Here is a 99469-nt window from a genome sequence, read left to right on the forward strand (position 1 = left end):
GCGGCCGAAGACACAGCCACTGCCGCTACCATTACCGCACCCAGGAGTTTCTTGTTCAACATGGCATTTCCTTCCATTCCGGCGAGATCACAATGATCTGCATGGAGTGGACTATATCTGCTGTCGCCGGCATGTTCCACGTCTAATACAACTTATTACAATCCTGCCCCGGCGGTAACAAGTCAGCGCAGGCGTGCCTGCCATTCGGGACGCAGCAGGCTGTACATTTTGACATCGCGCATCACGCCATTGATAAAGAAGGCCTGGCGCAGCAAGCCTTCCTGGGTAAAGCCATTCTTTTGCGCGATGCGCTCGGAACCGATGTTCAGCGGGTCCATCAGCAGTTCCAGCCGGTGATACGGATAGGCGTTGAACAGGTAGTCGACCAACAGGCGCGTCGCTTCGCTGATGTAGCCGCGTCCGTCCCGCTGCCGGTCGAACAGGCGGTAGCCGATCTCGCGCGAGGCTGGCGTGCGGCTCTTGAAGTGCGTGATCGTGCCGATGATGTGCTGGGCGTGATCTTCGATGAGGAACAGTTCGCTATCCTCTGTCACGAAGCCCGATTGCAGGAAGTCGCGTCGCATGGCCTCGGGCGACTTGAACTGCATCGAGAAAAACTCGCCGCGCGAAGGCAGGTCGTTGACGAGGGAAATATAGGTATTCAGGTCGGCGGCCTGCAAATGCCGGACGGTACAGAGTGTTCCCTTGAGCATGGCGGTTTCCGGTAGCGATCACGATCCTGATGGTAATCGACTCTTGGGGAAACAGGCAATCGATGCCGTAAAAGTTGCTGCAATGACAGAATAAATACGCTATCGTAGAAAAAGTCGCGCCTTGCCCATGGCCACGGCGTACCCGCTCCGACCTCGTAGACTGGATTTGAACACATGCATAGCATCCTGACTGGCGCGCCACTGCGCCGTTCCGCAGTATCCCTTGCCCTTGGCTGCATCGTCAGCGCCGGCGCCTTTGCCGCCGCGCCAGGCAATACGCCGCAAGCGCTGGCACAGGTGCGCGACACCGCGCTGCAAAGCGACTGGGCGTATGCCCGCCTGGCCGACATGACGGATCTGATCGGCCCGCGCCTGTCCGGCTCCGCCGGCGCCGCCGCCGCCGTGCAGCAAGTGGCCGACACCATGCGCCAGCTGGGCGCCAAAGTCACCCTGCAGCCCGTGAAAGTGCCGCACTGGGTGCGCGGCGTGGAAACGGCGGAAATCGTCGACTACGCCGGCCGTCCGCAGGGCGTCAGCCAGCGCGTGGTGCTCACCGCTCTGGGCGGCTCCGGCGCCACGCCGGCCGCCGGCCTGACGGCGCCCGTGATCATCGTCAAAAGCCTGGAAGAACTCAAGGCCCGCGCGGCGGAAGTGAAGGGCGCTATCGTGCTGATCGACACGCCGTTCGACCAGGAGATGGCCGAACGGGGCCTGGCCGGCGTCACCTACGGCCAGGGTTCGCGCTCGCGCTTCCTCGGACCGAAGGCGGCGGCCGACCTGGGCGCGGCCGCCGCGCTGGTGCGCTCGGTCGGCGGCGCCGACTTCCGCATTCCGCATGCGGGCGCCACGGGTCTCGACGACAATAAACGCATTCCCGCCGCCGCCGTCACTGTGGAAGACGCCTTGCTGATGGGCCGCCTGGCCGCACGCGGCCCTCTGAAAATGCACCTGACCCTGACGCCGCAAAACCTGCCGGAAGCGGACAGCTACAACGTCATCGCCGACTGGCCGGGCACGGACAAGGCCGACGAAGTGGTGGTGGTTTCGGGCCACCTCGATTCCTGGGACCTGGCGACCGGTGCGCACGACGACGGCGCCGGCGTGGTGGCGGCCATGGGCGTGGTGGAGACCCTGAAAAAGCTCGACTACCGCCCGCGCCGCACCATCCGCGTGATCGCCTGGATGAACGAGGAAAACGGCGGCCGTGGCGGCCAGGCCTATTTCGAGGCCCACAAGCAGGCGCTCGGCAAGCAATACGCGGCCATCGAGATGGACAGCGGCGCCGGCCGCCCGTTCGGCATCCTCGCCAGCGTGGGGCCGAAGTCGGAAAAACTGTTCGCGCCCCTGCGCGCGGCGCTGCTGCCGATGGGCGCGCACGCGTTCACGCGCCGCGAGGCGCTGGGCACGGGCGACTTGCACCGCCTGGAAACGGGCGGCGTGCCCAGCTTCGAGCCGCTGGTCGATAGCCACAGTTACTTCCACTACCACCACACGGCGGCCGACACCTTGGACAAGGTCGACCCGGATAACCTGAAGCGCAACGTGGCGCTGATGTCGTCGCTGGCCTGGTTCCTGGCCAATATCGACGGCGAGATTGGCCGCGCGCCGGAGCAGGGCGAGTAAGCGCCAGCAACGCGTGCTCAGGTAAAAACCATGTCGCTACCCGACCTGAACCTGTTGATCACCCTCGATGCGCTGCTGGCCGAAGGCAGCGTCACGCGCGCCGCGCGGCGCTTGCGTTTGAGTCCATCGGCCATGAGCCGCGCCCTGGCGCGCCTGCGCGAGACGACCGGCGATCCGCTGCTGGTGCGCGCCGGCCGTGAACTGGTGCCCACGCCGCGCGCGCTGGAGCTGCGCGCAAGAGTTGGCCCCCTGTTGAACGAGGTGCTGGGCGTGCTGGGGCCGGCGCAGCAGCTCGATCCGCGCCAGCTGGAGCAGACTTTCACGCTGCGTGCGAGCGACGGTTTCGTGGAAAATTTCGGTCCGGCGTTGCTCGCGCATATCGGCGCGCAAGCGCCGGGCGTGCGTTTGCGCTTCGTGCAAAAGCTAGACCGCGAAAGCGTGCAGCTGCGCGAGGGCAGCATCGACCTGGAAACGGGCGTGATCGGCAGTCTTACCAGCCCGGAAGTGCGCACGCGCAGGCTGTTCGGCGACCGTTTCGTGGGCGTGGTGCGCAGCGGCCATGCGCTGGCGCAAGGCGAGATCAGCGCCGAGCGCTATGCGGCCGGCCAGCATGTGCTGGTGGCGCGGCGCGACCAGGATACGGGGCCGATGGACGATGCGCTGGCCGCGCTGGGATTGCAGCGCACGATCGCCAGCATCGTCGGCGGCTTCACGGCGGCGCTGGCGCTGGCCGCCGGCTCGGACCTGATCGCCACCGTGCCGGAACGGCATACGGGCAATCTGCGCGCCGGCATGTTCAGCTTTGCGCTGCCGCTGCGCATGCCGGAGCTGACCGTGTCGCTGATGTGGCATCCGCGCATGGATGCCGACCCGGCCCACCGCTGGCTGCGCGGCTGCGTGGTCGACGCCTGCGCCGGCCAGATCGGCGCCGTTTGACGCCGCCGGCGCCTGTCTTCTAGCGCTGCACCGGTCCGTCGAAGCCGCCCGCCATGGCCGTGTAGCCATGGGCCGTGGCGATGGCCACGTCGCGGTGGGCCGTCACCAGCTGCTCCTGCGTGGCCAGCGCGATGCGCTCTGCTTCGAGCACGCCGAGCAGGCTTTCCGCGCCTTCCTGGTAGCGCACCCTGGCCAGGCGCGCGCTGTCCTGCGCCAGCTGGTGCGCCTCGCGCAGTGCGGCATGGCGGCTGCGCAGCTGCACCCATTGCGCGATGGCGCTGTCGGTTTCTTCCAGCGCCAGCGCCAGTGCCTTGTCGAAGCTGGCCTGCGCGGCCAGCACGTCGGCGCCGGCCGCGCGGGCGCGGGCGCGGCGCGTGCCGCCATCGAACAGCGGCAGGGTAAAGGCGGCGCCCGCATGCCAGCGCGCCGCGTCGCCGTCATGCCAGTCGCCGGCCACTCCGGAGGCGCCGAACAGCGCGCCCAGGCTGATGCGCGGGAAGCGCTCGGCGATGGCGGCGCCTTCGCGCGCGCTGGCCGACGCCAGCGCGCGTTCGGCCGCGCGCACGTCGGGCCGGCGCAGCAGCAGGTGGGCCGGTTCATCCGTCAGCAGGGTCTGCGGCAGCGCCAGCGGCATCGGCTGGTCGAGCGCCGCCAGTTCCGGCGCATCGAGCCGCTGCCCCGTGAGGGTCGCCAGGCGGTTGCGCGCCGCGCGCTCATCAAAGTTCAGACTGGGAAGGCGGGCGCTGGCCAGGCGCATCTGCGCCTCGGCGCGCATGCGTTCGGCCGGCGCGGCCCGGCCCGCGCTTTCGCGCTCGCGCACCAGCCGCAAGGTGCCGGACTGGTTGGCTAATTGTTCTTCCAGGCTGGCGCGCATCTGCTGCGCGCCGCGCAGCGTCAGGTAGGCGTCCACCACCTGCGCCAGGATCAGGCGCCGCACGTCGTCGCGCACGGCAGCGCGTTCGTCCGCCGTGGCCTCGGCCGCGGCGATGCTGTGGCGCACGCGGCCGAACAGGTCGAGTTCCCAGCTGAAGACGGCGTTCCACTGTACCGGCGAAGCGATGTGCGGCTGGCCGTCGCGGCTCCCGATCGCCGCCAGACGCGCGCGCCCGGCCTGGACATCGAGGTCCGCCGCCGGCAGGCGGGCGCCGCGCGCCGCTTGCGCAAATTCGCTGGCGCTGGCCAGGCGCGCGGCGGCGATGCGCACGTCGTCATTGTCGTGCCAGGCGCGTTGCACTAATTGCTCCAGCCTGGCGTCGCCCAGTGCTTGCCACCACAGCGCTGGCGGTGCGCCGGCCTGCAGCTCCGGTGCGCCGGCTGCCGAGGGCAGGACCGGCAGCTGCGCAATATCGAGCGCCCGCGTCGCCGTGGGCGTGCCGACGCTGCAGCCGGCCAAGGCCAGCAGCGTGGCCGCCAGCAAAGGCGCCGCGCGGCGCCGGCTCAGCAAGGTGAAAAACAACGGTGTAAACAACAGGCCGGACACGGTCACGCCCAGCATGCCGGCGAAGACGGCCGTGCCCATCGACTGGCGCATTTCCGCGCCCGCGCCGGAAGACAGCATCAGCGGTATCGCGCCCAGCAAAAAGGCCAGCGACGTCATGAGGATGGGCCGCAGGCGCGTGCGGGCGGCGGCGATGGCCGCCTCACGCGCATCGGCGCCGGCCGCCATCGCCTGGCGCGCGAATTCGACGATCAGGATGGCATTCTTGGCCGCCAGGCCGATCAGCACCACGATGCTGATCTGCGTCAGCACGTTGTTGTCCAGGCCGCGCCACGACACGCCGACCAGCGTGGCCAGCACGCAGCTGGGCACGATCAGCACGACGGACAGGGGCAGCAGCCAGCTTTCAAACAGGGCCGCCAGCAGCAAATATACGAGCAGCACGGCCAGGCCCAGCACCATGCCGGTGCTGCCGCTCGCGTGTTTTTCCTGCAGAGCCAGTTCCGTCCACTCGTAGTCGAAGCCGTCCGGCAGGCGCGCCTTGAGCAGTTCTTCCATCGCGGCGATGGTTTGCCCCGTCGAGTAGCCAGGCCTGGTGCTGCCCTGGATTTCGGCCGCGGGATACAGGTTGTAGCGCGGCACGCGGAATGGCGCCGTGCCTTCGCTGAAGGCGGCCACGCTGCCCAGCGGGACCATGTCGCCGTTGGCGGTGCGCGTCTTCAGGGCTGCCAGGTCGGCCACGCTGCGCCGGTAGGGCGCGTCCGCCTGGGCGGTAACGCGCCACACCCGGCCCATCAGGTTCATGTCGTTGACGAACACGGGCGCCATGTAGCTTTGCAGGGTTTCGTTGAGGCGCAGCAGCGGCACGCCCAGGTATTCGGCCTTGGTGTGGTCCAGCTCGACCTTGATCTGCGGGCTCATGGCGTTGAACGGCGTGAAGGCGCCCGTTACCGAGGGCAGCTTGCCCGCTTCCTCGACGATGGCGCGCGCGGCCGTCTGCAAGGCTTGCGGTCCCTGGCCGCCCGTGTCGCGCAGCATCAGCTTGAAGCCGCCACCCGTGCCGATGCCGCGCACGGACGGCGGCGGTATCACCATCACGCGCGCCGTGCTGATGGGCGCCAGCCTGGCGCGCATGGCGGCCAGCATGGCCGGGCCGTCCAGGCCATCGCTGGCGCGCGCGCCGAAGTCCTTGAACATGGTGAAGATGACGGCCGTGTTGGGCGCGGACGTAAACGTGGCGCCATCGGTGCCGACGAAGGCGGCCGTGTGGGCCACGCCGGGGTGGCTCAACAGGCGGGCCGTGGCATCCTGCACCACTTCGCTGGTGCGCGCCAGGGTCGAACCGGCCGGCAGCTGGATCGAGACGATGGCGTAGCCGCGGTCCAGCTGCGGCACGAAACCATGCGGCGTCACGTCCAGGCGCCACAGGGTCAAGCCCGCCAGCAGCAGGTACACGGGCAGCATCAGCCAGCGCCGCGAGAGGATGCGCCCCGTCAGCCGCACGTAGCCGCCCGTCAGGCGGGAAAAGCCGCGGTTGAAAATGCGCATCCAGCGCGCGCCCAGGCTGTTGGCATCGTGTCGCGGCTTGAGCAGCAGCGCGGCCAGGGCCGGCGACAGCGTCAGCGACACCAGCGCCGAGATCACGGTGGAGGCGGCGATGGTGACGGCGAACTGGCGGTAGAACATGCCGGAGATGCCGTCGATGAAGGCCGTCGGCACGAAGACCGCCACCAGCACCAGCGCGATGGCGACCAGGGCAAAGCCCACTTCGTCCATGCTGCGCTGCGCCGCGGCGACGGGGCTCATGCCGTCCTCCATGTGCCGCTCGACGTTTTCCACCACCACGATGGCGTCATCGACGACGATGCCGATGGCCAGCACCAGGCCGAACAATGACAGGGTATTGAGGCTATAGCCCATCGCCGCCAGCACGCTGAAGGTGCCGACGAGGGACACGGGAATGGCCAGGATGGGAATGATGGCGGCGCGCCACGAGCCGAGGAACAGCAGCATGGCCAGGCACACCAGCAGGGCCGCCTCGAAGATGGTGTCGCGCACCTTGTCGATCGAGGAGCGGATGAATTCAGTCGGATTGTAATAGCTGTGGTAGGCGACGTCCTGCGGGAAATCGGCTTCCATCCTGGCCAGCAGGTCCAGCACGCGGTCGCCCGTGGCCAGCGCGTTCGAGCCGGGCAGCAGGCTGATGCTCAGCGCGATGGCCGTGCGGTTGTCGACGAAGCCGCTTTCCGTGTAATCCTGCGCGCCCATCTCGACGCGCGCCACGTCGCGCAGGCGCACCACGCCGCCGCCGGCATGGGCGGCCACGACGATGGCTTCGAATTCGGCCACGTCGCGCAGGCGGCTTTGCGCCTGCACCTGTACCTGGAAGGCGCCGTCGCTGCCGCCGGGCGGCTGGTTCAATACGCCGCCGGCGACCTGGGAATTAGCTTGCCGCACCGCCGCGATCACTTCCGGCGCCGTCAATCCCAGCGAGGCCACGCGCGCCGGGTCGAGCCAGATGCGCATCGAGAAGTCGCGCGCACCGCGCGTGTAGATGTCGCCCACGCCTTCGACGCGGGCCAGCTTGTCCTTGATGGCCGTGCCGATGAAGTTGGAAATGTATTGCTGGTCGCGCGTGCCTTTGGGCGAATCGAACAGCACCACCATCAGCTGGTCGGGCGATGCCTTCTTGACGGCCAGCCCCAGGCGCCGCACGGCATCGGGCAGGCGCGCCTCGGCCACCGCCACGCGGTTCTGCACCAGCGACTGGGCCTGTTCGACGTTGGTGCCCGCCTTGAACACCACGCTGATGGTCAGCTTGCCGTCGCCCACCGATTGCGAGGACAGGTAGAGCATGCCGTCGACGCCGTTGATTTCCTGTTCGATCGGCGCGGCGACGGTATCGGCGATTTCCTGCGCCGAGGCGCCAGGATAGTTGGCCTTCACGGTCACCGTGGGCGGCACGATCTCGGGAAACTCCGAGATCGGCAGGCGCATGGCCGATACTGCACCCACCAGGGTGATGAGGATGGACAGCACGATGGCAAACACGGGGCGGCGGATGAAAAATCGGGAAAAACGCATGCTCTCTCCTTATGCGCCGCTGGCGCGCGCAGCGGCCACCAGCACTTGGTCGCCCGGGCGCACCTTGGCCGCGCCGGAGACGATGACTTTATCGTGCGGTCCGAGGCCGGACAGCACGATCTGCTTGTCGCCCCGCAGGCCGCCCAGTGCCAGTTTGCGCGGCGCCACCTTGCCCGCCGCGTCCACGACGAACACCATCTTTTTGTTCTGGTCGCTGAGTATGGCGGCGTCGGGCACCAGCAGGCGCTCCTGCGCCGCGCCGACGGGGATGCGCACGCGCGCAAAGCTGCCCGGCATGATGGCGCGGTCGGCGTTGGCCAGGCTGGCGCGCAGGCGCACGGTGCCAGAGCGGGCGCTGATTTCGTTGTCGACAAAGTCCACGCTGGCATCCTGCGCGGGGCCGCCGCCGTCGAATGCCAGTTGCACCTTCGATGGCAGTTTGCTTTGCTGGCGCAGGCGCTGGAAATCCGCTTCCGACAGGTCGACCATGGCGCGCACGGGGCTGTGCGCGACGATGGTGGTCAGTATGCCGCTTTGCGCCGCGCCGCCGGCCACGTAGTTGCCGACATCGACGCGGCGGTCCGACACGGTGCCGGCGATGGGCGCGCGCATGGTGGTAAAAGACAGTTCCAGTTCGGCGCTGCGTAATTCCGCCTGGCTCAGCATGACGGCCGCCTGCGCGCCTTCCAGTTCGCCGCGCGCCCGTTCCAGCTCCTCGGTGCTGGCTGCGCCCGTTTGCTGCAGCCGGCTGCTGCGCTCGAACTGGGCCGTGGCCAGCTTGCTGCGTGCATTGGCCTGGGCCAGGCCGGCCCGGGCACGGTCGCGCGCCGCCGCGAAGGGGCGCGGGTCGATGACGAACAGCGCATCGCCGGCCTTGACCTGCTGGCCATCGCGAAAGGTGATCTGCTGCAAATAGCCCGACACGCGCGAGCGCACTTCCACGCGCTGCGACGGTTCGATGCGGCCCGTGTAGTCGAGGGTCGCCTGCACCATCGACGATTCGGGCAGCGCCACGGACACGGTGGGCTTGGGCGGCGGGTCGCCAGGCGCGGCCTGGGAACGGCCGCAGCCGGATAACGTGGCGTTGCAGGCCAGGGCCAGCAGCAGTAACAGCGGGACGGGCAGGGACGGGATCGGACGGTGGCGCATCATGCGGGGTCTCCAGAAGGCGTGGGTGGCTTGGCCAGGGCGCGGCCGAGCACGAAAATGGCCAGCGCTGCGAGCGCCAGCGCGCTGGCCACGCCAAAGGTGGCGTGCATGCCGCCGATCATGGCGGCTGGCGGAGCACTGGCGATATCGCTGATGCCGGCAGCGAAGACGGCGCCCATCACGGAGGCGCCCGTGACGAGGCCCAGATTGCGCGACAGATTGAGCATGCCGGAGATGACGCCGCGCTGCTCGGGAACGATATCGCCCATCACTGCCGTATTGTTGGCTGCCTGGAACAGTGCATAGCTGGCTGTGAGCAGCATGATCGGGACGACATAGCCGGCAATGCCCAGGCTGGCGGGCAGCAGGGCCAGTGCCAGGCAGGCGCCGGCTGCGCCGCACAGGCCCGCGCCGCCCATGCGCTGCGCGCCGTAGCGGTCCACCAGCCAGCCGGACGGCACGCCGCAGAACGCCGCCACCAGCGGTCCGGCTGCCAGTACCATGCCGGTGGCGGCCGTGCCCAGGTCCAGGCCGCGCGCCAGGTAGAAGGGGCCGACCACCAGGGTGGACATCATCACCGTCGAGACCAGCATGCTGGTCGCCAGGCCGGCGCTGAGCACGGGCGCGCGCAGCATGGCCAGGCGTATCAGCGGCGCCGGCGCCTTCAGTTCGACCCGGACAAACAGGATGGCGCCAACGCAGGCGGCCAGCAGCAGCGCCACGTTGCGCGCGCCGAAATGGCCGCGGCCCAGGGTCATGGCCAGCGCATAGGCGCCCAGGGTCAGCGCCAGCAGCACCGTGCCGCGGTGGTCGAAGACGGGCCGTTGGGCGTGCGCGCCGCGCTGGTCCGCCGGCAGGTAGCGCCAGGCCAGCAGCAGCGCCACGCCGGCCAGCGGCACGTTGACGAGGAAAATGGCTGGCCAGCCGAAGCGCGCGATCAGCAGGCCGCCCAGCGCGGGGCCAAGCGTGGTGCCGACGGCGGACATGGTGCCGAGCAGGCCCATGGCGCTGCCCGTCCTGGCCTTGGGCACGGTACTGCCGACGAAGGCCATGGTCAGCGCCATCATGACGGAGGCGCCCAGTCCCTGCAGGGCGCGCGCGGCAACCAGCAGCCACAAGGTGGGCGCCAGGGCACACAGGATGGAAGCAAGGGCAAACAGCGCGATGCCGGCCAGCAGCAGGCGGCGCCGGCCGACCATGTCGCCAAGGCGGCCCACGCTGACGATCAGGGCGGTGATGGCCAGCAGATACGCGAGCACAATCCATTGCACATCCTGGAACGGCGCCTGCAGTGCTCTCGCCATGTCGGGCAAGCCCACGTTGGCGATACTGGTGCCCAGCGCGGGCAACAGCATCGCCAGCGACAGGCAGGCAAGCGCGCCGCGCACGGGGCGCGTGGCGCTACCGGCTTCGGTGGCTTGCTGGTCGGGTAGCGCGGGTTTTGAAGGTGGTTGCATGGCGTGGCGGATCCTCGAATAGGGTCACCACATGGTACTGAGGGATCTGGCATGGCGGAAGACGCATCATTTGCATTGTGTTATTGCGTTTGACGCCATGTGAGGAGCATTGCCTTCGGACTTCAATCTGAGTAACCCTGCATATCGTCCGCCGTATCGTGACGGATGCCCCACCACGGCAAATACGCATGGTTTTCGCCGCGCGCGCGGAACCAAGGCTTGTCGTGATTGATGGGCCGTACCTTGTCCGGCGGCGACACCAGCACGCCCGTGACGCTGGCAGGATCGCTGGTGCCGGCCACCAGCACGGGTTTGCCGACGTGGTTCGCATGGGCGATGCCCAAGGCCACGTTGGTCAGCGCCGTGCCGGCGCCCATTTCACCCAGCAAGGCCGGCGTATTGAAAGTCTGCGGCAGGAAGTCGAAGTTGGGTATTTCCAGCGTCAGCGCCTGCGCCAGCTGGCCCAGGCGATCGGAGGAGGTGAGCAAGGTCTGGTTGGCGTCGTGGATGACGTAGCCAATATCGGTCTCCGTCTTGCCGCCCTGGCGCGCCGCTTCGGCAAATAGCGCCTGCCAGGCCTGCACGGCGCGCGGCGGCTGGTCCTTGCTCAGTTCAAAATCGGCCACATTTTTCGTGGCCGGATAGCCTATCCACGCCAGCGCCGCCCGCTCCGTTTTGTAATCAGGGCCGGCCAGCACCAGCAGCGCCAGGTTTTCATTGATCTGCATGGTTTTCGGCTGGCTCGGCGCATCCCAGTTCATGACCCATACGGTTTGCTGCGGATGCGCTTCCAGGTAGGCCAGCGCGGCTTGCAGCGAGATGAAGCCTGCATTGTTGCCGCCCAAGGTGATGCGCACATCGGGTGGGGTGGCGCGGGTCCAGAGCGTGGGGAAGTGGGTGTTGCCGATGTCGAAGTTGCTGATAATTTCATCTTTTATTGTCTGATGAACTTCTGGCGGATCGAATTTCCCTTCAGGCAGGGCATACTCCACGCGGATGCCGGCCAGTTCGCGCCAGTTCTGTTTTTGATCCTTGGGGTAGACGTGGTAGAAGTAGGTGGGGCTGGAAAAATAGATATCGTGGAAATTGCTCATCAGTTCTTGTAAATACTTATGGTGGTAACCCTTGAACGTTTCCCTGCCATTGATATCGTGAGCAATGGGGGCGACGGCCTGCAAGGTGCTGAAGCCCCTGGGATCCGTCCTGACCATATCGTCATTTTCGTTGGGCTTGGCCAATCCCAACGTCCATAGCAGCTGCCACTCGGTCGGATAGTCGAGCCGCTGCAGCGGATTGAGCCACTGCAGGCCCACCACTTGCGCTCGGAAGGGAACGTGGGCCGTGCTTGCTGGGAGAGCGTCTTCTTTCTGCGCAGGCTGCACGGCGCAGGCCGTCAATAGCGTAAATAGGGAGAAAGCGGCGAGCACGGGTAGCGCAAGGAACTGTTTCATGAGTTCTCCAGGTGAATGGATAGTCTGGTGACCTGCATAGCTTGACCAGTTGAGCCAGAGCGCAAGGCAAATGACAATGAGAGATGCGGCGAGCGCCCAAGCCAGTCGCTGGCGCGGCGTGGCAATGAACTTACGCACCGTCGGTCCTCAGCGCAAAGTTGGTGGAAATGTCGGCAGGCCTGGCATTCTGGCGCTCGTCAACGATGCTTTCTGGTTTTTTGGCGGGGCTATCTTTATCATTTGCCCATTCAAATAGAGGTACTCCTTTAAATTTCCCCTTGTTGTAGTACTCAAAAAATTCTTTGTTTTTGTCGGTATTCTCCAGTCCTCTTAGTATTTGCCAATCCGCCGCGACCCTTAATTCGCGCAACGCCTCCTGCCTGATCGTGCACACCCCCACCGCCACGTCATACGCCAGTGCCTTTTGCGCATGCTCGGAATTGGTCATGATGGTCGAGTGATCGGTGGCGTGGGCGTCGATGTTGGCAGCCAGGTAGTTCTGAATTTCCTGCTTGCGCCAGGCATTGAATTCCTTGCTAGCCTCCTCCGGCTTGTCCACCGCCGTCACAGGCTTTCCTTTTTCGACCCAGCCGTCGCGCCTGGCCTGCATGCGCAGCATGGCGTTCTGTTCATAGCGCAGCGCCGCCTCGGTTTGCGCATCGCCCTTGCCCTGGGAACGGTAGGGCGCATACGCGCCATCGGCTTCGGCGGCGCGGTCTTTGTGCAGGGAGTCGGCCGGGGCATCGCAGCCTTCGTCAAACTGGTCGCTGATGTCGGCAAAGCGCTTCGAGTGCGGCAGGAATGCCTCGGGCAGCTTGGGCGCCTTCATCGGCAGCCGCCAGGACTTGGGCGGCAGGGCGTTGATGCGCGTGCCGGCTGCTTTGGAAAGCACGATGGCGATGGGCGCGAACAAAAAGGTCAGTATCTTGCGTCCGATGCCTTTGCCGGCCCGCATGCCCTTTTTGATCGAGTACTCGGCGACAAGTGAACGCGGGTGCCAGAAATCGAGGCTGTCCGGCGTCAATGGCTGGCCATTGCGCTGCCAGATATCGTAGTCCTTTTCATTTTCCTGGCCGACAAGGTGGTTTTGCGCAAACACGCGCTGGGTGAAGACGCCGTCGCCGCCCGTATCGGCAATTTCCTGTGCCGACAAGCCGCGCCAGCCTATGCCTTGCACGGGCGTGGCGGAAATCACCTGGTCGTGCGGATTGAAATACAGGGTGACCCTGCTATAGGTAGAGTCCCGCAAGCCATAGTCTGCGCGGTCGAACGCGGCCGTATAGCTATCCTTGCGTTCAGGTTTGCGATTGGCACTGCACTCGTCGACAAAGGCGGCATCCTGCTGCATTGCCGAGCGGGTGCGCAGGATGTTGAAAAACGTTTTCAAGGTTTGCGTGCGCGCCGCATACTTTTGCCGGCCCGTGTTGCCGTGCTCATCCGTCAAATGGCCGCTGACCCAGTTTTCCGTGAAATTGCTGTCGAGCAGGCTGTAGGGCGGGTTGCACAGTACGTAACAGTCGGCCACGGCGGAAGCGCCCAGCGTCTCGCCGAGAAAGGCGGCCGCCATAGCCACCATATTGCCCTGGCTATGGCAGACGATGGTGACGGGCGCGTCGTGCTGGCACGTTCTGATCGATTGCACGAGCCGCGCCAGGCGCCAGGCGGCGAACACAAAATACGGGCGTGGCGGACAGGCATACACTTGCCGGTCATTCGTCGGGTTCATGTGCTGGATATGCATCCACAGGAACAGTTCTTCCGACAAACCCTTGCCCCACAGATCAGGCAGGGCGCTGCAGCCGTTGGCGAACGGTCCGCCGCCCCAGTAATTCTTTTCGTTGAGATAGATGCCGTCGCCAAACGCCTGCAATTCCTCGCCGTTGGCCTTGTAGCCCCAGCGAAAGCGGATCACGGGCGAATTGGCGTCGTCCGCTTGCAGGAAGGTGGTGGCATTGCGCTTGGGATTGAGGAAGCCGTCATCCGTTAATTCGGGTGCGTAAGTGGCGGCCAGCATCTGCCCGGCGGCCGGGCCGGGGATTGCCAGGTCCTCATCGCGGCGTTTCAGGCGGGCATTCAGGCCTTCGCACAGGCCTTGTTCCGCCTGCTCATACCATTCACCGTTGGAATTGACGCCGTGCACGAAGATGATGATGCCGGGACGCGGCAAGCGCGTGACGGCCTTGAGCAGCGCATGGCTGAACAAGGTCGTGCCTTCGGCTTCGGAGAGCAGGATGCAATTGCTATCGAGCGTAGGGTCGGGCGACATGCGGGCGCTCCGTCAGCGTTAAGCAGGAAAAGGCGGCGCCAAAGCGAACTCAGGCAATCTGCACTGTATGCGGATTGCCTGAGTTGGAACTTGCGTGGTGTCAAGAAAGGAGGTGCGAGGGGCGGGGATTGCCGGAGGAATCAGATCGCGTTCAGCGGTATTTTGAGGTAGCGCACGCCGTTGTCTTCCGGCTCGGGCAGCTTGCCTGCATTGATGTTGACCTGGATGGCGGGCAGGATCAAGGTCGGCATGTCGAGGGTGGCATCGCGGCTGGTGCGCATGGCCACGAATTGGTCTTCCGTGATGCCGTCGCGCAAGTGGATGTTGCCTGCGCGCTGTTCCGCCACCGTCACTTCCCAGCGCGCCTCGCGGCCATTGGGCGGGTAGTCGTGGCACATGAACAGCCGCGTTTGCGGCGGCAGCGACAGCAAGCGCTGCGCGGAGCGGTACAGCAGGGCAGCGGAACCGCCGGGGAAATCGCAGCGGGCCGAGCCTACGTCCGGCATGAACAGGGTGTCGCCGACGAAGACGGCGTCGCCGATCTGGTACGCCAGGTCGGCCGGCGTGTGGCCGGGCACGTGCAGCGCGCGCACTTCCAGCTTGCCGATATGAAACACCTGGTCGGGCGCGAACAGCTGGTCGAATTGCGAGCCGTCGGCCCTGGCGTCATCCTGGTGGTAGACGGCCGCGAACGCCTGCTGCACCGTCTGGATGGCGGCGCCGATGGCCACGTCGCCGCCCAGCTGCTGCTGCAGGTAGGGCGCGGCGGAAAGGTGGTCGGCATGCGCATGGGTTTCCAGCAGCCAGCGGCACTGCAAGCCATGTTCGCGCACGAAGGCGATCACCTTGTCGGCCGAAGCGGTGGACGTGCGGCCCGCCTTGGGATCGTAGTCGAGCACGGAATCGATGATGGCGCAGTCGCGGCCATCGGCCTCATACACAACGTAGGTGACGGTGGCGGTGGCGGGGTCGAAGAAAGCTTGGATTTGTGGAGTCATCACGGCGGCAAGGGACGGGCAAGGAAGGGCATTATATCGCCAGAGTTCGCTAAAAAAATGCTGAAAATGGACATTTAACATGCGAAAAACAGATAAGCGCCCGTCACAGTCGTGCGCACCCTGACGCTTGCTGCATGGTAACCTCATTCTTCCAAGGAGGAATTCATGAACGATATCACTGCACGCAGCGAACAGTACCGCGGTTTTACGATTTCCGTGACCCCGCAAAAGGATAACGACGATTTATGGGATTTTACCTACCGCCTGCAGCGTGAGGGCGAGCCGCAGGCGCAGGCGATCACGCGCAGCCGCACCCTGGGCGGTTACGCGGCCCCCGAGACGGCTTGCACGGCTGGCCTGGAAGTAGCGAAGACGGAAGTGGATAATCTGCTGCGCCCTTGAGCCAGCGTAAATCGTTTAGCCCGAAAGTGAGCGGACTACGGCTGGCGCGTGAAACACGTCCCTGCCAGCCGCGCTTCATGCTACGATTTCCACTATTGAGTCAGTCACGAAGGAGGCACCCCATGGATAACAGTTCTAAAATTCACTATAAAGGTTGGGAAATCGTTCCCCTGGCCGTGCCCACCACCGATGGCAAATGGTCGGCCAGCTGCGACATCGAACGCGCCACCGCGGAAGGCCTGGAGGTATTCGAAGGCTCGACCATGCAATTCGTGCGCGACGACGAGGACGGCGCGATTGCCGCCGCCTGCGAAGAAGCCGTGCGCCAGATCGACAACATCATCGCCAATCCGCTGGTAAGGCTGGCCTAGTTTTACTTCGAAATATCACTCTCAGCCGGCGCTCGCCGGCTGTTTTTTTTCATTCCCGCTTTTTCCTTGCCTGTTGCATGTTTCATTCAATGTTTCAAAATGAATTGCTTGAAACAATTATGAGACATTGTTGACGCCAAACGTGACATCGCTGTTCCCTCGCGTGACAGCCACGCTGCGTGGCCGCTACAGCCGTTTGCTCGCCTTTTCGCTCTGCAACAACGGGTTTTTCCTCTGGTCGAAGGGTCCTGGCACGGCATTTGCAATACCCATGCTCATAGCCACTCCGTGAAACATTCGGGACCATCCGAAACCCATAAGGTGAACACATGACTCAATACTCAGCAGGTGCCGCATTCCGCAAGGCCGTCCAGGAAGAATCCCCGTTGCAAGTCGTCGGCGCCATCAACGCCAACCACGCCTTGCTGGCCAAGCGCGCCGGCTACAAGGCTATCTACCTGTCCGGCGGCGGCGTCGCGGCCGGCTCGCTGGGCTTGCCCGACCTGGGCATTTCCAGCCTGGACGACGTGCTGACCGATATCCGCCGCATCACTGACGTGTGCGACCTGCCGCTGCTGGTCGACGCCGACACGGGCTTCGGTTCGTCCGCCTTCAACGTGGCGCGCACGGTGAAATCGATGATCAAGTTCGGCGCGGCTGGCCTGCACATTGAAGACCAGGTGGGCGCCAAGCGCTGCGGTCACCGTCCTGGCAAGGAAATCGTGAGCAAGGAAGAAATGGTCGACCGCATCAAGGCGGCCGTCGATGCGCGCACGGACCCGAATTTCGTCATCATGGCACGCACCGATGCGCTGGCCGTCGATGGCCTGGAAGCGGCGCTGGAACGCGCCGTCGCCTGCGTCGAAGCGGGCGCCGACATGATCTTCCCGGAAGCCATCACGGATCTGGACATGTACGCCACCTTCGCCAAGGCCGTCAACGTGCCGATTTTGGCCAACATCACGGAATTCGGTTCCACGCCGCTGTTCACGCTGGACGAATTGCGCAGCGCGCACGTGGGCCTGGCCCTGTATCCGCTGTCCGCCTTCCGCGCCATGAACAAGGCGGCGGAAAACGTGTACCAGGCGCTGCGCCGCGATGGCACGCAAAAGAATGTCGTCGACACCATGCAGACGCGCATGGAGCTGTATGAATCGATCAATTACCACGACTTCGAGCAAAAGCTCGATGCGCTGTTCGCCGCGCAAAAGAAATAAGCAGAAATAAGCAAGAAGCAGGGGCCGCATGCCGGCCCCGCAGTGACGCAACCGAGACTAGTCAATTTTTGGAGAAATCAATGAACGCACCGCAAGCCGCCACTTTCAAGCCTAAAAAATCCGTCGCCCTGTCCGGCGTCACCGCCGGCAACACGGCGCTGTGCTCGGTCGGCAAGACCGGCAACGATTTGCATTACCGCGGCTATGACATCCTGGACGTGGCCGACAGCTGCGAGTTCGAGGAAATCGCCTATCTGCTGGTGCACGGCAAGCTGCCGACGTCCGCCGAACTGAAAGGCTACAAGGCCAAATTGAAATCGCTGCGCGGCTTGCCGTCGGCCGTGAAGCTGGCGCTGGAAGCGCTGCCGGCCGCCGCCCACCCGATGGACGTGATGCGCACGGGCGTGTCCGTGCTGGGCTGCACCCTGCCGGAAAAAGACGACCATAACGCGCCGGGCGCGCGCGACATCGCCGACCGCCTGATGGCGTCGTTCGGCTCCATGCTGCTGTACTGGTACCACTACAGCCATAACGGCAAGCGCATCGAAGTGGAAACGGACGACGACTCAATCGGCGGCCACTTCCTGCACCTGCTGCATGGCGAAAAACCGTCGGCGTCGTGGGAAAAAGCCATGCACACATCGCTGATTCTGTACGCGGAACACGAATTCAACGCCTCGACCTTCACCAGCCGCGTCATCGCCGGCACGGGTTCGGACATCCACTCGGCCATCACGGGCGCCATCGGCGCGCTGCGCGGTCCGAAACACGGCGGCGCGAATGAAGTGGCGCTGGAGATCCAGAAACGCTATGACAACCCCGATGAAGCGGAAGCGGATATCCGCGAGCGCGTGGCCAACAAGGAAGTGGTGATCGGTTTCGGCCACCCCGTCTACACGATTTCCGACCCGCGCAACGTCGTCATCAAGGAAGTGGCGCGTTCGCTGTCGCAGGAAGCCGGCTCCACGAAAATGTTCGACATCGCCGAGCGCCTGGAATCGGTCATGTGGGAAATTAAGAACATGTTCCCGAACCTGGACTGGTTCTCGGCCGTGTCGTACCACATGATGGGCGTGCCGACGGCGATGTTCACGCCGCTGTTCGTCATTTCGCGCACTTCGGGCTGGGCTGCCCACATCATCGAGCAGCGCATCGACAACAAGATCATCCGCCCGAGCGCCAACTACGTGGGCCCGGAAGATCTGGAATTCGTGCCGATCAAGGACCGCAAATAATGAGTACTGCATTGACTACCCCGATGAATACCCTGCACCGCAAATCCTTGCCGGGCACCCAGCTAGACTACTTCGACACGCGCGCCGCCGTCGATGCGATCCAGCCAGGCGCCTACGCCACCTTGCCCTACACCTCGCGCGTGCTGGCCGAAAACCTCGTGCGCCGCTGTGACCCGGCGACATTGAATGCTTCGCTGAGCCAGTTCATCGAACGCCGGCGCGACCTCGATTTCCCATGGTTCCCCGCGCGCGTCGTCTGCCATGACATCCTGGGACAGACGGCCCTGGTCGACCTGGCCGGCTTGCGCGACGCCATCGCGGCCCAGGGCGGCGACCCGGCCCTGGTCAACCCTGTCGTGCCGACGCAACTGGTGGTCGACCACTCGCTGGCCGTCGAATGCGGCGGTTTCGACCCCGACGCCTTCGCCAAGAACCGCGCCATCGAAGACCGCCGCAATGAAGATCGTTTCGACTTCATCGACTGGACCAAGAAGGCGTTCAAGAACGTCGATGTGATTCCGCCGGGCAACGGCATCCTGCACCAGATTAACCTTGAGCGCATGTCGCCCGTGATCCAGGTGCAGGATGGCGTGGCCTATCCCGACACCCTGGTGGGCACGGATTCGCATACGCCGATGGTCGACGCGCTGGGCGTGATCGCCATCGGCGTGGGCGGCCTGGAAGCGGAAAGCGTGATGCTGGGCCGCGCCTCTTGGATGCGCTTGCCCGACATCATCGGCGTCAAGCTGACGGGCAAACCGCAGCCGGGGATCACGGCCACGGACACGGTGCTGGCGCTGACGGAGTTTTTGCGCAAGCAGAAGGTCGTCTCGTCCTACCTGGAATTCTTTGGCGAAGGCGCGTCGCACCTGACCCTGGGCGACCGCGCCACGATTTCCAACATGGCGCCGGAATTTGGCGCCACGGCCGCCATGTTCTACATCGACGCGCAAACCATCAAATATCTGAAACTGACGGGCCGCGACGACGAACTGGTTAAACTGGTGGAGCTGTATGCCAAAGAAACGGGCCTGTGGGCCGACAGCCTGGTCGACGCGCAGTATGAGCGCGTATTGACGTTTGACCTGTCGTCCGTCGTGCGCAATATCGCCGGTCCGTCGAACCCGCACAACCGCGTGCCGACGTCTGAGCTGGCCGCGCGCGGCATTTCCGGCGTGGTGGAAAACGAGCCGGGCAAGATGCCGGACGGCGCCGTCATCATCGCGGCCATCACCAGCTGCACCAATACGAACAACCCGCGCAACATGATCGCCGCCGGTTTGATCGCGCGCAATGCGAACCGCCTTGGTTTGACCCGCAAGCCGTGGGTGAAATCGTCGCTGGCGCCCGGCTCGAAAACCGTGGAACTGTATCTGCAGGAAGCGGGCCTGATGCCGGAGCTCGAAACATTGGGCTTTGGCGTCGTGGCTTTCGCCTGCACCTCGTGCAACGGCATGTCGGGCGCGCTCGATCCCGTCATCCAGGAAGAAGTGGTGTCGCGCGACCTGTACGCCACGGCTGTCCTGTCGGGCAACCGCAACTTCGACGGCCGCATCCACCCGTACGCGAAGCAGGCTTTCCTCGCCTCGCCGCCGCTGGTGGTGGCCTACGCGATCGCCGGCACCATCCGTTTCGATATCGAGAAGGATGTGCTGGGCCATGACGCGGACGGCAAGCCGATTTTGCTGAAAGATATCTGGCCTTCGGACGAGGAAATCGACGCCATCGTCGCTTCCAGCGTCAAGCCGGAGCAGTTCCGCAAGGTGTACATTCCGATGTTCGCCGCGCAGGCGGACGACGGCGTCAAGGTCAGCCCCCTGTACGACTGGCGTCCGCAGACGACGTATATCCGCCGTCCGCCGTACTGGGAAGGCGCGCTGGCTGGCGCACGCCCCTTGAAAGGCATGCGTCCGCTGGCCGTCCTGGGCGACAACATCACCACCGACCACTTGTCGCCATCGAACGCCATCATGCTCGATAGCGCGGCCGGCGAATACCTGGCGAAGATGGGCTTACCGGAAGAAGATTTCAATTCCTACGCCACGCACCGGGGCGACCATTTGACGGCGCAGCGCGCCACGTTTGCCAATCCGACCCTGAAAAACGAGATGGTCATCGAGGACGGCAAGGTGAAGGCCGGTTCGCTCACGCGCATCGAGCCGGAAGGCACAATCTCGCGCATGTGGGAAGCCATCGAGGTGTACATGGAGCGCAAGCAGCCATTGATCATCATCGCCGGCGCCGACTACGGCCAGGGCTCCTCGCGCGACTGGGCCGCCAAGGGCGTGCGCCTGGCCGGCGTGGAAGCCATCGTGGCCGAAGGGTTCGAGCGCATCCACCGCACCAACCTGGTGGGCATGGGCGTCTTGCCGCTGGAATTTCTGCCTGGCGTGAACCGCAAGACGTTGGGCCTCGATGGCAGCGAAACCTATGATGTCGTAGGCGAGCGCACGCCGCGCTCCACCTTGACCCTCGTCATTCATCGCAAGGACGGCGAAACGCTCGAAGTGCCCGTTACCTGCCGCCTCGATACGGCGGAAGAGGTGTCGATTTACGAGGCCGGCGGCGTGCTGCAAAGGTTTGCCCAGGATTTCCTCGAGTCGTCCAAGGCCGCGTAAGCACTTCGTCATTCACCGGGTGGCGTGCAGGCGCGCGCTGCCCGGCTTTTCAGGAAACCCCATGACCCAGACCCCTCAAATTAAAATTCCCGCCACCTACATGCGCGGCGGCACCAGCAAGGGCGTGTTCTTCCGCCTGCAGGATTTGCCCGCCAGCGCGCAAGTGCCGGGTGCGGCGCGCGATGCGCTCCTGCTGCGCGTGATCGGCAGCCCCGACCCCTATGGCAAGCAGATCGACGGCATGGGCGGCGCCACTTCCAGCACCAGCAAGACGGTGATCCTGGCGAAAAGTAGCAAGCCGGAACACGACGTCGACTACCTGTTCGGCCAGGTCTCCATCGACAAACCGTTTGTCGACTGGAGCGGCAACTGCGGCAACCTGTCGGCTGCCGTCGGTTCGTTCGCCATTGCCAGCGGCCTGATTGACGCCGCTCGCGTGCCTGCAAACGGCATCGCCACGGTGCGCATCTGGCAAGCCAATATCGGCAAGACCATCATCGCCCATGTGCCCATGACGAATGGCGAAGTACAGGAAACCGGCGATTTCGAACTCGATGGTGTGACTTTCCCGGCCGCCGAAGTAAAACTGGAATTCCTCGATCCGGCCGCGGAGGAAGAGGGCGGCGGTGGTGCCATGTTCCCGACCGGCAACCTGGTTGATGACCTCGACGTGCCCGGCATCGGCGTGTTAAAAGTCACGATGATCAACGCCGGCATCCCGACGATTTTTGTCGATGCGGACGCCATCGGCTACACGGGCACGGAACTGCAGGACGCCATCAATGGCGATCCGGCCGCGCTGGCCCGTTTCGAGACCATCCGCGCACATGGCGCGCTACGCATGGGCCTCATCGCACATCTTGACGAGGCGGCGAAGCGCCAGCACACGCCGAAAGTGGCGTTTGTCGCCAAGCCGGCCGGCTATGTCTCATCCAGCGGCAAGCAGGTGGCAGCGGGCGAGATCGACCTGCTGGTGCGCGCCCTGTCCATGGGCAAACTGCATCACGCCATGATGGGCACGGCCGCTGTCGCCATCGGCACGGCGGCGGCCATCCTCGGCACCCTGGTCAACCTGGCGGCCGGCGGTGGCCCCCGCAATTCGGTGCGCTTCGGCCACCCGTCCGGCACCCTGATGGTGGGCGCGGAAGCGGCGCTGGCCGATGGCGTGTGGAGCGTCACCAAGGCCATCATGAGCCGCAGCGCACGCGTGCTGATGGAAGGGGTTGTGCGCGTTCCCGGCGACGCGTTTTAGGAAAAATACGCAGGCGGATGGCACGCAGGCGATGCACACAAGCGGTGGCCAGGCCAGTTCGGCCAGGCCCCGATACAAGAATGCACGCATACCGGAGGAGACATGGATTTCGCAGCATTTTATCAACGCTCGATCGACACGCCTGATGCTTTTTGGCGCGAGGAAGCGGACAAGATCGACTGGCATACCCCGTTTTCGCAAGTGCTCGATTATTCCCGCCCGCCGTTCGCCAAGTGGTTTGTCGGCGGCACCACCAATTTGTGCCACAACGCCGTGGACCGCTGGGTGGATAGCCAGGGCGATGCCGCCGCGCTGATCTCCATTTCCACCGAGACGAACACGGAGCGCAGCTACAGTTTTCGCGAACTGCAGCGCGAAGTGGAGCGCTGCGCCGCCATGTTGCTGTCGCTGGGCGTCGTCAAGGGCGACCGCGTACTGATCTACATGCCGATGATCGCCGAGGCGGCGTTCGCCATGCTCGCTTGCGCGCGCATCGGCGCCGTGCATTCCGTGGTGTTCGGCGGCTTTGCCGCCAACAGCCTGGCCAGCCGCATCGACGATGCGCAGCCCAAGCTGGTGTTTTCCGCCGATGCGGGTTCGCGCAATGGCAAGGCGATTGCCTACAAGCCGCTGCTCGACGAAGCCATCCGCATCGCCGCGCACAAGCCGCAGCAGGTATTGCTGGTCGACCGCCACCTGGTGCCGATGGAACTGACGCCGGGCCGCGATGTCGATTACGCGACACTGCGCGAGCAGCACCTGGACGCGCAGGTGCCCGTCACCTGGCTCGAAGCGAACGAGCCGTCGTATGTGCTGTACACCTCGGGCACGACGGGTAAACCAAAGGGCGTGCAGCGCGACGTGGGCGGCTACGCGGTGGCGCTGGCGTCGTCGATGCAATACACGTTTTGCGGCAAGCCCGGCGAAACCTTCTTTGCCACCTCGGATATCGGCTGGGTGGTGGGCCATTCCTACATCGTGTACGGCCCGCTGATCGCCGGCATGGCCACCATCCTGTACGAGGGCTTGCCCATCTGTCCCGATGCCGGCATCTGGTGGAGCATCGTCGAGAAATACAGGGTCACGCGCATGTTCTCGGCGCCGACGGCCATCCGTGTGCTGCGCAAGCATCCGGTGGAACTGATGCGCAAATATGACCTGTCGTCATTGAAGGCGCTGTACCTGGCGGGCGAGCCGCTCGATGAAACCACCTCGCAATGGATCGCCGATGAGCTGAAAGTGGACATCATCGACAACTACTGGCAGACGGAGACGGGCTGGCCGATCCTCTCGGTGGCAAAAGGCGTGGCTGACACGCCGACGCGCCTGGGCAGCCCCGGCCTGGCCATGTACGGCTACCAGGTCAAGCTGCTCAACGAAGCGACGGGCGAGGAGTGCGGCGCGAACGAGAAGGGCGTGCTGGTGCTGGAAGGCCCGCTGCCGCCCGGCTGCATGCAGACGGTCTACGGCGACGATGCGCGTTTCGTCGACACCTACTGGTCCACTTTCAGCGGCCGGCAAGTGTATTCCACCTTTGACTGGGGCGTGCGCGATGCGGATGGCTATTACTTTATTTTGGGCCGCACCGATGACGTGATCAACGTGGCCGGCCACCGCCTGGGCACGCGCGAAATCGAGGAAAGCATCACCAGCCATCCGAACGTGTCGGAAGTGGCGGTGGTGGGCGTGGAGGACAAGCTCAAAGGCCAGGTGGCGATGGCGTTCGTGATCCTGAAGGACCCGCAGGGCTTCGACAGCGTTGAAGCGAAAGCGGTGCTGGAGCGCGAAGTGATGGCCGTCGTCGACCGCCAGCTGGGCGCCGTGGCGCGGCCCGCGCGCGTGCTGTTCGTGCCGCAGCTGCCGAAGACGCGCTCGGGCAAGCTGCTGCGCCGTTCGATCCAGGCTATCTGCGAAGGGCGCAGCCCGGGTGACCTGACGTCGATGGACGACCCGGCCGCGCTGCAGCAAATCCAGGCAGCGCTGGCGTAAACGCCCAATTGAAAGCGAAGTTTATCAATCGATAAATTTCGCTTTCAAATCCGGTCGCTTTCCTTGCGCACGACCCTGCCCACGATCAGGCATTCATTGCCACGGCACAGCTTGCGGTGGTATTTGCGCTGGTCGGGGTTGTCCGACGTCAGCCACCATTCGCCGATATCGCGCGCCATGCGCTTGACCACCGGCTCGCCTTCGTAATTGATGGCAAACACAATGCCATCGGCCGGCCGGTTATCGGCCGTATTGATGATCACCACGTCGTCCTCGTACAGGGCCGGCTCCATGCTCTCGCCCTTGACCTTGATCGCCACCAGTTTTTCCGGGTGGTAGCCATTGCGTTCGACCCAGCTGCGCGGCACGCTGATGGTGCTGCCGTCGTGCGTTTCCGGTTCGATGGCAAAGCCCGTGATGCCTGCCGACAGGCGCAGTTTCACCTTGCGGATCGGGTAGAAGCGTTCATCCTCGCCATCTTCCACCACCACGGCCTGCACGCCGGCCAGCGCGCGTGCCGCCAGCGCCGCCTGGTCGGGCGCCGCGCCCTGGTCGAAATACATGCTGCCCAGCTGCAAGTCCGCTTCCAGCTTGCGCGCGATCTTTTCGCTGAAGGCGCGTCCCTCGCGGTAGGTGGGCGAGAGGATTTGCGAGATGCGCGCCTCGCTCCAGCCACTGACGTCGGAAATTTTTTTGCGCGTGTTGTCGTAGTGTTCGCGGATCAGGGCCAGCAGGCGGTCGCGTCTGTATTGATACATATTCATCTCCACATTAAACCTGAAATTTACCGTTTGATAAATTACCAAATGCTTGACTTTAACATTAGCGATTGATAAAGTCCACTCGTTGCCTGTCGCAAACGCACTACAGCGTCTGCCGGTTGGCGACACCACGGGAGGTCAGGCAGATGTTGAACAGCAGTCAATTGGTGGAAAGCAGGACGGCGCCACGTCAGGGGCGCCAGTTACAGGGACGCAGCAAGAAGTCGCAGCTGCATATCGCCCGCATCGCGCAATACATCCGCGAGCAGGGCCAGGCCAGCGCGGCGCAGTTGTCCGCTTTGTTGGGACTCGATGCGGGCACCATGAGCCGCTATTTGCGCCACATGTGTGGGATGGGACAGATCCACCTGGCGCAGCGCCACTGCACGGAACCGGGGCGCCAGCGGCCCGCCCTGTACGCCTTGGGCGAGCAGGATGACGAGGTCGATGGCTGGGCCGAACTGCCGCCGCAAGTGCGCCGCACGGCCAGCTGGACACGCGGCACGGCGCGCCGCGATCCGCTGGTGGCGGCGCTGTTTGGCCCGGCACAGAACAACGATTAGTATCAACGAGGAGAAATCATGGGGTTTGCAGAAAAATTCATCGCATCGCTGTCGTCGCAGAACTTGCGCGACGATGCCGTCCACCACGACCTGGACGTGATCGCGGCCGCCGCGCTGGCCGGCGACATGGGCGCCTTGCTGTGCCGCGTCAAATATGCGGACGGCACCGTCAGCCGCCTGTTCGAAGGCAATGCGGGCAACCTGGCGCAGTTGCTGCGCGCCTGGACGGCGGCCGTGACGCAGAAGGGCCGCGCGCGGCGCTGGGTCAAGGCGCACACTGCCTGGGATGCGCAGGCAGCCAATACCTTGTACCGCCGCGTGGCCGAAGCGTCGCTCGCGCATTGGCTTGACAGCAAATGCAAGGTTTGCCATGGTACGGGCGTCGTCGCTGCCATGCAGGCCGGCGCACCTGTCGTCTGCCAGGCTTGCCACGGCGGCGGCGAAGCGGCCATCAGCTGCTCCGGCGGCTTCGAACTCGAACGCATCAAGGACATGGTCAGCGAACTGGAAGGCATCTTCCAGTCGCACGGCGCCCGCGCCATGCGCCGCCTCGGTCACTAAAAAGTTTTTGCAATATGCCCGGCGATGAAAAAAAGCCCCCTAGAATAGAGTCTCGATCACGCAGCAACTGCAACACAGCGAATACCGCAGTACACCACATGCTTCTCCACTCGTAATAGACGCGCTTCCAGCGCGACACCGATAGGGGAACTCAGCGCAGCGAACGGCCTTCATGGTCCCTTCGCCCACCTTCCATCCGGCATGGCGCCGCGCCATCCGGACACCAGCCCGCCGCCTCACCGCGTGCGGGTTTTTCATATGTCTTTCCGATTATTCGCAGTTCCTTCCCCAAGACCGCCGCTGGCGGTCTTTTTTTATCCCACGAAAGGTTTTACAACTATGGCATCGACAGCAAACGGCATCGACAGCTTGATCGTTATCAGCAAACAAAGCGCCGAAGGCAGCAAGGCCGCCGCCGGCGGCGGCCAGATTTATCCCCGCGTCACGGCCACCTTCGACACGGAAGCGGACAAATACGCGAGCGCCGAAATCGACGCCAGCCAGCAGCAGGGCGATACCCGCCTGGGCAACTTCCGCACCACGGGCGCCATCAAGGCCGAAGCAGCGTGCGGCACGTATGCGCCGCTGATGGCGGCGCTGCTGCGCCGCGACTTCACGGCGGGCGGCGTCGCTGCCGCGCAAACCACCATCGCGGCCGCCGCCTCCGGCCTGACCCGTAGCGCCGGCTCCTGGCTGGCGGAAGGTTTCCGCGCCGGCAGCGTTGTGCGCATTACCGGCATGACGGCGCCGGCCGCCGCCAACAACGCGAAGAACTTCTTCGTCACGTCGGTCACGGCCACCAACCTGAATGGCCAGTTCATGGACGGTACCGCCATGATCGTCAAGGCGGCTGGCGATTCGGTCGGCGTGGCGGCGGTCGGCAAGCGCAGCTTCACCCCGTTGACCGGTCATACCACCGACTGGTTCACGGCCGAAGTGCAGGATCCGAAGATCGGCGTGCACCGCAGCTTCGTCGATCAATTGGTCAGCAAGATGGATATCGCCGTGCAGCCGAACGGCATCACCAGCCTGGACTTCACCCTGATGGGCAAGGCGGAAGGTCCGACCACGGCCGCGCCTTATTTCCCCACGCCGCTGGCCGCGCCGGGCACCGGCAAATTCTCGGGCGCCACGGCCATGCTGTCGGTGAACGGCATCCCGTCGCAGATCTGCACCGGCATGTCCGTCTCGCTCGACGGCCAGGTCAAGGTCGATCCGGTGATCGGCTCGAAGTACGCCACGGCCGCATCGCGCGGCAAGGTGATGGGTTCGGGCCAGTTCACGGTGCTGCTGCAGGACGCTACCTATCTCGACTACTTCAAGTCCGAGACGGAAATCCCGCTGGCCTACGCCATGGCGTCGGGCACGGCGCCGACCGCTGACGTGCTGGCGCTGGCCATGGGCCGCATCAAGATCACCTCGGCCAAGATCGACGACGGCGAGAAAAACAAGATCGTCACCTGCGCCTTCGACGTCCTGCGCTACAAGGGCACGGACGCGCAGCATGAAGCGACCACCTTGACCATCCAGGACAGCGCGCTGTAAGCGGCTAGCGCCTGCACCAGGGCCGCCTTCCTGGCGGCCTTTTTTACCTTTAATTCATCCAGAAAGCAGCACACATGAACAACGCACAAAAAATCCAGGCAGGTTTCGACATCGGCAACATCCACGCGGCGGCTACTCCCGTCACCTTCGACGTGCCTGTCATCTTCGACGCGGATGGCGAAGCGGTGGCCGGCCTGACCATCGTCGGCAAGAACAGTGAGCAATATCGCGTCGCCAACAACGCCGTGCGCGCCGAAGGCTACAAGAAGTCGGCACGTCGCAAGACGGCCATCGACGCCTCCACCGACGAAGGCGCGGAACTGCTGGTGCAAGCCATTGACGGCAACCAGAAACGCCTGGCACTGGCCGTGGTCACGGGCTGGTATGGCTTCACGAGCAACGGCGCACCCGTGCCGCTCGATCCGGCGCTGCTGGAGGCGGCCTTTGAAAAATACCCGACCTGGCAGGAAAAAGTGACCACCGCGCTGGAAAACGAGTCGAATTTTTTGAAACTCTGACGGCCAGCCTGCTGCGCTACGCCGGGCACCAGTTCGAGCGCGGCGCGCGGGCGGCCGATGGCCATGCCAAGGGCGAGCATATCGACGCCGCCCGGCGCCATCCGCTGTACCGCGCACCGCCCGAGGAGGCGATGCCGCCAATGCCGTTCGAGCTGGCCCACGTGTGGGAATGGTTCGCGCAATTGAACCGCAAGCGGCAGAACGGCATGGCCGTCAACCCCATCGCCAGCACGGAAATCCTCGCCTGGCAGGCGCGCCACGCCATCGCCATCGAGCCGTTCGAGCACCAGTTGCTGGACCAGCTCGACGCGCTGTTTTTGTCGCACCAGCATGCGGCGGGCTGACCCGAATTTTCCAACCCGGCCGCCATGCGCGGCCTTTTTTATGGGCCAAACATGCCAGAGATAACGGAAATACTAATTGTTGTGAATACGGCGGAAGTGAGGGCGGGTACGCAGGCGGTAAACGACCTGGCCGCCGCCAGCGGCGAGGCTGGACATCAAGTCCAGGATGCGAACACCAGGATGCGCGATTCCGAGCAAGTCATGCGTGCGCAGGCCGAAGCGGTACGCGCGGCGGCAGATGCATCCAGAGTCCTTGGTGACGAAAGCAGCGACGCTTCGGATGCCTTGTTCAAGGGTATGACCGCAGTCGAAGGCTTTGCAAGGGCGTCACTGAAGATTGGCGAAGGCGGCATGAACGCCGACGTCGGGAAAATCAAGGATGGCCTGGGGGAGCTGGCGAATGTATCCGGCTTGACGGAATTGGCAGTCACGCGCCTGGGTGCTGGGCCTGTGCTGGCACTGCAAATGCTCGGGGAAGCTGCCGCATTCGCAGCGAATGCCTATGTGAAGGGACAACAGGAGTCGGATAATTTTGCCAGGGCGATGCAACTGACAGGCAACGCGGCCGGCATCACGGAAGGGCAGTTCAATACCATGGTCAAGTCGGTTGCCGATCTTGAAAATGCCGGCATGGGCGAGGCGCGCGCAGCCTTACAAACGCTGCTGGAAACGGGAGAATTTACAGGCGAGGCCTTGTTGTCGGTTGGCGCCGCCGCGGTGGCCACGGCACAGATTACAAACAAGCCGGCAGGGGAGGTTGCCGCGAACTTTGCCACGATGGCTGGCGGTGTTGTCAACTGGGTCGATACCCATGCCGAGGTGTATCGAACGCTGGATGCCAGCCAGTACCAGCATATCAAGACGCTGGTGGAGGAAGGCAAGACCCAGGAAGCGATGATCGAAGTGGCGAACAATTACAACGACGTGCTGAAAAAGCGTGGCGAAAACCTGAGCATTGTTGGTACGGCGATGCGGGCTATTAAGACCCTCTGGTCGAATGGCGAAGATAGTGTCAATGGCATGGGCCGCACAACCATAGTGGAAGACCAGATCAAGCAACTCGATCTGGAGGTCAATTCAGCCAAAGTTACCGGCCATGCCAGCATGGGTACGCATGAAGGCATGGGCATGAGCGGCAAGGAACTGCAGCGATATCTTGAGCAGAGGGCAAAGGAACGGCAGGTACTGGTGACTAAGCTAGCCCAGGAGAACAGTGTTGCCGATGCACAGCGCGGGGTTCAAGAAAAAAATCATGCTGAAAAACAGGCACAGAATGGTATCGACGCGATTAAGGCGCGTTATGCCAGGAGAGTTAACGAGGAGGCTGCAGCAATTGATCAATACAACAAAAACGTTGCCACGCTAAAAGGAACGCCACTGGCGGTTCCCTTTGCTGAGCAGGAAAAGGTGCGTGCCAGTATTCATGCCGCATTCAAGGTTGCGCCACCTTCGCCAGCCTTTGGTTCTGACGATCGTGATGCAAAGCGTGCCGGGCAGTTGCAAGCCATTCAAAGTGAGTTGCGCTTGAAAACGGAGGGCTTTGAGCAGAGCGCCAAGCTCGATGAATTGTATCGCAAGGGGGGCACACTGAGCGACGAGCAATACTTTGAGCGTCGTCAAAACGCCATTCGCGAGCGGGGCAAGGCGGAAGCGGATGCCTACCAGAAGCAGATCGATGTGTTGAGCGCCTTTAAGGCGAAAACGCCGCAAGCTGTTCAGGAAAACAAGAACAAGATCGCCGAAGCTGGCGCCGCCAAAGAGCGAGTGGAACCGAAGGTGCAGGCCGAGTTGGCACAGGTGAATGAAATCGCACGTCAGCAGGCGGCCGAGACTCTGAAAAAACAGGAAGAGGATGCGAAGGCGAAAAAGGACAAGAAGCGCGCCGATGCCAAGGCAGCCGACGAACAACAATGGAAAGATGCTGCCGATGGCGCCAAAGCCTTGGGCGATGCGCTGGAAAAGGCCTTCGGCAAGGTGGGTGGCACGATAGGCAAGGTGACTTCCGCGCTGGTTGACCACAAGAAGGCCCAGCAGGATATTCAACGGACCCTGGCGAATGCGAAGGAGGATGCGAAGGGGGACGAACCAGCGAAAATCGCTGCGAAATCGAAAGCGCAGCTTGATTCCACGCAGGCCCAGATGAAAGGTTACAGCGACATGGCTGGCGCGGCGGCAGGCTTCTTCGACGAGCAAAGTGCAGGCTACAAAGCCTTGACCACGGTATCGCAGGTGTTCCATGCGGCGGAAGTGGCCATGACTCTGGCCGAACTGGTGCCAAAGGGAATCAGCGCAGTGCTGAGCCAAGGATCGGGCGACCCTTATACCGCATTTGGCCGCATGGCGGCCATGGCGGCGATCGTGGCAGGCCTGGGCGTGGCGATTGGTGGTGGAGGCAGTGGTAATGTCGATGTCGCCAAGGAGCGCCAGAAGGCAAACGGCACCGGCACGGTGCTGGGTGACTCATCCGCCAAAAGCGATTCGATCGCGCGCAGCCTGGCCATCATGGAAAAAAATTCCGGGTTGGGCCTGGCGCATACCATTTCAATGGATAACTCGCTGCGCAAGCTCGCTGCCGGTATCGGCAATCTGGCCAATCTGCTGGCACGCGAATCCGTGGCCACGGGAGCGGGCGGAGCTGCTGCAAGTGTGCAGACCGGAACCAAGGTCCTGGGAGGCACGATGGGCGTTCTGGCGGGTACTTCTGCTGGTGGCTTGGGTGGTGCCATGCTGGGTACCTATCTGGGCATGGGCATGGCGGCGATTGGTGGCCCCATCGGATTGGTGCTCGGCAGTGTGGTGGGCGCGGTGTTGGGCAGCGTTGTTTCCAAACTGTTCAATACCTCCAAGACGGTGGTCGATCAGGGGATTACGGGCAAGGCCATGAGCCTGGGCCAGATCGAGGATATCGGTTTTACCGCCCAATCGTATGCTGATGTCAATACCAAGAAGAAAGCATTGGGTTTTACCTATAGTAATAAGAACAAGACGGAGACGGCAGCAATGTCCGATGACGTCAATCAGCAGTTTACGATGATTATCGTCAGCATGGGCAATGCCATTCGTGGCGCCGCCAACGTTATGGGCGTGGCTGGGGGCGATTTCAATGCGCGGATGGACAGCTTCAAGGTCGATCTGGGCAAGATCAGTTTGAAAGGACTCTCAGCTGAGGAACAGCAGAAAGCGCTGGAGACGGCATTTTCCGCGCTGGGTGACAAGATGGCTGATGCTGGCGTCGCCGGCTTGCGCGATTTCGCCAAGATAGGCGAAGGCGCGTTTGAAACACTAAACCGCATCGCCAATGATTTCCAGCAGGTCAGCGATGTCCTGTTTGTATTGGGAAAATCCTTCGGCGTCACGGGGATGGCAGCGGTAAAGCTGAGCGAAGACTTGATCGATACTGCCGGTGGCCTGGAAAAGTTGACCAGCAGCACCTCGTATTTTTACGAAAATTTCCTGACTGAAGCCGAAAGAATGGCGCCGATCACCAAGTCGGTGAATGACGCTATGGGCAAGTTGAGCTTGGGTGGCGTGACGACGATGGATGGCTTCAAGGCTGCCGTACTGTCCGCTGCTGATGGCGTGGCCATCGGAAAAGAAGGGTCGGCTGAATTGTATGTGGCCCTGTTGTCCTTGGCCGAGCCGTTCAAAAAGGCGGCCGACTATGCCGCCGATCTGGCCGCCGTCACGGGCGAACTGGCTGAAGTGAGCAAGACGGCCAGCGATATCGCCAGCGAACGGCGGGACTTACAACAGCAGTTGAATCAGCTGACGCAAAGCGAAGCGCAGTTGCTGGCTGCTCAACGCAGCAGCGTCGCCGAAGTCAATCGGGGGCTGTTCGACCAGATCCAGGCCGTCAAGGCGGTGACTAGTGCAAAGGATGCGCTGGCCAAGGCTTATGAAACGGAATCTGCGGCGGCCAAGTCGGCGCTGGAGAAGTCGAAATCGTGGGTGACGACCTTGAACGGACTCAATGCCAGCATGGCGCTGGGCGCACAGTCGACGCTCACGCCGGAGCAAAAGTACGCCGAGGCGCGGGCGCAGTTCGAGAAGACCCTGGCGGCCGCAAATGCCGGCGACACGACTGCGCAATCAGGATTGTCCGCCGCCGAGCAGGCGTTTCTGACGGCGTCGCAAGTGGTCAACGCCTCCGACGCCCGCTATGCGGCCGATTACGCCCGCGTGGTGGAAGCGAACAAGGAAGCGTTGAAATGGGCGGCCGCGCAGGTCGACGTGCAGCAGGCCAGCCTGGATGCGCTCAATGCCCAGGTATCGGGCCTGATCACCATCAACGACAGCGTGCTGACGGTGGCACAGGCCATTGCCGGCCTGCGGGCGGCGATGGGCGGTGCGGCGGACCTGGGCGTGAAACTGAATAATCCTCCCGTGGTCGCTGCACTTGCCGCGATGACTTCTCCCGTGACAGCGGCGGTCTTCGACCCCGTGCGCTACTCGTCGGCGGCGAACGTCGGCTCCGACGTACTGGTGGCCGAAATCCGCGGCCTGCGCGAAGACAACCAGGCCATGCGCGTGGAGCTGGAAGGCTTGCGCGCCGACCAGCGGGCGCAAACGGGCGCCACCATCCAGGCCACCTTTGAATCGAACGCCAACGCCGCCAGGACGGTGGTCGATGGCGTGGACAAATCGTCCCGGGCATCCGCCTGGGCCAATGCAGTGAAAGGAGAATACGCATGACCGATGCGCAATTTCAGGAATGGCTGCAAAGCCCGTCGGCCATCCGCATGGTGCTGATCGAGGCGCAGGTGAATGTGGCCGGCAGCGAGGTGACGCGATATATCGCTTCGCGGCCCTACGTGACCGGGCCGCTTGAGGTGCCGGCGAATACCGCGTACCAGCCGCTGGCCAAGGGCGGCCTGGCCTTCACGGAACAGGTCAGCCTGTCCGGCGAGGCGGGGTTGTCGGGCGGCGATATCGAACTTGATAACGCCGATGGCGCGCTCGATGGCTGGCTGGACGACGTTTGGATGAACCGGCCGCTCAAGGCCTGGGCCGGCGATGCATCGTGGCCACGCGCCGACTTCCGGCTGGTCTTCGACGGCATCATCGCCGACGTGGCCAGTGCGGGGCGCGAGTCGGTCAACCTGGTACTGCGCGACAAGCTGCAGCGCCTGAATACGCCGATTTCCGAGGCGAAGCTGGGTGGCACGACGCCGAACAAGGACGCCATCCTGCCGATACCCTTCGGCGAGTGCCACAACGTGACGCCCTTGCTGACCAATCCCGCCACTTTGGAGTACGGTTTTCTTGGCGCGGTCGAATCGACGTTTGAAGTGCGCACCAACGGCAAGCCGATTGCTGTGGCCTTGAATGACCAGGCGGGTCGCTTCAACCTGACTACCGATCCGTTTTCCACCACGATCACGGCCAGCGTGCAGGGTGACAAGGGCGGCGGCTATGCGCCGCGCATCGCGCCGCTGGTGCAGCGCATCGCCACGGCCTATGGCAAGGCAGCCGACCGTTTTACCCTGGCTGACCTGGACTTGGACAACCTGACCGCTTTCGATGCGTCCCACCCGCAACCGGTGGGGTTGTATGTAGCGGATCGCACGAACCAGGCGCAGGCGATTCAGCAACTGGCGGCCAGCGTGGGCGCCCAGGCGATCATGTCGCGCACCGGCCAGTTGCGCCTGGTGCAGATCGCGTTGCCGGCCGCCGGCGTGCCTGTGGCGATCGGTCCGGAGCAGATGCGCGAACGCTCGCTGCGTCCCGCGCAGCGTCTTCCGGTGACGGCCGCCGTGAAGATCGGCTTCGACCGGAACTGGACGCTGCAAGCCGCCCTGACGACCAGCATTCCGCCCGCGCATGCGGATTTGTATGCCACGGAATGGCTGACGGAGACGGTGGTCGACGCGGCGGTGCGCACGCGTTACCGCCTCTCCGACGACCCGGTGCAGATCGATACGTGCCTGAAGACGCGGGCCGATGCCCGCGCGGAAGCGCAGCGGCGCCTGGCCTTGAGCAAGGTACCGCGCACCATTTATGAATTTGATGGAGAACCCGAGATGATGATGCTGGAACTGGGGCAGCCCGTGCAATTGCGCGCTGAACGCTTTGGCTTGCAGGACGGCGTGCCGGGCGTGGTGGTGATGCTGTCGCGTTTCTGGCTGACGGGCCGAGTGACGGTGGGGGTGCTGGCATGAGCGCGATAGTGGGGGAACGCGACAGGCTGATCATGAATACCGTACCGCGCTTCGCGCCAGCCAACGACCGCGTGCTGCTGCTGGCTGCCACGGCACAGGCGTTCAAGGTGGCGGCCACGACAATTGCCGCTCCTGCCAGCATCGATTTCACGGCAGGCCTGGTGAACATGCAGGGTCAGGTGGCTTTCACCGCCAGCAATGCCAGCGTGCTGACGCGCGTCGGCAACGTGGCCACGCTGGCGTATGCCGGTATGGTGGGCGACAGCGTGACGGTCACGGCCAGCATCGTGGCCGACGGCCTGACTTACACAGCCAGCCAGACGGTCAGCAAGATTTTCGACGGCGTGACGGGAAACTCGGCACGGATCTGCTACAGCAAGACCAGTTTGCTGTCACTGGCCAGCGCGCCAGCGACGCTCAGCACGCAGGGCGCAACATCCTATCCGCCGATTGATACCTGGGGCGCCGGCACGGTGTGGGAGGGTTCGCCGCCGCTGTTTGGCGCCGGCGAATCGCTGTACCGTTCGGACGGAGTTTTCAATCCGGCCAGCGGCACCACCAAGTGGTCGGCGCCGTATTTGAATGCGCTCAAGGTGGGGCAACTGAGCGCGATCAGTGCTGATCTTGGCAAGGTGACGGCAGGCGATATCTACAGCGCGACGCTGCATGGTGGCGCCGGGTATCCGACCAACAACTACAGCTGGCCCAGTAATGGAGGCAGCGGCTTTCATTTGAGTTCCCAAGGGTTGCTTATTGGAAATATCAATGTGCCAGGTGGCTTTTTTCAGCTGTCGAGTACGGGCTATTTTGAGATGCCTGGACTTACTGTGACGCCTGGAGGGGCGGAAGTTGCTCCAATTGCAAGGTTTTCAGGTGAGCTGGTAGCGGCCAAAGGGTCTTTTAGAGGCGAGTTGGTGGCTGCTACCGGAACCTTTGGTCTGATTCGCAGTGCAACGAGCGGCCAGCGGACTGAATACGACAGTAACGGTATCCGTATTTATAACGCAGCAGGCAATTTAATTGTTAGATTGGGAGTGTGGTGACATGCCCTGTGGATTGCAGCCATGGAATGCGGCGGATGGCCTGTGCACTGAAATGGGCGGCATTGACATACGGGTGCGCGAAGCATCTGGCGAATTGAACGGCACCGGGTTGTGCGTACGTTTTGGGAGGTGGTAATGGGTACTGGCTTGCAAGTATTCAACCCTGCGGGAGTAAAGACTTTTGACTCTGACGAGGCATATGGAGGCGTTTGTTTAGGTGGTTTCACTATTCCTGGTCAAGCAGCTACATATACTCTTCACTTTTATGCTTTTACTTCTGGGACTCCTTATGTCTTTAACCCTTTAGGGGGGGGTAAATGTATTGGGAATATGTATATGAGTTTTGACTACGCTGCTGGATACCTGCGTGTTAACTTCGGGCCTACTGAATATAACAGTACACGCTTTGTTTCTCTTTTTATGGTGTAACTATGCCAGTTGGACTTCAAATTGTTAACGCTAATGGTGAGTTCACTGTAAGCACTGATGCCAAGTTTCTTCACCTATTGGGCAAAGCTGTATACCAGAGTACAACTCAGGCTTCTGGTGATTCCAATAGTATAGTTGGCTGGCAAGGTGGTTATAGCACTTACCGTCTTTCGATTGGATATGATATAACTATCTATATGGCGATGGATTTGCCACTTGGATACATTGGTTCCATTACAGGAATGGATCGTATTGGCGTAGGTGAGTACATCATCACTGTATTCTGTACTTACGGCAATTCCCAAGTTCCTGTGGATATGTGGGCCTTTGGTTTCGCAGGAGTTCCTTCAGGTAATTGTGGTTTGCAATTATTCAATACGCAGCAACAATTGGTTGCGGATTTCGGCTACTCAAACCATTTATTCCCAAGGGCAAGGGTTAATGCTCAAAGTGTTGGAGTGGACCAAGCTATCCCTGCTTTGGCACGCCCTGCAATTATTGGCATGGTCAGCTATTATTGGGCGGATATCTATCCTAATAGTGGCAGTACTGGCTGGTTATACACCTATAACCAAATCATTGGATGTTGGGCAAGGTGGACACCTACATCTTTACGGGTTTCTCGTATAGTACGCAAAACCAGTCAGAAAAATGATTTCCCTACTGATGATTTTGCAAATACTGATACTCCGTCCTTTGGTTTCGTTATTGAGGCGGCTAATCTGCCGTAAACATTGCTTCCTTAGTACAGTGTCTTGTTGGGCAATACTTTAAAATTTCCGCTTGACACCTACTAAGGAGCTGGTACGCCTAAAATCGCAATGCTCTTTGTCATCACCACGGATATCCCGATTGGTGGTGGCAGTGTTGAAGTCCGTCTGACTCGCTCCGACTTCGACGAAAAAAGTCGCCTTATATCACTATTAACGTTAAGGATTATTAAGCAGAATGGTAAATCTACGAATAATTTCCGACAACGCCGGCGACCGCGCGGCGCTGACCGCATCGAGCCAGGCCGGCGCGCTGGGTCCGGCCAATCTGCAGCGGGAAGGCAAGCATGACGTGCTGCGCTCGCTTGGCCTGGCCTTGACCATTACCGCCACCTGGCCCACGCCCGAGATCATCGGCGGCGTGGCGCTGCCATTTTGCAACCTGACGCCGACGGCGACGATCCGCGTGCGCGGCTACGTCGAGCCTGGTGACGCCGTGTCCGATTTCGATACGGGCGCTGTACCGGCATGCGAGTACGCCAGGCTGGGCATGTGGAACTGGGGGGCGCTGCCGCTGGGGGTGAACGCCTTCAGCTATGGCGGCGGTACGTATGGCCGCAGCTGGTTTCAGATGCGCAGCGTCAAAAAACTGGTGATCGACCTGGCCGACCCGGATAACCCGGCCGGCTACATCGATGCCGCGCGTCTGGTGGCCGGCGCCTGGTGGAGTCCCGAGCATAACGCATCTTACGGAGCCAGCGTCACGCCGGCCGATACCAGCAACCAGTACCGCAATGGCGCTGGCGAGCAGAAAGTCGAGCGCGGCGCCTTGTACCGAAAACTGTCGATTTCACTCGACTACTTGACGCCGCTGGATCGGGCCGAGCTGTGGCGCATCGTGCGCGGTAATGGCCTGTCGCACCCGCTATTCGTCAGCCTGTTTCCGGACAACGACGACGTCGAGCTCGAGCAGACTCACCAGGTGTATGGGCGCCTGGCCAACCTGGCCGCCATCACCACGCCATCTTTCCAGGCATATGCCACTACCATTGAAGTCGAGGAGCTGTAATGACTGATGTTTTTAAATACGGCCAGCAAGACCTGATCTATCAGCTGAACCAGTTGGCCAAGGCGAAGGATATCGTCGATATCCCGCAGAATTCCGCGGCAGCGGCTGCGAGCGCTGCTGCCTCGGCGGCTGCAGCCGCTGCGGCAGCAGAATCGGATGGCACCGCGGCCATCGCTGCGTCAAAGGCTGCGGCCGCGCTCAAATCGCTCGATGCGCGCTATCTCGGCGCCAAGGCTCTGCCACCGGACGTTGACAATAATGGCGGTGCGCTGCTGGCCGGCGCGACCTATTGGGACACAGTGCTGAACGGCGGCTGCCTGCGTGTATTTCAGGCCGGTGCCTGGGTGACGATCCCCACCAATGTGGCCTCGCAAGTTGTAAGCACGCCGGTGGGCGGAATCGTTGCGACGAACGTACAGGCGGCACTGGCCGAGTTGGATACCAAAAAAGCGGTACGCGCGACGACGCTGGCTGGCTATGGCATTACGGACGCGCTGCCGAGCACATACGCTCCGGCCTGGTCAACCATTACTGGTCGGCCGCAGTTTGCGGCGGTTGCCATGTCAGGCAACAAGGGCGATGTTGGCCTGGGTAGCGTGGACAACACCAGTGATGTGAGCAAACCAGTAAGCATTCTCCAACAAGCTGCGCTTAACTTGAAAGCACCACTGGATAGTGCTGATCTTACTGGTACTCCACTTTCGACCAAACCCGAAAAGTTTAACAATTCTCGACGTATTGCCACGGTGGATTTCGTTAATAATGCAGGCTTGCATTATCAAGTTGGCCAAGGTATCGGCTTGGCCGCAGGTGCGAATGCATTCACAAAAGAACAACTTGGCCATTGGTTGCAATTCAACTCCCCAAATTCGACACTTGCCGTAGGGCCATCGACTTATGAATATATGGGCTCCTCGTTCACCGTAAGGGCGCCATTTGGAGGAACCGTAAATTTTGCGGCGCCTGGCGTAGTTCTCGCTAACAGCGCGAACTTGACGACCACATACGTGATGCGGCCAGGCGAAGTCACCACGTTCACGAGTAACGGCGTGTCCGGCTGGTATGTCACTGCAGACAGCATCGCTCCGTCCGTTCTAGATGCCACTTACGCGGCGATAAATGGGGATGCAGCGCAGGACTTTAAAGTGGCCAGCATAAACGGTTCGTTCCTCGGCGGCATGCAGAATCGCATCATCAACGGCGATATGCGTATTAATCAGCGTGGTGTACCTAATTCGGGAACATATCTCATTGGTTATGGTTTGGACCGTTGGAACTATGATGCATCCTATAATGGCAAGGCAGCTTATGGCCCTAACTTTTATAACGTGGCTACTCGCGCCCCCGGCTTTCCTAATTACCTTGGCTTGGGTGCTCAAGGAGCTTATAACGCTGCTGCTGGCGAAGCGTACCTGTTGCAGCAGGTAATTGAGGGTAATCATTTGGCGGACCTGCAATATGGCACAGCCAGTGCAAAAACTTGCACGTTGTCCGCTTGGGTTTACTCGAACATCGCTGGTTCACATTCGGGCGCTTTATACAACATTTTGGCAAACAAAAGCTATGTGTTCTCATTCCCCATTCCTGTAGCGAACACATGGACAAAAATCGTTGTTTCTATTCCCGGAGATACTGCAAGTGTAATGAATACAAACAACATGCAAGGTCTGCATCTGCGTTTTAACTTGGGTTCGGGTGCTAACTTCTTGCGTACAGTCACTGGCACTTGGATTGCAGGAAATATAACAGGTGTAACTGGTGCTGTAAACATGCTGGGGAATAATGGAAACTTCCTAATCACAGGTGTACAGTTTGAGGCCGGACAGGCAACACCATTCTCTCGACGCTCAATGGCAGAAGAAATGCAGTTGTGCCTGCGCTATTACTGCAATTCCTTCGCTGAAGGTGCCGATGTGACTGTGCTTGCTGTTGATGCTCTAGCTTTACTGGGATCAGCTGGTGAATCTGTTGACTCTTTGGAGAATAACGGGCGCCATACTATTAAATTCCCCGTACCTATGCGCTCACCTCCTACTATTAATATGCGTGGCTATGTGGCTGCACCGTATACATGGGCATGTCAAGGAACCGACGCGCAAGGTGGCATTACAGGATTTCAGGGAGCTATTGCCGAGGCTAACAATAAACGTATGAAATTGCGCTCTACTACAGCAGCACGACAGTTCAATATCCAAGGTAACTGGGAAGCCATCGCCGAAATTTAATATTAGGAGAACGCATGTACATCATCGCAGAAGAGGCAAACGTAATCATACGTGAATCGGACGGGGCAATCATACCGATGGATTTCCAGAACGTCGATTATATTAAATATACGGATTGGCTTGTGGACGGGGGCGTGCCGAAACTGGTTGAAGCCCCATTGCATGACGCAGTGCCTGCGGGCGAACGGACGATCTAAATTCCTTCATTTCCTGTGCCTCACCAACAAACCCGCCTCGGCGGGTTTTTTTATTTCCACACCTGAACCACCACCTGAAAGACAACCATGGCCCTCGAAACCACCGCCGCCGGCGGCGCTTTGATCAAACTGTTTGGCGTGCCCGTGCTGGCCGGCGCCGCCGCCACGTCGCTGGGCTTCATGTTCATGTGGCCCCAGTCGACCAAGGAAGCATTTATTCGTTTTTGTTCCAGCATCATCATTTCCACCTTTCTCGGTCCCGTGCTCGTGGCCGCCGTGCTGTCGTGGTGGCCCAGCCTGTTCGACAGCGCGAAGACGGTGGCCGGCCTGTATGGCGGCGACCCGGCCACGGGTTTCCTCTTCATCGCCGCGCCGCTGATGGTGGCGGCCGGCTTGCCCGCCTGGTGGGTGCTGGGCGCCTGCGTGCGCTGGTTCGACAAGCGGCGCGGCAAGGATATCGGCGAGCTGGCGGCCGATGCGGCCGCTGCCGTCAAGGACGTGCGGGGCATGCTGTGACAGGCGCGCAATTGATGCAGATCATGCCGCTGACCGGCCGCCGCGCTACGCTGTTCCTGGCGCCTTTGAATGCGGCGATGGCCGAGTTCGATATTGATACGCCGCTGCGCCAGGCGTCATTCCTGGCGCAGGTGGGCCACGAATCGGGACAGTTGCGCTATGTGCGCGAGCTGGCCAGCGGCGCGGCCTATGAAGGACGGGCGGACTTGGGGAATGTGATTGCCGGCGACGGCGTGCGCTTCAGGGGACGCGGCTTGCTGCAGGTGACGGGGCGCGCCAACTATGCCGCGTGCGGCGTGGCGCTGGGCCTGGACTTGCTGGCGGCACCGCAGTTGCTGGAGCAGGTAACTTTCGCGTGTCGCTCGGCGGGCTGGTTCTGGCAATCGCGCGGCTTGAACCGCCTGGCCGATGTGGGCGACCAGGAGCGCGTGACGCGCCGCATCAACGGTGGCGTAAACGGCCTGGCCGAACGTCTGGCCTTGTATGTCGTCGCGCGCAAGGTGCTGGCATGAAGCCGTCGTTGACCATTGTGGCCATGCTGTTGTTGCTGGGCGCGGCCGTGTTTTGCGCGCAGCGCTGGGGACGCGAAGCGGGCCGTGCCGCGTGCGCGGCCCAGGTGCTGCAGGTGCAGGGCGTGTTGCGGCGCCAGAACCAGGCGCTGAATGCCTTGCGGGAAGAGGGCGTGCGACGGTCGGCGCGGGCAAGGCAGGCGCTGGCCACAGCGCAGGCCGGGCAGGCAGACGCGCAAGCGGCTGCGGCGCGCATCCTGGCGTTGCAACCCGAAGGCGATGCGTGCCGCGCGGCCGAGGCGCTGATCGCCCGTGAAACGGCCGGAAGAGCCGCTGGCGGGACGCCATGAACGCGGCAATGACGAGTGTGGCGCCGCTGCTGTGGACCACGCTGTGGGCCTGGAACTATTGGCGTGCTTGCTTGCCGGCCTGTTTATGGGCTTGCCTGCTGATTTGCCTGCTGGGCGGCTGCGCGGCAGGCCGGCCGGCGCAGGAAGCGGCAGTAGAAAGGTTGCCCATTGCCGTGCCCTGCAAGGTTGCTCGTCCTTCGGCACCCGTCTTGCCAGCCGTGCCGCAGCACGGTATTTTTGCGCAGGCGCAAGCCTTGCTGGCGCGCGAGCAGTTGCGCGCGGCCTATGTGCGGCAGCTGGAAGCGCTCGTTGATGGCTGTGCCGGCAGCTAGCACAGGCCGGTAATTCAGCGATGTCGGCGCCTGCGCTGCGGCTTGTTTACGTGCGCCGCGCGCGATTTCCTGGCCGTGTGCGCTTGCTCAGCCGTGCCGCACACGAGATTTTTGCGCAGGCGCCAGCCGTGCTGGCGTGCGAGCAGCTGCGCGAGGCCTATGTGCTGCAGCTGGCAGCGCTCGTTGATGGCTGTACCTGCAGCTAGCACAGGCTGGTATTCGGCGACGTCGACGCCTGCGCTGCGGCTTGTTTGCTCCGCGCGCAATCCCTTGGCAGCGCGCGCCGGCTATCGTGCTTGGCTTGCGCTTGGCTTGGTCTCGGCCTGGCATCGGCCTGGTATTGCACAGGCTATTGTTACCTCGCGCCAGTCTCGGATGGGGCTTCCGCTGCCGCCGTCTGCTGCTGCCTTCTGGTGCAGCTGCGTGGTGCAGCGCGTCGTGGCGCGCCAGAAAACAGTGCACCACAGCGCGTTCAGCGCCTGACTTTCTTGGCCGCGATGATATTTCGGCACAATTTCTGTATACAATCATCGCTGGCACGATGCGTGCATGGCTTGTTGGAGTCATCCCATCCAAGGAGCTTCGCATGCCTCATCCGCCGCCACTGTGTTCCTGTCGTCCCGTTTCTCTCTTGCTTTTCCCTTTCACCTGCGCCCGTCCGGGCCGTGGTAACCCAGGAAATGGAGCGTAAATGGCCTCTCCCCGCTTGAAATCCATTCACCGCAGCGCTCCCGGCACCGTACCCGCTGCCCCGTCCCCTGTCGATGAAGTGCTGCCTGCCGGCAAGCTGTTCACCTTGGGCTTGCAGCACGTGCTCGTCATGTATGCGGGCGCCATCGCCGTGCCGCTGATCGTCGGCCGCGCCCTCAAGCTGCCGCCCGAGCAGGTGGCAGCATTGATCAGTGCCGACCTTTTCTGCTGCGGCCTCGTGACCCTGATCCAGTCCCTGGGCATAGGCAAGTACTTCGGCATCCGCCTGCCCGTCATGATGGGGGTGACCTTTGCCGCTGTCAGTCCCATGCTGGCCATGGCAAACAATCCGACCCTGGGCATCACCGGCATCTTTGGCGCCGTGATCGGCGCCGGCGTCGTTTCCATGCTGATCGCGCCCTTCATCAGCCGGCTGCTGGCCCTGTTTCCGCCCGTGGTCACGGGCAGCATCATTGCCGTGATCGGCGTGTCGCTGATGCGCGTGGGCGTGAACTGGGCCATGGGCGGGCCGCCTGCCATGGCGCAGATTGCCGATCCGGCCTTCCTCAAGATGGCCGCTGCCGCCACGGCGGCGGGCTTGCCGGCGCCGCCCGGCCCCGTGCCCCTGATCGCCAATCCAGGCTACGGCGCGCTGGATAACATGGGCATCGCCTTCTTCGTGCTGGCCATCATTTTGCTGGTGGCCAAGTATGGTCGCGGCTTCCTGTCGAATATTGCGGTATTGATCGGCATCATCGCCGGCACGGCCCTGTCGTTTGCACTGGGCAAGGCCGATTTCGCCAAGGTGGCCAGCGCCAAGGCCTTTGCCATCGTCACGCCGTTCCAGTTCGGCATGCCGACCTTCGACGTGGTTGCCATCGTCACCATGAGCCTGGTGATGATCGTCGTCATGATCGAGTCGCTGGGCATGTTTCTGGCGCTGGGAGAGATGACGGACAAGTGCATCACGCAGGCCGATATCAGCCGCGGCTTGCGCGTCGATGGCCTGGGCACCCTGATCGGCGGCCTCTTCAACACCTTCCCGTACACCTCGTTTTCGCAAAACGTGGGCCTCGTGGGCGTGACGGGCGTGCGCAGCCGATGGGTCTGTGTGGCGGCAGGCCTTATATTGCTCGTCATGGGCGTGATCCCGAAGATCGCGCAGACGGCCGAAGCCGTGCCGGCGTTCGTGCTGGGTGGGGCAGGGCTGGTGATGTTCGGCATGGTCGCCGCCACCGGCATCCGCATCCTGGCCGGCGTCGATTACAAGAGCAACCGCAACAACCTGTTTATCGTGGCCCTGTCGATCGGCTTCGGCATGCTGCCGCTGGTGGCGGAACAGTACGCGCAGCACATGCCCAAGGCCCTGTCACCGTTGCTGCACAGCGGCATCCTGCTGGCCGCCATCGTCGCCGTGCTGCTCAACCTGTTCTTCAATGGCCTGGCATCGCAGGAAAAGGCGCGGGAGCAGGCGCGCGAGAACACCCATGGCAGCGAGTGAGGCGCCGCCCGGTGCCATGAATGCGGGTTAGCCGGGCGGCAGAGTCCTCAGCACCACGCAATTGCGCCCCGCATCCTTGGCCTGGTACAGCGCGGCATCGGCCAGGCGCAACAGGGCGTCCGGATCGGCGGTACCCGGCGCCGACTGGACCGCGATGCCGACGCTGATCGTCACCTGCTGCACTTCCGTACTCGCGTGGACAATGCCCAGGTCTTCGATGGCGCGCCGCAGCGCTTCGCCGATCTGGCGCGCTTCGTCCGCGCCCGTGTTTGGCAGCACGATCGAAAATTCCTCTCCGCCGTAGCGTGCCGTCAGGTCGCCTGCGCGCCGCATGCCGGCCGCCAGCGCCTGCGCGACCTGGATCAGGCATGCGTCGCCGGCCTGGTGGCCGTGACGGTCGTTGAATAGCTTGAAGTAGTCGACGTCGAGCATGACGACGGCAAGCGGCTGGCCGACGCGCGTGGCACGCGCACATTCGGTGCGCAGCACGTCGTCGAAATGGCGCCGGTTCGACAGGCCAGTCAGGCCATCGGTGATGGACAGGGTCGCCAGCTTGCGGTTGGCGTCTTCCAGCTGCCCGGTGCGTTCGGCAACGCGCCTTTCGAGGGTGTCATGCAGCCTGGCGCTGGAAATCGAGATCATCGCCTGCGCGCCGAGCATGCGCAGGAACGCCACGCGTTCTTCCGTAAACGAGGCGTCGGCCAGCCGATTCTCGAAGTACAGGATGCCCTCGATCTGGCCGCCGTGCCGGATCGGCAGGCACATGACGGCGCGCGGCAGGTGCGACTGCACGTACGGGTCGGCGGCAAAGCGCGAGGCGCCCGCGATGCAGTCTTCGATCATCTCCGCGCCAGTGCGGATGACGTAGCGCAGCAGCGACAGGGGGAATTGCGGGTCGCTGGCGGCGTTCAGGTCGAGTTGGCGCGCTTGCAGGACGGTGATGCCATCGTCATCGATATTGGCTTCCAGCCGGTAGCTGCCTTCGGACAGCAGCAGCAGGCGCGCCACCTGCCCGCCGGCGTTTTCGCACACGATGGCAATGAGGCGTGTCAGCACGTTGCGCAGGCCGACTTCGTTCGACAGGATTTGTGCTGCCTTCAGCAGCGACACCAGGTCGAGCGCGGAACTGCCGTGCGTGTGGGAGACAGAGTGCCGCTGCGTGCCGCGGCCCTCCATCCTTGACAGCAGCGCAGCATGACGCTCCCGCAGCTGCGCCACCTTGCCGTCCGCGCCCCACTGGCCGTAATGCGCGATGGCGTCCCGGATGAAGACGGCGGCCACGCGCGGCTGTCCCTGGTCGCACCAGCATTCGCCGCACAGCTCATTGCCCAGCGCTTGCATGTTGACGTAGCCGGCCACGCCGGCCGCGTCGATCGCCTGCTGGTAAAGGCGCGTGGCCTGCTGCAGATCGTCCCGGTAGCGTGCCAGCTCGGCCATCACCAGCAGGTGCTTGGCGGCGCTATTGTCCGAGCCTTGGCTGGCCCATGCGGTGAGATTCGCCTGCAGCGTGCCTATCACGGTCAGCACGGCGCCCGCGTCGGGACGCCCAGGAGCGCGCCGCACCGCGCGGATCAGGATCAGCGCGGCGTAGAAGCTGCACTCGGCCACCTTGGCCTGGCCGCGCATGATCTGTGTGACCATGCCGAGCTGACCGGCCAGCGGTTCGGCGTCGGCGCCGTCGAACAGGTAGGCGTTGCGGATTTTCCCCTGCAAGAAGTAGGCGCGGTACAGCTGCGAGTCGCCATATTGTGCGAGGAAGCCTGCCTCGCTGAAGGTCGCATCGTCGTAGCTGTCATGACGGGGCAGGAGGCCCGTCAGGCACTTGATCGGCTGGATAGCGGCGGCGACACAGCAATCGGCCATCGCCTGCTGGCCGTTGGCGCGCATCAGCGCCAGGTCGTGCTCGATGTCGTGCATCAGGTGCGGCAGGTAGTCGCCGAGGATGATACGGTCGGTGGCGCGCACGGCCGCCACCACGCCGACCTGCACGAAGTCGGCGATTTCCAGCGCCCAGCCAAACGCTTCCTCGTACAGCGCGTCGGAGCTGCGCAGCGGCTGCGTCCAGTGGTTGCTGAGCGCGCCGAACATCAGGCCCGTGAGCGTGCGCGTCTGCAGGTTGGCACGGCGCCTGGCCAGCGCCATCGCCATCGCGCCGAAGTCGTAGCCGCGTGCGATGTCGCCGCTGTACAGCGCCAGCATCATCGCGTAGCCGACATAGGCGACGGCGCTGAAATCGCTGTTCCCCCGCTGCATGGACAGGCGTGTCATCGACACCACCATCAGCGCGCTGAGATCCTGCTGGCCGGCGTAGTAGCTGGCCATCCACAGTCCCTGCATCATCTGCATCGCGGCCACCGCGTCCGGTTCGCACATGTCGGCCGCCGCCAGCAAGGTGTCGGGCGCCTGCGCGCCAGGCTGCCGCCCGATGTCGGCGAGAATCTCGGCGAAGCGCGCCTTCATGTGCGCTACCTCATGCGGAATGTCGATGTCCAGCTGCGCCAGGCCGTCGCGCTGCACGGCGATGGCGTCGAGCAGGCGGCCCTGTAATTGATACTGGTGCGCCTGGATGGCTATGCAGCGTACCTGCAGCAAGGGGTTCATGGTACGGGCGCGCACCAGTGGGTAGATCGCCTCGGCGGCATCGAACTGGCCACACAGGTAGGCCGCTTCGGCGGCGCCGAGCTGCAGTTCGAGCCAGAGGCCGGCGTGGGCATTCCAGGCGTCCGCCGGCAGCAGGCCGAGACCGATTCGCATGTGCTCCAGGGTGGACTGGAACGCGGCGGAACGCCGTGCCTTGACGCCCGCCTGGAGATTGAGCGTTGCCAGCTGCACGCGCTCGCCCGCATCGTCGATCAGCGCGCGGCCGGCGTTGAGCTGCTCGACGATGTCAAACAGCGCCTCGTCCTGGCGTTCCGGCGGCGTATGCCGCAGCAGCAAGCGGCCGATGAGAAGATGGTTGGCCGCGCGCGCACCGGCATCGGCGACCAGGTAGGCGGCCTGCTGCACCCGGTCGTGCAGGAAGCGGTAACTGACGCCGCTGCTGCCGGCGGGGGTGTCGCCATTGACGTATTTATAGCGCTCGTCGAGCGGCTGGATCAGGCCCGCCCTGAGCGCGGGCCACAGGTCTTGCTGCGTTTGCCGGGGTGCGCGGTCTACTGCCAGCGCGAGCGTGTCGAGCGTGAAGCGGTTGCCGCTCGAGGCGGCCAGCTGCAGCAGGTGCTGCGTCACGCTGGGCAGGCGGCGGATTTTTTCCAGCAGCACCTCGACTACGTTGTCGGCGTATCCGGCCTGTTGTATCGCGGGCAGGTCCCAGTCCCAGCAATCGTCGGCGGGCCGGTAGCGCAGGTGGCCCGTCTCGTTGAGCGCAGCGAGGAACTGGTTGAGGAAAAAGGGATTGCCAGCCGTCTTGCGGTAGCAAATGCTGGTCAGTGGCGCGCAGTAAGGCGCCGCCACGCGCACGGTGGCCGAGACCATTTGCGCAACCTGCGGCTCGGTCAGTGCGTTCAGTACCAGCGTCGACAGGCGTACCTCACGGGCGATCAGCTTGTCGCGCAGCGCGATGAGCGGATGCGCGGGGCCCACTTCGTTGTCGCGGTATGCGCCGATGAACAGCATGCAGCTCTTGTCGCAGGAGACCATGAGCAGCTCGATCATCCTCAGCGTGGCAGCATCGGCCCATTGCAGGTCGTCGAGGAACAGCACCAGCGGATGCCCGGTGCAGGCGAAGACTTCGACGAAGCGGGGGAAGAGGCGGTCCAGGCGCCACTGAACCTGTGCCGGCGCCGACGCGGGCAGCGGCTCGGTGGGACCGACGATCAGGGCCAGCTGGGGAATCAGTTCGACAATCACGCCCACGCCGCTGCCCAGGGCCTCGTGCAGTTTTGCGGACCAGTGCCGCAGCGTTTCTTCCGGCTGGTCCAGCAACTGGCGCACCAGCCCCTGGAAGGCCTGGATCAGCGAGGCATACGGCACATCGCGCTGGAGCTGGTCAAATTTGCCCGACAGGAAGCGGCCGCGCCGGGCGATGATGGGCTTTTGCACTTCGTTGACGACCGCCGACTTGCCGATGCCCGAATGGCCGGCCACCAGCAGCATCTCGCAGGTGCCGGCGGCACTGCGTTCAAACGCCGCCAGCAGCACGGCGATGGCATCCTCGCGCCCGTGCAGCGTCTGTGGCACGAGGAAGCGGCCGTTGTGGTCGGACAGTTTGAGCGCCTGCGCCGGCTTTTTTGCGCGGCACGCTTCGAGGTCGCTGCGCAAGCCTTGCAGGCTCTGGTAGCGCTGATCGGCATTTTTTTCCAGCAGCCGCTGGATGATCGGCAGCAGCTGGCCGGGCAAGTCTGCCAGCGCCGGGTGCGACCAGTCGGGACTACGCGCAATGTGGCAATGCACGAGTTCCATCTCGTCGCCCGCCTCGAACGGCGTGTGGCCGGTCAGCAATTCGTACAAGGTGGCGCCGAGCGCATAGAAATCGGCGCGCCAATCAACGCGCCGGTTCATGCGCCCGGTCTGTTCCGGCGCCATGTAGCGCAGCGTGCCTTCCAGGGTCTGGAGATGGGCGATGCCGTGGCTTTCGTAGGGCAGTTCACAGGCGATGCCGAAATCGATCAGCTGCAGCAGGCGCTGCTCGTCATTCCACACCAGATTGGATGGATTGATGTCCTTGTGGATCACGCCGTGATGATGGACCTCGTCCAGCGCTGCGCACAGTTGCAGCGCGATGTCGAAAAAATCGTCCAGCGCCAGTGCGGGCTGCGACGGCGTCCTGCGCGCCGCCACCTGCGCGCGCAATAGCTGGTCGAGCGCCAGGCCGCCGGTATCTTCCTGGATCATCGTCCAGTGCCCGCCGTGCAGCTGCAGCGCCAGCGGATGCGCCACGCCAGGATGGCGGCAGCGGCGCGCGATCGCATACTCGCGCTTGAATTGTGCCAGTTGCTGAAAGGAGGGGAACTGCTGATTCGGCATCTTGACGATCAGCGCCGTGCCATCGGCAGTCCGGGCGCGGTAAACCCGCGAGCGGGTGCCGCTGTGCAGCTGTTTGATGATCTCGTGGTCGAAAAGGGAGCGCATGGGCTGGGCTTGGCGGTACACAGACGGTTGCGGGAGCCCTGGGGCGCACATTTCGGAGCATTAGTTGATTGTAAGTATTATATCAGTAGGGAGTCGCGGGGGAGGGAGCGGGGCGATGGGCGCTGTTGTAAAAACGTCAGCGGGGGGGGGCAGGCGAGTGCGGGAAGGGCGCGAGATGACAGCAGGGAGCTGCGGCGCATCGGGTGGACCGTGTGCCGCAGCCTTATCAAGTCAGGAGCAGTTTTTGAGTTATGCACGTCCCAGGGTTGGGTCGCTTACGGAATCCTTGCCATTCTCGATTCGCCCTGCGACGCGGCGCCGGAAAGTCTTCTGAGTATTGCAGGTGACCGAGAAGTCATACCAGTTGCCGCTGTCGGCCAACGACCAGTGAAAGGATCCCACCTCACCGGCGGCTACCTCGATGGTCCAGCCCTCCATGCATATCATTGCTGCGTCCTGCCTGGAAGTTTATTCGTCCTGTAATCGATAATATTGATTAAAAGCAGCTTTTCAGCATTGAAATCATCTTATCCCTGGACCCGGACAAGCTGCGCCAGGTCATGCGCGAAAGCAAGGGGCCGGGCAACGTTCGCAAGCTGTTCATGTGTGCGCCGAATGGCAAGAGGGATGGTATCCAGACCCCCGCCACACCTGTCTTCTATACAGCAGGGCTCTTTGGACTCAAATTTGCGTGATGGTCGAAGGCGCATGAGGACTGATGGTTTTAGCCTATGTCTTGGTGTCTGTACTCCAAGCATCATTTATCTTCACACTCTTGCATCATTACCGGGTATTGCGACCTCAGGACATGGCCCGACCTTGTGACGCTAGTGCATGCTCTTCATCAACACCAGCACGAGGAACACGCCAAGCACGAGGTTGGCCGCCAGCAGCAACATGCAAGTGCGCCACAGCGCGCCCCATTTGCCCAGGTTGTAGGTGCCGCGTAGCTGCAGAAACATGTGCAGGGGCGGCGCCAGGCACACCAGCAATGCGATCAGCCAGCCCTGGTTGAGCATCGCTAGCGGTATCAGCACGGTAAACAGCAAGGACATGAAGCACAGCGAGTACAGCACGAAGACCGCATGGTCGTACATGGCCACGCCTGGCTTCCAGAAAAACATCAGCCACATGAAGGGCAGCGAGATCGGGATCAGCAGGAACGAGAACTTGTAGGCCGTGTTCTTGAACTTGTAAAACGCCAGCTCGGGATTCTCTGCGGCGTGATGAAAGCTTTTTTCCAGCTCCGGAAACATGGCGTTGGGATTGGGCGGGCTGGACGCGATCCTGGCGGCAGTCTTGTCGAACCAACCGGGCTCTGTCAGCTCAAGTGCTTCTTCACCGGTCGCTTTTTCGGGCGACACGACGTGCAGCAGGCGTTGCTCGGCTTCGTGGTGCAGCTTGCGCGAAACGGCCAGCGCCTTCTCGACACCAGCGACGCCGATATCGGCCTTGCGGGCCTCCTCCAGCGCCAGCTCATTGCGCTCGACCTTGAGCTTGGCGGACGCGGCGTGTTTTGTCAGCGAGGCGATATTGGCGTCGCGGGTGAGAAGCTTGCCGCCGCCGAACGAGGTGGCGAAGAAGGTCAGGAACACCATGAACAGGAACAGCGCGAGCGGCGAAACATAGTTCTTGCGCTGACCGTCGATGTAGCGGCGCGTCAGACGGCCAGGAAAGGCCACCAGCAGCGGGATCGTCTTCCAGCCCTTGGCGTCGAAGTGCAGGATGCCGTGCACGACTTCTTCGGCCAGGTGCAGCAACGAATGGTGGACGTGGGCCGATTGGCCGCAGGCCTGGCAAAACGCGCCGCCCAGCGGTGCCTGGCAGTTGGCGCAGTTCGCAACGTGCGCGGCACTGGCCGGCTGCGGCGTTTTATCGTCCTCAACCTTGCTGGCCGGCATACCTGCCATCGCCAGGGCGCCGACCGCTTTCAGCTCACTCATCGTGCAACTCCCACCAGGAAAATGGCTGATTGTGCAACAAGGCGCCTGTATGTTCAAGTAATACTGGCAAAAACGGCAATCGGTACGCTGCCGGACAGTGCCGCAGCGGCACCGCCAAGGCCATCGAGCATGCCTTCAAGCGCTGGCCGGGGCTGCAGCCCGAGCGAGGGGCAGGTCCGACAATCGCTGGCCTTGATCGGACAAAGGCGAAGAGGGGGCACGCGATTTGACGCACTTTGAGCGGCTTTTCGTGTGCTTAGTTCCACGTGCTGTGAATGATGACTTTCATGCCATGAGCCACTCTATGTCATGGCACATGCGCCACCAATTTATAGTGGCCACTATATTGATCCGACCTGTAAATGCCGGCTGTAATTGTAGAGAGCTGCTGGATTTTTAATGCAGATATTTTTTTGGTGGCCGCCACATAAAAACGCAGCCACCGCATCATTGAACTAAACGGTTACGGTAGTGTTGCAGCCGATATAAATCCATGCATTATTAGTCGCGTTCACACCCAACAAAGCTGCGGAGTAACCAGTACCCCAGTTTTGCCCCGAATTCCAGGAGCCGGCGGCTGAGTTGGTTATCTCTGTCGCACTTAACCATGCTCCCGGATTACTTGGCGGATTGCCACTGTATATGGCAACGGCAAGTCTTACCATGCCTGGAAAGTTTTCTGACCAGTTAATGTACGCCTTGCCTTGATATTCGTGAAGAGTAATGCTGAAGCCGGCTGAAATGCCAGCTGACACAGGATTTATGTTACTTGCTTCTACCTGTTTTAAATCGAAAGATTGGTCGCTCATTTTTTATGCCTCTAATGTTAAATTGATTGGATATGAAATAAATATCATAAGGCCTATGCTGCATGGCCGATCAGAAAACATATTAAAAACATCTGCATCTGCATCTGCATCTGCATCTACATCTACATCTACATCTACATCTACATCTACATCTACATCTACATCTACATTTGCATTTACATCTACATATGAAAATGAAGAAAAATTCAAAAGAGACCGCAATGTAATATTTTATGTTTAATGTTGGCTAATAGCTGATGAAATATTTCATGGGAGTTGCTATCGATTTTGTACTTGCTCTATGAAATTTTTTTTTGGATGAATGAATTATTGATTCATGTTATCAGTATAAAATCTATGAAATTACACACATTTACACAAATAAGAAAATATTTTTAATTAAGTACGGAGGCCGGAATCAAAGATTTTTGCATGCCCTGAAAGACCTACCGTGAGCCACTCTAAATTGTTGGAACTCTTGCATCTATCCTCTATCGAAAACCGTCACGATGATGGCATCCTTGGGGCGTTAGGATGCATGGCATGAACACTAGGATCTACGTAAACAATCTCGCCTCAAGGAAGTTGCGTACCAGGTTGATCATCCACTTATCTCATCGCAGAATGGGAGCGAGGTGAAACACGCCGGGCGGCGGCGGGCAGACGGCTCGACCACGGCGCTATACCAATTGCATAATTGGCTAGCGGTGTATTCGCCAAGGCATGGGGCCACGGGTACCGGTCGAATGCGTCGCCGCAGCTTTTCCCGACGACGATGCCACTGTCGGCGCCGCGTCGGACTTCGGTCTCGCGTTCCAACGCCCAGGCCTCGGCCTCGGTACTGAATGTTTTACATTCCCGTCTGCGGAGGATGGCGACTACTGCCCGCCAACCGCCAACCCGTTTCCTGAATGAAGCCATGCATCCCGCTCGTTGAGGCGTAATCAGGCGCAAATTTGGCGTAATCGCTGCTGGTTTTTGTCGGGTTTAATATGGGGTAACAGGAATCTCGGGACGTAAAAAAAGCCATTAATCCCTGGGGTTTAATGGCTTTTTTGATGTTTCTGAATTCTGTGCGCTGGTGCCCGGAGCCGGAATCGAACCGGCACGCCCTTACAGGCGGGAGATTTTAAGTCTCCAGTGTCTACCAGTTTCACCATCCGGGCAGCGCGGCGAGATTCTAGCACAGGTGATGCGCATCACGCCATCCTGCGCCTGAGCCGTGCAGTCCGGTTTTATCTACCCGCCCTCAAAACGTCGCCTTGAACTGCACCCCATACGTGCGTGGTTCGTTGATGATGCCTGTCAGGTTATCAAAATCGATGGCGCCCAGCGACTGGATCTGGTTGGTGATGTTGCGACCGTACGCGGAGAGTTCATAGCGATCCCATTTGTAGCCGACGCGCAAGCCGCCTTCCAGCAGTTCCTTGGCCTTGTATTCCTTCGCTTCGTACAGGAAGAAGTTGTAGCTGGTGCGATAGGCCCAGTCCGTGTAGGCGTAGAACTCGCCATTGGCGAGGGGAATGCTGTATTTCAGGGTGAAGTTGGTTTGCCATTCCGGCGCGCGCGGCAGCGGGTTGCCGTCGATGTAGGCCGTGCCCTTGAAAGGGCCCAGCGGATCGGTGACGGTGCAGCCGCTGGCCGGGTTGTTTTGCGCGTTGCCGCAGCTTTGCACGAACAGCTTCTTGTCCTGGATTTCCGTGTGGTTGTAGCTGCCGCCCAGGGTCATGCTGAGCGAATCGCTGAGGTTAGCCTGGAAATCGAGTTCCACGCCACGGCCCGTGGCCTTGTCGGCGTTGATCAGCTGGTTCATGTTGACCGCGCCGCTGCCGGCCGTCAGTTGCTTGTCCTTGACGCGGTACTGGAACACGGCCACGCTCAGGCGCGCGCGCTTGTCGAACAAGTCCTGCTTGATGCCGGCCTCGACGGACAGCGCTTTCTCGGCGCCCGCAAACGAGGGGCGGTCGGCCAGGCCGTTCAGGCGGCCCTGCATCGACGGTGCGCGGTAGCCGGTGGCGATGCGCGCGTAGGCGTTCGTTTCCGGCGTCAGCACATAGGTGCCGCTCAAGTCCCAGCTGATGTTGTGCGAGGTGTCGTTCAGGTTGAAGGGGCCGGCCGTGGTCGCTTCCACGCGCTTGGCCGAGAAGTCCTTCTTGTCCGTCGTGTAGCGCAGGCCGGCGCGCAGTTTCAGCGCGTCCGAGACCGTGTAGTTGAGCGAGCCGAAGGCCGCGTACGACTTCGAGCTCTGGTTTTGCGTAGCGTAGGCGCTGTTTTGCGGATTGCCGGGCGCCAGGCTGTCAAAGCTGATGCTGTCGATCTGGATATCTTCCTTGAAGTAGAACAGGCCGGCTATCCATTGCAGCGGGCCGCGGGCAGATGATTCGGCGCGGAATTCCTGCGAAATCTGCTTGTGGTTGGGAATCACGTCGGCCGTTTCCACGACGAAGGGGATGAAGCCCGGGCCCATCGGTGGCGCATAGACGGCGCCATAGCCGCCGTCGACGTCGGCGCGGCTGAAGAAATCGAGTTTTTCGTAGCCGGTGATCGAATGCAGGGTGACGCCGGGCAAGTCCCATTTCAGGCGCATGCTGCCGCCCTTGGTTTTCAGGTGCTGGCGGTTGATGCCGTCGGTCGGGTAGTTATCGTAATCAAAGCCGTCGACCAGGTCATTCGTGCCCTGTTTCAGGATGTTGGCACGGAACAAGGTGGCCGTGCCGTCGAGGTTGCGCGCATGCACGTTGAACAGGGCGCTGAAGTCGCGCGTGGGCTTGACCAGTACCTGCAGGCGGGCGGCGCTGTCTTCATAGCCTTCGAAGTCGCGCGTGCCGGTCGGGCGCGGGTTGTGCACGCGGTCGTCGCGGCGCTGCGTCTGGCCGGAAAAGCGCAGGGCGACCGTGTCGCTGACGGGCACGTTGAAGGCGCCTTCCAGGTTCTTCATGCCATCCTTGCCGAAGCCGCCGCTCAGGTAGCCTTCCGTCTTGAAGACGGGTTTGGCGGAATCGAACTTGATCACGCCGGCCGGCGAGTTACGGCCGAACAAGGTGCCTTGCGGGCCGCGCAGCACCTCGACCTGATCGACGTCAAACACGGGAAAACCTTTCAGCATGGCGTTTTCCTGCACCACGTCGTCCATCACCAGGCCCACGGGCTGCGAGGCGTTCAGGTCGAAGTCGGTATTGCCCAGGCCGCGAATGTAGAAGCGGGGAAAGGTGCGGCCGTAATCCGATTCGACGGAGACGCTGGGCGAGCGGCTGTTGAGGAAGCGGATATCGGCGCCGCCGGCCGTCAGGGTGTCGAGCTTGTCGCCTTTCAGGGTGGCGATCGACATGGGCACGTCCTTGATGTTTTCCGCGCGCCGCTGCGCCGTCACGATCACCGTTTCCAGCTGGCCGGGACCAGCCTGCGCCGCCGGAGCGGCAGGCGCCGGGACGCTGTCCTGTGCCTGCGCCATCGCCTGCAGGGGAAAGGCGGCAGTGATTGCCAGGGTAATCAGGGTGTGGCGTACGGTGCTGGCATGCGGTGTCATCATGAAACGGCTCCTGTCGGTCAAGGTTGTTCGTAAGGTCCAGGCAGGCGCAAGTCCGCTAGACGAAAAATCATGCTAGCACGGAAAGTTTTGGTATTCATGCCATTTTCCAGTGACAACTATTCATATCCATTTCGACTGAATACGCGAATAAAATCGTATTTGTCGTCAATATCGGGCGGGTGCATAGTGGGATGCCGCCAGGCTTGTGCCAGTAGAAAGGACACCGAGATTGCCAGGCGCACTCCCTGCGGAGGCACAAAATCAGGGCTGATGCGGTGATGCCAATCGTGTCCGGATGTGGGAAATACAACAGGGGAGTGCTGCCTTTTTTCGCGAGTGCCTTGTTGCCGGAATGCGACAAGGTTTCCTGGCTGGCATGCTGCGCTGAGCCAGTATTACCTTTCATGCATCGCCACCTATATTCGCAGCAGCGGGCGCCTGGCGGCTTGTGTCAGGCAGCCGCACATTGAGCGGACAGGTCAAATGGGGAACGCACCCGCGCCCGATACATTCAGGCAGGCGACCTTGTCGCTGGAAAAATACTTGATTTGTCCCAGGCCGATGGCGTAGCAGCCGTCGCTGAGCGGGGAAATGGGGCCGGTGAGTTTTTCACCACTGATCAGGGTCACTACCCAGGGCGTGGTGGCCGGTTTGCCCGCGTGGGCCAGTGCGTGTTGTACCAAGTCTGACATGCTGCCTCCGATGAAAATCAAAGCTTGATGATAGCAGTGCTGGAGCAGCCTATCCTTGTGTGCACGGGCCTGTAGCACGGGTACGACAGAGGCAATCCTGGGCATCATAAAATATTTGCAATTATTATGTTCATAATTGCAATGCTTTGGTATAGTTGATAATTACTCGAGGAAAGAAATCCTGCGAGAAATAATATATTTCTTATATCTTTTCTGTTGCAAGGTGTGCATTTCAGCGGCCACCAGGCACAGTCTCCCTGAAAGCCGCACCATGTCCAGCCAGTATCATGACGCACCGCCCCGCTTTTCCATGCCACCGCCGCCGGTTACCAATACGCCGCTGGAATTCATGCCCACGCACGATCTGTCCTTCTGGGACAGCGATGTGACGCCAGGCTGCACGGTGTCGCTCGATGCCGCCGTGTCGTTCAAGGATGGCTACCCCTCCTTGCGCATCGACCTGCCTGCCGGATTGCCTGCCGGTACTGTCGTCAAAGTGGGAACGACAGGCGCTGCCGGCAAGGGACAGCCGCGCATCCCGTTCAACTGGGACTTGCAACGCTTTTCCTTCGCCCTGCGCTCGACGAATGCCGCCATCATGCAGACGGGTGGCATGATTTACCTGGGGAACAGCGATTACAGCAGTTTCTGGTCCGGCTTCCTGAATGCCTTGCATTACGGCGGTTCCGCCGCCGCTGACACATTGATGTTCGTCGACAATGCGTGGTGGGTGCCCAAGCTGGCCACGCCGCTCGATTGCGAGGGCACGCCCACGGCACAAAACCTGTCGCGCGGGAAATTTACCGTGCAGCTGACGGCAGCCACGACGCAGCCGGAAACAATCTGGCTGGGCATGCTTGCGGCGTTGCCGAAGCGTAAATTGCCCACTGTCATCTTGTCCTTTGACGATGGTTATGCCTCCTGGGATACGTATCTGATGGAGCGGCTGAAATATTATGACTTGCCCGCTTCGTTTGCCATCGTCACGTCGCTGCTGGGGCAATCCGATTACATGTCGGCCGAGCGCATGAAGGCGCGTTTCGACGATCCGTCGCGCCTGTTCGACTTTACCCTGCACCAGAGCGTGCACGACAATGTGGCGGTACAGGGTTCTGCACAGTACGTCACCGCACTGCAGGTGGGGCGCGACCAGATGCGCGCGGCCGGTATCGGCGGCGACGGACCATCGCACCACGCGTGGGTCGAATCGTTGTGGACCAATACGGCCATCGACGCCATGCGCGCCGCCGGCTTCCTGTCGGCGCGCGGCGCCGGCTATACGGCAGAGCGCGGCTTTGACCAGGTGTTTTTCTCTGGCAATGACAAGGATGCGTACATCCTCAATACGTCCCTGGTCAACCTGACAAACGACGCCAGCTTTGCGCAAGTCCAGGCGGCGATCCAGACGGCGGTGGACGACGGCAGCTTTGTGTTTGTCAACGGCCACGATATCGTCAGGACGCCAACGTCCGACTACCAGACTTCGTATGCTGTCATCGATGAGCTGCTGGCATGGCTGGCGGGGCAGGTGGCTGCCGGCGCGCTGCAAGTGGTGTCGCATAGCCGCTGGTTTGCCGATACGACGGGTAGGGTGACGGACCGTCGCTGATCGCCGCAGAAGAAGGCTGCGCCGGCGCCTTACGCGTCGGCCAGCAAGTTCTTCGGCAGGGCTACCGACACCAGTTTCCAGCGCCACAGGCCGTCGCGCGTCAGGGTCAGTTCGCCGATATGGCTTTTGCTGTGGGCGCGCTGCACCACGACGCTGTCCCAGGAGGTGTAGCGCAGTTTGTAGTCGGGCTTGGTGTTGCGCTTGCGGCCGCTGATGTCGCTGACCTTGGCGATCGGCTTTTCGTAGCGGTCATTGAGCTTCATCAAGGCGACGATGCCCTCTGGCATCAGCATGGTATCGAGCAAGGGGTCAATGACGTCGGGGCTGATGTCGTCGGCCACTTCGGGCGCCGAGAACAGGGTGTGCAGTTGTTGCCCCAGGCTGCCGCGCAGCTGGGGCAGGTCGATATGCGCAGCCAGGGCCTGGCTATCCTCGTCCATGGTCGCCGCGCGGATCTCGTTCATGGTGAAATACGGGCTGCCATAGAAGACGCCGGCCAGCGCGACCAGTGCCACTACAGCGAGAAGCATCATTCTTTTCATCGTGCGATCTCTCGGATGCCTGGCGACCCGGTGCGCCTGAAGTGTTGGCATTCTACATAATATTTCCCAAAGTCAACATAGCGGTTTAGGTAAGTGTTGTTTTAGATCAAGTTTCGTCAGAGTAATTCTGGCGGCAAGGTAATGTCCGTCAGTTTCCAGTCCCAGATGCCATGGCGGCGCAGCAAAAACTGGCTGGCGGCGGGACCGGCGCCGCTGCGCCGCAACACCACTTCGTTCCACGAGCGGTACGCCATGCCGAAGTCGTGGCGCTTGCCGTCCGTCCCCTGCTTGCCGTGCAGAATCAATACCGTGATGCCGGGCGGCGAGACGATGGTGTCGAGCATTTCCTTGAAATCGTCTTCGCTGGCCGTTTCGCCGGCCGCCCGCAACTGGCGCGCCACGCTGGCGCGCACGGCGGGCAGGTCCGCCTGCTGCGCCAGGTTTTCCAGGCGCACGGATTTCGCCGCGATGCTGATGCGGTACATGGCGATGTAGGGGCTGACCCAGGTGAAGCCGATAGCGGCGACGCTAAAAATGATCGCGGTGGCGTACTTTCTTTTCATGGTCCGTGTTTTTGTATGAGCTGTGCCGCCGTGATTTTACCCGGCCAGGGGCGGTGGATGGTGTAGCATTCGTGCCGGCGCGGACCATCGCGCCGCAATATTGAGGACAACCATGAATATCACTATCAATCAGGTGCTGCAGTCGTATATCGACCCGCTCACCGCCAGCGAGTACGCGGCGCTCGAGCGCAGCCTGCTGGCCGAAGGCTGCCGCGACGCGCTGGTGTTGTGGAACGACGTGCTGATCGACGGGCATAACCGCTACGCTATCTGCCGCCAGCACGGCATCGAATTCAAGACCATCCAGAACACCAGCTTTACCTCGCTCGACGACGTCATGCTGTGGATGATCGACAATCACCTGGCGCGCCGCAGCGTGTCGGACTTCCAGCGCGGCGTGCTGGCCCTGCGCAAGAAGGAAATCGTCGCCGCGCGCAGCCCGGCGCCCGTCAGCGCCCAGGATGCGCCGGAAGGTGAAAACGCGCCCAAGCCACCCATGAGCACGCGGGAAGAAGTGGCCAAGGCGGCGCGGTTGAGCAGCAACCAGATCAGCCAGATCGAGAAGATCCAGAAGGCGGCCTCGCCGGAACTGGTGGAAGCCGTCCGCTCGGGCACGATCTCCATCAATGCGGCGGCCACCGTGGCGTCCCTGCCGCCGGAAGAGCAGGTGGCGGCCGTCGCCGGCGGCAAGAAATTATTACGCCAGGCGGCCAAGGAAATCCGCGAACAGCGCGCCGCCACGCGCACGCCGCGCGAGCCGAAGGCACCCCACGTGTCGCAGGATACGCCGGAGACGGGCAACGAGCCGTGGGCGGACAACGCGGCCCAGGCGCCGTCCGAAGCGGAGCGCCTGCGCGGCGAGATCGCCAGCCTGAAACAGCGGGTGGCGCAGCTGCAGGCGGAAAATGTGGAGTTGAACCAGCGCATCGCCGCTTTAATCGACGCATCCTGACTAATGGAGTAGTGCATGCCAGCTCGCCGCGCCTTGTTCGCCGCCATCGCCTGCGGCGTCGCCGCCGCTCCTCCGGTGCTGGCGGCGCCCGCCGTTTCTGTCACGGACATGGCGCGCTGGCAGGCGCAGGCGGCCAATGTCAGCATCGCGCGCGATACGTGGGGTGTGCCCCATGTGACGGGCAAGACGGATGCCGATGCCGTCTTTGGCCTGATGTATGCGCAGGCCGAAGACGATTTCCCCCGCGTGGAACTCAATTACATCAACGCCATGGGACGGCTGGCGGAAGTGGACGGCGAACGGGAGCTGTACCGCGACCTGCGCATGAAGCTCTTCATCGATCCGCTTGAGCTGCAGGCGCAGTACCGCGCCAGCCCGCCGTGGCTGCGCAAATTGATGGATGCCTTTGCCGATGGCCTGAATTTTTACCTGGCCACGCATCCGCACGTCAAACCCAAGCTGATCACGCATTTCGAGCCGTGGATGGCCCTGAGCTTCAGCGAGGGCAGCATCGGCGGCGATATCGAATCGATCAATCTGGCACAGCTCGAAGCGTTTTATGGCCAACAGGCCAGGCCGGCCGCCGTGGCGCTGGCCAGCGTGGAAACTGGATTGGAGCCAGAGCCGAGCGGCTCCAACGGCTTCGCCATCGCGCCCGCCATCACGCAAAATGGCCACGCGCTGCTGATGATCAACCCGCACACCTCGTTCTACTTCCGTCCCGAAGTGCAGGTTACCAGCGGCGAAGGCTTGAACGCGTATGGCGCCGTCACCTGGGGCCAGTTCTTCGTCTACCAGGGTTTTAACGAGCGCCTGGGCTGGATGCACACCTCGGGCGGCGGCGACGTCATCGACGAATACCTGGAAAGCATCGTCGACCACGATGGCGCATGGTTCTACCGCTATGACGGCGGCCAGCGTCCCTTGATAGCCGTGCCCATCACCTTGCGATATAAACTGGCCGATGGCGGCGTGGCATCGAAAACCATCACCGTCTACTACAGCCACCACGGCCCCATCGTGCGTGCGCAGGATGGAAAATGGGTGGCGGTGCGCCTGATGAACGAACCGTTGAAAGCCTTGATACAGTCGTATACGCGCACCAAGGCACGCGATTATGCTGCGTTTTACCAGACGATGGAACTGCGCACGAATTCGTCGAACAATACGGTGTATGCGGATGCGGACGGCAATATCGCCTACTTTCACGGCAATTTCATCCCTGTGCGCGACCCTCGCTTCAACTGGAAGCAGCCCGTCGACGGCAGCGATCCGGCCACGGAATGGAAAGGGCTGCACACGGTGGCGCAAACCATCACCCTGTTCAATCCGAAAAATGGCTGGATCCAGAACACGAACAACTGGCCGTATTCGGCGGCCGGCGCCAACAGCCCGCGCCAGAGCGATTACCCCGCCTACATGTCCGTGTACGGCGAAAACGCGCGCGGCCTGCATGCCGTCAAGGTCTTTCAAAATAAAACAGGCTTTACCCTCGACAGCCTGATCGCCGCTTCCTACGACAGCGAATTGACGGCGTTTGAAACGCTGCTGCCGCCACTGTTCGCGGCATACGATGCGCTGCCGGCCGGCGACGCGCAAAAGCTGGCGCTGGCCGACAAGGTGGCCTTGTTGCGGGCCTGGGACTGGCGCTATGCGCTGACGTCGACAGCCACCTCGCTGGCCGTGTTCTGGGGCCAGGAACTGGCGGAACTGACGGGCAAGCAGGCGCGCGAGCAGGGCGTGCCCGTGGTCGATTTCCTGGCGACGGACAAGGTCACGGCGGCGCAGCGGCTGGCTGCCCTGGCGACGGCGGCGGATAAACTGCAGCGCGATTTCGGTAGCTGGCAAACGCCGTGGGGCGAGATCAACCGCTTCCAGCGCCTGACGGGCGACGTGGTGCAGCCGTTTGACGATGCGCAAGCCAGCTTGCCCGTGCCTTACGCGTCGGGCAACTGGGGCGCGCTGGCCGCGTATGGCCAGAGCAGCAAGAGCACGACGCGACGGATCTATGGCGAGCGCGGCAACAGCTTTGTCGCGGCAGTGGAATTTGGCCCCCGCATCAAGGCGAAAAGCATTCTTGCCGGCGGCCAGAGTGGCGACCCGAAGTCGCCCCACTTCAAGGACCAGGCGGCCATGTATGTGCGGGGCGAGTTCAAGGAGGTACTGTTTTATCCGGAGCAGGTGGAACAGCACCTGGAGCGCCGCTACCACCCTGGAAAATAAGCGCCGGGACGATCAGATTGCGTCGAGCGCCGTGCGCAGGTCATGGCGCAAATCCTCGATATCCTCAATCCCCACCGACAGCCGGATCAAGCCGTCGCCGATGCCCAGCTTTGCCCGCTGCTCGGCGGGAATGCTGGCATGCGTCATCAGGGCAGGGTGTTCGATCAGGCTTTCCACGCCGCCCAGGCTTTCGGCCAGGGCGAACACTTCGCAGCGCTCGAGGAAGCGGCGCGCGCCGGCCAGGTCCGTATCGAGGTCGATCGAGATGATGCCGCCGAAACCATCCATCTGGCGCTGCGCCAGCGCGTGCTGCGGATGCGATTTCAGCCCCGGATAGAACACCTTGCGCACTTCCTTCTGCTGCTCCAGCCACTGCGCCAGGGCCAGGGCGCTTTCGCAATGGCGCTGCATGCGGATGGCCAGGGTCTTGACGCCACGCAAAGCTAAAAAGCTGTCGAACGGGCCGGCAATCGCGCCTACCGAGTTTTGCAAAAAGCCCAGCTGCTCGCGCCATTCCGCCTGGCGTTCTTCCGCGCCGACGATGGCGATGCCGCCGATAATGTCCGAGTGGCCGTTCAAGTACTTGGTGGTCGAATGCACGACGATATCGAAGCCATGTTCCAGAGGGCGCTGCACCAGCGGGCTGGCAAACGTGTTGTCGGCCACGGCGATGATGCCGCGCGCGCGGCAGATGTCGGCAATCGCGCGCAAATCGGCCAGTTTCAGCATGGGGTTGGTGGGCGTCTCCACCCACACCATCTTCGTTTCCGGGCGCAGCGCGGCCAGCAGATTCTCGGGATTGGTCAAATCCACATACGTGAATTCGTGGCCGGCCGAGCGGCGGCGCACGCGCTCGAATAAACGGTAGGTGCCGCCGTACATGTCGTCACCGGCGACAATATGGCTGCCCGCATCGAGCAATTCCAGCACGGAGGAAATAGCGGCCAGGCCCGAGGCGAACGCGAAGGCCGCGCTACCGCCTTCCAGGTCGGCCACGCAGCGTTCGAGCGCCCAGCGCGTGGGATTGTGCGAGCGGCCATAATCGAGGCCCTTGTGCACGCCGGGGCTGTCCTGCACGAAGGTGGAGGTGGCGTAAATGGGCGGCATGATGGCGCCCGTCGACGGGTCGGGCGACTGGCCGGCGTGGATGACACGCGTGGCGAGATGACTCTTGCGGGTGGTTTCCTGGCTCAAGATAGTGTCCTGCGTAAGTGGTTGAGAAGGTCGAAGCGGGTGATCAGGCCATAGAAGGCGGCATCGTCGGCGACGACGGCCGTCAAGCCCCGGTCCAGGGTGGCGCGCAGGGCGGGCAAGCCACTGGATGGCGCCAGGATTTCGAGCTGTGTCGTCATGGTGGCGCCCACCAGCGAGGCGAAATGGGCGGCGTCGCCGGAGACGTGCAGCAGCAAGTCCGATTCGTCAAGAATACCGACCAGCTGGCCGCCGTCGATGACGGGCAACTGGGCCAGGTCGCTGGCACGCATGCGGTTGAAGGCCGTGAGCAGGGTGTCGCTAGGCGCCACGCTGACGACGTCGCCCTCGTCATAGCGGCGTCCGATCAGGTCGCGCAAGTCGCCCGACACGGCCCGCTGCAACAGGCCCTGGTCGCGCATCCAGCCGTCGTTGTAGACCTTCGACAGGTAGCGCGTGCCCGTGTCGCACACAAAGGTGACGACGCGCTTTGGCGTCGTCTGCTCGCGGCAGTACTTGAGGGCCGCGGCCAGCAGGGTGCCGGTGGACGAGCCGCCTAAAATGCCTTCGGCAAGCAGCAGAGCGCGCGCGGAATCAAAACTTTCCTGGTCCGTGATGGTGTAGGCTTTTTTCACGCTGTCCATGTCGGCGATCGACGGGATAAAATCTTCGCCGATGCCTTCCACGGCCCACGAGCCGCTCGTGTCCGACACTTTGCCCGTGTCGATGTATTCGGTGAGGATGGAGCCTTGCGGGTCGGCCAGCACGAATTCCAGCTTCGGCTGCGCCTTGCGGAAGTAGCGGGTCAGGCCCGTCAGGGTGCCGGACGAACCGACGCCGACGACGATGGCGTCCACGTCATGGCCGCTCTGCTCCCAGATTTCAGGGGCCGTCGTCGTTTCGTGGGCCAGCGGATTGGCGGGATTGTTGAACTGGTCGGCGAAGAAGGCGCCCGGCAGCTCGCGCGCCAGGCGCGCCGCGTAATCCTGGTAGTACTCGGGATGGCCCTTGCCCACGTCCGAGCGCGTGGTGTGCACTTCGGCGCCCAAGGCTTTCAGGTGCAGCACTTTTTCCGTCGACATCTTGTCGGGCACGACGAGAATCACGCGGTAGCCCTTGATGCGGCCGACCAGGGCCAGGCCGATGCCGGTATTGCCGGCCGTAGCCTCGACGATGGTGCCGCCCGGCTGCAGGCGGCCGTCCGCTTCGGCCGCTTCGATGATAGACAGGCCGATGCGGTCCTTGATGGAACCGCCGGGATTTTGCGATTCCAGTTTCAGGAACAGCTGGCACAGGCCCGTGTCGAGCCTGGTCACTTCGACCAGCGGGGTATTGCCGATCAGCGTGTATAGCGCTGGCGGCTGGGGTGGGGATGGCATTCGATCATTCATGGTAGCTCCTGTCAGAGAAACAACGGCTCCGGATTGTGTCCCGAGCCGCCTTCCGTGCCGCGCAGTGTAGGCGGGTGGACGAGTGCAGCGAACGAATGTTTATATGCTTGCATATGCGCCGTTCGCATATCGGCTGCAAGGTTCGCGCTTCGAGTATGCGCCGTTTTTTACCCGCTTGCCGCGCCAAAGACACGACTATTAAGCTGCCGCAAGCCCGCCATTGCGATTTATAATCACGCCTCGAAAAGGTACTGAACAGTATCCTGAAAAACCAGACGAACAGGGCAGGCGGCAGTGGCAAAACTTTATTTCCGGTATTCCGCGATGAACGCGGGCAAGTCGACGGCCTTGTTGCAGGTCGCGCACAACTATGAAGAGCAGGGGCAGCAGGTGCGCCTGTACACGGCCGCCATCGACAGCCGCTACGGCGTGGGCAGAGTAACGTCGCGCCTGGGCCCGCAGCGCCAGGTCGATATCTTCCATGCCGACACGAATTTCCTCGACGATATCCCGCAAGTAGCCTGCCTGCTGGTGGACGAAGCGCAATTTCTCAGCACGGCCCAGGTGCAGCAGCTGCACCAGCTGGCGCAAGTGAAGGGCGTGCCCGTCATCTGCTACGGCTTGCGCACGGATTTCAAGGGCGAACCGTTCCCCGGCTCGGCCTATCTGCTGGCGCTGGCCGACGATATCGAGGAATTGAAGAATATTTGTACTTGCGGCAAGAAGGCCACGATGAACATCCGCGTGGATGAGCAAGGCCGCCGCATCAAGGAAGGCGAACAGATCAGTATTGGCGGCAATGAGAGTTACCGCCAGGCGTGCGGGCGCTGTTTCTACTCGTAAATTAATCGGCGACGGGCGCGCCCACGTCGGCATCGTCCGCCAGCGCCAGATCACCCCGCTCGAAGGCGGCGAGGATGTCATTCGCGCGCGCCACGTCGTGCTCGCGCACCATGACGCGGGCGCCGCCGATGGCGGCAGCGAGCAGCATGTCGGCCTGCATGTGCTGGTCATCCGTCAGCAGCACGTCGATGCCGGCCGCTGCCAGGCAGCCACGGATGACGTGGGCATCCGTGGGGATCATCAGCCGGGCAATTAAAACGTAGTCGTCGTGCATGGTCTCTCCTGGGGAGGTGGATTCTGCCCCATCTTAGCACCCGGATTGCACTTACAGCTTGAACACGCCCACTACCTGGTTCAGCTCCTGCGCCTGTTCCTGCAAGGCGTCGGCGGCCGCGGCCGCTTCTTCCACCAGGGCCGCATTCTGCTGGGTCACCTGGTCCATCTGGGCGATGGCCTGGTTGACTTGCTCGATGCCGCTGCGCTGCTCTTCGCTGGCCTGGGCGATTTCGGCCATGATGGTGCTCACTTGCTGCACGCTGGCCACTACCGTGTCCATGGTGGCGCTGGCCTGGCTCACTTGCGCGTGGCCCAGATCCACCGTGCTGGCGGACGCCTGGATCAAATCCTTGATGTCTTTCGCCGCTGCCGTCGAGCGCTGCGCAAGGGTGCGCACTTCTGTGGCGACGACGGCAAAGCCGCGTCCCTGTTCGCCGGCCCTGGCCGCTTCCACGGCCGCGTTCAAGGCCAGGATATTCGTCTGGAAGGCGATGCCGTCGATGACGCCGATGATGTCGGCGATCTTGCCGGAGGAGCTGCGGATGGCGTCCATGGTGCTGGCCACTTGCGCCACGGCGGCGCCGCCTTCGGCTGCCAGGCTGGACGAGTCATGCGCCAGCCGGCTTGCCTGCTGCGCGTGATCGACATTCTGGCGCACGGTGGAACTGAGTTCTTCCATCGAGGCGGCCGTTTCTTCCAGTGAACTGGCTTGCTGCTCCGTGCGGCTCGACAAGTCCAGGTTGCCGCTGGCGATTTCACCGGACGCCGTGGCGATCTGCCCGGCGCTGCCGCGCACATTGCTGACCACTTGCGACAGGTTGTCGCTGATGCGGTTCATGGCCAGCAGCAGGCGGCCGATTTCGTCCAGGCTGCTGGTATCGAGGTGCACCGTCAGGTCGCCGGCGGCGATTTGCGCGGCGGCCGTTTCGGCGGCGGCCAGCGGGCGCGACACGAGGGTGCGCACCAGCCAGTACAGCAGCAGGGCGAAGACGAGCAGGGCGATGAAGCCGGAAACGGCCAGCTGGTTGCGCATCTGGCGCGCTTCGAGGGTGATCTCGTCCGTGAACGTGCCGCCCGCGATGATCCATTGCCAATCCTTGAACTGGCGGTAATACAGCTGCTTTTCGCGCGCGCTGGCACTCGTTTCACCGGGCGCCGTCCACGTATAGCGCATGGCGCCGTCTTTTTGCGCCAGCATTTCCTGGATGAACATGCGGCCATCGCTGGCCTTGAACTCGAGCGCGCTCTTGCCTTCGCTGTTCGGGTGCAGCACCAGGTGGCCGTAATTGGCGCCGGGGGCCGTGTCGACGATATAGATGTAGCCCGTCTGGCCGATCTTGACCTGGCGAATCTTCTCTTTCAGCATGGCCAGATTCTTGCTGATATCGAGGCCGATGAACAGCACACCCACCACCTTGCCGCCCGCATCGCGCACGGGGTCATATTGCGTGATGTATTGCTTGCCAAACAGTGTTGCCATGCCAACGAAGCGCTGGCCGGCGCGCAGCGGCGCATAGCTGGGGTGGTTGTGGTCGAGCTGGGTGCCGATGGCCCGTTCGCCATCCTGTTTTTTCAGCGAGGTGCTGATGCGCACGAATTCATCGCCGTTGGCGGCAAAAATGGTGGCGATCACGCCCGTCTGGGCCGTATAGCGGTCGACCACGGCCGTGTCGAGATTGAGTACCTTGCCGCCGTTGGCCAGCGCTGGCGTGGCCTTGCCGGCGACGGCCACCATGGCGCCCGCGTCGACCGTGAACGGGCCGGGAAATTCGGCCGCGAACAGGCGCGCAAAGCTGGCCGCCTCGTTGACCATGGCCGTGTGAAACACTTCCGTGGTGGTCATGACGCTATTGAGTTCGCTGGTGACGGCCGCTTCGGCGCGCTGTTCCAGCGCAGCGGAGGTGCGGATGCTGATCAAGGTCGTCAGGCTGGCGAGGATCAGGCTGACCAGGGCAAAGGTAAAAATGGTGATCTTGCCGCCGACACTCCAGTGGCGGGGGGAGAATGATTTTGTAGGCATAGTGTGAGTCTGGCAAATGGTAATCAGCTCGGCCATTCCTGGTCATGACATGACACGCGGGGAGGGGATCTGGTGGGGAATACTGTTGAAACTGAGGCGCGCCGGCGTTGGGAGCCGCGCACAGGCAAGCTGGATTTCAGGGCGCGATGATAGCATGTTGCTTGCGTTTTGTTACTAAGTGTTTCCCGCAGGAATCAATTTTTCGCGTAAAAACATCATCCGTATCAAGGATTATAAAAACGGCCTATTGACTTTTTAGATTTCAATGAGGCATTTGATCTTTGGCGCCGATGGGCGATGTAATTTTTCTCACGAATGTTTCACTTTGTAATGAATGAGACGCCGACCTTAATTCGCGTTTAAGCTTCCAGGAAGAAACTGATATTCCTTGGGAGACTGCCAGGCCGTATCCTGTAGAATAATATGCAGACCAGTCGTGTATTCCCCTTACTGTCTTGCTGGCTGGCGCATGCATAGCTGCGCCGCCTGGAATTGATTCAACTAATTTTCGGAGAAGCCGATGAAGAAGCAAATGATGCTGGTCACCCTGGTGCTTGCCCTGTCAGCCAACGCTGGCGCAGCCCAGACGGACAAGAGCGCCGCTCCTCCGCTACCCATGAAGCCGCTGGCCCAGCAAACGCAGGCCGCCTTGTGGGCATCGCGCGTCTTGACGCGCGTCCATTACAAGGCCACGCCGCTCGACGACGCCATGTCGGAAAAAATCTTCGACCGTTATTTCAAGTCCCTGGACGCGGAAAAGCTGTTTTTCGTGCAGGCCGATGTCGACCGCTTCGCGCCCTTGCGCACCAAGCTCGATGACGCCATCATCAATGAAGACCTGACGGCGCCGTTTGCCATTTATAACCTGTACCAGCAGCGTTTCGACGAGCGCATGGCGTATGCGCGTGAATTGCTGAAAACCAAGTTCGACTTTACGGCCGACGAGAGCTACCAGCTCGACCGCGAAAAGGCCGCCTGGCCGAAGAACGACGAGGAAGTGCGCGACCTGTGGCGCAAGCGCGTCAAGAACGACTGGCTGCGCCTGAAACTGGCGGGCAAGGAAGACAAAGCCATCCGCGAGACCCTGGACAAGCGCTATGAAAGCTACACGACCCGTGCGCGCAAGCTCAACAGCGAAGACGTGTTCCAGATCTTCATGAACTCGTACGCCATGTCGATCGAACCGCATACCAATTACCTGGGCCCGCGCGCTTCGGATAACTTCGACATCGCCATGCGGCTGTCGCTCGAAGGTATCGGCGCCGTGCTGCAGACGCGCGACGAATACACGGTGGTGCGCGAAGTCGTGCCGGGCAGCCCTGCCGGCTTGTCGGGCAAGCTGAAAGTGGGCGACCGCATCGTCGGCGTGGGGCAGGGCGAAAGCGGCCCCATCACCGAAGTGCTGGGCATGCGCATCGACGACGTGGTGCAGCTGATCCGCGGCGCCAAGGATTCCGTGGTGCGCCTCGACATCCTGCCGGCCGACGCCGGCCCCGATGCCAAGCACGTGGTCTTGCCGCTGGTGCGCAAGAAAATCAGCATGGAAGAGCAGGCGGCGAAGAAATCCATCATCGAAGTGCGTGAAAATGGCGTCAAGCGCCGCATCGGCGTCATTTCCCTGCCGACGTTCTACCAGGACTTTGAAGCGCGCCGCCGTGGTGACAAGGACTTTAAGAGCGCCACGCGCGACGTCACCCGCTTGCTGGGCGAGTTGAAGAAGGACAAGGTCGACAACGTCTTGATCGACTTGCGCAACAACGGCGGCGGTTCGCTGAACGAAGCCGTCGAACTGACGGGCCTGTTCATCGACAAGGGCCCGGTCGTGATGCAGCGCAATGCCGAAGGCAAGGTCGAAGTGGAAAGCGATACGAATGCCGGCCTGGCCTGGGATGGCCCGATGGGCGTGCTGATCAACCGCGGCTCGGCTTCGGCCTCGGAAATTTTCGCCGCCGCCGTGCAAGACTATGGCCGTGGCGTCATCATTGGCGAAGGCAGCTTCGGCAAGGGCACCGTGCAGACCTTGTTCAACCTCGACCGTTTCGGCGGCAGCGAGAAAGCCCGTTTCGGCGAGCTGAAAATGACCATCGCCCAGTTCTTCCGCATCAATGGCGGCACCACACAGTTGCGCGGTGTCACGCCTGACATCAAGCTGCCGGCCATGTCGGACGCGGAAAACTTCGGCGAATCGAGCTATGACAATGCCCTGCCATGGGTGGCCATCAAGCCGGCGCCCTACATGCCGACGGGCGACCTGAAGGAGATCGTGCCGTTGCTGGATAAGAAGCATGATGCGCGCGTGGCCAAGGACAAGGATTTCCAGTACTTGCTCGATGACATCGCCCTTGTCGTCAAGCAGCGCAAGGAAAACCAGATTTCGCTCAATGAAACCGTGCGCCGCAAGGAGCGCGATGCCCAGGAAGCGCGCGCCAAGACCCGTGAAAAACGCCTGATCGCGCAGATTTCGAATCCTGCCGATGACCTGGTGGTGATTCCCGATCCGAAAGACGTGCTGAAGGGCGCGAAAGCGGCCAACAAGACGGCCAAGCAGATCGCCGCCGTGAAGGGCGCCTTGCGCACCGACGATGGCTTGCAGGGCGACGAACGGGCGCTGAGTGCCGAGCTGGACGCTGAAACGGCTGCCAAGAGCGCCAAGGACGTGCTGCTGAACGAAGCGGCGCGCATCCTGGCCGATGAAGTGGCGCTGATCAAGGCCGATACCCGCCTGGCGTCCAAGGTCTTGCCGTATGCAGCCGATGTCAAGGCGACGCCGGTGGCGGCGACATCGAAGTAATGAGCGTGGAGTAAGGGGGGAGTTATCTGTTTCGCGTATTTCTATCATTCCAACAATCAATTGGATTGATATGCCGCGACGCAGCATAATGCATTGTCTCCTCTATTCTCCTCCAAGAAAATAGATTCAGCCCGCTCTCGCAGCGGGCTTTTTTTTGCCTCAGATTTTGTGCGTGGGCAGTTGCACGTCGGGCTGGGCAGCCAGCAGGGTCGTAAGCCAGCCGGCAAACGCCTGCAGCTTGGGCGTGGCCAGGCGGCCTTGCGGCGTCAGCAGCGACATGGGCATGGGCGTCGGCGGGTGATCGGCCAGCACGGCTACCAAGGCGCCGCTGTCCAGATGTTGGCGCACCTGGTACTGGGCCGCCTGCGCCAGGCCCAGTCCTTGCAAGGCGCAAGCGACGCTGGCGTCCGCGTCGTTGACGGCGATGGGGCCGCCCATCTGCACGCGCACGACCTCCTTGCCTTGTTGGAAATCCCAGTCGAAGGCGCGCCCCGTGCGGCCCGAGTAATGCATGATGCCGCTGTGCGCCGCCAGGTCGGCCAGGGTGTGCGGCGTGCCGTGCCGCGCCAGGTAAGCGGGGGACGCGCACGTGACGAAGCGCATCAGGCCGACCTGCTTGCCGATGAAGGCGGAATCCTGAAGGGTGCCTACGCGCAAGGCGCAATCGATGCCTTCCTGCGTCAGGTCGACCAGGCGGTCCGTCAGGCTCAGCTGCAATTGCACGTCCGGCCAGGCGGCGTGGAATTGCGCGATATGGGGAATGACCAGGCGCCGGCCCACCGTATTGGGCAGGTTGATACGTAGCAAACCACGCGGTTTTTTCGCGTCCGGACCACGGAAGGCCAGTTCCGCCGTATCGACGGCTTTCAAAATATCGATGCAATGGCGAAAGTACTCGGCCCCTTCCGGGGTCAGGGACAAACGGCGCGTGGTGCGCTGCAGCAGCTGCGTCCCCAGGTAGGCTTCCAGCTTCTGCAGGGTGGCCGTCAGCGCCGCGCGCGGCAAATTCAAGGTCTCGGCCGCCTTGGAAAAACTGTTGGCCTCGACGATGCGCACGAAGGTCTGCATGGCCTTGATCTTGTCCATGGGATAGCTTCCATTCTAATTGTTCATTTTATGTGAAAAGTATAAGTGGATTATGCCCTGATTATCTTTGCCAGAGTTTTGCCTAGAATGGCAACATCCCTATCGAACCGAGGAAACAACATGAACAAGGCCTCATCTTCCGCTCCCCACGACATTGCGCCGGCCATGGTGCTGCTGCTGGCCATCGCTTCCGGCCTGATCGTGGCCAATCTGTATTACGCGCAAACACTCGTCGGGCCCATCAGCGCTTCGACGGGCCTGTCGGCCAAGGCGGCCGGGCTGATCGTTACCCTGACGCAAGTGGGCTATACCCTGGGCCTGCTGTTTGTCGTGCCCCTGGGCGACTTGCTGGAAAACCGCCGCCTGATCGTCACGGCCTTGCTGGTGACGGCCACGGCCCTCGTGGTGGCGGCCCTTTCCACGGGCGCCATCGTGTTCCTGGCCGCCGCGCTGGCCATTGGCCTCGGTTCCGTGGCGGCGCAAGTGATTGTGCCGTTTGCGGCTCACCTGTCGCAGGAAGCGACGCGGGGGCAGACGGTGGGCAAGGTGGTCAGCGGCTTGTTGCTGGGCATCATGCTGGCCCGCCCCGTGGCCTCGCTGGTGGCGGCCCATGCCAGCTGGCACGTGGTGTTTGGCGGTGCCGCCGTGCTGATGGTGTTGCTGGCGCTGGTGCTGCGCCGCGCCTTGCCCGTGCGCCAGCCGGTGTCCAGCATGAAATATCCGGCCTTGATGGCTTCGCTGTGGCATTTGCTGCTGGGTACACCCGTGCTGCGCCGCCGTGCCGCCTATCACGCTGGCCTGTTTGGCGCCTTCAGCCTGTTCTGGACCGTCACGCCGCTGGTGCTGTCCAGTCCAGCGTTTGGCCTGTCGCAAACGGGTATCGCCATCTTTGCCCTGGTGGGCATGGCCGGTGCCGTTGCCTCGCCCATCGCCGGCCGCCTGGCCGATGCGGGCCACACCTTGCCGGCCACGGCCGCCGCGCTGGCGCTGGGCATCGTCGCCTTTGCCTTGCCGATGCTGGCGCCAGAGTCAAAACACGTGGCGCTGGGACTGCTCGTTGTCGCCTCCATCGTGCTCGACATGGGCGTGGCCGCCAACCTGGTGCTGGGCCAGCGCGCCATCTTCAGCCTGGGCGCTGAAGTGCGGGGCCGCCTGAACGGCCTGTATTTCGCGCTGTTCTTCGCTGGCGGCGCGGCCGGCTCGGCCATCGGCGCCTGGGTGTATGCGAGTTACGGCTGGCAAGCGACCTTGCTGACCGGCATGGCGTTTCCGGGCCTGGCCCTGCTGGTGTGGCTGGCAGAATTTTTACCGCAGGCTACGCGTCGTACGGCTTGAAACCCTGATGCCGCCTCATTATCACTAATGGATATTTCTATCATCATGAAGATAAAGTGGCGTGATATGCCGCAATGCCGCAAGATGCACTTGTCTCCTCTATCTCCTCCAAGGAAATAGATTCAGCCCGCTTCCATAGCGGGCTTTTTTTTGCCTGTATTTTTTAAACTAAATCACCACCAGATCGAGCGCCCGCATGAAGTTCGCTGCCTGCGCATGCGTGATGACGGCGCCTTTCAGCAGCGCCGCTTCGCTCAATTTGAAGCCATCGATATCGGCGCCGCGCAGGTCCGCGCCCTGGAACTTCGCCAGTTTGATGGTGGCATTGCGCAGGCTGCCGCCTTCGAAGATGGCGTCGCGGAAGTCGCAGCCGGCCAGGTAGGCGTCGGAAAAATCCAGCTGTTTCAATGTCGCCTTGCGGAACGAGAAGCCGCGCAGGTCGGCGCCTACCAGCAGGCTGTCTTCGAAGGTGAGGCCCAGGTGGGCCACTTCTTCGAACGAGGCGCCGGTCAGCTTGCAACCGCGGTAGGTGGCCGAGGCCAGCTTGGCGCGCCGCCATTTCGTGTTGTTCAGGTCGCAGCCTTCAAACGTGGCATCGACGGCGTCGACGGATTCGAAATCGGCGCTGCCCGCGCGGCAGCGGCGCCAGGTGCTGCGCGCCAGTTTGCTGGCAAACAAGTTGGTTTCAGCAAAGGTGCAGCGCTCGAAGGTGCAGCCTTGCAAATCGAGGCGCGACAAGTCTTCGCCATCGAACGCGCAATCGATGAAATGGCGCGCCGATTGCGCCAGTTGCTGCTCGATGCCGGCGCGGTCCAGGGTCATGCTGCTTACTGCGTTGTCGTGTGTTGCCATCCGTCTCATTCCTAAAGTAAAAAACAGGGGAGGGATGGCGCGGCGGGAAAATGCACGAACCAGAACACCTCCCCGGCTGGTGGTGCAGTCAGAGGTCAGCGCCGTGGGTCCGCGTGGGCGGGAGCATGCCGGACGGTGCCGGGCACTTACCGGGTTACCAACCGGTGCGCTCATTTTCGATCAGCCTGCATTGTAACGGCTCTACAGCACCCTTGCCAGTGCTGGATAAACCGGGTTAGTATCGTCACAGGCGCACTTGGAGCCTATCTCGGCAGATGAATACATCCTCTGCTAGCGCCCCTCAGAAGCGGGGACTGCGTTGCTCGTCGTCGCGTGGTTCGCCACGCGTCCTCCTCACGCCTTGTCCGCGCATCTGATGAACTGCTAGCAGAGGACGCTCCCTACCGAGATAGGCTCTTGCGCCAACGTCGCTCGGACGGATCCGGGCGCTTACGTATAGAGATACCATGACCGACAGCCAAACTCCGCGCAGCTTTTCGCGCATCAATCGCCTTCCCCCCTACGTTTTCAATATCACCGCCGAGCTCAAGATGGCCGCGCGCCGCCGTGGCGAGGACATCATCGACATGTCGATGGGCAATCCCGATGGCGCCACGCCGGCCCACATCGTGGACAAGCTGGTCGAGACGGTCAAACGCCCTGACACGCACGGCTATTCCGCGTCAAAAGGCATCCCGCGCTTGCGCCGCGCCATTGCCCATTGGTACAAGAAGCGCTACGAGGTCGACATCGACCCGGACAGCGAAGCCATCGTCACCATCGGCTCGAAAGAGGGCCTGGCGCACTTGATGCTGGCGACACTCGACCGTGGCGACACGGTGCTGGTGCCGAATCCCAGCTACCCGATCCACATCTGGGGCGCCGTCATCGCGGGCGCCGATATCCGCTCCGTGCGCATGGGGCCGGGCGTGGATTTCTTTGCCGAACTGGAACGTGCCATCCGCGAAAGCTACCCGAAACCGAAGATGATGGTGCTGGGTTTTCCATCGAACCCCACGGCGCAGTGCGTGGAACTGGAATTCTTCGAGCGTGTCGTCGCGCTGGCCAAGCAGCACAATATTCTGGTGGTGCATGACCTGGCGTATGCCGACATCACCTTCGATGGCTGGAAGGCGCCGTCCATCATGCAGGTACCGGGCGCGCGCGACGTGGCCGTCGAGTTTTTCACCATGTCGAAAAGCTACAACATGGCGGGCTGGCGCATCGGCTTCATGGTCGGCAACGCGGAACTGGTGGCGGCCCTGGCGCGCATCAAGAGCTACCACGACTACGGTAGTTTTACTCCGGTGCAAGTGGCGGCCATTGCCGCGCTGGAAGGCGACCAGAGCTGCGTGACGGAAATCTGCGCCCAATACCAGCGCCGCCGCGACGTGCTGGTCAAAGGCTTGCATGAAGCGGGCTGGATGGTGGAAAAACCGAAGGCGTCGATGTATATCTGGGCGCATATCCCGGAAGCGTACCGCCACCTGGGCTCGCTGGAGTTCGCCAAGCTGCTACTGCAAAAAGCCAAGGTGAGTGTCTCGCCCGGCATCGGCTTCGGAGAATACGGCGATGAATACGTGCGCTTCGCCCTGATCGAAAACGAGGCGCGGGTGCGGCAGGCGTTGCGTGGCATAAAGAATATGTTGCGTTCCGGCGACGGGAAAGCGGAAGTGGTAGCATAAAAGTTGCCATATGGAATGCTTCGTTGCCCTTAATATCACTGCTGCGTATTTCTGACATCACGAATATAAAGTGGTTTTATATGCTGCGATGCGGCATCATTCAACTGTCTCCTCTATCTCCTCCAAGGAAATAGATTCAGCCCGCTCCCGCAGCGGGCTTTTTTTTGCCCGTCGTTTTGGCCCTGGGTTCCGGCCGGCACGCTCGGCGAACGAGGCGGTCGCTTCGCGCAGCACGGCCAGGTGGATATGTTAGAACATGGTTTCACATGAATATTAATAATGGATGTATGAAGTTTTACCATTATTTTTCATGGATGAAAGTCTCTATGATGTATTCATACTTCACTAGGAGGCACTACCGCCATGACCGTCACGACACATAATCTGGGCTACCCGCGCATCGGCGCCAAACGCGAACTGAAATTCGCCCTGGAAGATTACTGGAAGGGCAGCAGCACCCTGGATGCGCTGCAAGGCCATGGCGCGGAGTTGCGCCAGCGCCACTGGCAAGACCAGAGCGCACTGGACCTGGCGCCCGTGGGCGACTTTTCCTTTTATGACCAGGTGCTGGACCTGAGTTTTACCTTGGGCAACCTGCCGCAACGCGTGCGCGGCCTGGAAGGCGCGGAGCTCGATAACTATTTCCGCGTGGCCCGCGGCCGTTCGGCCAGCGACAGCGATTGCAGCTGCGTCCACGCTGGCGAAATGACGAAATGGTTCGACACCAATTATCACTACATCGTGCCGGAATTTTCGGCAGGGACACAGTTCAAGCTCGACAGCAGTCGCTTGCTGCAGCAACTGGCGCAGGCGCGCCAGCTGAAGGTCAACGCCAAGCCCGTGCTGATCGGCCCCGTCACCTATCTGTGGCTGGGCAAGGCCAAGGATGATTCCGACAAGCTGGCGCTGCTGCAAGGTTTGCTGCCCGTCTACGTGCAACTGCTGCAGGAACTGGCCGCCCAGGGCGTGGAATGGGTGCAGATCGACGAACCGATCCTCGTCACGGAGCTGGACGGCGCCTGGCAGCAGGCGCTGGTCACGGCCTACGAGGCCTTGAGCAAGGTCAATCACGTCAAACTGTTGCTGGCCACGTATTTCGGCAAGCTACAAGACAATCTGGCACTGGCGTGCAAGCTGCCCGTGCAAGGCTTGCACCTCGATGCCGTCAACGCCCGCGAAGAAGTGGGGCAGGTGATTGCCCAATTGCCCGCCTGCAGCGTGCTGTCCCTGGGCGTGGTGAATGGCCGCAATATCTGGAAGACGGATTTGAACGAAGTGCTGGCATGGCTGGAACCCGTGCACGCCAGCCTGCAGTCGCGCCTGTGGATCGCGCCGTCGTGCTCCTTGCTGCACGTGCCCGTCGACCTGGCCAGCGAACAAAAGCTGGATACGGATATCCGGTCGTGGCTGGCATTTGCTCGCCAAAAACTCGATGAAGTACACACTATCGCCGGCGCCCTGAACCAGGGCCGCGCTTCCGTGCAGGGGGCGCTGGATGCCAATCATGCTGCCGTGCAAGCGCGTCGCCAGTCGAGCCGCGTGCACAATCCGCAGGTGAAAGCGGCCGTGGCCCGCATCGACGCAAGCCTGGGCCAGCGCGCTGGCGGCTATGCCGAGCGTGCCGCCAAGCAAGCTGCACTGCTGCAACTGCCGCTGTACCCGACGACAACGATCGGCTCCTTCCCGCAGACGGCGGAAATCCGCCAGGCGCGCAGCCAGTTCCGCAGCGGCCAGCTCGATGCAGCCGGCTACAAAAAGCTGATGCAGGCGGAAATCGCCCATTGCGTCCAGGAACAAGCGGTGTTGGGCCTGGACGTCTTCGTGCACGGCGAAGCGGAACGCAATGACATGGTGGAATATTTTGGCGAGCAGCTCGACGGCTACGCCTTCAGCCAGTTCGGCTGGGTGCAATCGTACGGTTCGCGCTGCGTGAAGCCGCCCATTTTGTTCGGCGACATCAGCCGCCCGCGCGCCATGACGGTCGAGTGGAGCACCTACGCCCAGTCGCTGACGGACAAACCGATGAAAGGCATGCTGACGGGCCCCGTCACCATCCTGAACTGGTCTTTCGTACGCGACGACCAGCCGCGCTCCGTGTCATGCTACCAGCTGGCGCTGGCCATGCGCGCCGAAGTGCTGGACCTGGAACAGGCCGGTATCCGCGTGATCCAGATCGACGAGGCGGCGCTGCGCGAAGGCTTGCCGCTGCGCAAATCGCAATGGGCCGACTACCTGCGCTGGGCCGTGGAATCGTTCCGCATCACGGCCAATGGCGTGGCTGACGAAACGCAGATACACACGCACATGTGCTATTCGGAATTCAACGACATCATCGCGCAGATCGCCGACATGGATGCGGACGTGATCACGATCGAAACATCGCGCTCCGACATGGAATTGCTGGATGCCTTCGATGATTTCAACTATCCGAACGACATCGGCCCTGGCGTCTACGATATCCATTCGCCGAATATTCCCGGCCAGGAACAGATGGTCAAGCTGATGCGCAAGGCGGCCGAGCGCATCCCCGCCCAGCGCCTGTGGGTCAACCCCGATTGCGGCCTCAAAACGCGGGGCTGGAAAGAAGTCATACCCGCGCTGGCCAACATGGTGGCGGCCGCGAAAACCTTGCGCGGCGACACCGTGGCCTAAGGATGGCAGGGGCAGGGGAGGCCGCTATGGCTGAGACGTGGCTGAGATATAGAACAATCGTATTTCTGTCATCACAACATGCAATTGGATAATGATGCTGCGATGCTGCATCATTCACCTGTCTCCTCTACTTCCTCCAAGGAAATAGATTCAGCCCGCTTCCATAGCGGGCTTTTTTTTGCCCGCGTGGTACGTGATGCGCTACAACACATTTGCCGCCACGGCCGAACTGTAGTTGCGCGCCAGGGCCGCGATGATGGCGGCCATCGCCTGCGGGTTGTCGGTAGCGCCGAAATGCGCCGCATACAGGCGCTTGGCCGCCTCGACTTGCGCGTTCGTCAGTTTCACGGCGTAAGCCATGCGCACGGTTTCAGGATTGTTCAGCGTCATTTTTCACCTTGAAGACAGGAATTTCGGTTGGCTCGTGTCCCTTGCCCGCGCAAAGGATTGCAATTACAATCGTTGTATTTGCAATCGTATAGGTAATGTCTGCCTTGCGCAAGCGATACCGAGACAGGAGCCGCCATGCATACACCCCTTCCCCATCCGCCACTGCCAGGCGGCGAGACGGGCCGCGCCGCCCATGCCTGCATGGCCGCGCTGGCGCCAGTGTCAGGATCGCCGCTGGCACATGCTTCGCCGCGCCGCGCGCTGGGCGCCATGGCTGGCAGCCTGAAGCAGGGCGGCGCCATGGTGGCGCGGATGCGCAAGGTGGGTACGCAGGCGGGACCATTCCCGGACGGCGACTCCTGGGAAGTGGGCGCGTCCGCGGGCGCCTGGGCCGTGCGCTATCGCCATGGCGCGGCGCAGCCGGAAAAGCCGCTGCTCTACCTGTGCAGCCCCGCCTTGCTGCCGGCCTTGCGCGCGGTGCTGGTTGAATCGGGAGGGCGTGGCATCGTCTGCAATGATGCGGAAACGCAAGCCTCGCGCTGGCCGAAAGGCGTGCAGCCGGCGCTGCCCGCCTGGCTTGCCGCGCAGCACAATTGCATGCCGTTCGACCCGGCGACGGGCGAGGAAGTGCGCGCCATCCTGCGCGCGGCACTGGAAACGCTGTATGTGGAACAGCAGCCAGGTTATTACTACCTGGCCATACATGATGCGGATGCGGTGGCGGCGCCCTTGTCGGCCGCCGATGCGGCAGCGGCCAGCCTGGGCATGTACCGCGTGTCGCCGCCGGATCCTGCGCCATGCCGGGTGCGTTTGTGCGGGGCGGGAAGGATGCTGGCCGTCGTCGCCGATGCCGCCCGCTTGCTGCAGGAGGACTGGGATATTGCCGCGCAAGTGTGGAGTTGCCCCAGCTACACGCGCCTGGCGCGCGATGCGCAGGCGGCGGAGCAGTGGAACCTGTGTCACCCGCGCGCCATTCCAAGACTGGCCCATGTGCGGCGCTGCCTCGATGACAGCGCCGCGCCCGTCATCGCCGTCACCGGCTATGGGCAGCACATCGCGGGCCAGATCGGCGGCCATGTGCGTGGGCGTGTCATCGCCATCGGCGCCGATACCAGCATGGAAACGAGTGCGCCGTGGCTGGTCGTCACCGCGTTGAAAGCGCTGGCCGACGATGGCGCGCTGCCGGTGCAGTTCGTCGAGTACGCGCTGCGGCGTTACGCCTTGCTCTGAACCTTGCCCTGGCCTGCGCCGCGTGCCGCCTCGGCGGCGCGCACGAGGGCGGCGCTGAAGTCTTGCTGCCCGTCGCTGTCAAATTGCGCCAGGAACAGGTCGGCCACCGTGGCCTGGTACACGGCCCACATCTGCTTGCGCAGGATTTTCCCGTCTTCCGTGATGGAAACGAAGGCAGCGCGCCCGTCTTCCATCGAACGCGTGCGCGTCACCAGCCGGTCCGTTTCCAGCTTGTCCACCAGGCGCGTCAGGTTGTAGCGTTCGATGGCAAGCGCGTCGGCCAGTTCGTGCATGCGACGCGAACCGTCGGGGCCGCTTTCGAGTCCCCACAGCACGTCATACCACGCATATACGGGTAGCTTGGCCGCTGCCAGGCGGCGTTCGATCTCGCGGATCATCAAACGGTGCGTGCGCACGAATGAAAACCACAGGTCGGGCGCGGTTGCGGACTTGCTTGCAGGCTCAGTTGCAGACATCGGTATTCCTCCAGATCGATCATAGTTGCAAATGCAATTATAGCGCGATACAATGGCCGGCATAACGATTGCAAATGCAATGATTGCAGTAGCAATCGATCATGACGATGTATGCCCACCCTAAGGAGACTGCCATGACCCCATCCCTCGCCGTACCCGATATCGATCCGCAAGAAACCAAAGAATGGCTGGAGGCGATGCAGGCCGTCGTCGCCGTGGAAGGGCGCCCGCGCGCCCATTATCTGATCGACCAGCTCGTCGATATTGATGCCGCGCAGCACGGCGGCATGCATGGCCGCGTCACCACCGCCTATACCAACAGCATCGCCACGGCGCGCCAGCCCGCTTATCCGGGCGACCTGGTCATCGAGCGCCGCCTGAATGCCTACATCCGCTGGAATGCGATGGTGATGGTGCTGCGCGCGGCCAAACACTCGAACGTGGGCGGCCACATCGCCACTTACCAGTCGGCGGCCGTGCTGTACGACGTCGGTTTCAGCCATTTCTTCCGCGGCCATACGGATCAGTTTGCCGGCGACCTGGTCTACATCCAGGGCCATTCCGCGCCCGGCATCTATGGCCGCGCCTATCTGGAAGGCCGCATCACGGAAGCGCAGCTGGACAATTACCGCCGCGAAGCGGGCCGCGAGGGCTTGTCGTCGTATCCGCATCCCCGTCTGATGCCCGATTTCTGGCAATTCCCCACCGTCTCGATGGGACTGGGGCCGCTGACGGCTGCCTACCAGGCCCGTTTCATGCGCTACCTCGAGTATCGCGACTTGACGCCACACCAGGGTCGCAAGGTGTGGGCCTTCCTCGGCGACGGCGAGATGGACCAGCCGGAATCCCTGGCCGCCATTTCCCTGGGCGGCCGCGAGCACCTCGATAACCTGATCTTTGTCGTCAATTGCAACCTGCAGCGCCTGGACGGTCCCGTGCGCGGCAACAGCAAGGTCATCCAGGAGCTGGAGGGCACGTTCCGCGCGGCGGGCTGGCATGTCATCAAGGTCATCTGGGGCAGCGGCTGGGATGCTTTATTGCAGAGCGACACGAGCGGTTTGTTGCGTCAGCGCATGATGGAATGCGTGGACGGCGATTACCAGACTTTCAAATCGCAGAATGGCGCCTATGTGCGCGAGCATTTCTTTGGCAAGTATCCGGAACTGCTGGCGCTGGTGGCACATATGTCAGACGACGACATCTGGCAGTTGACGCGCGGCGGCCACGATCCCGAAAAAGTCCACGCGGCCTACGCGGAAGCCATGCGCACGACTGGCCGGCCTACCGTGATCCTGGCCAAGACCGTCAAGGGTTTCGGCATGGGTGAGGCGGGCGAAGGGCAAAATATCAACCATCAGCTGAAAAAGATGAGCGCCGACGCCGTGCGCGCGTTCCGCGACCGCTTCGCGCTGCCCGTCAGCGATGCCCAGCTGGAAGAGATGCCCTACCTGAAACCGGCGCCGGACAGTGAGGAAGGGCGCTACTTTGCCGCGCGCCGGGCGCAGCTGGGCGGCTACATTCCGGCCCGCATCAGCAAGGTGGCGCCCTTGCCCATACCGCCGCTGTCCACGTTCGCCACCCAGCTCAAGGATAGCGGCGAGCGGGGCGCGTCCACCACCATGGCCTTCGTGCGCATCCTCGGTACCCTGCTGAAAGATCCCGCCTTGAGCAAGATCATCGTGCCCATCGTGCCCGACGAATCGCGCACGTTTGGCATGGAAGGCCTGTTCCGCCAGATCGGCATCCATTCCTACCTGGGGCAGCTGTACACGCCGCAGGATGCGGGCCAGCTCAGCTACTACAAGGAAGCCAAGGATGGGCAGATCTTGCAGGAAGGCATCAACGAATCGGGCGCCATTTCCTCCTGGATCGCCGCCGGTACGTCGTACAGCAACCACGGCCTGGCCACCATTCCGTTCTACATCTTCTATTCGATGTTCGGCTTGCAGCGCGTGGGCGACCTGGCGTGGGCGGCGGCCGATGCCCGCACGCGCGGCTTTCTGCTGGGCGCCACGTCGGGACGCACGACACTGATGGGGGAGGGACTCCAGCACGACGATGGCCACAGCCACGTGCTGTCGTCCGTGATTCCCAACTGCATCTCGTACGATCCCACCTATGCCTACGAGCTGGCCGTGATCATCCACGACGGCATGCGCCGCATGTTTGCCGAGCAAGAAGATATTTTCTATTACATCACCTTGCTCAACGAAAACTATCCGCACCCGGCCATGCCGGCAGGCGCCGAGGCGGGCATCCTGCAGGGCCTGTACCTGCTGCAGGAAAGCCCGGCAGCGGCGGCCCCGCGCGTGCAGCTGATGGGCAGCGGCTCCATCCTGCGCGAAGTGCTGGCCGCCGGCGTGCTGCTGCAGCAGGATTTCGGCGTGGCGGCCGACGTGTGGAGCGCCACCAGCCTGACGCAAGTGCGGCGCGACGGCCTGTCCGTGGAGCGTTGGAACATGCTGCACCCGGACAGCGCACCCCGCGTGCCGTATATCGCGCAATGCCTGGCTGGCCGGCAAGGCCCGGTGGTGATCGCTACCGATTACATGAAGATCGTGGCCGACCAGGTGCGCCCCTTCGTGACGGACCGGCGCTTCGTTGCCCTGGGCACGGATGGCTTCGGCCGCTCCGATACGCGCGAATCCTTGCGCACCTTCTTTGAAGTGGACCGCCATTTCATCGTGCTGGCCGCCCTGACGGCGCTGGCGGATGGGGGCCAGCTGCCGCGTAGCAAGATTGGCGAGGCCATCGCCAAATACGGCATCGACGTGGAAAAACTGGATCCCGCGTCCGTGTAACTTTTCGAGGAGTGATCATGAAACTGTATTACGCAACGGGAATGTGTTCCCTGTCGCCGCACATCGTGGCCATCGAGGCGGGCATTGCGCTGGAGCTGGAAAGAGTTGATATTCGCAAGATTCCACGCGTCACGGAAACGGGCGCGGACTATGCGCAGGTGAATCCGAACCTGTACGTGCCGGCGCTGGCGCTGGACGATGGCACTATCTTGCTGGAAGGCACGGCCATCGTGCAATACCTGGCCGACCTGGCGCCGGCCAGCGGCCTGGCGCCGCCGCCGGGCTCCCTGGCGCGCGTGCAGCTGCAGTCGTGGCTGGGTTTTATTGCCACCGAGCTGCACAAGGTGTTCAGCCCCTGGCTGTTCCACCCGGAATACGGCACGCAGGCGCAGGACGTGGCCCGCTCGCGCCTGGCCGCACGCCTCGACTATGTGGAGCGGCAACTGGCGGCCGGCGGACCGTATCTGCTGGGCGAGCGTTATTCCATCGCGGATGCCTATCTGTACACCATCCTCAGCTGGTCGGCGCACACCAAGGTGGACTTGTCGGCCTTCCCGCACGTGAGGCGCTTGATCGAGCGTGTCGGCGAGCGTCCCGCCGTGCAGCAGGCCTTGCGCGAGGAGGAGGAGGAGGGCAGATATTGACAAAACATATTTCTATCATCACAACATAGAATTGGATGAATATGCTGCGATGCGGCATCATTCACCTGTCTCCTCTACTTCCTCACAGGAATTAGATTCAGCCCGCTCCCGCAGCGGGCTTTTTTTTGCCCATTTTTAAGGTGCAAAGCTGCGCACGCTTGCTTGTCATCATCGCCATCGTGTTGCTTTTGTGCATGCTAAACTGGGCCTTCCCCAGACCAAGGTTCCTGATGCTTCAATTATTTCGCCACACGCTGGAGTCCACGCCGATTCTCGCCCTGTTTCTCGTCATCGGCGCCGGTTATGCGCTGGGACGCATCAGCGTGTTCGGCTTTTCGCTGGGTGTGGGCGGCGTGCTGTTCGCGGGGTTGGCGCTGGGCGCCTTTGCTCCCGGTTCCGTGCCGCCGCCGATGGTCGGCTCCATCGGCTTGCTGCTGTTCCTGTATGGCATCGGCGTGCAGTATGGCGTGCAGTTTTTCGCCGGCTTGCGGGGCGCGGGGCAGAAACACAATCTGATCGCTTTTGTTGCCGTCATGGGCGGCCTGGCCGTGTCCGTCTGGGGCGGGCAGTGGATCGATATCTCGCTGCGCATGGCCAGCGGCGTGTTTGCCGGCGCCATGACCAGTACGGCCGCCCTGCAGGCGGCGCTGGAAGCGTCGCACGGCAATGGCGACGCGGCCGTCGGCTATGCCGTCGCGTATCCGTTCGGCGTGGTCGGCCCCATGCTGGGCCTGTACCTGGCCGGGCGGATATTAAAACCCGTGCTGACGCCGCCGCCGGCACCCATCGTCGTGTCCGAAATTACCATCGACGAAGCCACATTGGCGGGCGCGGCCCTGTCCGAACTGGCCGATGGCCCGCTGGCGGGCGTGCAAGTAATCGGCGTGCGCCAGGGCCACCAGAACCGCTTGCCCGATCCTGGCCTGGTGCTGGGCGTGGGCGACGCGCTGATGGTGTCGGGCACGGTGGCGGGCGTGGAAGCGGCGCGCACGGCGCTGGGCCATCTGGATCCGGGCCGGCTGATGAAGGACCGCAGCGCGTTCGACGGCACGGAAGTGTTCGTGTCGGACGCGGAAATCGTCGGCGTGCCGCTGGGCGAGTTGAATTTGTCGAAAGATTTTCCCCTGCAGATCGCGTTCATCCGCCGCGGCGATGCCATGATCCTGCCGCACCCGTTCCTGACGCTGGAGTTTGGCGACAGGGTGATGGCCATTGCGCCAGCGAAACATGCGGCCGACGTGCGCAAGCTGTTCGGCAATTCCATCACGGCCACGGCCGAGTTCAGCTATGTCTCGCTGGGCATGGGCATGGTCTTGGGTGTGCTGCTGGGCCTGGTGCCGATTCCCTTGCCATGGATAGGCTCGTTCAGCCTGGGCCTGGCCGGCGGCCCGCTGGTGATGGCGCTGATCCTGGGACGCCTGGGCAGGGTGGGCAAGATCAGCTGGCGCTTGCCCCTGTCGGCCAACCTGGTCATGCGCAACTATGGCTTGACGATTTTCCTCGCTTCCGTCGGCATGGCGTCCGGCTTGCCCTTCGTGCAGCAAGTGGGTGCGGATGGCTTGCCCATGCTGGCGCTCGGCGCCGTGACGGTGCTGGTGGTGGTCGCATTGGTGGTGATTTTGGGCAAGGTCTTCCTGCGCCTGCCGTTTCCTGAATTGCTGGGCATTGCGGCCGGCGCCACGGGCAACCCTGCCGTGCTGGTGTTCGCCAACCGCCTGGCCAAGTCGGACCGCCCGAATCTGGGCTACGCCATGATTTTCCCCAGCATGACCATCGTCAAGATTGTTGCCGTGCAGGTGCTGCTGCATTTGTATGGGTGATGGCGGTCAACAGCAGACATTCGCGTCAACGTGACAATGTGTGAGTTTTTCTTCCTGGTAATTCGTTAAGCTCTGGATCCGCATTCTGCAGGAACCGCTCAAACAGATGAATGTGCAGGTGGTGCAACTGATATAGGAAAGAAATTCATGAGGAATAATGTATGGTTGGGTGCCGTATTTTTAGTATCTTTCCTTTCAGGATGCGCCAAATCTCCGCCAGAGAAGACCCCAGCGGAAATTGAAAAAATTGCGTTTGATTGTGGTGCAACAAAGCCACAAATTGAGGCATGGTTTGCAACGCATAAAACCGGTTGGGCGGAACACACCGCCGAGGGCGTAAAGTGCATTCAAGATCACCCGTAGGCGGCGAGGGAATATTCCCTCGGCACCGATGTCAGTCATGTTTTTTTCGGCCATCGATCAGCAATAAAGCCAGGTAACAAGCAATAAATACTGACGCAACAGAATTCATATGCCAATCAAAGCGAGTCCTTTTTGCTTCCAGGAGCAATTCGACTGGGGCGCAGACATATACTCCGTTTATTACGATGGTGGCTTGGTAATACGCGTCCTTCGAAATCGCAACCAAGATGAGGGAATCGAGGTTACATTTTCCCAAGTTGAAGGTTTTCGGCTTCTGGATGAAATCTCTCTGGCGGAGTACTGGGTTGCTGAAGACTTCCCTTCAGCTTATCCGGTCCTTGAGGTGTTCGATGGCAAATGGGCGAGGGAAGAAGACGAGCGTCTTGGCCTATATCCAGCAGCAGCGAGAGTGGATCATTGTGACGGCTGGGGCCTGCGTCAGCGTTTTCTCGCAGCATGAACCAGAGATTCGTGATGCAGTCTGGCGTGCCAACGCTTAGCGATTGCCCACGCTGAATGAATTGGGCCGCCAATGATTCAGTATCGCATCCCACGTCCGCTTTTGAGGTGAATCCTGATAACAACTATCATTGGCAGTGAGGAAAACTATGCAAGTCACGCGTATCGTTGCAAATTTCCTGGCGTCGGATCCGGGCCTGGCGCGGACGTTTTACGAGGACGTGCTGGGCCTGAGCCTGTTGATGGACCATGGCTGGATCATGACGTATGGTTCGCAAACCGAGATGAGCGTTCAAGTGAGCTTTGCGACGGAAGGCGGCTCGAACACTGCCGTGCCCGACCTTTCCATTGAAGTCGATGACGTGGATACCGCATTCGAACGCATGTCCGGAGCAGGGTTCCCTATTGAATATGGCCTCACCGATGAACCTTGGGGTGTCAGGCGGTTTTTTGTGCGCGACCCGTTCGGCAAGCTCATCAATATTTTGTCGCACACATAGACGCGGTGCCACGGCAGCCAGCCGATTCCACCCGCTTCCCTTGCCGCGCCAGCCATTGTAAAAGGCCTGGCACCGCTCCCAATCTGTTGTACAATCCTTGAGAACGGTCGTGCTTTTTTGTGCGCTGAGCTTCCTTGCGTGCAGTCATCACGGCAACCGATAAGAACAAGGAGACAGACATGGACCTGCATTACACTGCCGAGGAGAGCGCCTTCCGCGACACGGTGCGCGCCTTCCTCGATACCCATTTGCCGGCGGACTTGCAGCGCAAGGTGCGCCAGCATCTGCGCCTGAACCGCGACGATTACGTGCGCTGGCACAAGATTGTCGCGCAGCAAGGCTGGGCCGCGCCGGCCTGGCCCGTCGAACATGGCGGCACGGGCTGGACGGCCGTGCAGCGCCATATCTGGGAAGACGAGTGCGCGCGCGCCGCCACGCCGCCGATCCTGCCCTTCGGCGTCAACATGGTGGCGCCTGTCATCATGGCCTTCGCCAACACCGAACAAAAAGCATATTATTTGCCGCGCATTTTGAATTGCGACGACTGGTGGTGCCAGGGTTACTCCGAGCCGGGCGCCGGTTCCGACCTCGCCTCGCTGAAAACCACAGCCCAGCGCGACGGCGACCATTACATCGTCAACGGCCAGAAAACCTGGACGACGCTGGGCCAGCACGCGGACATGATCTTTTGCCTGGTGCGCACGGATAGCACGGTGCGCAAGCAGGAAGGCATCAGTTTCTTGCTGATCGACATGAAAACGCCGGGCATCACCGTGCGCCCCATCATCATGCTCGATGAAGAGCACGAAGTGAACGAAGTGTTTTTTGATAACGTGCGCGTGCCCGTCAGCAACCTGGTGGGTCAGGAAAACAAGGGCTGGACCTACGCCAAGTATCTGCTGGGGCACGAGCGCACGGGCATCGCCGCCGTCGGCCGCTCCAAGCGCGAGCTGACTTTCCTCAAGCAGCTGGCCATGCAAAAAGCCAAGCGCGGTGCGCCGCTGCTGCACGATCCCGCCTTTGCGGCCAAGGTCGCCACGCTGGAAATCGAGTTGATGGCGCTGGAAATGACGGTCTTGCGCGTCATCAGCGACGAAGGCAAGGGGCCGGGACCGCAGGCGTCGATGCTGAAGGTGCGCGGTTCGGAACTGCAGCAGCAACTGACGGAACTGATGGTCGAAGCCATCGGCCCGCAAGCCTTGCCGTTTGACCCCGATTTTCTTGACGGCAGCGCGCCGCACGGCGCTGGCGGCGACGACCTGGCCGCGCCGCTGGCCGCGTATTACTTCAATTACCGCAAGACATCGATCTATGGCGGCTCGAATGAAATCCAGAAAAACATCATCACGCAGATGATCCTGGGCCTGTAAGCCAGAAGGAGACGACATGGACTTTCATTTTAATCAGGAACAGCAGCAATTCGCCGATGCGCTCAGGCGCTGGGTCGACAAGGATTACCGCTTTGAAACGCGGCAAAAAATCATCCATTCCGCCACGGGCACGTCCGATGCGGCCTGGGCCACTTTGGCCGAGCTGGGCATGACGGCCTTGCCGCTGCCGGCCGGTGCGGGCGGCTTCGACGGTACGGCCGTCGACATGCTGCTGGTGATGCAGGAACTGGGCCGTGGCCTGGTGGTCGAACCGTATTTCGCCACCGTGCTGGGCGCGCGCTTTTTGAGCCTGGCCGGCGGCCACGACGGCGTGCTGGAACAGGTCGCCAGCGGCAGCCTGAAGCTCGCTTGCGCGCTGGGCGAACGCCAGTCGCGCCACGATATGCACGACATCGCCACGACCGCCACCGCCAGTGGCGACGGTTTCGTGCTGGACGGCGAGAAAACCGTCGTCATCCACGGCGCGCAAGCGGGCGCCTTGATCGTGTCGGCGCGCAGCAGCGGCGGCCAGAGCGATACGGATGGCATTTCGCTATTCCTCGTGCCTGTTGACGCGCCCGGCGTTTCCGTGCGCGACTACCGCACCATCGACGGCCAGCGCGCCGCCACCGTCACCCTCGTGCAAGTGGTGCTGGGCCACGACGCCCTGGTTGGCCAGGCGGGGCAGGGCTGGGCCGTGCTCGACGCGGCCGTGGATTTCGGCGCCGCCCTGCTGTGCGCGGAAGCCGTGGGCGCCATGGACGCCATCTTTGCCGCCACTCTGGAATACCTGAAGACGCGCCAGCAGTTCGGCGCGCCGATCGGCAAGTTCCAGGCTTTGCAGCACCGCATGGCCGACATGTTCATCCACCTGGAACAGGCACGTTCGATGGCCATGCTGGCCGCCGCCAAGGTCGACAGCGACGACGTGGCGGAGCGCCGCCGTACGGTCTCCGCCGCCAAGGCGCGTGTGGGGCTGGCTGCCACCTTTGTCGGTCAGCAAGCCGTGCAATTGCATGGCGGCATGGGCGTCACCGACGAATTGCCCGCTGCCCACCATTTCAAGCGCCTCTCCATGATCGCCCTGACCCTGGGCGACGTGGACCATCATATCGAGCGCTTTATCGCCCAGCCGGGCTTTTTGCCGACGGAGACCGCATGACCGCATCGCCTGCCACCACCCCGAAACACTGGTATTTCGAAGATTTCACGCAAGGCCTGGAAATCGACCTGGGCCTGCGCCACGTAACGGAAAAGGAAATCATCGCCTTCGCCACGGATTTCGATCCGCAGCCATTCCACGTCGACCATGCGGCCGCCGAAAAGACCATCTTCAAGGGCGTCATCGCCAGCGGCTGGCATACCTGCGGCATGATGATGCGCCTGGTGGTGGATAACCTGCTCAAGCATTCGTCCAGCATGGGCTCGCCCGGCCTGGACAGCATCCGCTGGCTCAAACCCGTGCGCGCCGGCGACACCTTGCAGCTGACCTACCAGGTCAAGGAAGTGCGCCCATCCACGTCGAAGCCGGACCGCGGCATCGTCATTTCCGTGTGGAGCGTGCGCAACCAGCATGGCGAAGTGGTAACTACCGTCGAAGGCATGGGCATGTTCGGCCGCCGTCCTGCAGGCGAAAACCATGCGTGACATCGCCGGCATCGCCGGTTTCCAGGCCTTGTCGGGACAGCACGTGGCCGTTTCCGACTGGCTGACCATCACCCAGCAGCGCATCGACACTTTTGCCGACGCCACGGACGACCATCAGTGGATCCATGTGGACGCCGAACGCTGCGCACGTGAGTCGCCCTACGGCTGCACCGTGGCGCACGGTTTCCTGACCTTATCCCTGCTGCCGGCCATGTTGCAGGGAGCGCTGCACATGGCCGGCATCCGCATGGCCATCAACTATGGCCTGAACAAGGTGCGCTTTCCTGCGCCCGTGCCTGTCGGCAGCCGTTTGCGCGCACGGCTCGACATCCTCTGCGTCGACGACGTGCCGGAAGGGGCGCAAGTGAACTGGGCTGTCACCATGGAGCGCGAGGGCGACACGAAACCCGTGTGCGTGGCGGAGTTCCTGATGCGTTGCTATCCCTAGGGCAGGTGGCTGACGAGAAGTGTCAAACCATCGTTTATCCGCGGGGGCTGTCGGCAGCTGACAGGCAGCGGAGACTGAGCGGCGCTGCCGGCTGCTGCGAGCAGACGGCAGCATACGATGCCGCATCGCCGTGCGGAAGGTCGCGGCAGTAATAGGGGATGGTAGCGGGCGTGCCTTCATGGCGCACCCGCCACAGTCCGGTGTCCACGGGGGCAAAGCTGAGCAGCCGGCAATCGACGCTCAAGCCCGTGCCGAGCGCCTTCAGATACGCTTCCTTGCGCGTCCACAACTGGTAAAACCGCTGACGGCGCTGGTCCGGCGCCAGGGCCGCCATGGCCGCGCGCTCGTCGGCGTGGCACAGCAAGTCGAGCAGGGGATCGAGATCGAGCGGGGTTTCCGCACACTGTTCCACGTCCACGCCGACGGCATGGCGGGCGACGGCGAGCAGCATCGCGTCGCCGCTATGGGACAGGTTGAAATGCAGTGCATGCCCGGCCAGTGAGGGCTTGCCGAAGGCGCCGTGCCGGAAAGCGACGGCGGCGGGTGGCACCTCCAGGTAATCAGACAGTATCTGGCGCAGAACACCCTGCGAGCGCCGGTAGCGCGTTTGCAGGGCAAGGCTGCGGAAACGGTCCGCCTTGTCGTTTTCCAGCCGATTCAGGCTGGCGGCAAACGCATCGAGGCGGCTGTCGTCCAGGTCGACCTGCCATAGCGCAATTTCCTGCGCCTCGGGTATTTGCATAGCTTAGTCCTGCGCCAGCGTGGCGCGGATATCGGCCAGCACCGCCCTGGCGTGCGTCTCGATGAAAAAATGCCCGCCGTCATGCCAGATGCTGTGGCAGCTCCCCGAGGTTTCCAGCGCCCATGCCGCCACGCCGTCTGGGCTGACGCGTGCATCGGCGCGCCCCGCCAATACCGTCAGCGGCACCGTGAGTTGCGGGCCGGGGTGGTAGTGGTAAGTTTCCACCATGCAAAAATCGGCGCGCAAGATCGGCAGCAACAGGGCCATCAGTTCGCGCTCGTCCAGCAGTTCCTGCGGCGTGCCGTCGTAAGTGCGCAATTCTTCCAGCAGGGCGTCATCGGGCAAGAGGTGCAGCATGCGCGATGGCGGGCGGCGCTGCGGCGCGTTCGCGCCGGACACCAGCAGCCGCAGCGGCGGCGGCACATCCAGGCGCGCCAGGCCGCGCGCCACTTCGAACGCCAGCAGGGCACCCAGACTGTGGCCGAACAGGGCGTAGGGCCGGGGCGTGGCACGCAGTTCGCGGGCCAGCGCCTGCGTCAGCTCGCCTGCCAGCGGCAGCAGCTGGTCCTGCGGCGCTTCCGCCATGCGCCGTCCATGGCCGGGCAACTCGATGGCGCACACTTCGATGGATGGCTCCAGCCTCGCTTGCCAGGCACGGAAGGCGGCCGCGCTGGCGCCTGCATGGCCGAAGCAATACAGGCGCAGTGCACGCGTGGCATGCGGCTGGCCGCGCACCAGCCAGCTGGCGCCCAGGCCAGCGCTCACGCTACTTCGGCTTCCCGCGCGCCAGCGTCCATGGCCTGGCGCAAGCTCAGCGGACGCATGTCGGTCCAGACCTGCTCGATATGCGCCAGACATTCCTCCTTGCTGCCCCGCTTGCCGGCTTCGCGCCAGCCGACCGGGATGGCCTTGTAGTCGGGCCAGATCGAGTATTGCTCTTCCTCATTGACGACAACGTAAAAACGGGTATCAGGGTGATCCCAACTCATGCTGACTCCTTTGATCGGTAAGGGCGCCCATGCGCGGTGAAATCATTCTAAATCTAAATGATTATGATTCCTATTTATATTTCATTGTTTTACTGATAAACTTTGAAAAAGTCAGTTCAATTTGAGTTTAAGTTTAATATTGTTTTAAAGATAACGCAATAGCGGTTTCTTACAGACACTCACAATCCCCGATCGCGACGATTGCAGGCGGATTCCAGGCGCACTCTACAAGAGACATTCCATCCAGGGTCTTGCGGACTTGACCGCTCGCCAGGACCTTACGCAATCTCAGATGAAGGAGTTGGCATGCACTCGGCAACAAGTACGGTATTCGATGGTCCGCTGGAGGTATCACCGTTATTCCCGGGAGGCAGCCTTCCCTTGCTGGTCACGCCGGGGCAAGGCGGGCAGTGGCCGGCTGCCATGCCGGCCATGCTGGCCGCCGCGCAAGCCCACCTCGACGAGGCGGGCGGCCTGCTGTTTCGCGGTTTCGGGCTGCACGGCGAGCAGCCGTTCCAGCAATTTGCGCGCGCGTTCGGGCATGAGTTGCTGACCTATGAATTCGGCTCCACGCCCCGTTCCGCGCTGGGCAAGGGCGTGTACACCTCGACCGAGTATCCGGCGCACCAGGTGATTCCCCTGCACTGCGAACAGTCCTATACGCGCCAGTGGCCGATGAAGATCTGGTTCCATTGCATCGTGGCCAGCGCGCAGGACGGCGAGACGCCGATCGCCGACAGCCGGCAGATCTTTGCGCGCCTCGACCCGGCCCTGCGCCGGCATTTCGAGCAAAAACGCCTGATGTACGTGCGCAATTACGGCAATGGCCTGGACTTGCCATGGCAGGATGCGTTCAACACGCATGACCGGGCGGAGGCGGAGCGCTATTGCCGGGCCCAGGACATCGCCTTCGAGTGGAAGGATGATGGCGAACTGCGCACGCGGCAAGTGTGCCAGGCGGTGGCACGGCATCCGCGCACGGGGCAGGATGTGTGGTTCAACCAGGCGCACTTGTTCCATGTGTCGAACCTGGCGCCGGCAGTACGCGAATCGCTGCTGATGCTGGTCGACAGCGACCTCGATCTGCCGCGCAATGTGTATTACGGCGACGGCTCGCCAATCGAGGAGTCGGCGCTGCAGGAGATTCGCGGCGTCCTCGATGCGTGCACGGTGATGTTCCCGTGGGTCGAGGGCGATGTGCTGATGCTCGATAATATGCTGGCCGCGCACGGCCGTTCGACCTTCAAGGGCGCCCGCAAGATCGTGGTGGCGATGGCGGAGGCGGCGCATGAATGACCTTGCCGCCGGCTGGCCAGCCGGATTTCCCGTCGCCGGACAGGCGCTGAGCCACGGCCAGCGCGCCCTGTGGACGTTCTACAAGATGGCGCCGGGCAGCCCTGCCTACAATATGGCGTTCGGCGCCGAACTGGCCGGTCCCGTCGACGCGGCGCTGCTGCGCCAGGCCTTCCTGCATGCGCAGCAAAGCTATGAAGTGCTCGGCTGCGTGTACGCGGAAGGCGAGGACGGGCCGCGCATGCTGCGCCGCGCGGCACCAGGCGAGGACTTTGCCGTCGACACCACGCAGGGCCTGGGCGAGGCCGGTGCGCGGGCCTACCTGGCCCGCCAGGCCGACCTGCCATTCGTGCTCGAAGACGATGCGCCCGTGCGCGCGCGCCTGCTGGTCGACCACGACGGCGGTGAACAGCGGTTTTATCTGATGGCGTCCATGCATCATATCGCCGCCGATTTCTCCAGCAGCTTCGTGTTCCTGGAAACGCTGTTCGAGGCCTATGAAACTTTGCGCGCTGGCCAGGCGCTGGTGCTGCGTCCCGATGCGCTGTACCGTGAGTGGCTCGACGAACACAGCGCCATGCTGGCGGGACCGCGGGGACGGCGGCTGGAGCAGTTCTGGCGCGAGCGCCTGGCCGGCGAACCGGGGCCGTTGCAGCTGGCTACCGATTTCCCCCGCGCCGCATCGCCGGCCTTCGAAGGCGCCGAAGTCGAATTCGCGATCGGCGCGGAAGAAGCGCAGCAGCTGCGCCTGCTGGCCGCGGACCAGGGCGTGTCGCTGTATGGCTTGCTGATGGCGGCCTATCTGGCCTTCATGCACCGCTATACGGGAGAGCCCGAATTCCTCATCGGCACGCCGGTGGCGGGCCACAGCGGCGCGCGTTACCGGAATTTGCTGGGTTTTACGCTCAATGCGATACCGCTGCGCGCCGATTGCCGCGCCGATCCGGCCTTCGCCGATTTCCTCGCCGCGTGCTGGCTGCAATTGCGCAGCGCCCTGAAGCACCAGCAATATCCGCTGGCGCTGATGACCGAGCATTGCGCGCCGCTGCAGGATGGCGCGCGCACGCCGCTGTTCCGCCACATGATGACCCTGGTGCCGCTGGGCGCGCGGCCCGCGCTGGGACGCCACGTGGCGCGCGAACTGTTCGCCACCCAGCGCGGCGCGGCCAATGACATGAACTTGCGCTGGCAGGATTCGGGCGCCGGCCTGCTGGGGCAGTGGCGCTATGACACGGGCCTGTTCCACGGCGCCAGCATCGAGCGCATGGTCGAGCACTTCCGCGCGCTGCTGCGCGATATCGTGGCGCACCCGCAAGCGCGCCTGAGCCAGTTGCGGCTGGCACCGCGTTATTTGTCGCAGGCGCAGGGCCAGCCTTTGCCAGCCGATGCCGCGCCCACGGCGCTGCAGATGTTCCTGCGGCAGGTGGCGCTGCATCCGCAGCATATGGCGCTCGACGCGCCAGGCGGGCGCCTCAGCTACGCGCAGCTGGACCAGGCCGCGCTGCGCCTGGCCATGCGCCTGCAGGCGGCCGGTGTCGCTGCCGGCGACAGGGTCGCCTTGCTGCTGGCGCGCGATACGCCGCTGATCGTCGCCATGCTGGCCGCCTGGCGCGCGGGCGCCGCCTACCTGTGCCTGGATAGCGGCTTGCCGGCGCTGCGCCTGCGCCAGATGCTCGACGATGCCGGCATCGCGCTGACGGTCGGCAGCGGCGCGGCGCCCGCGCTGCTCGAAGGGCGCCGCTGGCTCGATGTTGATGCCGTCGATGCCGATGCCGACATTGGCGCGGCATGGCGCGCGTCCTTGTGCCATGCCGAACTGCCGGCCTACATCATCTATACCTCCGGGTCGACGGGCGCGCCCAAGGGCGTGTCGCTCAGCCAGGGTAACCTGGCCGCCTACGTGGCAGGCGTGATGCCGCGCCTGGCCTTGCCGCCGCAGGCCAGCATGAGCGCCCTGTCGTCGCTGACGGCCGACCTGGGCTACACGGCGTGGTTTGGCGCGCTGCTCAGTGGGCGCACCTTGCGCCTGATCGGCGACGCGCACAGCGCCGATCCGGAAGTGCTGGCGGACCTGCTGGAAGCGCAGCCGCTCGATTGCCTGAAGATCGTGCCGTCGCACCTGAAGGCGCTGCTGTCAGCCAGCCGCCCGGAACGGCTGCTGCCGCTGCATTGCCTGGTGCTGGGCGGCGAGGGACTGGACCCGGCGCTGGTGCGCCGCGTGGGCGAATTGCGTCCCGGCTGCCGCGTGGTCAACCATTACGGCCCCACCGAAACGACGGTCGGTTGTCTGGCGCAGGAGGCGGCCACGGCGCCAACGGGCTTGTCCGCGTACGTGCCGGTAGGCGCGCCACTGGCCGGGCGCACCGCCTATGTGCTCGACGCGCGCGGCGAGCTGCTGCCGCTGGGCGCCATCGGCGAACTGTATCTGGGCGGCGCCGGCGTGGCGCACGGCTACCTGGGCCGCGCCGGCCTGAGCGCCGAACGCTTCATTCCCGATGCCTTCGGCTTCGTGCCAGGCGCGCGCCTGTACCGCAGCGGCGACAGGGTGCGCATGCTGGACGGCGGCGTGCTGGAGTTCTTCGGCCGCAGCGATGACCAGGTCAAGATCCGCGGCTTCCGCGTCGAACTCGGCGAAGTCGAGGCCTGGCTCAAGGCCCGCGTGGAACTGGCCGATGCGGCCGTGGTGGCGCGTCCGCTGCCGGGCGGCGACGGCTTGCGCCTGCTGGCCTGCGTGGTGGCGCGCGATGGCGCCGCCGCGCAGGCGGGCCTGATCGACACGCTGCGCGCGGCGATGGCGCAAGCGTTGCCGGAAGCGATGGTGCCGGCCCTGTGGCAGGTGCTGGCGCGCCTGCCATTGCTGGCGAACGGCAAGGTTGACCGCAAAGGCTTGCCGGAACCTGCTTTGGCCGCACCGGCAGCTGCAGCCGCAGCGGCCGCGCCGCGCAGCGCCCACGAGAACGTGCTGGCCGAAGTGTGGGCCGAAGTCCTGGGCGGCACGGCGGACGGCGTGTCGCTGCACGACAATTTCTTTGCCAGCGGCGGCGACTCCATCCTCGGCCTGCAAATGATCGCCAGGGCGCGCAAGCGGGGCTTGAAGCTGACGCCGAAAAACCTGTTCGACCATCCCAGCATCGCGCAGCTGGTCACCTGTATCGCCGCACCGGCGCCGGCGCCGTCCGCGCCTGCCGTGCAGCTGGAACATGCCGCGCCGTTTGCACTGGCGGGCCTCGATGCGGCGCAACTGGCGGCCCTGCAGGCGGCGCGTCCGGGCTTGCAGGATGCCTATCCGCTGTCGCTGCTGCAAACGGGCTTGCTGTTCCACAGCCGCCTCGATGCGGAGGAGGGCGGCAGCGGCGTGTATTGCAACCAGCTGGTGCTGGAAGTGAATGGCCCGTTCGCGCCGGACGCCATGCGCGTGGCGTGGCAGCAAGCCATCGACGCGCATGCCATCCTGCGCACGGGTTTTGCGTGGCAGGGGCTGGAACAGCCGCTGCAATGCGTGCAGACCGCCACCACCCTCGACCTGCTGCAGCTGGACTGGCAGGCGCTCGACGCAGCAGGGCAGGACGAGGCGCTGCAGGCATTCTGCAGCGCCGACCGCAAGCGCGGCCACGTGCTGGAGCAGGCGCCGCTGATGCGCGTGGCGCTGGTTCGCCTGGCAGCGCAGCGCTGGCTGCTGGTCTGGAGCCGCCATCATTTGATCGTCGATGGCTGGTGCTCGGTGATGCTGCTCGAAGAGGTGCTGGAACGCTACCGCGCCAGCCAGGCTGGCGGCATCCCCGTGCTGCCGCGGCGGCCCGCCTACCGCGACTATATCGAGTGGTTGGGACGGCGCGGCGGCGAGGCGGCGGGCCGCGCGTTCTGGCGCGCCCGCATGGCCGGCGTGGAAGGCGCCACGCCCTTGCCGCCGCTGCTGCCGGCGTCCAGGTCCAATGGCGTGCACCAGACCCTGGCGCTGCACTTTGGCGCGGAAAAAGCCGAGCGGCTGCGGCAGCTGGCGCGCAGCAGCCAGGTGACCCTGAATACCGTGATGCAGGCCGCGTGGGCCATGCTGCTGGCGCGCTACAGTGGTCAGCAGGACGTGATTTTCGGCGTGACCTCGGCCGGCCGCCCGGCGGATTTGCCCGGTGCGCAGGACATGCTGGGCGTCTTCATCAACACCCTGCCGCTGCGCCTGCAGCCACGCGGCGCGCTGGCGCTCGGTGAATTCCTGCGCGCCGTGCAGCAGGAAAATGTCGAGATCCGCGAGTACGAACAAAGTCCGCTGGTCGATATCCAGAAGCAGGCGGGCCATGGCGGCGCGCTGTTCGATACCCTGATGGTCTTCCAGAATCTGCCGATGGCGCAGGGCCGGCGCTGGAGCTGTGCCACGCCGCAAGGCCCGCTGCAGCTGCACCAGCGTGACAATCACGAGCAAAGCAGCTATGGGCTGACCATCGAGGTGATGCCGGACCAGCACATCGACGTGCTGTTCAGCGCTGATGCGGGACGCCTGCCCGAAGCGCAGCTCAAGGCGCTGATGCGGCACTACCAGCAACTGGTGGAAGCGCTGGCGCAGGCGGCGGGCAGCGAGGTGCTGGCCGCGCTGCCCATGCTGTCCGCTGCGCAGGCGCACGACCTGTTGGAGCAGGGCCGCAACGAAGGAGGGCCTTGGCGCGACGAAGCCGTGCACGCGCAGTTCGAGCTGCAGGCCGTGCTGCACCCGGATGCGCTGGCGCTGCTGTACCAGGACGAGGCGCTCAGCTACCGCGCGCTGAATCTGCGCGCCAACCGCCTCGCGCACGCGCTGCTGGCGCGGGGCGCGGGGCCGGAAGTACGCGTCGGCATCGCCGTCGAACGCTCGGTCGACATGCTGGCCGGCTTGCTGGCCATCCTCAAGACGGGCGCGGCCTACGTGCCGCTCGATCCCGGCTATCCGGCCGAACGCCTGGCCTACATGATCGCCGACAGCGGCATGGCGCTGCTGCTGACGCAGGCGTCCGTGCTGCCTCGGCTGGCGCTGCCGGCGGGACTGCCGGTGCAACTGGTGGAACAGCCATCCGCGCTGGAGCACGATCCCGGCCACGCGCCGCTGCCGCAGCAGCTGGCCTACGTGATCTACACGTCCGGTTCGACGGGCAAACCGAAGGGCGTGGGCATCGCGCATCAGGCGTTAAGCCGGCATGCGCAAGTGTCCGTCGGCTTCTTTGGCTTGACGGCGCGGGACCGCGTGCTGCAGTTTTCGACCTTGAACTTCGACGGCTTCGTCGAACAGGCCTGGCCGACCCTGTGCGTGGGCGCGGCGCTGGTCTTGCGCGGCCCGGAGCTGTGGGACAGCGAGACGTTTTACCAGGCGCTGCACCGCTACCGCATCAGCGTGGCCGATTTGACGACGGCCTACTGGTCGCTGCTGGCGCAGGATTTTGCCCAGCACGGCCCGCGCGACTACGGCGCGCTGCGCCAGGTGCACGCGGGCGGCGAGGCGATGCCGCCGGAAGCGCTGCAGGCGTGGCGCCAGGCGGGCATGCGCCACATCCGCCTGCTCAATACGTATGGGCCGACGGAAGCGGCGGTGACGGCGGCCACGCTTGACTGCGCGCCCTACCTCGATGGCGCGGCGCCGGCGCAGATGCCGATCGGCCTGCCGCTGGCGGGGCGCGCGCTGCAGGTGCTGGATGCGGACCTGGCATTGACGCCGCCCGGCGCGGCCGGTGAACTGTGCATCGGCGGCGCCCTGCTGGCGCGTGGCTATCTTGGCCGCGCGGCGCTGACGGCCGAACGCTTCGTGCCGGACCCGCACGGCGCGCCCGGTGCGCGCCTGTACCGCACGGGTGACCTGGTGCGCTGGCGCGGCGGGCAGCTCGATTACCTGGGCCGCATCGACCACCAGATCAAGATCCGCGGTTTTCGGGTGGAGCTGGGCGAGATCGAGGCGCAGCTGCTGGCGCAGCCTGGCGTGCGCGAAGCGGTGGCGGTGGCGCAGGACAGCGCCGCCGGCGCGCGCCTGGTGGCGTATGTGAGTCCGGCGCAGGTGTCGGTGGAGG

The 99469-nt window shown here is 62.8% G+C and carries 78 protein-coding genes and 1 tRNA gene (1 of these 79 running past the window's edge); 48 read left to right on the top strand and 31 right to left on the bottom strand.

Going from position 1 to position 99469, the window contains the following annotated elements; translation table 11 throughout:
- Together CSQ93_RS15255 and CSQ93_RS15260 are read right to left on the bottom strand one after the other, a co-directional pair.
- Window positions 1-62 carry the 5' portion of a glycine zipper 2TM domain-containing protein gene (locus CSQ93_RS15255; RefSeq protein ID WP_099378761.1) on the bottom strand. 385 nt of this gene lie to the left of the window's left edge, so only the first 62 of its 447 coding nucleotides appear in the window; its start codon is at window positions 60-62; its stop codon lies off the left edge, out of view.
- Window positions 63-182: 120 nt separating this feature from the next.
- Entirely contained in the window at window positions 183-713 is a 531-nt protein-coding gene (locus tag CSQ93_RS15260; protein WP_099378762.1) for a GNAT family N-acetyltransferase, read from the bottom strand.
- A 174-nt stretch (window positions 714-887) separates the two neighbouring features.
- Here CSQ93_RS15260 and CSQ93_RS15265 point away from each other — a divergent pair, with 174 nt between their 5' ends.
- Together CSQ93_RS15265 and CSQ93_RS15270 are read left to right on the top strand one after the other, a co-directional pair.
- A complete protein-coding gene (locus tag CSQ93_RS15265; RefSeq protein WP_099378763.1) occupies window positions 888-2336 on the top strand; it encodes a M20/M25/M40 family metallo-hydrolase in 1449 nt (482 codons plus the stop codon).
- A gap of 30 nt (window positions 2337-2366) precedes the next feature.
- Window positions 2367-3272 (top strand): LysR family transcriptional regulator, encoded by a 906-nt coding sequence (locus CSQ93_RS15270; RefSeq protein ID WP_099378764.1) that lies wholly within the window; start codon window positions 2367-2369, stop codon window positions 3270-3272.
- Window positions 3273-3291: 19 nt separating this feature from the next.
- Here the strand turns inward: CSQ93_RS15270 and CSQ93_RS15275 are convergent, their stop codons facing one another.
- The 6 genes from CSQ93_RS15275 to CSQ93_RS15300 all read right to left on the bottom strand — a co-directional run bounded on the left by CSQ93_RS15275 (window position 3292) and on the right by CSQ93_RS15300 (window position 15115).
- Window positions 3292-7794, bottom strand: a complete 4503-nt coding sequence (locus CSQ93_RS15275; protein WP_099378765.1) for an efflux RND transporter permease subunit — start codon at window positions 7792-7794, stop codon at window positions 3292-3294.
- A 9-nt stretch (window positions 7795-7803) separates the two neighbouring features.
- Window positions 7804-8946, bottom strand: coding sequence for an efflux RND transporter periplasmic adaptor subunit (locus tag CSQ93_RS15280; protein ID WP_099378766.1), 1143 nt, complete (start codon window positions 8944-8946; stop codon window positions 7804-7806).
- Window positions 8943-10400, bottom strand: coding sequence for an MFS transporter (locus CSQ93_RS15285; RefSeq protein WP_158301242.1), 1458 nt, complete (start codon window positions 10398-10400; stop codon window positions 8943-8945). Before CSQ93_RS15285 ends, CSQ93_RS15280 begins: the two co-directional genes overlap by 4 nt.
- Before the next feature lie 122 nt (window positions 10401-10522).
- A complete protein-coding gene (locus tag CSQ93_RS15290) occupies window positions 10523-11851 on the bottom strand; it encodes a virulence factor (protein ID WP_233516198.1) in 1329 nt (442 codons plus the stop codon).
- Between the two features lie 130 nt (window positions 11852-11981).
- Window positions 11982-14117 carry a T6SS effector phospholipase Tle3 domain-containing protein gene (locus CSQ93_RS15295; RefSeq protein WP_099378767.1) on the bottom strand — a complete coding sequence of 712 codons (2136 nt, stop codon included), beginning with the start codon at window positions 14115-14117 and terminating at the stop codon, window positions 11982-11984.
- Between the two features lie 140 nt (window positions 14118-14257).
- Window positions 14258-15115, bottom strand: a complete 858-nt coding sequence (locus CSQ93_RS15300; protein WP_099378768.1) for an MBL fold metallo-hydrolase — start codon at window positions 15113-15115, stop codon at window positions 14258-14260.
- Window positions 15116-15280: 165 nt separating this feature from the next.
- Here CSQ93_RS15300 and CSQ93_RS15305 point away from each other — a divergent pair, with 165 nt between their 5' ends.
- The 7 genes from CSQ93_RS15305 to CSQ93_RS15335 all read left to right on the top strand — a co-directional run bounded on the left by CSQ93_RS15305 (window position 15281) and on the right by CSQ93_RS15335 (window position 24199).
- Entirely contained in the window at window positions 15281-15517 is a 237-nt protein-coding gene (locus CSQ93_RS15305) for a hypothetical protein (protein ID WP_099378769.1), read from the top strand.
- 122 nt (window positions 15518-15639) lie between these two features.
- Window positions 15640-15888 (top strand): hypothetical protein, encoded by a 249-nt coding sequence (locus CSQ93_RS15310; protein WP_076571626.1) that lies wholly within the window; start codon window positions 15640-15642, stop codon window positions 15886-15888.
- A 329-nt stretch (window positions 15889-16217) separates the two neighbouring features.
- Window positions 16218-17105, top strand: a complete 888-nt coding sequence (gene prpB / locus CSQ93_RS15315; RefSeq protein WP_034783951.1) for a methylisocitrate lyase — start codon at window positions 16218-16220, stop codon at window positions 17103-17105.
- Between the two features lie 80 nt (window positions 17106-17185).
- Window positions 17186-18340 (top strand): bifunctional 2-methylcitrate synthase/citrate synthase, encoded by a 1155-nt coding sequence (prpC, locus tag CSQ93_RS15320; RefSeq protein WP_035819899.1) that lies wholly within the window; start codon window positions 17186-17188, stop codon window positions 18338-18340.
- 23 nt (window positions 18341-18363) lie between these two features.
- Window positions 18364-20958 carry a Fe/S-dependent 2-methylisocitrate dehydratase AcnD gene (acnD, locus tag CSQ93_RS15325; protein ID WP_099378770.1) on the top strand — a complete coding sequence of 865 codons (2595 nt, stop codon included), beginning with the start codon at window positions 18364-18366 and terminating at the stop codon, window positions 20956-20958.
- Window positions 20959-21019: 61 nt separating this feature from the next.
- Complete coding sequence (gene prpF, locus CSQ93_RS15330; protein ID WP_099378771.1) at window positions 21020-22210, top strand: 2-methylaconitate cis-trans isomerase PrpF; 1191 nt, start codon at window positions 21020-21022, stop codon at window positions 22208-22210.
- 102 nt (window positions 22211-22312) lie between these two features.
- Window positions 22313-24199, top strand: coding sequence for a propionate--CoA ligase (locus tag CSQ93_RS15335; RefSeq protein WP_099378772.1), 1887 nt, complete (start codon window positions 22313-22315; stop codon window positions 24197-24199).
- 44 nt (window positions 24200-24243) lie between these two features.
- Here CSQ93_RS15335 and CSQ93_RS15340 read toward each other — a convergent pair whose 3' ends face one another.
- Complete coding sequence (locus tag CSQ93_RS15340; RefSeq protein WP_099378773.1) at window positions 24244-24957, bottom strand: S24 family peptidase; 714 nt, start codon at window positions 24955-24957, stop codon at window positions 24244-24246.
- A 149-nt stretch (window positions 24958-25106) separates the two neighbouring features.
- Here CSQ93_RS15340 and CSQ93_RS15345 point away from each other — a divergent pair, with 149 nt between their 5' ends.
- From CSQ93_RS15345 to CSQ93_RS15425, 19 genes are all read left to right on the top strand, one after another.
- The gene (locus tag CSQ93_RS15345) at window positions 25107-25523 is read left to right on the top strand and encodes a FeoC-like transcriptional regulator (protein WP_099378774.1); all 417 of its coding nucleotides are present in this window, start codon (window positions 25107-25109) and stop codon (window positions 25521-25523) included.
- An 18-nt stretch (window positions 25524-25541) separates the two neighbouring features.
- Window positions 25542-26084, top strand: coding sequence for a hypothetical protein (locus CSQ93_RS15350; protein ID WP_099378775.1), 543 nt, complete (start codon window positions 25542-25544; stop codon window positions 26082-26084).
- Window positions 26085-26423: 339 nt separating this feature from the next.
- A complete protein-coding gene (locus CSQ93_RS15355) occupies window positions 26424-27629 on the top strand; it encodes a phage tail tube protein (protein ID WP_099378776.1) in 1206 nt (401 codons plus the stop codon).
- Between the two features lie 74 nt (window positions 27630-27703).
- Window positions 27704-28147 carry a hypothetical protein gene (locus tag CSQ93_RS15360; protein WP_034751875.1) on the top strand — a complete coding sequence of 148 codons (444 nt, stop codon included), beginning with the start codon at window positions 27704-27706 and terminating at the stop codon, window positions 28145-28147.
- Window positions 28148-28251: 104 nt separating this feature from the next.
- Window positions 28252-28491, top strand: coding sequence for a phage tail assembly chaperone (locus CSQ93_RS15365; protein ID WP_442778331.1), 240 nt, complete (start codon window positions 28252-28254; stop codon window positions 28489-28491).
- Between the two features lie 51 nt (window positions 28492-28542).
- Window positions 28543-33183: a phage tail length tape measure family protein gene (locus CSQ93_RS15370; RefSeq protein ID WP_158301244.1), complete on the top strand. Its 4641-nt coding sequence runs from the start codon at window positions 28543-28545 to the stop codon at window positions 33181-33183.
- The gene (locus CSQ93_RS15375) at window positions 33180-34649 is read left to right on the top strand and encodes a hypothetical protein (protein WP_099378778.1); all 1470 of its coding nucleotides are present in this window, start codon (window positions 33180-33182) and stop codon (window positions 34647-34649) included. The genes CSQ93_RS15370 and CSQ93_RS15375 overlap by 4 nt, the downstream gene beginning before the upstream one ends.
- A 32-nt stretch (window positions 34650-34681) precedes the next feature.
- Complete coding sequence (locus tag CSQ93_RS15380; RefSeq protein ID WP_099378779.1) at window positions 34682-35692, top strand: hypothetical protein; 1011 nt, start codon at window positions 34682-34684, stop codon at window positions 35690-35692.
- 135 nt (window positions 35693-35827) lie between these two features.
- On the top strand, window positions 35828-36121 hold the full coding sequence (locus CSQ93_RS28875; protein ID WP_158301245.1) for a hypothetical protein: 294 nt from the start codon (window positions 35828-35830) through the stop codon (window positions 36119-36121).
- Window positions 36122-36123: 2 nt separating this feature from the next.
- Window positions 36124-36852: a hypothetical protein gene (locus tag CSQ93_RS28880; RefSeq protein WP_158301246.1), complete on the top strand. Its 729-nt coding sequence runs from the start codon at window positions 36124-36126 to the stop codon at window positions 36850-36852.
- 217 nt (window positions 36853-37069) lie between these two features.
- The gene (locus CSQ93_RS15385) at window positions 37070-37900 is read left to right on the top strand and encodes a hypothetical protein (protein WP_099378780.1); all 831 of its coding nucleotides are present in this window, start codon (window positions 37070-37072) and stop codon (window positions 37898-37900) included.
- Window positions 37900-40125, top strand: coding sequence for a hypothetical protein (locus CSQ93_RS15390; protein ID WP_099378781.1), 2226 nt, complete (start codon window positions 37900-37902; stop codon window positions 40123-40125). Before CSQ93_RS15385 ends, CSQ93_RS15390 begins: the two co-directional genes overlap by 1 nt.
- Before the next feature lie 14 nt (window positions 40126-40139).
- Window positions 40140-40322 carry a hypothetical protein gene (locus CSQ93_RS15395; protein ID WP_099378782.1) on the top strand — a complete coding sequence of 61 codons (183 nt, stop codon included), beginning with the start codon at window positions 40140-40142 and terminating at the stop codon, window positions 40320-40322.
- Window positions 40323-40409: 87 nt separating this feature from the next.
- Complete coding sequence (locus tag CSQ93_RS15400) at window positions 40410-40838, top strand: hypothetical protein (protein WP_034785835.1); 429 nt, start codon at window positions 40410-40412, stop codon at window positions 40836-40838.
- 14 nt (window positions 40839-40852) lie between these two features.
- Window positions 40853-41350, top strand: coding sequence for a glycoside hydrolase family 19 protein (locus CSQ93_RS15405; RefSeq protein WP_099378838.1), 498 nt, complete (start codon window positions 40853-40855; stop codon window positions 41348-41350).
- The gene (locus tag CSQ93_RS15410; protein ID WP_099378783.1) at window positions 41347-41697 is read left to right on the top strand and encodes a hypothetical protein; all 351 of its coding nucleotides are present in this window, start codon (window positions 41347-41349) and stop codon (window positions 41695-41697) included. The genes CSQ93_RS15405 and CSQ93_RS15410 overlap by 4 nt, the downstream gene beginning before the upstream one ends.
- Window positions 41694-42029, top strand: a complete 336-nt coding sequence (locus CSQ93_RS15415) for a hypothetical protein (RefSeq protein ID WP_158301247.1) — start codon at window positions 41694-41696, stop codon at window positions 42027-42029. The genes CSQ93_RS15410 and CSQ93_RS15415 overlap by 4 nt, the downstream gene beginning before the upstream one ends.
- A gap of 83 nt (window positions 42030-42112) precedes the next feature.
- Window positions 42113-42235, top strand: coding sequence for a hypothetical protein (locus CSQ93_RS29670; protein WP_267891658.1), 123 nt, complete (start codon window positions 42113-42115; stop codon window positions 42233-42235).
- A gap of 485 nt (window positions 42236-42720) precedes the next feature.
- Complete coding sequence (locus tag CSQ93_RS15425) at window positions 42721-44220, top strand: nucleobase:cation symporter-2 family protein (RefSeq protein ID WP_199534422.1); 1500 nt, start codon at window positions 42721-42723, stop codon at window positions 44218-44220.
- A gap of 27 nt (window positions 44221-44247) precedes the next feature.
- On the opposite strand, the gene CSQ93_RS15430 is transcribed toward CSQ93_RS15425, so the two are convergent.
- The 9 genes from CSQ93_RS15430 to CSQ93_RS15465 all read right to left on the bottom strand — a co-directional run bounded on the left by CSQ93_RS15430 (window position 44248) and on the right by CSQ93_RS15465 (window position 56263).
- Window positions 44248-49290, bottom strand: a complete 5043-nt coding sequence (locus tag CSQ93_RS15430) for a diguanylate cyclase domain-containing protein (RefSeq protein ID WP_158301249.1) — start codon at window positions 49288-49290, stop codon at window positions 44248-44250.
- A 249-nt stretch (window positions 49291-49539) separates the two neighbouring features.
- Window positions 49540-49737, bottom strand: coding sequence for a phospholipase domain-containing protein (locus CSQ93_RS15435; RefSeq protein WP_099378787.1), 198 nt, complete (start codon window positions 49735-49737; stop codon window positions 49540-49542).
- A gap of 380 nt (window positions 49738-50117) precedes the next feature.
- Entirely contained in the window at window positions 50118-51233 is a 1116-nt protein-coding gene (locus tag CSQ93_RS15445) for a DUF3667 domain-containing protein (RefSeq protein WP_099378788.1), read from the bottom strand.
- Between the two features lie 455 nt (window positions 51234-51688).
- Window positions 51689-52042: a hypothetical protein gene (locus tag CSQ93_RS28885; RefSeq protein ID WP_158301251.1), complete on the bottom strand. Its 354-nt coding sequence runs from the start codon at window positions 52040-52042 to the stop codon at window positions 51689-51691.
- A 3-nt stretch (window positions 52043-52045) separates the two neighbouring features.
- Window positions 52046-52252 carry a hypothetical protein gene (locus tag CSQ93_RS15450; protein WP_099378789.1) on the bottom strand — a complete coding sequence of 69 codons (207 nt, stop codon included), beginning with the start codon at window positions 52250-52252 and terminating at the stop codon, window positions 52046-52048.
- 869 nt (window positions 52253-53121) lie between these two features.
- A tRNA-Leu gene (locus tag CSQ93_RS15455) sits at window positions 53122-53208 on the bottom strand.
- 83 nt (window positions 53209-53291) lie between these two features.
- Entirely contained in the window at window positions 53292-55568 is a 2277-nt protein-coding gene (locus CSQ93_RS15460; protein ID WP_099378840.1) for a TonB-dependent receptor, read from the bottom strand.
- A gap of 97 nt (window positions 55569-55665) precedes the next feature.
- Window positions 55666-55977, bottom strand: coding sequence for a hypothetical protein (locus CSQ93_RS28890; RefSeq protein WP_158301252.1), 312 nt, complete (start codon window positions 55975-55977; stop codon window positions 55666-55668).
- 73 nt (window positions 55978-56050) lie between these two features.
- Window positions 56051-56263 carry a hypothetical protein gene (locus CSQ93_RS15465; protein ID WP_010399127.1) on the bottom strand — a complete coding sequence of 71 codons (213 nt, stop codon included), beginning with the start codon at window positions 56261-56263 and terminating at the stop codon, window positions 56051-56053.
- 271 nt (window positions 56264-56534) lie between these two features.
- Here CSQ93_RS15465 and CSQ93_RS15470 point away from each other — a divergent pair, with 271 nt between their 5' ends.
- The gene (locus CSQ93_RS15470) at window positions 56535-57872 is read left to right on the top strand and encodes a polysaccharide deacetylase family protein (protein WP_099378791.1); all 1338 of its coding nucleotides are present in this window, start codon (window positions 56535-56537) and stop codon (window positions 57870-57872) included.
- A 29-nt stretch (window positions 57873-57901) separates the two neighbouring features.
- Here the strand turns inward: CSQ93_RS15470 and CSQ93_RS15475 are convergent, their stop codons facing one another.
- Window positions 57902-58405: a DUF2939 domain-containing protein gene (locus tag CSQ93_RS15475; protein WP_158300208.1), complete on the bottom strand. Its 504-nt coding sequence runs from the start codon at window positions 58403-58405 to the stop codon at window positions 57902-57904.
- A 125-nt stretch (window positions 58406-58530) separates the two neighbouring features.
- Window positions 58531-58977, bottom strand: coding sequence for a DUF2939 domain-containing protein (locus tag CSQ93_RS15480; RefSeq protein ID WP_099378793.1), 447 nt, complete (start codon window positions 58975-58977; stop codon window positions 58531-58533).
- A 112-nt stretch (window positions 58978-59089) separates the two neighbouring features.
- Here CSQ93_RS15480 and CSQ93_RS15485 point away from each other — a divergent pair, with 112 nt between their 5' ends.
- Together CSQ93_RS15485 and CSQ93_RS15490 are read left to right on the top strand one after the other, a co-directional pair.
- The gene (locus CSQ93_RS15485) at window positions 59090-59929 is read left to right on the top strand and encodes a hypothetical protein (RefSeq protein WP_099378794.1); all 840 of its coding nucleotides are present in this window, start codon (window positions 59090-59092) and stop codon (window positions 59927-59929) included.
- 15 nt (window positions 59930-59944) lie between these two features.
- On the top strand, window positions 59945-62152 hold the full coding sequence (locus tag CSQ93_RS15490) for a penicillin acylase family protein (protein WP_099378795.1): 2208 nt from the start codon (window positions 59945-59947) through the stop codon (window positions 62150-62152).
- Window positions 62153-62164: 12 nt separating this feature from the next.
- Here the strand turns inward: CSQ93_RS15490 and CSQ93_RS15495 are convergent, their stop codons facing one another.
- Window positions 62165-63346 carry a trans-sulfuration enzyme family protein gene (locus CSQ93_RS15495; protein ID WP_099378796.1) on the bottom strand — a complete coding sequence of 394 codons (1182 nt, stop codon included), beginning with the start codon at window positions 63344-63346 and terminating at the stop codon, window positions 62165-62167.
- Window positions 63343-64734, bottom strand: a complete 1392-nt coding sequence (locus CSQ93_RS15500) for a pyridoxal-phosphate dependent enzyme (protein WP_442778330.1) — start codon at window positions 64732-64734, stop codon at window positions 63343-63345. The genes CSQ93_RS15495 and CSQ93_RS15500 overlap by 4 nt, the downstream gene beginning before the upstream one ends.
- Before the next feature lie 294 nt (window positions 64735-65028).
- Here CSQ93_RS15500 and CSQ93_RS15505 point away from each other — a divergent pair, with 294 nt between their 5' ends.
- Window positions 65029-65577, top strand: coding sequence for a thymidine kinase (locus CSQ93_RS15505; protein WP_034755172.1), 549 nt, complete (start codon window positions 65029-65031; stop codon window positions 65575-65577).
- Between the two features lies 1 nt (window position 65578).
- Here CSQ93_RS15505 and CSQ93_RS15510 read toward each other — a convergent pair whose 3' ends face one another.
- Window positions 65579-65851 (bottom strand): putative signal transducing protein, encoded by a 273-nt coding sequence (locus tag CSQ93_RS15510; protein ID WP_099378798.1) that lies wholly within the window; start codon window positions 65849-65851, stop codon window positions 65579-65581.
- Window positions 65852-65902: 51 nt separating this feature from the next.
- A complete protein-coding gene (locus CSQ93_RS15515; RefSeq protein WP_199534423.1) occupies window positions 65903-67873 on the bottom strand; it encodes a methyl-accepting chemotaxis protein in 1971 nt (656 codons plus the stop codon).
- Window positions 67874-68393: 520 nt separating this feature from the next.
- Here CSQ93_RS15515 and CSQ93_RS15520 point away from each other — a divergent pair.
- Window positions 68394-70664, top strand: coding sequence for a carboxy terminal-processing peptidase (locus CSQ93_RS15520; protein WP_099378799.1), 2271 nt, complete (start codon window positions 68394-68396; stop codon window positions 70662-70664).
- Between the two features lie 159 nt (window positions 70665-70823).
- Here the strand turns inward: CSQ93_RS15520 and CSQ93_RS15525 are convergent, their stop codons facing one another.
- Entirely contained in the window at window positions 70824-71750 is a 927-nt protein-coding gene (locus tag CSQ93_RS15525; protein ID WP_099378800.1) for a LysR family transcriptional regulator, read from the bottom strand.
- A 120-nt stretch (window positions 71751-71870) separates the two neighbouring features.
- On the opposite strand from CSQ93_RS15525, the gene CSQ93_RS15530 reads away from it, so the two are divergent.
- Window positions 71871-73085, top strand: a complete 1215-nt coding sequence (locus CSQ93_RS15530; protein WP_099378801.1) for an MFS transporter — start codon at window positions 71871-71873, stop codon at window positions 73083-73085.
- A gap of 168 nt (window positions 73086-73253) precedes the next feature.
- Here the strand turns inward: CSQ93_RS15530 and CSQ93_RS15535 are convergent, their stop codons facing one another.
- Window positions 73254-73937, bottom strand: coding sequence for a pentapeptide repeat-containing protein (locus CSQ93_RS15535; protein WP_233516199.1), 684 nt, complete (start codon window positions 73935-73937; stop codon window positions 73254-73256).
- Between the two features lie 467 nt (window positions 73938-74404).
- Between CSQ93_RS15535 and alaC the strand changes: the two genes are divergently transcribed.
- The gene (gene alaC / locus CSQ93_RS15540) at window positions 74405-75622 is read left to right on the top strand and encodes an alanine transaminase (RefSeq protein ID WP_099378803.1); all 1218 of its coding nucleotides are present in this window, start codon (window positions 74405-74407) and stop codon (window positions 75620-75622) included.
- Between the two features lie 363 nt (window positions 75623-75985).
- Window positions 75986-78274, top strand: coding sequence for a 5-methyltetrahydropteroyltriglutamate--homocysteine S-methyltransferase (gene metE / locus CSQ93_RS15545; protein ID WP_099378804.1), 2289 nt, complete (start codon window positions 75986-75988; stop codon window positions 78272-78274).
- Between the two features lie 201 nt (window positions 78275-78475).
- Here the strand turns inward: metE and CSQ93_RS15550 are convergent, their stop codons facing one another.
- Window positions 78476-78664: a hypothetical protein gene (locus CSQ93_RS15550; protein ID WP_099378805.1), complete on the bottom strand. Its 189-nt coding sequence runs from the start codon at window positions 78662-78664 to the stop codon at window positions 78476-78478.
- 135 nt (window positions 78665-78799) lie between these two features.
- Here CSQ93_RS15550 and CSQ93_RS15555 point away from each other — a divergent pair, with 135 nt between their 5' ends.
- The gene (locus CSQ93_RS15555) at window positions 78800-79894 is read left to right on the top strand and encodes a transketolase-like TK C-terminal-containing protein (protein WP_099378806.1); all 1095 of its coding nucleotides are present in this window, start codon (window positions 78800-78802) and stop codon (window positions 79892-79894) included.
- Here the strand turns inward: CSQ93_RS15555 and CSQ93_RS15560 are convergent.
- The gene (locus CSQ93_RS15560; RefSeq protein WP_099378807.1) at window positions 79879-80370 is read right to left on the bottom strand and encodes a MarR family winged helix-turn-helix transcriptional regulator; all 492 of its coding nucleotides are present in this window, start codon (window positions 80368-80370) and stop codon (window positions 79879-79881) included. The two genes, CSQ93_RS15555 and CSQ93_RS15560, sit on opposite strands and share 16 nt — an antisense overlap.
- A 134-nt stretch (window positions 80371-80504) precedes the next feature.
- On the opposite strand from CSQ93_RS15560, the gene aceE reads away from it, so the two are divergent.
- The 9 genes from aceE to CSQ93_RS15605 all read left to right on the top strand — a co-directional run bounded on the left by aceE (window position 80505) and on the right by CSQ93_RS15605 (window position 90422).
- Complete coding sequence (gene aceE / locus CSQ93_RS15565) at window positions 80505-83171, top strand: pyruvate dehydrogenase (acetyl-transferring), homodimeric type (RefSeq protein ID WP_099378808.1); 2667 nt, start codon at window positions 80505-80507, stop codon at window positions 83169-83171.
- Between the two features lie 17 nt (window positions 83172-83188).
- Window positions 83189-83815 carry a glutathione transferase GstA gene (gene gstA / locus CSQ93_RS15570; RefSeq protein WP_099378809.1) on the top strand — a complete coding sequence of 209 codons (627 nt, stop codon included), beginning with the start codon at window positions 83189-83191 and terminating at the stop codon, window positions 83813-83815.
- 230 nt (window positions 83816-84045) lie between these two features.
- Complete coding sequence (locus tag CSQ93_RS15575) at window positions 84046-85635, top strand: aspartate:alanine exchanger family transporter (RefSeq protein WP_099378810.1); 1590 nt, start codon at window positions 84046-84048, stop codon at window positions 85633-85635.
- Between the two features lie 472 nt (window positions 85636-86107).
- A complete protein-coding gene (locus CSQ93_RS15580) occupies window positions 86108-86458 on the top strand; it encodes a hypothetical protein (RefSeq protein WP_099378811.1) in 351 nt (116 codons plus the stop codon).
- A gap of 148 nt (window positions 86459-86606) precedes the next feature.
- Window positions 86607-86957, top strand: coding sequence for a VOC family protein (locus CSQ93_RS15585; protein WP_099378812.1), 351 nt, complete (start codon window positions 86607-86609; stop codon window positions 86955-86957).
- A gap of 179 nt (window positions 86958-87136) precedes the next feature.
- Window positions 87137-88327: an acyl-CoA dehydrogenase family protein gene (locus tag CSQ93_RS15590; protein WP_099378813.1), complete on the top strand. Its 1191-nt coding sequence runs from the start codon at window positions 87137-87139 to the stop codon at window positions 88325-88327.
- 16 nt (window positions 88328-88343) lie between these two features.
- Window positions 88344-89489, top strand: coding sequence for an acyl-CoA dehydrogenase family protein (locus CSQ93_RS15595; RefSeq protein ID WP_099378814.1), 1146 nt, complete (start codon window positions 88344-88346; stop codon window positions 89487-89489).
- Window positions 89486-89974, top strand: coding sequence for a MaoC family dehydratase (locus CSQ93_RS15600; RefSeq protein ID WP_099378815.1), 489 nt, complete (start codon window positions 89486-89488; stop codon window positions 89972-89974). Before CSQ93_RS15595 ends, CSQ93_RS15600 begins: the two co-directional genes overlap by 4 nt.
- Complete coding sequence (locus tag CSQ93_RS15605; RefSeq protein WP_099378816.1) at window positions 89967-90422, top strand: MaoC family dehydratase; 456 nt, start codon at window positions 89967-89969, stop codon at window positions 90420-90422. The genes CSQ93_RS15600 and CSQ93_RS15605 overlap by 8 nt, the downstream gene beginning before the upstream one ends.
- A 34-nt stretch (window positions 90423-90456) precedes the next feature.
- Here CSQ93_RS15605 and CSQ93_RS15610 read toward each other — a convergent pair whose 3' ends face one another.
- From CSQ93_RS15610 to CSQ93_RS15620, 3 genes are read right to left on the bottom strand one after another with little or no spacing between them, the layout of a single operon-like run.
- The gene (locus CSQ93_RS15610; protein WP_099378817.1) at window positions 90457-91164 is read right to left on the bottom strand and encodes a 4'-phosphopantetheinyl transferase family protein; all 708 of its coding nucleotides are present in this window, start codon (window positions 91162-91164) and stop codon (window positions 90457-90459) included.
- Between the two features lie 3 nt (window positions 91165-91167).
- A complete protein-coding gene (locus tag CSQ93_RS15615; RefSeq protein ID WP_158301254.1) occupies window positions 91168-91929 on the bottom strand; it encodes a thioesterase II family protein in 762 nt (253 codons plus the stop codon).
- A complete protein-coding gene (locus CSQ93_RS15620; RefSeq protein WP_099378819.1) occupies window positions 91926-92153 on the bottom strand; it encodes an MbtH family protein in 228 nt (75 codons plus the stop codon). Before CSQ93_RS15620 ends, CSQ93_RS15615 begins: the two co-directional genes overlap by 4 nt.
- A gap of 306 nt (window positions 92154-92459) precedes the next feature.
- Here CSQ93_RS15620 and CSQ93_RS15625 point away from each other — a divergent pair, with 306 nt between their 5' ends.
- Window positions 92460-93449 (top strand): TauD/TfdA family dioxygenase, encoded by a 990-nt coding sequence (locus CSQ93_RS15625; RefSeq protein ID WP_099378820.1) that lies wholly within the window; start codon window positions 92460-92462, stop codon window positions 93447-93449.
- A partial coding sequence (locus tag CSQ93_RS15630; protein ID WP_158301255.1) for a non-ribosomal peptide synthetase occupies window positions 93442-99469 on the top strand: 6028 nt, incomplete at its 3' end. The genes CSQ93_RS15625 and CSQ93_RS15630, both read left to right, overlap by 8 nt.

This window comes from Janthinobacterium sp. BJB426 (genome assembly GCF_002735705.1).
Classification (GTDB): domain Bacteria; phylum Pseudomonadota; class Gammaproteobacteria; order Burkholderiales; family Burkholderiaceae_D; genus Janthinobacterium.

Excerpts from the sequence above, each read along its gene's own strand:
- CSQ93_RS15260 (WP_099378762.1), bottom strand. The coding sequence starts at position 713 with ATGCTCAAGGGAACACTCTGTACCGTCCGGCATTTGCAGGCCGCCGAC.
- CSQ93_RS15265 (WP_099378763.1), top strand. The coding sequence starts at position 888 with ATGCATAGCATCCTGACTGGCGCGCCACTGCGCCGTTCCGCAGTATCC.
- CSQ93_RS15270 (WP_099378764.1), top strand. The coding sequence starts at position 2,367 with ATGTCGCTACCCGACCTGAACCTGTTGATCACCCTCGATGCGCTGCTG.
- CSQ93_RS15275 (WP_099378765.1), bottom strand. The coding sequence starts at position 7,794 with ATGCGTTTTTCCCGATTTTTCATCCGCCGCCCCGTGTTTGCCATCGTG.
- CSQ93_RS15280 (WP_099378766.1), bottom strand. The coding sequence starts at position 8,946 with ATGATGCGCCACCGTCCGATCCCGTCCCTGCCCGTCCCGCTGTTACTG.
- CSQ93_RS15285 (WP_158301242.1), bottom strand. The coding sequence starts at position 10,400 with ATGCAACCACCTTCAAAACCCGCGCTACCCGACCAGCAAGCCACCGAA.
- CSQ93_RS15290 (WP_233516198.1), bottom strand. The coding sequence starts at position 11,851 with ATGAAACAGTTCCTTGCGCTACCCGTGCTCGCCGCTTTCTCCCTATTT.
- CSQ93_RS15295 (WP_099378767.1), bottom strand. The coding sequence starts at position 14,117 with ATGTCGCCCGACCCTACGCTCGATAGCAATTGCATCCTGCTCTCCGAA.
- CSQ93_RS15300 (WP_099378768.1), bottom strand. The coding sequence starts at position 15,115 with ATGACTCCACAAATCCAAGCTTTCTTCGACCCCGCCACCGCCACCGTC.
- CSQ93_RS15305 (WP_099378769.1), top strand. The coding sequence starts at position 15,281 with ATGAACGATATCACTGCACGCAGCGAACAGTACCGCGGTTTTACGATT.
- CSQ93_RS15310 (WP_076571626.1), top strand. The coding sequence starts at position 15,640 with ATGGATAACAGTTCTAAAATTCACTATAAAGGTTGGGAAATCGTTCCC.
- prpB (WP_034783951.1), top strand. The coding sequence starts at position 16,218 with ATGACTCAATACTCAGCAGGTGCCGCATTCCGCAAGGCCGTCCAGGAA.
- prpC (WP_035819899.1), top strand. The coding sequence starts at position 17,186 with ATGAACGCACCGCAAGCCGCCACTTTCAAGCCTAAAAAATCCGTCGCC.
- acnD (WP_099378770.1), top strand. The coding sequence starts at position 18,364 with ATGAATACCCTGCACCGCAAATCCTTGCCGGGCACCCAGCTAGACTAC.
- prpF (WP_099378771.1), top strand. The coding sequence starts at position 21,020 with ATGACCCAGACCCCTCAAATTAAAATTCCCGCCACCTACATGCGCGGC.
- CSQ93_RS15335 (WP_099378772.1), top strand. The coding sequence starts at position 22,313 with ATGGATTTCGCAGCATTTTATCAACGCTCGATCGACACGCCTGATGCT.
- CSQ93_RS15340 (WP_099378773.1), bottom strand. The coding sequence starts at position 24,957 with ATGTATCAATACAGACGCGACCGCCTGCTGGCCCTGATCCGCGAACAC.
- CSQ93_RS15345 (WP_099378774.1), top strand. The coding sequence starts at position 25,107 with ATGTTGAACAGCAGTCAATTGGTGGAAAGCAGGACGGCGCCACGTCAG.
- CSQ93_RS15350 (WP_099378775.1), top strand. The coding sequence starts at position 25,542 with ATGGGGTTTGCAGAAAAATTCATCGCATCGCTGTCGTCGCAGAACTTG.
- CSQ93_RS15355 (WP_099378776.1), top strand. The coding sequence starts at position 26,424 with ATGGCATCGACAGCAAACGGCATCGACAGCTTGATCGTTATCAGCAAA.
- CSQ93_RS15360 (WP_034751875.1), top strand. The coding sequence starts at position 27,704 with ATGAACAACGCACAAAAAATCCAGGCAGGTTTCGACATCGGCAACATC.
- CSQ93_RS15370 (WP_158301244.1), top strand. The coding sequence starts at position 28,543 with ATGCCAGAGATAACGGAAATACTAATTGTTGTGAATACGGCGGAAGTG.
- CSQ93_RS15375 (WP_099378778.1), top strand. The coding sequence starts at position 33,180 with ATGACCGATGCGCAATTTCAGGAATGGCTGCAAAGCCCGTCGGCCATC.
- CSQ93_RS15380 (WP_099378779.1), top strand. The coding sequence starts at position 34,682 with ATGAATACCGTACCGCGCTTCGCGCCAGCCAACGACCGCGTGCTGCTG.
- CSQ93_RS28875 (WP_158301245.1), top strand. The coding sequence starts at position 35,828 with ATGGGTACTGGCTTGCAAGTATTCAACCCTGCGGGAGTAAAGACTTTT.
- CSQ93_RS28880 (WP_158301246.1), top strand. The coding sequence starts at position 36,124 with ATGCCAGTTGGACTTCAAATTGTTAACGCTAATGGTGAGTTCACTGTA.
- CSQ93_RS15385 (WP_099378780.1), top strand. The coding sequence starts at position 37,070 with ATGGTAAATCTACGAATAATTTCCGACAACGCCGGCGACCGCGCGGCG.
- CSQ93_RS15390 (WP_099378781.1), top strand. The coding sequence starts at position 37,900 with ATGACTGATGTTTTTAAATACGGCCAGCAAGACCTGATCTATCAGCTG.
- CSQ93_RS15395 (WP_099378782.1), top strand. The coding sequence starts at position 40,140 with ATGTACATCATCGCAGAAGAGGCAAACGTAATCATACGTGAATCGGAC.
- CSQ93_RS15400 (WP_034785835.1), top strand. The coding sequence starts at position 40,410 with ATGGCCCTCGAAACCACCGCCGCCGGCGGCGCTTTGATCAAACTGTTT.
- CSQ93_RS15405 (WP_099378838.1), top strand. The coding sequence starts at position 40,853 with ATGCAGATCATGCCGCTGACCGGCCGCCGCGCTACGCTGTTCCTGGCG.
- CSQ93_RS15410 (WP_099378783.1), top strand. The coding sequence starts at position 41,347 with ATGAAGCCGTCGTTGACCATTGTGGCCATGCTGTTGTTGCTGGGCGCG.
- CSQ93_RS15415 (WP_158301247.1), top strand. The coding sequence starts at position 41,694 with ATGAACGCGGCAATGACGAGTGTGGCGCCGCTGCTGTGGACCACGCTG.
- CSQ93_RS15425 (WP_199534422.1), top strand. The coding sequence starts at position 42,721 with ATGGCCTCTCCCCGCTTGAAATCCATTCACCGCAGCGCTCCCGGCACC.
- CSQ93_RS15430 (WP_158301249.1), bottom strand. The coding sequence starts at position 49,290 with ATGCGCTCCCTTTTCGACCACGAGATCATCAAACAGCTGCACAGCGGC.
- CSQ93_RS15435 (WP_099378787.1), bottom strand. The coding sequence starts at position 49,737 with ATGATATGCATGGAGGGCTGGACCATCGAGGTAGCCGCCGGTGAGGTG.
- CSQ93_RS15445 (WP_099378788.1), bottom strand. The coding sequence starts at position 51,233 with ATGAGTGAGCTGAAAGCGGTCGGCGCCCTGGCGATGGCAGGTATGCCG.
- CSQ93_RS28885 (WP_158301251.1), bottom strand. The coding sequence starts at position 52,042 with ATGAGCGACCAATCTTTCGATTTAAAACAGGTAGAAGCAAGTAACATA.
- CSQ93_RS15460 (WP_099378840.1), bottom strand. The coding sequence starts at position 55,568 with ATGACACCGCATGCCAGCACCGTACGCCACACCCTGATTACCCTGGCA.
- CSQ93_RS28890 (WP_158301252.1), bottom strand. The coding sequence starts at position 55,977 with ATGAAAGGTAATACTGGCTCAGCGCAGCATGCCAGCCAGGAAACCTTG.
- CSQ93_RS15465 (WP_010399127.1), bottom strand. The coding sequence starts at position 56,263 with ATGTCAGACTTGGTACAACACGCACTGGCCCACGCGGGCAAACCGGCC.
- CSQ93_RS15470 (WP_099378791.1), top strand. The coding sequence starts at position 56,535 with ATGTCCAGCCAGTATCATGACGCACCGCCCCGCTTTTCCATGCCACCG.
- CSQ93_RS15475 (WP_158300208.1), bottom strand. The coding sequence starts at position 58,405 with ATGATGCTTCTCGCTGTAGTGGCACTGGTCGCGCTGGCCGGCGTCTTC.
- CSQ93_RS15480 (WP_099378793.1), bottom strand. The coding sequence starts at position 58,977 with ATGAAAAGAAAGTACGCCACCGCGATCATTTTTAGCGTCGCCGCTATC.
- CSQ93_RS15485 (WP_099378794.1), top strand. The coding sequence starts at position 59,090 with ATGAATATCACTATCAATCAGGTGCTGCAGTCGTATATCGACCCGCTC.
- CSQ93_RS15490 (WP_099378795.1), top strand. The coding sequence starts at position 59,945 with ATGCCAGCTCGCCGCGCCTTGTTCGCCGCCATCGCCTGCGGCGTCGCC.
- CSQ93_RS15500 (WP_442778330.1), bottom strand. The coding sequence starts at position 64,734 with ATGAATGATCGAATGCCATCCCCACCCCAGCCGCCAGCGCTATACACG.
- CSQ93_RS15510 (WP_099378798.1), bottom strand. The coding sequence starts at position 65,851 with ATGCACGACGACTACGTTTTAATTGCCCGGCTGATGATCCCCACGGAT.
- CSQ93_RS15515 (WP_199534423.1), bottom strand. The coding sequence starts at position 67,873 with ATGCCTACAAAATCATTCTCCCCCCGCCACTGGAGTGTCGGCGGCAAG.
- CSQ93_RS15520 (WP_099378799.1), top strand. The coding sequence starts at position 68,394 with ATGAAGAAGCAAATGATGCTGGTCACCCTGGTGCTTGCCCTGTCAGCC.
- CSQ93_RS15525 (WP_099378800.1), bottom strand. The coding sequence starts at position 71,750 with ATGGACAAGATCAAGGCCATGCAGACCTTCGTGCGCATCGTCGAGGCC.
- CSQ93_RS15530 (WP_099378801.1), top strand. The coding sequence starts at position 71,871 with ATGAACAAGGCCTCATCTTCCGCTCCCCACGACATTGCGCCGGCCATG.
- CSQ93_RS15535 (WP_233516199.1), bottom strand. The coding sequence starts at position 73,937 with ATGGCAACACACGACAACGCAGTAAGCAGCATGACCCTGGACCGCGCC.
- alaC (WP_099378803.1), top strand. The coding sequence starts at position 74,405 with ATGACCGACAGCCAAACTCCGCGCAGCTTTTCGCGCATCAATCGCCTT.
- metE (WP_099378804.1), top strand. The coding sequence starts at position 75,986 with ATGACCGTCACGACACATAATCTGGGCTACCCGCGCATCGGCGCCAAA.
- CSQ93_RS15550 (WP_099378805.1), bottom strand. The coding sequence starts at position 78,664 with ATGACGCTGAACAATCCTGAAACCGTGCGCATGGCTTACGCCGTGAAA.
- CSQ93_RS15555 (WP_099378806.1), top strand. The coding sequence starts at position 78,800 with ATGCATACACCCCTTCCCCATCCGCCACTGCCAGGCGGCGAGACGGGC.
- CSQ93_RS15560 (WP_099378807.1), bottom strand. The coding sequence starts at position 80,370 with ATGTCTGCAACTGAGCCTGCAAGCAAGTCCGCAACCGCGCCCGACCTG.
- aceE (WP_099378808.1), top strand. The coding sequence starts at position 80,505 with ATGACCCCATCCCTCGCCGTACCCGATATCGATCCGCAAGAAACCAAA.
- gstA (WP_099378809.1), top strand. The coding sequence starts at position 83,189 with ATGAAACTGTATTACGCAACGGGAATGTGTTCCCTGTCGCCGCACATC.
- CSQ93_RS15575 (WP_099378810.1), top strand. The coding sequence starts at position 84,046 with ATGCTTCAATTATTTCGCCACACGCTGGAGTCCACGCCGATTCTCGCC.
- CSQ93_RS15580 (WP_099378811.1), top strand. The coding sequence starts at position 86,108 with ATGCCAATCAAAGCGAGTCCTTTTTGCTTCCAGGAGCAATTCGACTGG.
- CSQ93_RS15585 (WP_099378812.1), top strand. The coding sequence starts at position 86,607 with ATGCAAGTCACGCGTATCGTTGCAAATTTCCTGGCGTCGGATCCGGGC.
- CSQ93_RS15590 (WP_099378813.1), top strand. The coding sequence starts at position 87,137 with ATGGACCTGCATTACACTGCCGAGGAGAGCGCCTTCCGCGACACGGTG.
- CSQ93_RS15595 (WP_099378814.1), top strand. The coding sequence starts at position 88,344 with ATGGACTTTCATTTTAATCAGGAACAGCAGCAATTCGCCGATGCGCTC.
- CSQ93_RS15600 (WP_099378815.1), top strand. The coding sequence starts at position 89,486 with ATGACCGCATCGCCTGCCACCACCCCGAAACACTGGTATTTCGAAGAT.
- CSQ93_RS15605 (WP_099378816.1), top strand. The coding sequence starts at position 89,967 with ATGCGTGACATCGCCGGCATCGCCGGTTTCCAGGCCTTGTCGGGACAG.
- CSQ93_RS15610 (WP_099378817.1), bottom strand. The coding sequence starts at position 91,164 with ATGCAAATACCCGAGGCGCAGGAAATTGCGCTATGGCAGGTCGACCTG.
- CSQ93_RS15620 (WP_099378819.1), bottom strand. The coding sequence starts at position 92,153 with ATGAGTTGGGATCACCCTGATACCCGTTTTTACGTTGTCGTCAATGAG.
- CSQ93_RS15625 (WP_099378820.1), top strand. The coding sequence starts at position 92,460 with ATGCACTCGGCAACAAGTACGGTATTCGATGGTCCGCTGGAGGTATCA.